Annotated in this window: 108 protein-coding genes (1 of these 108 only partly in view); 47 read left to right on the top strand and 61 right to left on the bottom strand. The window is 73.4% G+C overall.

The features are described 5' to 3' along the window. Window positions 1-126 precede the first annotated feature (126 nt). Complete coding sequence (locus tag FB455_RS11840; protein WP_357087630.1) at window positions 127-1,434, top strand: FAD-binding oxidoreductase; 1,308 nt, start codon at window positions 127-129, stop codon at window positions 1,432-1,434. Window positions 1,435-1,495: 61 nt separating this feature from the next. Here FB455_RS11840 and FB455_RS11845 read toward each other — a convergent pair whose 3' ends face one another. The 7 genes from FB455_RS11845 to FB455_RS11875 all read right to left on the bottom strand — a co-directional run bounded on the left by FB455_RS11845 (window position 1,496) and on the right by FB455_RS11875 (window position 6,111). Continuing rightward, window positions 1,496-1,858 carry an ArsR/SmtB family transcription factor gene (locus FB455_RS11845; protein ID WP_013286946.1) on the bottom strand — a complete coding sequence of 121 codons (363 nt, stop codon included), beginning with the start codon at window positions 1,856-1,858 and terminating at the stop codon, window positions 1,496-1,498. 60 nt (window positions 1,859-1,918) lie between these two features. Next, window positions 1,919-2,326: an arsenate reductase ArsC gene (locus FB455_RS11850; protein WP_013286945.1), complete on the bottom strand. Its 408-nt coding sequence runs from the start codon at window positions 2,324-2,326 to the stop codon at window positions 1,919-1,921. A gap of 58 nt (window positions 2,327-2,384) precedes the next feature. Then, window positions 2,385-3,470, bottom strand: coding sequence for an ACR3 family arsenite efflux transporter (arsB, locus tag FB455_RS11855; RefSeq protein ID WP_145753364.1), 1,086 nt, complete (start codon window positions 3,468-3,470; stop codon window positions 2,385-2,387). A gap of 70 nt (window positions 3,471-3,540) precedes the next feature. Further along, entirely contained in the window at window positions 3,541-4,227 is a 687-nt protein-coding gene (locus FB455_RS11860) for an arsenate reductase/protein-tyrosine-phosphatase family protein (protein ID WP_013476372.1), read from the bottom strand. A gap of 93 nt (window positions 4,228-4,320) precedes the next feature. Next, the gene (locus tag FB455_RS11865) at window positions 4,321-4,704 is read right to left on the bottom strand and encodes an ArsR/SmtB family transcription factor (RefSeq protein WP_013476373.1); all 384 of its coding nucleotides are present in this window, start codon (window positions 4,702-4,704) and stop codon (window positions 4,321-4,323) included. 165 nt (window positions 4,705-4,869) lie between these two features. After that, window positions 4,870-5,661, bottom strand: a complete 792-nt coding sequence (locus FB455_RS11870; protein WP_145753366.1) for a DUF2470 domain-containing protein — start codon at window positions 5,659-5,661, stop codon at window positions 4,870-4,872. 153 nt (window positions 5,662-5,814) lie between these two features. Next, window positions 5,815-6,111 (bottom strand): DUF1540 domain-containing protein, encoded by a 297-nt coding sequence (locus FB455_RS11875; protein ID WP_013286940.1) that lies wholly within the window; start codon window positions 6,109-6,111, stop codon window positions 5,815-5,817. 596 nt (window positions 6,112-6,707) lie between these two features. On the opposite strand from FB455_RS11875, the gene FB455_RS11880 reads away from it, so the two are divergent. Further along, window positions 6,708-7,307, top strand: a complete 600-nt coding sequence (locus FB455_RS11880; RefSeq protein ID WP_013286939.1) for a VanZ family protein — start codon at window positions 6,708-6,710, stop codon at window positions 7,305-7,307. Window positions 7,308-7,381: 74 nt separating this feature from the next. On the opposite strand, the gene FB455_RS11885 is transcribed toward FB455_RS11880, so the two are convergent. Continuing rightward, complete coding sequence (locus FB455_RS11885) at window positions 7,382-10,102, bottom strand: sugar-binding protein (RefSeq protein WP_013286938.1); 2,721 nt, start codon at window positions 10,100-10,102, stop codon at window positions 7,382-7,384. 524 nt (window positions 10,103-10,626) lie between these two features. Here FB455_RS11885 and FB455_RS11890 point away from each other — a divergent pair. The 7 genes from FB455_RS11890 (at window position 10,627) to FB455_RS11920 (ending at window position 19,268) form a co-directional block, all read left to right on the top strand. Further along, window positions 10,627-11,775, top strand: coding sequence for an ROK family transcriptional regulator (locus FB455_RS11890; RefSeq protein ID WP_145753368.1), 1,149 nt, complete (start codon window positions 10,627-10,629; stop codon window positions 11,773-11,775). Window positions 11,776-12,035: 260 nt separating this feature from the next. Then, window positions 12,036-13,088, top strand: a complete 1,053-nt coding sequence (locus FB455_RS11895; RefSeq protein ID WP_013286936.1) for an extracellular solute-binding protein — start codon at window positions 12,036-12,038, stop codon at window positions 13,086-13,088. A 61-nt stretch (window positions 13,089-13,149) separates the two neighbouring features. Further along, the gene (locus tag FB455_RS11900; protein WP_145753370.1) at window positions 13,150-14,223 is read left to right on the top strand and encodes an ABC transporter ATP-binding protein; all 1,074 of its coding nucleotides are present in this window, start codon (window positions 13,150-13,152) and stop codon (window positions 14,221-14,223) included. Beyond that, window positions 14,220-15,968 carry an ABC transporter permease gene (locus tag FB455_RS11905; RefSeq protein ID WP_013286934.1) on the top strand — a complete coding sequence of 583 codons (1,749 nt, stop codon included), beginning with the start codon at window positions 14,220-14,222 and terminating at the stop codon, window positions 15,966-15,968. Before FB455_RS11900 ends, FB455_RS11905 begins: the two co-directional genes overlap by 4 nt. After that, a complete protein-coding gene (locus tag FB455_RS11910; RefSeq protein ID WP_145753372.1) occupies window positions 15,956-16,777 on the top strand; it encodes a creatininase family protein in 822 nt (273 codons plus the stop codon). The genes FB455_RS11905 and FB455_RS11910 overlap by 13 nt, the downstream gene beginning before the upstream one ends. Before the next feature lie 41 nt (window positions 16,778-16,818). Continuing rightward, a complete protein-coding gene (locus FB455_RS11915) occupies window positions 16,819-18,273 on the top strand; it encodes an argininosuccinate lyase (RefSeq protein WP_091327019.1) in 1,455 nt (484 codons plus the stop codon). Window positions 18,274-18,368: 95 nt separating this feature from the next. After that, window positions 18,369-19,268: an ROK family protein gene (locus FB455_RS11920; RefSeq protein WP_013286931.1), complete on the top strand. Its 900-nt coding sequence runs from the start codon at window positions 18,369-18,371 to the stop codon at window positions 19,266-19,268. A gap of 70 nt (window positions 19,269-19,338) precedes the next feature. Here the strand turns inward: FB455_RS11920 and FB455_RS11925 are convergent, their stop codons facing one another. The 11 genes from FB455_RS11925 to FB455_RS11975 are packed head-to-tail and all read right to left on the bottom strand — an operon-like array spanning window position 19,339 to window position 31,100. Then, window positions 19,339-20,088, bottom strand: a complete 750-nt coding sequence (locus FB455_RS11925) for an enoyl-CoA hydratase (RefSeq protein ID WP_013286930.1) — start codon at window positions 20,086-20,088, stop codon at window positions 19,339-19,341. After that, window positions 20,085-22,199 (bottom strand): acyl-CoA dehydrogenase family protein, encoded by a 2,115-nt coding sequence (locus FB455_RS11930; RefSeq protein WP_145753373.1) that lies wholly within the window; start codon window positions 22,197-22,199, stop codon window positions 20,085-20,087. The genes FB455_RS11925 and FB455_RS11930 overlap by 4 nt, the downstream gene beginning before the upstream one ends. After that, window positions 22,196-22,924 (bottom strand): hypothetical protein, encoded by a 729-nt coding sequence (locus tag FB455_RS11935; RefSeq protein WP_030268356.1) that lies wholly within the window; start codon window positions 22,922-22,924, stop codon window positions 22,196-22,198. The genes FB455_RS11930 and FB455_RS11935 overlap by 4 nt, the downstream gene beginning before the upstream one ends. Continuing rightward, window positions 22,921-23,715, bottom strand: coding sequence for a CoA transferase subunit A (locus FB455_RS11940; protein WP_030268357.1), 795 nt, complete (start codon window positions 23,713-23,715; stop codon window positions 22,921-22,923). Before FB455_RS11940 ends, FB455_RS11935 begins: the two co-directional genes overlap by 4 nt. Further along, complete coding sequence (locus tag FB455_RS11945; protein ID WP_145753375.1) at window positions 23,712-24,587, bottom strand: SDR family oxidoreductase; 876 nt, start codon at window positions 24,585-24,587, stop codon at window positions 23,712-23,714. The genes FB455_RS11940 and FB455_RS11945 overlap by 4 nt, the downstream gene beginning before the upstream one ends. Then, on the bottom strand, window positions 24,584-25,987 hold the full coding sequence (locus FB455_RS11950) for a 3-hydroxyacyl-CoA dehydrogenase NAD-binding domain-containing protein (RefSeq protein ID WP_145753377.1): 1,404 nt from the start codon (window positions 25,985-25,987) through the stop codon (window positions 24,584-24,586). Before FB455_RS11950 ends, FB455_RS11945 begins: the two co-directional genes overlap by 4 nt. Next, window positions 25,984-27,150 carry a thiolase family protein gene (locus FB455_RS11955; protein WP_145753379.1) on the bottom strand — a complete coding sequence of 389 codons (1,167 nt, stop codon included), beginning with the start codon at window positions 27,148-27,150 and terminating at the stop codon, window positions 25,984-25,986. The genes FB455_RS11950 and FB455_RS11955 overlap by 4 nt, the downstream gene beginning before the upstream one ends. Beyond that, window positions 27,150-28,484 (bottom strand): AMP-binding protein, encoded by a 1,335-nt coding sequence (locus tag FB455_RS11960; protein ID WP_145753380.1) that lies wholly within the window; start codon window positions 28,482-28,484, stop codon window positions 27,150-27,152. The genes FB455_RS11955 and FB455_RS11960 overlap by 1 nt, the downstream gene beginning before the upstream one ends. Then, window positions 28,481-29,119 carry a TetR/AcrR family transcriptional regulator gene (locus tag FB455_RS11965; RefSeq protein WP_071094511.1) on the bottom strand — a complete coding sequence of 213 codons (639 nt, stop codon included), beginning with the start codon at window positions 29,117-29,119 and terminating at the stop codon, window positions 28,481-28,483. Before FB455_RS11965 ends, FB455_RS11960 begins: the two co-directional genes overlap by 4 nt. Beyond that, window positions 29,116-29,949, bottom strand: coding sequence for a cyclase family protein (locus FB455_RS11970; RefSeq protein ID WP_145753382.1), 834 nt, complete (start codon window positions 29,947-29,949; stop codon window positions 29,116-29,118). The genes FB455_RS11965 and FB455_RS11970 overlap by 4 nt, the downstream gene beginning before the upstream one ends. Then, window positions 29,946-31,100 (bottom strand): acyl-CoA dehydrogenase family protein, encoded by a 1,155-nt coding sequence (locus tag FB455_RS11975; protein WP_145753384.1) that lies wholly within the window; start codon window positions 31,098-31,100, stop codon window positions 29,946-29,948. Before FB455_RS11975 ends, FB455_RS11970 begins: the two co-directional genes overlap by 4 nt. A 215-nt stretch (window positions 31,101-31,315) precedes the next feature. On the opposite strand from FB455_RS11975, the gene FB455_RS11980 reads away from it, so the two are divergent. Together FB455_RS11980 and FB455_RS11985 are read left to right on the top strand one after the other, a co-directional pair. Continuing rightward, window positions 31,316-32,083 (top strand): enoyl-CoA hydratase-related protein, encoded by a 768-nt coding sequence (locus FB455_RS11980; RefSeq protein ID WP_145753386.1) that lies wholly within the window; start codon window positions 31,316-31,318, stop codon window positions 32,081-32,083. Between the two features lie 9 nt (window positions 32,084-32,092). Further along, window positions 32,093-32,722, top strand: coding sequence for an enoyl-CoA hydratase/isomerase family protein (locus tag FB455_RS11985; protein WP_145753388.1), 630 nt, complete (start codon window positions 32,093-32,095; stop codon window positions 32,720-32,722). 119 nt (window positions 32,723-32,841) lie between these two features. Here the strand turns inward: FB455_RS11985 and FB455_RS11990 are convergent, their stop codons facing one another. Genes FB455_RS11990 through FB455_RS12000 form a run of 3 tightly spaced genes read right to left on the bottom strand, consistent with a single transcriptional unit; the run spans window position 32,842 to window position 34,916 of the window. Next, window positions 32,842-33,261, bottom strand: coding sequence for a GlcG/HbpS family heme-binding protein (locus tag FB455_RS11990; RefSeq protein WP_145753390.1), 420 nt, complete (start codon window positions 33,259-33,261; stop codon window positions 32,842-32,844). Between the two features lie 40 nt (window positions 33,262-33,301). Then, complete coding sequence (locus tag FB455_RS11995) at window positions 33,302-34,507, bottom strand: CaiB/BaiF CoA transferase family protein (protein ID WP_145753392.1); 1,206 nt, start codon at window positions 34,505-34,507, stop codon at window positions 33,302-33,304. Between the two features lie 46 nt (window positions 34,508-34,553). Further along, window positions 34,554-34,916 (bottom strand): hypothetical protein, encoded by a 363-nt coding sequence (locus tag FB455_RS12000; protein WP_145753394.1) that lies wholly within the window; start codon window positions 34,914-34,916, stop codon window positions 34,554-34,556. A gap of 1,162 nt (window positions 34,917-36,078) precedes the next feature. Between FB455_RS12000 and FB455_RS12005 the strand changes: the two genes are divergently transcribed. From FB455_RS12005 to FB455_RS12065, 13 genes are all read left to right on the top strand, one after another. Next, window positions 36,079-36,507: an amidohydrolase family protein gene (locus FB455_RS12005; RefSeq protein WP_145753397.1), complete on the top strand. Its 429-nt coding sequence runs from the start codon at window positions 36,079-36,081 to the stop codon at window positions 36,505-36,507. A gap of 175 nt (window positions 36,508-36,682) precedes the next feature. Then, window positions 36,683-37,510 (top strand): substrate-binding domain-containing protein, encoded by an 828-nt coding sequence (locus FB455_RS12010; protein ID WP_145753399.1) that lies wholly within the window; start codon window positions 36,683-36,685, stop codon window positions 37,508-37,510. A gap of 53 nt (window positions 37,511-37,563) precedes the next feature. Next, complete coding sequence (locus FB455_RS12015; RefSeq protein ID WP_145753401.1) at window positions 37,564-37,890, top strand: type 1 periplasmic-binding domain-containing protein; 327 nt, start codon at window positions 37,564-37,566, stop codon at window positions 37,888-37,890. Beyond that, a complete protein-coding gene (locus tag FB455_RS12020) occupies window positions 37,887-38,663 on the top strand; it encodes an ATP-binding cassette domain-containing protein (RefSeq protein WP_013286913.1) in 777 nt (258 codons plus the stop codon). The genes FB455_RS12015 and FB455_RS12020 overlap by 4 nt, the downstream gene beginning before the upstream one ends. After that, window positions 38,660-39,757 (top strand): ABC transporter permease, encoded by a 1,098-nt coding sequence (locus FB455_RS12025; protein ID WP_145753403.1) that lies wholly within the window; start codon window positions 38,660-38,662, stop codon window positions 39,755-39,757. Before FB455_RS12020 ends, FB455_RS12025 begins: the two co-directional genes overlap by 4 nt. After that, complete coding sequence (locus tag FB455_RS12030; protein WP_013286911.1) at window positions 39,754-40,794, top strand: amidohydrolase family protein; 1,041 nt, start codon at window positions 39,754-39,756, stop codon at window positions 40,792-40,794. Before FB455_RS12025 ends, FB455_RS12030 begins: the two co-directional genes overlap by 4 nt. Further along, on the top strand, window positions 40,784-41,083 hold the full coding sequence (locus tag FB455_RS12035) for a NifU family protein (RefSeq protein WP_013286910.1): 300 nt from the start codon (window positions 40,784-40,786) through the stop codon (window positions 41,081-41,083). Before FB455_RS12030 ends, FB455_RS12035 begins: the two co-directional genes overlap by 11 nt. Further along, complete coding sequence (locus tag FB455_RS12040) at window positions 41,080-42,288, top strand: CaiB/BaiF CoA transferase family protein (protein WP_013286909.1); 1,209 nt, start codon at window positions 41,080-41,082, stop codon at window positions 42,286-42,288. The genes FB455_RS12035 and FB455_RS12040 overlap by 4 nt, the downstream gene beginning before the upstream one ends. A gap of 10 nt (window positions 42,289-42,298) precedes the next feature. Continuing rightward, complete coding sequence (locus FB455_RS12045; RefSeq protein WP_013286908.1) at window positions 42,299-42,730, top strand: GlcG/HbpS family heme-binding protein; 432 nt, start codon at window positions 42,299-42,301, stop codon at window positions 42,728-42,730. Then, entirely contained in the window at window positions 42,727-43,611 is an 885-nt protein-coding gene (locus FB455_RS12050; protein ID WP_145753405.1) for a hydroxymethylglutaryl-CoA lyase, read from the top strand. The genes FB455_RS12045 and FB455_RS12050 overlap by 4 nt, the downstream gene beginning before the upstream one ends. Next, window positions 43,608-44,762: a CaiB/BaiF CoA transferase family protein gene (locus FB455_RS12055; protein WP_030268391.1), complete on the top strand. Its 1,155-nt coding sequence runs from the start codon at window positions 43,608-43,610 to the stop codon at window positions 44,760-44,762. Before FB455_RS12050 ends, FB455_RS12055 begins: the two co-directional genes overlap by 4 nt. Continuing rightward, window positions 44,759-45,508 carry an SDR family NAD(P)-dependent oxidoreductase gene (locus FB455_RS12060; RefSeq protein WP_013286905.1) on the top strand — a complete coding sequence of 250 codons (750 nt, stop codon included), beginning with the start codon at window positions 44,759-44,761 and terminating at the stop codon, window positions 45,506-45,508. The genes FB455_RS12055 and FB455_RS12060 overlap by 4 nt, the downstream gene beginning before the upstream one ends. A 29-nt stretch (window positions 45,509-45,537) precedes the next feature. Beyond that, on the top strand, window positions 45,538-46,173 hold the full coding sequence (locus FB455_RS12065) for a GntR family transcriptional regulator (protein WP_013286904.1): 636 nt from the start codon (window positions 45,538-45,540) through the stop codon (window positions 46,171-46,173). A 58-nt stretch (window positions 46,174-46,231) separates the two neighbouring features. On the opposite strand, the gene FB455_RS12070 is transcribed toward FB455_RS12065, so the two are convergent. From FB455_RS12070 to FB455_RS12190, 25 genes are all read right to left on the bottom strand, one after another. Then, entirely contained in the window at window positions 46,232-47,092 is an 861-nt protein-coding gene (locus FB455_RS12070; RefSeq protein ID WP_145753407.1) for an HpcH/HpaI aldolase/citrate lyase family protein, read from the bottom strand. Between the two features lie 12 nt (window positions 47,093-47,104). Then, window positions 47,105-48,568, bottom strand: a complete 1,464-nt coding sequence (locus FB455_RS12075) for a dihydroorotase (protein ID WP_030268395.1) — start codon at window positions 48,566-48,568, stop codon at window positions 47,105-47,107. 22 nt (window positions 48,569-48,590) lie between these two features. Beyond that, a complete protein-coding gene (locus tag FB455_RS12080; RefSeq protein ID WP_013476392.1) occupies window positions 48,591-49,997 on the bottom strand; it encodes an MmgE/PrpD family protein in 1,407 nt (468 codons plus the stop codon). After that, window positions 49,990-50,829 (bottom strand): cyclase family protein, encoded by an 840-nt coding sequence (locus FB455_RS12085; protein WP_013286900.1) that lies wholly within the window; start codon window positions 50,827-50,829, stop codon window positions 49,990-49,992. Before FB455_RS12085 ends, FB455_RS12080 begins: the two co-directional genes overlap by 8 nt. A 31-nt stretch (window positions 50,830-50,860) precedes the next feature. Then, window positions 50,861-52,060: a CaiB/BaiF CoA transferase family protein gene (locus FB455_RS12090; protein WP_013286899.1), complete on the bottom strand. Its 1,200-nt coding sequence runs from the start codon at window positions 52,058-52,060 to the stop codon at window positions 50,861-50,863. Further along, complete coding sequence (locus FB455_RS12095) at window positions 52,053-52,910, bottom strand: IclR family transcriptional regulator (RefSeq protein ID WP_071094529.1); 858 nt, start codon at window positions 52,908-52,910, stop codon at window positions 52,053-52,055. Before FB455_RS12095 ends, FB455_RS12090 begins: the two co-directional genes overlap by 8 nt. A gap of 45 nt (window positions 52,911-52,955) precedes the next feature. Next, window positions 52,956-53,945 carry an EamA family transporter gene (locus FB455_RS12100; protein ID WP_091327054.1) on the bottom strand — a complete coding sequence of 330 codons (990 nt, stop codon included), beginning with the start codon at window positions 53,943-53,945 and terminating at the stop codon, window positions 52,956-52,958. Next, window positions 53,932-54,396 carry an Ohr family peroxiredoxin gene (locus FB455_RS12105; protein WP_047892865.1) on the bottom strand — a complete coding sequence of 155 codons (465 nt, stop codon included), beginning with the start codon at window positions 54,394-54,396 and terminating at the stop codon, window positions 53,932-53,934. Before FB455_RS12105 ends, FB455_RS12100 begins: the two co-directional genes overlap by 14 nt. Then, window positions 54,393-55,220 carry an alpha/beta fold hydrolase gene (locus FB455_RS12110; protein WP_013286895.1) on the bottom strand — a complete coding sequence of 276 codons (828 nt, stop codon included), beginning with the start codon at window positions 55,218-55,220 and terminating at the stop codon, window positions 54,393-54,395. The genes FB455_RS12105 and FB455_RS12110 overlap by 4 nt, the downstream gene beginning before the upstream one ends. Next, a complete protein-coding gene (locus tag FB455_RS12115; RefSeq protein WP_013286894.1) occupies window positions 55,217-56,581 on the bottom strand; it encodes a M20/M25/M40 family metallo-hydrolase in 1,365 nt (454 codons plus the stop codon). The genes FB455_RS12110 and FB455_RS12115 overlap by 4 nt, the downstream gene beginning before the upstream one ends. Window positions 56,582-56,617: 36 nt before the next feature. Further along, a complete protein-coding gene (locus FB455_RS12120; RefSeq protein WP_013286893.1) occupies window positions 56,618-57,364 on the bottom strand; it encodes an SDR family NAD(P)-dependent oxidoreductase in 747 nt (248 codons plus the stop codon). A 100-nt stretch (window positions 57,365-57,464) separates the two neighbouring features. Continuing rightward, window positions 57,465-58,325: an ABC transporter permease gene (locus tag FB455_RS12125; protein ID WP_030268404.1), complete on the bottom strand. Its 861-nt coding sequence runs from the start codon at window positions 58,323-58,325 to the stop codon at window positions 57,465-57,467. Window positions 58,326-58,337: 12 nt separating this feature from the next. Next, entirely contained in the window at window positions 58,338-59,168 is an 831-nt protein-coding gene (locus FB455_RS12130) for an ABC transporter ATP-binding protein (protein WP_013286891.1), read from the bottom strand. 25 nt (window positions 59,169-59,193) lie between these two features. Continuing rightward, window positions 59,194-60,306 carry an ABC transporter substrate-binding protein gene (locus FB455_RS12135; protein WP_013286890.1) on the bottom strand — a complete coding sequence of 371 codons (1,113 nt, stop codon included), beginning with the start codon at window positions 60,304-60,306 and terminating at the stop codon, window positions 59,194-59,196. Between the two features lie 99 nt (window positions 60,307-60,405). After that, window positions 60,406-60,792: a nuclear transport factor 2 family protein gene (locus FB455_RS12140; RefSeq protein ID WP_013286889.1), complete on the bottom strand. Its 387-nt coding sequence runs from the start codon at window positions 60,790-60,792 to the stop codon at window positions 60,406-60,408. Beyond that, complete coding sequence (locus FB455_RS12145; RefSeq protein ID WP_013286888.1) at window positions 60,792-61,103, bottom strand: hypothetical protein; 312 nt, start codon at window positions 61,101-61,103, stop codon at window positions 60,792-60,794. The genes FB455_RS12140 and FB455_RS12145 overlap by 1 nt, the downstream gene beginning before the upstream one ends. After that, window positions 61,103-62,179, bottom strand: coding sequence for a class I SAM-dependent methyltransferase (locus tag FB455_RS12150; protein WP_013286887.1), 1,077 nt, complete (start codon window positions 62,177-62,179; stop codon window positions 61,103-61,105). The genes FB455_RS12145 and FB455_RS12150 overlap by 1 nt, the downstream gene beginning before the upstream one ends. A 64-nt stretch (window positions 62,180-62,243) precedes the next feature. Then, on the bottom strand, window positions 62,244-64,271 hold the full coding sequence (locus FB455_RS12155; protein ID WP_013286886.1) for an oxidoreductase: 2,028 nt from the start codon (window positions 64,269-64,271) through the stop codon (window positions 62,244-62,246). 488 nt (window positions 64,272-64,759) lie between these two features. Further along, entirely contained in the window at window positions 64,760-65,344 is a 585-nt protein-coding gene (locus tag FB455_RS12160; RefSeq protein WP_013286885.1) for a TetR/AcrR family transcriptional regulator, read from the bottom strand. A 62-nt stretch (window positions 65,345-65,406) separates the two neighbouring features. Then, entirely contained in the window at window positions 65,407-66,132 is a 726-nt protein-coding gene (locus FB455_RS12165; protein ID WP_013286884.1) for an ABC transporter ATP-binding protein, read from the bottom strand. After that, complete coding sequence (locus tag FB455_RS12170) at window positions 66,129-67,259, bottom strand: ABC transporter permease (RefSeq protein WP_013286883.1); 1,131 nt, start codon at window positions 67,257-67,259, stop codon at window positions 66,129-66,131. The genes FB455_RS12165 and FB455_RS12170 overlap by 4 nt, the downstream gene beginning before the upstream one ends. 144 nt (window positions 67,260-67,403) lie before the next feature. Next, the gene (locus tag FB455_RS12175; protein ID WP_013286882.1) at window positions 67,404-67,829 is read right to left on the bottom strand and encodes a DUF6069 family protein; all 426 of its coding nucleotides are present in this window, start codon (window positions 67,827-67,829) and stop codon (window positions 67,404-67,406) included. After that, window positions 67,822-68,289, bottom strand: coding sequence for an SRPBCC family protein (locus tag FB455_RS12180; RefSeq protein WP_013286881.1), 468 nt, complete (start codon window positions 68,287-68,289; stop codon window positions 67,822-67,824). The genes FB455_RS12175 and FB455_RS12180 overlap by 8 nt, the downstream gene beginning before the upstream one ends. Continuing rightward, the gene (locus FB455_RS12185; RefSeq protein ID WP_174361719.1) at window positions 68,243-68,623 is read right to left on the bottom strand and encodes an ArsR/SmtB family transcription factor; all 381 of its coding nucleotides are present in this window, start codon (window positions 68,621-68,623) and stop codon (window positions 68,243-68,245) included. Before FB455_RS12185 ends, FB455_RS12180 begins: the two co-directional genes overlap by 47 nt. 144 nt (window positions 68,624-68,767) lie before the next feature. After that, window positions 68,768-70,114: an extracellular catalytic domain type 1 short-chain-length polyhydroxyalkanoate depolymerase gene (locus FB455_RS12190; protein ID WP_071094545.1), complete on the bottom strand. Its 1,347-nt coding sequence runs from the start codon at window positions 70,112-70,114 to the stop codon at window positions 68,768-68,770. A gap of 237 nt (window positions 70,115-70,351) precedes the next feature. On the opposite strand from FB455_RS12190, the gene FB455_RS12195 reads away from it, so the two are divergent. The 4 genes from FB455_RS12195 (at window position 70,352) to FB455_RS12210 (ending at window position 74,219) form a co-directional block, all read left to right on the top strand. After that, window positions 70,352-71,314, top strand: a complete 963-nt coding sequence (locus FB455_RS12195; RefSeq protein WP_013286878.1) for a PaaX family transcriptional regulator — start codon at window positions 70,352-70,354, stop codon at window positions 71,312-71,314. Continuing rightward, entirely contained in the window at window positions 71,305-72,558 is a 1,254-nt protein-coding gene (locus tag FB455_RS12200) for a cytochrome P450 (RefSeq protein WP_071094546.1), read from the top strand. Before FB455_RS12195 ends, FB455_RS12200 begins: the two co-directional genes overlap by 10 nt. Window positions 72,559-72,654: 96 nt before the next feature. After that, on the top strand, window positions 72,655-72,915 hold the full coding sequence (locus FB455_RS12205) for an acyl carrier protein (RefSeq protein ID WP_013286876.1): 261 nt from the start codon (window positions 72,655-72,657) through the stop codon (window positions 72,913-72,915). A gap of 65 nt (window positions 72,916-72,980) precedes the next feature. Beyond that, a complete protein-coding gene (locus FB455_RS12210) occupies window positions 72,981-74,219 on the top strand; it encodes a beta-ketoacyl-[acyl-carrier-protein] synthase family protein (RefSeq protein WP_013286875.1) in 1,239 nt (412 codons plus the stop codon). 30 nt (window positions 74,220-74,249) lie between these two features. On the opposite strand, the gene FB455_RS12215 is transcribed toward FB455_RS12210, so the two are convergent. The 3 genes from FB455_RS12215 to FB455_RS12225 form a co-directional block, all read right to left on the bottom strand. Further along, the gene (locus FB455_RS12215) at window positions 74,250-75,563 is read right to left on the bottom strand and encodes a glycosyltransferase (protein ID WP_145753409.1); all 1,314 of its coding nucleotides are present in this window, start codon (window positions 75,561-75,563) and stop codon (window positions 74,250-74,252) included. A 12-nt stretch (window positions 75,564-75,575) separates the two neighbouring features. Further along, the gene (locus FB455_RS12220; RefSeq protein ID WP_030268419.1) at window positions 75,576-75,857 is read right to left on the bottom strand and encodes a phosphopantetheine-binding protein; all 282 of its coding nucleotides are present in this window, start codon (window positions 75,855-75,857) and stop codon (window positions 75,576-75,578) included. A gap of 86 nt (window positions 75,858-75,943) precedes the next feature. Then, on the bottom strand, window positions 75,944-76,624 hold the full coding sequence (locus tag FB455_RS12225) for a 4'-phosphopantetheinyl transferase family protein (RefSeq protein ID WP_145753411.1): 681 nt from the start codon (window positions 76,622-76,624) through the stop codon (window positions 75,944-75,946). Window positions 76,625-76,689: 65 nt separating this feature from the next. On the opposite strand from FB455_RS12225, the gene FB455_RS12230 reads away from it, so the two are divergent. Beyond that, complete coding sequence (locus FB455_RS12230; RefSeq protein ID WP_013476411.1) at window positions 76,690-78,099, top strand: condensation domain-containing protein; 1,410 nt, start codon at window positions 76,690-76,692, stop codon at window positions 78,097-78,099. 4 nt (window positions 78,100-78,103) lie between these two features. Here FB455_RS12230 and FB455_RS12235 read toward each other — a convergent pair whose 3' ends face one another. Then, window positions 78,104-79,306 (bottom strand): cytochrome P450, encoded by a 1,203-nt coding sequence (locus tag FB455_RS12235; RefSeq protein ID WP_013286870.1) that lies wholly within the window; start codon window positions 79,304-79,306, stop codon window positions 78,104-78,106. A gap of 10 nt (window positions 79,307-79,316) precedes the next feature. Further along, window positions 79,317-80,480 (bottom strand): nucleotide disphospho-sugar-binding domain-containing protein, encoded by a 1,164-nt coding sequence (locus FB455_RS12240; RefSeq protein ID WP_145753414.1) that lies wholly within the window; start codon window positions 80,478-80,480, stop codon window positions 79,317-79,319. A 157-nt stretch (window positions 80,481-80,637) separates the two neighbouring features. Between FB455_RS12240 and FB455_RS12245 the strand changes: the two genes are divergently transcribed. Beyond that, window positions 80,638-81,849, top strand: coding sequence for a cytochrome P450 (locus tag FB455_RS12245; protein WP_030268429.1), 1,212 nt, complete (start codon window positions 80,638-80,640; stop codon window positions 81,847-81,849). 7 nt (window positions 81,850-81,856) lie between these two features. On the opposite strand, the gene FB455_RS12250 is transcribed toward FB455_RS12245, so the two are convergent. Next, on the bottom strand, window positions 81,857-82,720 hold the full coding sequence (locus tag FB455_RS12250; protein ID WP_145753416.1) for a TauD/TfdA family dioxygenase: 864 nt from the start codon (window positions 82,718-82,720) through the stop codon (window positions 81,857-81,859). Window positions 82,721-82,881: 161 nt separating this feature from the next. On the opposite strand from FB455_RS12250, the gene FB455_RS12255 reads away from it, so the two are divergent. From FB455_RS12255 to FB455_RS12280, 6 genes are all read left to right on the top strand, one after another. Beyond that, window positions 82,882-83,907 carry a methyltransferase gene (locus FB455_RS12255; protein ID WP_047892614.1) on the top strand — a complete coding sequence of 342 codons (1,026 nt, stop codon included), beginning with the start codon at window positions 82,882-82,884 and terminating at the stop codon, window positions 83,905-83,907. 252 nt (window positions 83,908-84,159) lie between these two features. Then, window positions 84,160-85,179 carry a polyprenyl synthetase family protein gene (locus tag FB455_RS12260; protein WP_047892613.1) on the top strand — a complete coding sequence of 340 codons (1,020 nt, stop codon included), beginning with the start codon at window positions 84,160-84,162 and terminating at the stop codon, window positions 85,177-85,179. After that, window positions 85,176-86,210, top strand: coding sequence for a UbiA family prenyltransferase (locus FB455_RS12265; RefSeq protein ID WP_145753419.1), 1,035 nt, complete (start codon window positions 85,176-85,178; stop codon window positions 86,208-86,210). The genes FB455_RS12260 and FB455_RS12265 overlap by 4 nt, the downstream gene beginning before the upstream one ends. Beyond that, window positions 86,207-87,907: a prenyltransferase/squalene oxidase repeat-containing protein gene (locus FB455_RS12270; RefSeq protein ID WP_145753421.1), complete on the top strand. Its 1,701-nt coding sequence runs from the start codon at window positions 86,207-86,209 to the stop codon at window positions 87,905-87,907. Before FB455_RS12265 ends, FB455_RS12270 begins: the two co-directional genes overlap by 4 nt. Beyond that, complete coding sequence (locus tag FB455_RS12275; RefSeq protein ID WP_145753424.1) at window positions 87,904-89,178, top strand: FAD-dependent oxidoreductase; 1,275 nt, start codon at window positions 87,904-87,906, stop codon at window positions 89,176-89,178. The genes FB455_RS12270 and FB455_RS12275 overlap by 4 nt, the downstream gene beginning before the upstream one ends. Then, complete coding sequence (locus FB455_RS12280) at window positions 89,178-90,203, top strand: aminotransferase class I/II-fold pyridoxal phosphate-dependent enzyme (protein ID WP_486481526.1); 1,026 nt, start codon at window positions 89,178-89,180, stop codon at window positions 90,201-90,203. Before FB455_RS12275 ends, FB455_RS12280 begins: the two co-directional genes overlap by 1 nt. On the opposite strand, the gene FB455_RS12285 is transcribed toward FB455_RS12280, so the two are convergent. Both FB455_RS12285 and FB455_RS12290 read right to left on the bottom strand, forming a co-directional pair. Continuing rightward, window positions 90,108-91,076 carry a 2-hydroxy-acid oxidase gene (locus FB455_RS12285; RefSeq protein WP_486481527.1) on the bottom strand — a complete coding sequence of 323 codons (969 nt, stop codon included), beginning with the start codon at window positions 91,074-91,076 and terminating at the stop codon, window positions 90,108-90,110. The two genes, FB455_RS12280 and FB455_RS12285, sit on opposite strands and share 96 nt — an antisense overlap. A 5-nt stretch (window positions 91,077-91,081) precedes the next feature. After that, window positions 91,082-92,020 carry a 3-oxoacyl-[acyl-carrier-protein] synthase III C-terminal domain-containing protein gene (locus FB455_RS12290; RefSeq protein ID WP_047892608.1) on the bottom strand — a complete coding sequence of 313 codons (939 nt, stop codon included), beginning with the start codon at window positions 92,018-92,020 and terminating at the stop codon, window positions 91,082-91,084. 71 nt (window positions 92,021-92,091) lie between these two features. Between FB455_RS12290 and FB455_RS12295 the strand changes: the two genes are divergently transcribed. The 5 genes from FB455_RS12295 to FB455_RS12315 all read left to right on the top strand — a co-directional run bounded on the left by FB455_RS12295 (window position 92,092) and on the right by FB455_RS12315 (window position 97,397). Then, window positions 92,092-93,252, top strand: coding sequence for a glycosyltransferase (locus FB455_RS12295; protein ID WP_145753427.1), 1,161 nt, complete (start codon window positions 92,092-92,094; stop codon window positions 93,250-93,252). Between the two features lie 85 nt (window positions 93,253-93,337). Beyond that, window positions 93,338-94,315, top strand: coding sequence for an ATP-binding cassette domain-containing protein (locus FB455_RS12300; protein ID WP_047892606.1), 978 nt, complete (start codon window positions 93,338-93,340; stop codon window positions 94,313-94,315). Window positions 94,316-94,338: 23 nt separating this feature from the next. After that, window positions 94,339-95,103 carry an ABC transporter permease gene (locus tag FB455_RS12305; protein WP_013476421.1) on the top strand — a complete coding sequence of 255 codons (765 nt, stop codon included), beginning with the start codon at window positions 94,339-94,341 and terminating at the stop codon, window positions 95,101-95,103. 116 nt (window positions 95,104-95,219) lie between these two features. After that, window positions 95,220-96,872, top strand: coding sequence for a class I adenylate-forming enzyme family protein (locus tag FB455_RS12310; RefSeq protein WP_013286855.1), 1,653 nt, complete (start codon window positions 95,220-95,222; stop codon window positions 96,870-96,872). 45 nt (window positions 96,873-96,917) lie between these two features. Next, window positions 96,918-97,397 (top strand): hypothetical protein, encoded by a 480-nt coding sequence (locus tag FB455_RS12315; RefSeq protein WP_071094568.1) that lies wholly within the window; start codon window positions 96,918-96,920, stop codon window positions 97,395-97,397. Between the two features lie 31 nt (window positions 97,398-97,428). Here FB455_RS12315 and FB455_RS12320 read toward each other — a convergent pair whose 3' ends face one another. Next, window positions 97,429-99,012: a ricin-type beta-trefoil lectin domain protein gene (locus tag FB455_RS12320; RefSeq protein ID WP_145753429.1), complete on the bottom strand. Its 1,584-nt coding sequence runs from the start codon at window positions 99,010-99,012 to the stop codon at window positions 97,429-97,431. Between the two features lie 526 nt (window positions 99,013-99,538). Here FB455_RS12320 and FB455_RS12325 point away from each other — a divergent pair. The 4 genes from FB455_RS12325 (at window position 99,539) to FB455_RS12340 (ending at window position 105,982) form a co-directional block, all read left to right on the top strand. After that, the gene (locus FB455_RS12325; RefSeq protein WP_145753431.1) at window positions 99,539-100,540 is read left to right on the top strand and encodes a glycoside hydrolase family 11 protein; all 1,002 of its coding nucleotides are present in this window, start codon (window positions 99,539-99,541) and stop codon (window positions 100,538-100,540) included. Between the two features lie 140 nt (window positions 100,541-100,680). Continuing rightward, window positions 100,681-101,109, top strand: a complete 429-nt coding sequence (locus FB455_RS12330; protein WP_013286851.1) for a Fur family transcriptional regulator — start codon at window positions 100,681-100,683, stop codon at window positions 101,107-101,109. 23 nt (window positions 101,110-101,132) lie between these two features. After that, window positions 101,133-103,409: a catalase/peroxidase HPI gene (katG, locus tag FB455_RS12335; protein WP_030268453.1), complete on the top strand. Its 2,277-nt coding sequence runs from the start codon at window positions 101,133-101,135 to the stop codon at window positions 103,407-103,409. A 368-nt stretch (window positions 103,410-103,777) separates the two neighbouring features. After that, window positions 103,778-105,982, top strand: a complete 2,205-nt coding sequence (locus FB455_RS12340; protein ID WP_013286849.1) for a carbohydrate-binding module family 20 domain-containing protein — start codon at window positions 103,778-103,780, stop codon at window positions 105,980-105,982. 53 nt (window positions 105,983-106,035) lie between these two features. Here the strand turns inward: FB455_RS12340 and FB455_RS12345 are convergent, their stop codons facing one another. Next, window positions 106,036-106,557: an RICIN domain-containing protein gene (locus tag FB455_RS12345; RefSeq protein WP_013286848.1), complete on the bottom strand. Its 522-nt coding sequence runs from the start codon at window positions 106,555-106,557 to the stop codon at window positions 106,036-106,038. A gap of 194 nt (window positions 106,558-106,751) precedes the next feature. Here FB455_RS12345 and FB455_RS12350 point away from each other — a divergent pair, with 194 nt between their 5' ends. Continuing rightward, on the top strand, window positions 106,752-109,526 hold the full coding sequence (locus FB455_RS12350; RefSeq protein WP_145753433.1) for a LuxR family transcriptional regulator: 2,775 nt from the start codon (window positions 106,752-106,754) through the stop codon (window positions 109,524-109,526). Here FB455_RS12350 and FB455_RS12355 read toward each other — a convergent pair. From FB455_RS12355 to FB455_RS12370, 4 genes are all read right to left on the bottom strand, one after another. Next, on the bottom strand, window positions 109,454-110,674 hold the full coding sequence (locus FB455_RS12355; RefSeq protein ID WP_013286845.1) for an MFS transporter: 1,221 nt from the start codon (window positions 110,672-110,674) through the stop codon (window positions 109,454-109,456). The genes FB455_RS12350 and FB455_RS12355 overlap by 73 nt on opposite strands. Before the next feature lie 79 nt (window positions 110,675-110,753). Next, entirely contained in the window at window positions 110,754-111,227 is a 474-nt protein-coding gene (locus tag FB455_RS12360) for a hypothetical protein (protein WP_013286844.1), read from the bottom strand. Between the two features lie 33 nt (window positions 111,228-111,260). After that, window positions 111,261-111,449, bottom strand: coding sequence for a hypothetical protein (locus tag FB455_RS12365; protein WP_013286843.1), 189 nt, complete (start codon window positions 111,447-111,449; stop codon window positions 111,261-111,263). Window positions 111,450-111,490: 41 nt separating this feature from the next. Continuing rightward, complete coding sequence (locus tag FB455_RS12370) at window positions 111,491-112,303, bottom strand: hypothetical protein (protein WP_244879619.1); 813 nt, start codon at window positions 112,301-112,303, stop codon at window positions 111,491-111,493. Between the two features lie 110 nt (window positions 112,304-112,413). Between FB455_RS12370 and FB455_RS12375 the strand changes: the two genes are divergently transcribed. Next, window positions 112,414-113,826, top strand: the 5' portion of a protein-coding gene (locus tag FB455_RS12375) for a cation-translocating P-type ATPase (protein ID WP_013286841.1). Its footprint extends 1,248 nt past the window's final position; the window shows 1,413 of its 2,661 coding nt (coding positions 1-1,413); the start codon lies at window positions 112,414-112,416; its stop codon lies off the right edge, out of view.

Consider the following 113,826-nt stretch of genomic DNA (forward strand, 5'->3'; position numbering starts at 1 on the left):
TCCGGCATCGCCAACCTCCACAACATCATCCTCGCCGGCTGACCACCGGCCCCATCCCACGCAACGCCTTCACCCAGTTACGAGACGTCCCTTAGTCCGGGTCTTTTCCGACCCTAGTGTGGGCTCATGGACACGATCATGAACGCCCCGCACCCGCTGCGCTCCACCGTCCGGGGCCGGGTCCTGCTGCCGGGGGACGAGGGGTTCGAGGTGGCCGGCCGGGCCTGGAACCTGGCCGTCGCGCAGTCACCGGCGGCGGTGGTCGAGGCTGCCGACGCGGACGACGTCGCCGCGCTCGTCCGGTTCGCCCGCCCGGCCGGACTGAGCATCGCCGTGCAGCCCAACGGGCACGGTGCCACCGGCCGCGCCGACGGCGCGATCCTGCTGCGGACCGGCCGCCTGGACACCGTGGAGATCGACCCGGCTGCCCGCCGGGCCCGGGTCGGCGCGGGTGTGCCGTCCGGCCGGCTCCAGGCCGCCGCCGCGCCGTACGGGCTCACCGGGCTGCCCGGCAGCTCCCCCGTGGTCAGCGTGACCGGGGTGGCGCTCGGCGGCGGGCTGAGCTGGTTCGGCCGCGCGTACGGCTGGGTGTCCGACACGGTCACCGCGTTCGACGTCGTGGACGCCGAGGCGCGGTACCGGCGCGTCACCGCCGAGACCGACCCCGACCTGTTCTGGGCGCTGCGCGGCGGCGGCGGAGACTTCGTGATCGTCACCGCGCTCGAACTCGCGCTGCACCCCGCGCCGGAGCTGTACGGCGGACGCATGATGTGGGCGGCGGCGCACGCGCCGGACGTGCTGCGGGCGTTCCGGCGGATCACCGCCACCGCGCCCGAGGAGCTGACCGTCTGGATGGACCTGCTGCACCTCCCCGGCGCCGACCCGATGGTGGCCCTCGACGTCACCTATCTCGGCGACGGGACCGGGGCGCGGGACCTGCTCGCACCGCTGGACCGGTTGCCCGCGCCGATTTCCGACAGCAGGCGGATCATGCCGGTCACCGAACTCGGCGGCATCACGGCTGAACCCACCGCCCCCAGCCCCGGCATCTCCCGCGCCGAACTGCTGACCCGCCTCGACGACGACGCGGCCGGGGCGCTGCTGGCCGACCCGATCGCCCCGCTGCTCAGCGTCCAGCTCCGGCACCTGGGCGGCGCCCTCGCCCGGTACTCCGACAGCCCGCACGGCCCGCTCACCGAGCCGTACGCGCTCTACCTGTTCGGCGTCGCCACCGACCCGGCGGCGGTCACGGCGCGGCAGCGGGCCCTGGCCGCCGCCCTGCCGGTCAGCGGGCGCAAGCCGGTGACCTTCCTCAACCCGGACGAGACGGTGGCCGACGCGTTCACCCCCGCCGTCCTGACCCGGCTCCGGGCGGTCAAGCGCCGCCACGACCCGGACGGCCTCGTCCGGTCCAACTTCCCGGTGGCCGGCTGACGCCCCGGGGCGCGACCCGGTCAGGCCGGGGGGTGCGCGCGGCAGCCCGGCAGTCCTCTGCTCAGCGGACCTTCTTCGTCGGCCGTTTACGAGGCGGGGTCAACGACTCGGCGATCGCCGAGATCGCGGACGGCACCAGGCGGTAGTACGCCCACACACCCCGCTTCTCCCGCTCGAGCAGGCCGGCCTCGGTGAGGATCCGGAGGTGATGGCTGACGGTCGGCTGGGAGAGACCGAGCGGCGCGGTGAGGTCGCTGACTGACGCCTCGCCCTCCGGAGCGGACTGGATCAGGCTGAGCAGGCGCAGCCGGGCCGGGTCGGCGAACGCCTTCAGGACTCCCGCGAGCCGCTCGGCATCGGCACGCTTGATCGGCTCGCCGGCAAGTGGCGAGATGGCAGGGGTGGCAGTTTTCGCAGTTCCCACGCTTGCATCGTTGCACCAATGGCGGCCACCTGCCCGGGCAACCAGGACCGGATCATCCGGTCAGGCGGTGGGGTGCAGTTCGGCGAGCAGTCGTTCCACCCGGGTGCGGATCTCGTCCCGGATGGGGCGTACCGCGTCGAGGCCCTTGCCCGCGGGGTCTTCGAGCTTCCAGTCCTCGTACCGCTTGCCGGGGAAGACGGGGCAGGCGTCACCGCAGCCCATGGTGACGATGACGTCCGAGGACTCCGCCGTCTCGTACCGGAGGAGCCTGGGGGTCTGGTCGGTGATGTCGATGCCGACCTCGGCCATGGCCTGTACGGCGGCGGGGTTGACGGTCTCGGCGGGTGCGCTGCCGGCGGAGCGGACCTCGACGGTGTCGCCGGCGAGGTGGCGCAGCCAGCCGGCGGCCATCTGGGAACGGCCGGCGTTGTGCACGCAGACGAACAGGACGCTGGGCTTGTCGCTCATCGGGTCTCCATGATTCCGGTGATTGCCGCGCGGCGTGCCGCGGCGCAGTCGAGGCATCTCATGGCCGGGCTCCCGGCGTGGGGAACAGGCGGGCGCGGGCCCACAGCGACACGTAGACCAGGCCGACGAGGACCGGGACCTCGATCAGCGGGCCGACGACGCCGGCCAGGGCCTGACCGGAGGCGATCCCGAAGGTGCCGATCGCGACCGCGATGGCCAGTTCGAAGTTGTTGCCCGCTGCGGTGAACGCCAGGGTGGTGGTGCGTTCGTAGTTCAGGCCGATGGCCCGGCCGAGCAGGTAGGAGCCGGCCCACATGAGGGCGAAGTAGGCCAGCAGCGGCAGAGCGATGCGGGCCACGTCGGCCGGCCGGTCGGTGATGGCCTCGCCCTGCAGGGCGAACAGGACGACGATGGTGAACAGCAGTCCGTACAGTGCGACGGGTCCGACCCTGGGCAGGAACCGCTGCTCGTACCAGTCGCGACCCTTGGCGCGTTCGCCGACGCGGCGGGAGAGGTAGCCGGCGAGCAGTGGGATGCCGAGGAAGACGAGCACGTTGCCGGCGATGTCCCAGCCGGAGACCTCCAGCGCGGCGCCGTCCAGGCCCAGCCAGCCCGGCAGCACCGACAGGTAGAACCAGCCGAGCAGGCCGAAGGCGAGGACCTGGAACACCGAGTTGACGGCGACGAGGACCGCCGCCGCCTCCCGGTCGCCGCAGGCCAGGTCGTTCCAGATGATGACCATCGCGATGCAGCGGGCCAGGCCGACGATGATCAGACCGGTGCGGTACTCCGGCTGGTCGGCCAGGAAGACCCAGGCCAGGGCGAACATGACGGCGGGACCGACGATCCAGTTAAGGACCAGCGACGAGACCAGGAGACGCCGGTCACCGGTGACGGTGTCGAGGCGGTCGTAGCGGACCTTGGCCAGTACCGGATACATCATGATCAGCAGGCCGAGAGCGATGGGCAGGGAGATGCCACCGACCTCGACGGCGTCGAGAGCGTCGTCCAGGCCGGGAACGATCCGGCCGAGCAGCAGACCGGCGACCATGGCCAGGCCGATCCAGAGCGGCAGGAACCGGTCGAGGCGCGACAGGCGTGCCACCACCGGTGGGGCGTGGTCGGCTCTGGTGGCGGTGCTCATGGGCACTCCCGTGGGTTGTCGGTGCCGACGCGTACCCCGATCTCCTGGTGGATGCGGGCGCTGGTGCCGGTCATCGGGTGTCTCCCGACGTGGCGGCGGGGGCGAGGCGGTCGACGCGGTCGGCGAGGTCGGCGTAGGCCGCCTCGAACGCCTCGTCGGTGTCGACGCGGACCGGGTCCGGCACGGACCAGTGCAGGCGGGGGCGGATCGGCCCGGTGAGCTCCTCGTGGGCGTTGTCGCAGACGGCGACGATCAGGTCGTCGTCTCGGACGACGTCGTCGACGTGTGCGGTGCCGGTCGGGTCGAGGTCGAGGGCGTGGCGGTGGGCCACGGCGACCGCGCGGGGATGGACCCGCGGCGCCGGTCTGGTGCCGGCGGACGCGGCGTCGCCGTCGGTGCGTCGCTTCCACAGCGCCGCGGCCAGCTGCGAGCGGGCGGAGTTGTGGGTGCATACGAAGACGACCCGATGCACACCCGCCAGCGGTGGCGGCGCGAGAGCGGAGAGGGCGGCCGGCTGGAGTCGCAGGTAGGTGCGCCGCCGATCGCCCTCCGACCGGCCCCGGACGACGAGGCCCGCGTCGGTGAGGACCTTGACGTGGTGGGCGACCAGGTTCGTCGGCATGTCGAGGGCGTGGGCGATCTCCCCGGGGGAGGCGTCGCCCAGGGTGAGCGCGTCCACGATGGCCAGGCGGGCCGGATCGCCCAGCGCGGCGTGGATCCGGGCGCGCTCGGGCAGAGAAGCAAGCTCAGTTTCCATTGACTCAATTGTTGCTGAGTAACCTCGGAGCCGTCAAGTCGGCATCGGCCGGATCGCTGTGCGGAAGCCCAGGGCGCCGTGCGGTACGGCGGCCTACCGCTGCGCCGCGGCGGTCGGCTCGATCGACAGCAGGCCGGCGAGCCGGCGCAGGATCTGCGGCCGCGCGCGGTAGTAGACCCAGGTGCCCCGCCGCTCGGCGTCCACCAGGCCCGCCTCGCGCAACGTCTTGAGATGGTGGGAGATCGTCGGCCCGGTCAGGTCGAACGCCGGCGTCAGGTCGCACACGCACACCTCGCCGCCTTCGGCGGAGGCGATCATCGACATCAGCTGCAGCCGTACCGGATCGCCGAGGGCCTTGAACGCGGGCGCGAGCACCGCGGCCGTCTCGGCGGGAACCCGGCGCTGCGCCAGCGGGGGGCAGCACGGCGCGTCGGCGCTGAGGTCGACGAGTGGGATCGGCGCCTGCTGCTTCGACATGTCCCTAGGTTGACATCTGTCTAATCAGCGTGCAAGTCGCCGATCAGGCAGATGCCAGGCCAGGGTGTCCGGAGGAAGTGAGGCTCGCCGGACGCGCATCCCTCCACCGGGCGGGCCCCGTCGTCGCCGCCGCTGTCGTCCGGCTTCCAAGATCGGCGCGGCAGGCTAGGCGAGCAGCGTACGCAGCGCCTCGGCCAGGCCGGAACCGGCGGTGACCGGGCGGGCGAAGGACAACCGGGTGTCGGCGTGACCGTCCGGCCGCTCCGCCCGCAGCACGATGCCCTCGGCGTCGAGCGCGACCGGGACGACGCGCGCCGAACCGGCTGTGACTGTGGGGTCGACGAGCGTGCCGAGCCGGTCGAGGACGTCGCGGTGGCAGCGCGTCAGGTGCGCGAGGTGGGCGGCCTCGTCGACGGCGATCGGATCCGGCCGGGCCGCGCGGTACGCGCCGAGGTCCACCGCGACGGGATCGGCGGCCCGGTCGAGGACGACCTCGTCCGGCTCGACGGCCCACAGCGCCACCGGGGGCAGGTCGAGCAGCGACATCACGGTGGCCGGGTCGCAGGCGTCGAGGACGGCCGGGTCGAACCGGCGGGCCGTGCCGAGGATCCGCAGCCGGGACCGCACCCGGGAGCGCACGGCGACCGGGGCTAGGTGGGTCACGTCGAGGCGTACCGCGCCGCTGTGGCCGCGCGCGGCGACCAGCATGCCGCCGGTGCGGCTCATCGCGTCGACCGCCAGGACGATCGTGCCGTCGGGGAGGACGGCGTGGGCGGAGATGAGGTCGGCGGTGGTGTCGCCGAGCGTGAGCCGCAGCGAGGAGGCAGCGGTCAGCACGCACCGGGCGGCGACGGCGTCGCGGGGCGTGGAGGAGGTGCCCGTACCGCCCGCCGACGACCCTGCGACCGGAACGACGCCGGCCGGCGGGGCCGGGCGCCCGGCGGGGTGCAACGCCATGTCTGTCTCCTCGGCCGGGAAGGGGTGAAGTCGGCCCAGGTCAGACGGTAGTAGGTAAGGCTTACCTCTGCAACGGCGGGTCGGGTGCCGCGCATGCCGTACGGGTCACGACGGTGACCGTCGTAACCCGTACGAGCGTGGTGTCCGGTTCTGTCAGGCGGGCTGGTAGGTGAGGCAGTCGCTGACAGTGGCGCCCGGACCGACGGTGATCGACTCGGCGGTGCAGGCCAGGTTGGTGTTGAACACGCACTCGGCCCGCGCGCACGCGCCCACCGCGCCGGTGACCTCCGCGATCCCGCCGCTGAGCGACGACTCGACGAACGTCGCGCAGGAGGCCGCGTCGGCGGACGCCGCCACGGTGATCGCGGGAGCGTGGCAGCCGTTGTCGTTGAAGCTGCACGCGGTGGCGGCGCATTCACGTACCGGCGGAGACTGCAACAGGGTCTTCATGGTGCCTCCAAGTCATGCGGGCCGGCGGAAGCGAACGGCCGGCCTCGTGGTGCTCGAATGCCATCTGGTATTTGCCGTGCGGCCGGTCCTCAAACCCGTCGGCCGTCAGTGAGGATCATGCTCACCTTAACAACGGAATGCGGGGTTGGCGGCCGGAAGGAGCCGTTTCCACGCCGAATACCGAACGACGAAGATAAGGCTAACCTTGGTTAGGCGAGTCTTTCTTCACCCACCGGTACGGCGAATGCCGACGTGCAATTTCCGCCCGTCCGACCAGGGTTCATCTGCGGGAACGCCACTGTCGCCCCGGACGGAGGCTGCGCCTCGGTGGTGGAATGGGCGAGCGCGGAACGCCGGTGAGGACGGAACGGCCGCGCCCTTCGGGTCGCGCCGAAATGCCGGCCGGTAAATCAGCGGATCGGCAGGGATTGGGACCGGCCGGGCGGCGGAATGCGAATCCGGTGGCAGGAAGCGCGGGCTCCGCATACGCGATGTCCGGGCCGGGGTCACCTGTCGGCGCGGGCGTGGCACCCTGAGCGGACCGCACGGGCCCGGTGCGGGCGCGGCGGATCCGGGGCGGGACGGGTGGAGGCGGCGTGATCGAGGGATGGCACGGCTGGTTCGGCACGATCAACGGGGTCGTGCTCCTCACCGTGGCCGCGTTGCCGGCGGCTGCGCTCGCGGTGTGGGTCCTGGCCCGACGGCGCGGCGGGGCGGGGCCGGCGTGGCGGAGGTCGCTGGCCGAGGTGGGCATCGTCTACGGGACCGTGCCGTGGGTCTGGATGATCATGCTGCCGGGGGACGGGGCCGGCGTGGTTCCCGGCCGGGTGAGCCTGGTGCCGCTTCGGGACCTGCTCACCGTCCTCGCGAGCGGGCCGCTGACGGTGACGGTCCAGATCGTCGGCAACCTGCTGGTGTTCGCGGCGCTCGGGTTCCTCGGCCCGCTGCGGTTCGCGGCGCTGGCGTCGGTGCCGCGGATCCTGGCGCTCGCGGCCGGCTGCTCGGTCCTGGTCGAGGTCGCGCAGTACGTCCTGCGGCTGGACCGCGTCTCCTCCGTGGACGACGTCCTGCTCAACACCGCCGGCGCCGGGCTGGCCGCGCTGGCGTCGCGCCGCTGGTGGCGCCGGCCGGCTGAGGTGTCACCCGCCACCACCGGTCCCGGCACCGGCCCGCTGAGCGGGGCACGACCCGGGTGACGCGGACGGCACGATGGGCCGGGCCTGCCGGCCCGGCCCATCGTGTGCGTCAGGTCGACGCGATCAACGTCCGCTCAGCAGATCTTCTTCGCCAGAGCGGTGGTGGCGCCGCCGTGCTCGTACGAGACGAGCAGCGAGGTGCCGGCCGGGAGCGACCCGCTCAGCGGCAGGACGAGCGTGCCGTCCTTGCGCAGAGCGGCGGTGGTCTCCGCCACGACCCGGGTGCCGTCCCAGAGGAAGGCGCGGGCGGTGCCCGCCTTCTTCACCTGGAGCTGGACGGACACCTTGCTCGCGGTGCGGGTGACCTTCTTGATCTTCACGGTGCCGTCCGGCAGCTTGGCGTAACCGCCCGGCGCTACCCCGTCCGAGACGGACTGCAGGAGGGTCTGCGGCGAGTCCACGCTCTGCGCCGCGGTGTCCGGCATGATCGGAGCCTTCGGCGCCGACGGCTTCGCCGCCAGGGCCGGCAGCGTCGCGTTGCCCCAGCGCCACGGGTCGGCCCGTACGCCGCTCCAGGTCGACCAGCCGACCCGGGTCTGCGCGGACAGGTCCTGCGTGTCCGAGTCGTTGACCAGGATGTTCAGGCCCATGCGGTTCGGGTCGACGGCGTCCGGCAGCACGCTGAACGGGATCTTGACCTCAATCCGGTAACCCGTGTAGGGGCTGCTGGTCACCACGGAGGCGATCTCCACGCCAGGCGCGGTCTCCGGGCCGCCCTGGTGGTTGTCCCGCTCCCGGGCGAAGCACGGCGGGTTCCCGTTGGCCGGGTCCTTCGTGGCCGGGAAGAGCGCCATGTTGAACACCGTGGAGGTGTTCGCCGAGTTGCCGCGCGGGTCGATGCCGAACTCGATGTTGTCGTTACGCCGCGGACGCTTGCAGTCCTCCGGCGGCAGGACGGTGCCGAGCACGTCGTCGGTGATGGTGAAGACGGCGTACAGGGCGTCGTCGGTGTGGGTCAGCTGGGCGGTGCCGGAGATGTCCGACGCCGGGGCGGCGGTGCCCTCCCAGCGGGTGGAGATGTCGATGACCTCGCCGGTGTACTCGTTGTCGTGGGCGTGTCCGTCGACGGTCGGCGCGCTGGCGGCCTTCGGGATCGTGGTGACCGGGACCAGGTTGAACGCACCGGGCTCGTTCGCGCTGCCGCCGGTGTAGCTGGTCTCGATCTGCACCCGGTAGGCGCCGTTGTCCGGCGCCCGGTTGGCCGTCGGCAGCGACGTGTCGGTGTTGGTGACTGTGAACGTCACCGAGGTGCTGGCGCCCGGCCGGAGCCCGCTGTACGGCACCTGCTGCTCGGCCACCGAGAAACCGGCGGGGACGTTCAGCTTGACCGCGCCGGACTCGACCCGGGTGCCGTGGTTGGTCAGGTTGACCTTGACGCTGCGGGTGCCGCCGCTGGGGATGTTCAGCAGGGACTCGATGAGCGCGTCGAGCTGCTGGGTCTTGTTCCGCACGGTCCACGCGCGGAAGTCGGCGATCTCCTCCAGCGGCTCCAGGGTGCCGCGCACCGGCGCGGTGCCCTGAACCCGGGCGCTGCTGGTGCCGCTGCCGTCCTTCTTGCTGGTCAGCGTGGCGTCGATCTTGAAGCGGGTGCCCACCTCGACCTGCGCGGGCGGGGTGACCGTGAAGGTCTTCACGACCTCCTTGCGCGGGGTCAGCGTGCCCACGTTGCCGTTGCCGGTGACCGTCCAGCCGGCCGGCACGTTCAGGGTGACCTTGGCCCCCGGGACGGCCTTCTCGGCGTACAGGACGGTGTCCACCTTGATGGGCTGGCCCGCGACGGCCTCCCAGGTGCGCGGACGCACGTGGACCTCGGTGCCCAGCGGCAGGCCGCCCTGGGCGCGCAGGGTGGCGCCCTGGAGCGCACCGGTGCCGGCGCCCACGTTCGGGTCCGGGTACGGCGTGCGGGTGTCGATCAGCGTCAGCCGGTTGCAGCCGATGGCGTCGGGGTCGGTCGTCGGGAAGGAGCTGTTGCCCCAGCCCTGCGACACGTACTCCCGGCGGGCCCAGGTCTGGACCGTGTTCCACCGGTTGCCGTCGTGGCGCGCCGACTCGTAGCCCTGCCAGGTGCCGAAGACGACGTTGCTGGCCTCGGCCGGCGTGAAGGTGGTCTCGCAGGCGGGGCCGTTGGTGCCGGTGGTGCCGCTGCCGCCGGTCTGGAAGATGCGGGAGGCCCGCCAGGGCTGGAGGCCCTCCTTCTTGATCTGCTCCGGGAACGCCTTCGGGTCGGCAGCCGCGTAGAAGGCCTCCACGGCCAGCATGGCCGCCTTCTGGTGGTTGCCGTGGTTGCCCTGCGTGGCCGAGGGGTTCATCGTGAGGATGACCTCGGGCTTGGTGGTCCGCAGGACCCGCACGATCCGGGACAGCGTCTCCTGGTGGCCCCAGACCTCCTCGGTCAGGGGAGCGCTGGCGGTGTACCAGAAGTCCAGCGCGTCCAGGTTGTAGATGTGCTCGACGCCGGCCCAGCCGACGGCCTTGCGCTCCTCGGCCTCCCGCAGGATGCCGAGCTCCGGGCCCTCCTCGAGACCGGTGGCGTTGCCGCCGCCCTCGCCGCGGGTGGTGGTGATGACGCCGGCCTTCATGCCGTGATACTCGTTCCAGTATCCGAGCATGCCGAGCTGGCCGGCCTCGTCGTCCGGGTGGGCGCCGATGAACATGATGTCCAGGTCGACCGGCTTGTCGGACTTCTTGGCCTGGGGCTTCGGTGATGCTTGCTGGGGGTTGGCCTGGGCCGGAGTGGCCAGGCCCAACGACAGCAGACCGCACATGGCGATCGCCGCGCTGGTGCGCCATCTCATGGGCATACCTCTTCGTCTCGAAGCGAGAGTGCTGCGGCTGGGGACGGTCGGCCCGGCACGGGCCGGCTGACACGGTGGCTCGTGCCGGGCCGTGTTGCAGACAGCTGTCCACAGAGGACCGTGAGGTCCTCGGGGGTCGTGGTGCTCGACAACGGGATGGTGGTGCTCGCGCACCGTCACGGCGTGAGCGGTACGCACGGTGGCGACGTCGGTCCACCGGAAGGCCTTCGGGCCGTAACCTAGGGATCTTGCGAAGGCGTCGTCAATAGCTCCGGACGACTTTCTTCCTTATCCGAATAAACGATCGCCCCTGCTCAGGGCGATCACCCGGAGGTCGGCCGTGACGTGCGGGCAGTCTTTGTCCAGGTTTGGCACCCCAATGTGGACCACAGGGCTCGGTTTTGCGCGACATGTCGGGCTGGCCCCGGCGCGACCGGCTTGTCGGCCGCAGAATTTTCCCTGGTCGGCGGACCGAGATCATCTCGTTACTTGACGCCAGAATTTTTTCTCACTAGGAAGAAAGTGTGTCTGACAAAGCCCCGACCAGTCCGGTCAGCCGTGAGCGGTCCCGTGAGATCAAGCGTCTCTCGGTGATCTTGGCCGCCCGGCAGGCCCGGCGGCTGTCCCGCGTGGACCTGGCCGAGATGACCGGCCTCTCGGCGGCGACTGTGACCGCGCTCGTGCGGGAACTCGTCGCCGAGGGTTACCTCATCGAACGCGGTCCCGGCGCGCCCACCACCGGCCGGCCCCGGGAGATGCTCGAGTTCAACCCCCGCGCCGAGCTCGTCGCGGCGGTGTCGCTGGAGCCGCCCCGGATCAGCTGCGAGATCGCCGACAGTGAGGGCGCGGTCATCGCGCACCGCGTCGCGCGGCTCGGCGCCAACGTGGTGGAGACCGTCTGCGAGTTCGTCCTCGACCTGGTCGGCGACAACCTGCCCTCGCTCCGCGGCGTCGCCATCGCGGTGCCCGGCGTGTCCAGCAACGGCGCGGTACGCCTCGCGCCGTCGGTCGGACTGGTCGAGGCGTGGCCGATCGGCGAATCCGTGCAACGGCGGCTCGGCGTACCCGTGGTCGTCGACAACGACGTCAACCTCATGGCCGCCGGCGAGTGCGTGGCCGGCGCCGGCGCGGACGTGACGAACCTGTTGCTGATCCACGTGGCCGACGGCATCGGCGCCGGCCTCGTGCTCGACGGCAAGGTCCGCCGCGGCGCCAGCGGAGCCGCCGGCGAGGTCGGCTTCCTGCCGCTGGGCGGCGCGACCGAGCGCCGCTACAGCGGCGTCGGCGAGTTCGAGGCCCGGTGGTCGGTCAACGCCATCGCGGAGCGGGTCGTCGCGCTCAACCCGGGCCGCCGGCCCGAGTCACCGGTACGGGAGCTGAGCGGGCTCGCCGCGACCTCGGCGCCCGCCCGCGAGTACCTCGACGAGGTCCTCGGCGCCTGGGCCGGGCTCATCCTCTCCTGCGCCTGCGTCGTCGATCCGGGGCTGGTGCTGCTCAGCGGCGCCGCGGCGGAACTCGACGACGCGGCCCTCGACCAGCTACAGACCCTCGTCTCCGCCCGGACGCCGGCTCCCACCGAGGTACGCCGGGCCACCCTCGGCGACCAGGCCGTGCTGCACGGAGCCATCAGCTACGCGCTCTCGGCCGCGGTGCCCCGACCCTCGCTTCCCTGACCACCACCTGACCCCGGCCCCCGACGACCCCGACGCCCCCGACCCCGACACCCACCCCACCGTCACCGTCACCGTCGCGGCGACCGCGTCCGTATCCCGGACGACCGGTCGCGGCGCGATGCGGCGCGCCCCGGTCCGGGCGCGATCCGCGGACCTTCGACCCCGTCCCGGGGAACCGGCGAACCCGCCGGCGCCCCGGGTCGGGATCGCACACCGTCTTTCCCCGCTCCCGATAGTTCCCCCGCAAAATGGAGGTACCAATGAAACGTCGTTTGGCCCTGGCCGTCGCGTTCAGCGCGCTGCTGGCCGTCAGCGCGTGCGGCAGCAGCGACGACGACAAGGACACCGGCTCCTCCGGCTCCGCGTCGGCCGAGAAGGTCGTCATCTACAGTGCCCGCGACAAGTCGGTCACCGACTACGTCGTCGAGCAGTTCACGACCAAGAACCCCGAGTACAAGGGCAAGGTCGAGGTGCTCAACATGGGCGCCCAGGAGGTGCTGGAGCGGGTCCGCGCCGAGAAGGCCAACCCGCAGGCGTCGGTCTGGTGGGGCGGCACCCAGCAGGGCCTCGCCGCCGGCGCGTCCGAGGGCCTGCTGGAGTCCTGGCAGCCGTCGTTCGCCTCGAAGATCGACGCGCGGTACAAGGACGCCGAGGGCCGCTGGTTCGGCGAGATCCTGCTGCCCGAGGTCATCATGTACAACAACAAGGCGCTGACCCCGGAGACCGCGCCGAAGGACTGGGACGACCTGGTCGACCCGAAGTGGAAAGACAAGATCATCATCCGGGACGTGGCCGCCTCCGGCACCATGCGCTCGATCTACGCCTCGATGATCCAGCGCTTCACGGCCGACGGGTCCAACCCGCAGCCCGGCTACGACTGGCTGCGCAAGCTCGACGCCAACACCGTCGAGTACGCGGCCAACCCCAGCGACCTCTACCTGAAGATGTCGCGTGAGCAGGGCGTGGTGAGCGCCTGGAACCTCCAGGACATCCTGCTCCAGGCCAACGAGAAGATGCCGTTCGGCTACGTCATGCCGGCCTCCGGCGCGCCGGTGCTCGTCGACGGCGTGGCCGCGGTCAAGGGCGGCAACAGCGAGGGCGCGAAGAAGTTCCTCGAGTTCCTGTTCGACGACTCGCTGCGGGCCAGCCTGGCCAAGGACTACTTCCAGATCCCCGCTGTCGACATCGCCGAGAAGCCCGAGTGGCTGACCAAGCTCGACCTCAAGCCGATGAACGTCGACTGGAACGTGATCGGCAAGAACGAGACCGCCTGGATCACCCACTGGAACGCCCAGATCAAGGGCAAGGGCTAAGACGCTCGGAACCGGGCCGTGCTCCGGCACGGCCCGGCTTCGTCCTGGAAGGACCCACGAAATGATCGATGTCCGACTGACGGCGGTCAGTAAGCGCTTCGCCAAGTCGAGCGACTCCGCGGCGGTCGATGACGTCACCGTCACCATCGGAGCCGGCGAGTTCTTCACGCTGCTCGGGCCGAGCGGCTGCGGCAAGACGACGACGCTGCGCATGGTGGCCGGCTTCTACTTCCCGACGTCCGGTCACATCCACTTCGGCGACGACGACGTCACCCACTGGACGCCGAACAAGCGGGACACCGGCATGGTGTTCCAGAACTACGCGCTGTTCCCGCACATGACGGTGGCGCAGAACGTCGCGTACGGGCTCAAGGTCCGCCGGGTCTCCCGCGCCGAGCAGGCCCGCCGGGTCACCGAGGCGCTCGAACAGGTGCACCTCGCCGGCTACGGCGACCGGCGCATCGACGCGCTCTCCGGCGGCCAGCAGCAGCGCGTCGCGCTGGCGCGGGCACTGGTGATCCGTCCCCGCACCATGCTGCTCGACGAACCGCTGTCGAACCTCGACGCGAAGCTGCGCGAGGAGACGCGTGCCGAGATCCGGCGCATCCAGCGGGAGAGCGGCACCACCTCGATCTACGTCACGCACGACCAGGCCGAGGCGATGGCGATGTCGGACCGGATCGCCGTCATGGAGTCCGGCCGGGTCCAGCAGGTCGGCACCCCGCACGAGGTCTACTACCAGCCCGCGAACGCGTTCGTGGCCCGGTTCATCGGACGCAGCAACGTGCTGAGCCTGCCGGTGACCGGCGCGGCGGAGCAGCGCGTCCAGGTACGCCTGCCCGGTGGCGCCACGATCGAGGTAGGCGCTCCCGCCGGACACGGGCTCACCGAGGGCGACACCGCACTGGTCTCGGCGCGCCCCGAGCACATCGCGCTCGGCGGCGACGACGACACCGCGGCCATGCGCGGCCGGGTCAGCCACGTCGAGTTCACCGGCATGGCCACCCACGTCACAGTCGACGTCGACGGTGACGAGGTGATGGCCGCCCTGGTCGACGCGCCCGCCGGCATCAAGCTCGGCGACGTCGTGGGCCTGCGGCTCGCACCCGAGCGGCTCTGGGTGGTCAAGCCGTGACCGCTGCGACCCCGACCGCCCCCGGCTGGGCGGCGGCCCTCGGCCGGCGCCTGGCCGGCGGGGCGAACTCCCGATGGTTCCCCTACCTGCTGGTGCTGCCGCTGGTCCTGGTGCTCTGGGGCTTCGTCGTCCAGCCGATGTTCGCCACCTTCCGGGAGAGCGTCAGCGCCAACGGCACCGACAACTACCTCCAGTTCCTCTCCTCCTCCGGGGTGGCCCGCGAGTCGCTGTTCACCTCGCTGTTCATCTCGGCCGCGAGCGTGCTGCTCTGCGGCGTCGTCGGCGTGGCGATGGCGTTCCTGCTCAAGCGGTTCCACTTCCGCGGCCGGCGGCTCATCGAGGCGTTCATCCTGGTGCCGGCGGCCCTGCCGCCGCTGATCGGCGCCGTGTCCTTCCAGCTGCTCTACAGCAACATCGGCATCGTGCCGCGCGGCCTTCAGGCGCTGCTCGGCACCGAGAAGCCGGTCCTGGCCTTCGACGGGATCGCCGGTGTGCTGGTGGTGCACACGTTCACCATGTACCCGTTCTTCTTCCTGGCCGCCTCCGCGGCGCTGGCCGGGATGGACCCGTCGGTCGAGGAGGCGGCGTACAACCTCGGCGCGGGCCGGGTACGCGTGTGGCGCACCGTCCTGCTGCCGATGCTCACCCCGGCGCTGATCTCGGCGTCGCTGCTGGTCTTCATGACGTCGCTGGCGTCCTACACCGCGCCACTGCTGTTCAACGTCAGTCAGACCATGACGATGCAGATCTACATCAACCGCACCAACGGCGACCTGCCGATGGCCTCGGCGTACGCCTCAGTGCTCGGCATCGTCTCGATCATCTTCCTGCTGGGCATGCGCTGGTACGAGGGGCGGCGCAACTACCAGTCGCAGTCCAAGGGCGTCTCGGCGGTCCGGCGGGAGATCACCAACCCGATCGGCCGCTGGCTCGCGCCGCTCGCCTCGGTGCTGGCCACGCTGGTCCTGCTCGCCCCGGTCGGCGCGATCGCGCTCGTCGCGTTCTCCGAGGACCGGTCCTGGACCACCGAGGTGCTGCCGCCGACGTACACGTTCGAGAACTTCGTCACCATCTTCACCGACCCCAAGGCGTTCCAGCCGATCCTCAACTCGGTGCAGATGAGCCTCATCGCGGTCGTGGGCTGCGTGGTGATCGGCGTGCTGATCGCGTACGCGGTGCGGCGGCTGAAGTTCGTCGGACGCGGCCTGCTCGACGTGGCCGTGATGATCGCCTGGGCACTGCCCGGCACGGTCGTGGCGATCAACCTGATCTCGGCGTTCAGCACCGGCAACGCGTTCAGCTTCGGGCAGGTGCTGGTCGGCACGTTCTGGATCCTGCCGCTGGCCTACTTCGTGCGGTTCCTGCCGATCGTGTTCCGGTCCAGCTCCGCGACGCTGGCCCTGATCGACCCGTCGCTGGAGGACGCCGCGCGTAACCTGGGCGCCTCCTGGCTGCGCGCGTTCTACACGATCACCGTGCGGCTGATGCTGCCCGGTGTGCTGGCCGGCGCGCTGCTGGCGTTCGTGCACGGCGTCGGCGAGTTCGTCGCCTCGGTGCTCATCTACACCTCGTCGACGGTCCCGATCTCGGTCGCCATCAACAACCGCATGTACAGCTTCGAGCTGGGCACCGCGGCCGCCTACGGCATGCTCCAGGTGCTGCTCATCTTCGTGGTGATGTGGTTCTCCGGACGGCTGGAGAGCAGCCGCACCGCGACCCGGAGGGCCGAGCAGTGGACGAACTGATCGAGCGGTGGCGGACCGGGGGAGGGCTGCTTCCGGTCACCCGGGTGCCCGGGCACGCGTTCGCCGCCGTGACCGAGGCGGCCGACCTGGCGGTGCTGCCGGTCGGCGCGGTCGAGTGGCACGGTCCGCACCTGCCGATCGGTACCGACCTGATTCTGGCCGAGGGCTTCGCCGGGGAACTGGCCACCGGGTCCGCCCGGGCGGTGCTGTTCCCGGCCACGCCGTACGCCGCCTGCCCGGGCCAGACCCGGCCGTGGCCGGGCACTGTGGCGCTGCGGCCGGAGATCGCCGTCGGCTACCTCGCCGACGTGCTCGCCGGCATCGTCGAGGCGGGCTTCACCCGGGTGCTGGTGGTCAACGGGCACGACGCCAACATGTCCACCGTCCGGGCCGCGATGGAGTGGGTGTCCGGCCGGCAGCGGGCCAGCATGATGCTGGTGAACTGGTTCCAGCTGGTCGGCCCGGACGAGACCACCGAGATGTTCGGCGACCTGCCCGCCCGGGGGCACGGCGGCGCGTACGAGAGTTCCGCGGTGCTCGGCTTCGACCCGGCCGCGGTACGCCTGGACGCGGCGCCGGACCTGCCGCCCAAGCCGAAGCTGCCCACCCCGTACCCGTACGTGCTGGTGGAGTCGCGCCCCGACCCCTGGCAGGGCTGGTCGGGCCACGTCTCGCTGGCAGGCGAGGAGGCCGGCGGCCGGATCCGCGCCACCGCCGGCACCCGCCTGCGCGAGCTGGTCGGGGCGTGGCTCGCCGCGCCGCTGCCGGGACCGCCCGGCGCCGACCGGCCGGACCAGCCGGCCGGATGACAGTTACGCCCCAGGACCACGCACCACCTCGGGAGGCCTCCATGAGCCCGTCACTGACCGTCTACCAACAGCACCACCTCCGCGTCGTGTTCGACCACCACGTCGCCCACCTCTACCCGGCGATGGTCACGGCCAGCAAGGCCCACGTCGTCATGCTCGCCGAGCAGGGGCTGATCTCCGACGACGCCGCCGCGACGATGCTGCGCGGCCTGGTCGCCCTCGCCGCGGACCGGCCGGAGGAACTGGAGTACGACGGCAGCGTCGAGGACGTCTACTACACGCTGGAGAAGCGCCTCGCCGCCGCGGCCGGCATCGAGGTGTCGCAGCTGAGCGTGCAGCTCGCGCGCAGCCGCAACGACCTCGACGCCGGCGTCTTCCGGATGGTGCTGCGCGACCAGCTGCTCCAGGTGCTCGACGCGCTGCTGGCGACCGGCCGTACCGTCCTGGACCGCGCGGACCGGCACGCCGACGTGGTGATCACCGGCTACACGCACCGCCGCCCGGCCCAGCCGACCAGCATCGGGCACGTCTTCGCCGGCTACGCCGAGGCGCTCGCCGGCGAGGCCGCCGCGTACGCCGGCCTGCTGGACGAGATGAACCGCTCGCCGCTGGGCTCCTGCGCCTTCGCCGGCACCGACCTGGACATCTCGCCCCGCCGGCTGGCCGACCTGCTCGGCTTCGACCAGCTCATCGTCAACTCGTACGAGGCGGTGGCCGGCGCCGACCACCTGGTCCGGGTCGCCACGCTCAACGCGCAGGCGCTCGCCACCGGCGCCCGGCTCGCCCGCACCCTGATGGACTGGCTGAGCTGGGGCTGGGTGGTCACGCCCGGCGAGTTCACCCAGGGCAGCAGCATCATGCCGCAGAAGCGCAACCCGGTGGTGCTGGAACACCTCGTCTCGATGGCCGGCGCCGCCGCTGCCGACGCGGCGAGCGTGCTCAACAACGTCGGCGCCGCCTGGTGGGAGGACTCGAACAACGCCACCACCGACGTGCAGTCCCGGCTCTGGGACGGCGACGACCGGGCGTACCGGTTCTTCTCGCTGCTCGGTGGCCTGATCGAGAAGCTGGACCCGCAGCGCCCGCCGTCCGGCGAGGAGATCGTCGCCTCCGGCGCCACCACCACCGCGGCAGCCGACGCGCTGGCCCGCCACGGCGTGCCGTTCCGCGGCGCCCATTCGCTGCTCGGCCGGCTGGTCCGCGGCGGCGCCCCGGCGACCTGGACCGAGGATCTGGTCCGGTCCACCGCCGCCGACCTCGGTCTGGCGCTCGGCGACGCCGCGGTACGGGACCTGCTGGCCGCCGCGGTCCGCCCGGAACTCGTGCTGCGCCGCGCCCAGGCCGACGGTCCCGGCGAGGCGGCCGTCCGGGACCAGGTCGGACGACTGTCTACAATGCTCGACGCGGTGCAGGAGCGGGCGCAGGCGTTGCGCGAGCGGCTGACCCGTGCCGACGCGGCTCTCGCCGAGGCGGTCGCGGCGAGGGTAGGCCTGTGACGGGGCGGCAGCCGCAGCTGGCCGTGGTCGCGGACGTCGTGTCGCGGCGACCACGTGATCTGGACCGACGGCCCGAAGGGCGATCTGACATCACCATGGAACGACCGGCAAATCCGCGCCTGCTCGGCATCGACTTCGGCGGCACCAAGATGGCGATCGGCGTGGGCGACACCGACGGCCGGCTGCTCGTCTCCGAGCGCCTGCCCACGATCGCCGAGCGGGGCGCGCAGCAGGCCCTCACCCGGGCGCTGGACCGGGCGTGCGAACTCGCCGAGCAGACCGGCGGCACGATCGTCGCGGCCGGCATCGCCTCGCCCGGCGTCGTCCACGACGACGGCATCGAACTGGCGCCGAACGTGCCCGGCTGGGAGCAGTTGCGGCTGGGCGAGGCGGTCCGCGCCCACCTCAACCTGGCGCACGTGCGGGTGACGAACGACCTGAAGGCGGCCGCCTACGCCGAGCTGCGGCTCGGGGCCCTGCGCGACGCCGATCCGGGGCTCGTCGTCGGGCTCGGGACCGGGGTGGCCGCCGCGGTGACGGTCAACGGCGAGGTGCTGCCGGGCCGCCACGGCGCGGCCGGCGAGATCGCCTACGGACTGACCGACCTCAGCTGGCCGCCCCGCCTGGAACCGATGCTGGAGGCGACGTTCTCCGGCCGGGCCCTGGACGAGCTGGCGCAGCGCCTCGGCGTGGACGGCCGGGCCGCCGGCCTGTGCGCGGCGGCGGAGCAGCCCGGCCCGGTACGGGAGCAGCTCCGCCTGCGCGTCGACGAACTGGCCCGCCAGCTGGTCACGTGCTGCCTGCTGCTCGACCCGCAGCGGATCGTGCTGGTCGGCAGCGTCGCCGGCAACGACCTGGTGCGGGAGCTGCTGACCGAGCGGCTCACCCACACGCTGCCGTACCCGCCGGAGATCGTGCTGTCGGACTTCGCGCAGGACGCCGCGCTGCTCGGCGCGCTCGTCATGGCCACCGAGGCACAGCCCGCCGTGGTCTGACCGGAGCGGCGGCGTGACGCCGCCGGGCGGGGCGCACAGCGGCGCCCCGCCCGGTCCCGCGGCGGACGGGTCACCTGCGGAACGCGGCCACCGCCTCCTGGATCGCCGGCCCGGTCGCCGAGGACGCCTGGGCCCACGACTCGAACTCCAGCGCGGCGGCGAAACCGGCCGTCTCCGCGGTGCGCACCGACGTCTTGATGTCCCGGGCCAGCGCCGGGTCCAGCGCCGCCCACCGTTCGGCGCGCTCGTGCGCGGCCGCCAGCGGGTCGTCGGCGAGCGTCGCGGCGAGCCCGACGCGTACCGCCTCGGGGCCGTCCACGCTCCCGCCGTCGAGCAGCAGTTGCAGGGCGCGTTCCGGGCCGAGCGCGCGGGTGAGGAACCAGGTGCAGCCCCCGCCGGGGTGCAGGCCGAGCTTCGTGAACGAGGCGATCAGCTTCGCCTTCGGCCCGACGATCCGGGTGTCGCACGCGAGCGCCAGGTTCAGCCCGGCGCCCACCGCCGGTCCCTGCACCGCGGCGATCGTCGGGATCGGCAGCGCCCGTACCCGCAGGAAGCTGTCGTAGACGCGGTGCAGGTCGGCGCGGATCTCCGCGACGCCGCGGCCTGGTTCGCCGAACATGGCGGGCAGGTCGGCGCCGGCGCAGAACGCCGTGCCCGCGCCGGTGACCACGAGCGTGCGGGCGTGCCGGTCGGCCGCCACCTCGGCGATCGCGTCGCCGAGCGCGTCGCGCATCTCCGCGTCGATGGCGTTGCGCCGGTCCGGGTCGTTCAGCGTGAGCGTCCAGCGCCCGTCCGCGTTGTGCAGTTCCACTTTGCTCATGACTCAGCCTCCTGATCGGTCAGCCAGGACCAGACGCCCGCGCTGCCGCGCGGCACCAGCGCCGCACCGAGCGTGGCGGCCCAGAACTGCTGGGTGCCGTTCTCGTCCCGCCAGGACCAGAGCCTGCGGGTGGACAGGTGCAGCGGGTGCTCGCGGGTGACGCCCATCGCCCCGTGCAGCTGGTGCGCGCCGCGCGCCACGATCGTCGCGGCCCGGCCGGTGAGCACCCGGGCGGCGGCGACCCGCAGCGGGTCCGGCCCGGCCAGCGCGGCGTCCAGCGCGGTGCCGGCGAGCAGCGTGTGCGCGGTCATCCGGGCCAGGGTCTGCCCGACCGCCTGGAACGCCAGCAGCGGCCGGCCGAACTGCTCCCGCGTCGTCACGTGCTGCCGGGTGTGCTCCACAGCCGTCTCCAGCGCGCCGGTGAGCGCGGCGGCGGTCAGCAACGCCGCCTCGGCGCGTACCGCCCCGGCGGGCGCGACGCCGGTGAGCCGCATGTCGCCGGTGACCGGCACGTCGAACACGACGTCGTCGCGCGGCTCGGCGGCCAGGTTGCGGCCGGGCGTGACCCGCACGCCGGGGTGGTCGGCGGGCAACACGAACGCCTCGTCGCCCGCGTACACCAGCAGTGTCCGCGCGGCGGCGGCCCACGGCACGCGGGCAGCCGTGCCGCGCAGCCGCCCGCCGGCCACCGCGAGCCCGTCGCCGGCGACCACGGTGGCGACGCCCTCGGGCAGGCCGCGACCGGCGGCGGCGAGCTGCCGGGCGGCCAGCACGGTCCCGGCCAGCGGCAGGGAGACACCGTGGCGACCCAGCCCGCGCACGAGCGCGGCCAGGTCGGCGAGCGTGCCGCCCGAGCCGCCCGCGTCCTCCGGCACCGACACCCCGGTCCAGCCCAGCCCGTGCACTGTGGACCAGAGCGTGGGCAGGCCGTCCGGGTCGCCGCCGTGACCGCCGAGCACGTCGTCGGTCAGCTCCCGCAGCTCGTCGCCGCCGCGCCGGGGCGCGCGGGCGGCGCCCTTGGCGATGATGGTGCGCAGCACCTCGGTGGTGCCGCCGCGGATCGAGAAACCCGGCGCGGCCAGCAGCCCCTGGGCGAGCAGCCCGGCCGGTCCGTCGCCGTCGGGGTCGGGCTCGACGTCGAGCACGGTACGGGCGATCTCGTTGACGTCGGCCTCGAACTCGGTGCCCAGGTCCTTCAGCACCGCCGCGGCGTGCACCGGGGCCTGCCCGGCGTCCAGCTCACCGGCGATGCGCCAGGCCAGGCCGCGCAGCCCGGCCAGCCGGGCCAGCGCCTCGCCCAGCGCGGCGTCCGCGTCCCGCCGCGCGGCGCACGCGTCGACGGTGGCGGCCAGCAGCGGGTACGTGCTGAGCACCCGCTCCATCCCGCCGCGCTCGAAGGACAACTGCTCGGTGACCTGCGTCCAGCCGTTGCCGGCGGTGCCCAGAACATGGTCGCCGGGCACCCGCACGTCGTCGAAGACGACCTCGTTGAAGTGGTGCTCGCCGCGCAGATCGACGATCGGCCGGACGGTGACGCCGGGCGCGGACATGTCCACGATCAGCTCGGTCAGGCCCTCGTGCCGGTCGCCGCCGGTGCCGGTGCGGCACAGCACGTACGCGTGCGTGGACCGGTGGGCGTGACTGGTCCAGATCTTGCCGCCGGTGAGCCGCCAGCCGTCGCCGTCCGGGCGGGCGGTGGTGCGCACCGAGGCGAGGTCGCTGCCGGACTCGGTCTCGCTCATGCCGAGGCAGAACGTCACCGCACCGGCGGCGATCGCCGGCAGGTACCGCTCGCGCAGCGCGGGGGAGCCGTACCGCAGGACGGCCGGGCCGATCTGCCGGTCCGCGATCCAGTGCGCGGCCACCGGCGCCCCGGCGCGCAACAGTTCCTCGGTGACCACCAGCCGGGCCCGGTTCGAGCGGGCCTGCCCGCCGTACTCGCGCGGCCAGGTCAGGCCGATCCAGCCCCGGTCCGCCAGCGCGCGGCTGAACTCCGTGTCGTACGAGCGCAGCCACGCGTCGCACACCGGCCGGAACCGGTCGCCGTCACGCCACTCACCGACCAGCTTCCGTACCTGCCGGCGCAGCTCACCGAGATCGTCGTCAGTCATCCTCTGTCCGTTCCCTTCGCCACTGAGTAGCCCCGTACGGCGGCGCGCCGCAGCACGCCCACGGCCGCGGCGCGTTCGGCCGCGGCGACCGGCGGCCGGGGCGCCGCGCCGTCGACGGGTACGCCGAGCGCGGTCAGGTGGGCACGCAGCACCTCGCCGTCCGCGGTGACCTCCTCCAGCCGCGGATCGGCGCCGAGCCGCACCACGCCCCACCGGGTGTGCAGCCGCACCAGCGCGTCCGGGGCGGGCGCGGCGGTCACGTGCTCGACCGCGCGCACGATCCGGCGTGGATCCCGTGCGCCGTGCAGCAGCACCAGTTCCCGTGCCGCCGCCGCGATGTCGGCGGCGCCCCCGCCGCCGGGCAGCCGCACCGTGGGCCGCTCCCGGGGGCCCAGGTACGACGAGTTGATCCGGCCGCGCAGGTCGACGTTGCCGGCGTCGAGCACCACCCGGTCGAACCGGTGGCCCATCGCCAGGAGCACGTCGGCGGTGCCGCCCAGCCAGCCGAACCCGCCGGCGTACGCCGGGTAGTCGGTGGTGCTGGTCGGCACGTCCGCGCCGGGCCGGTGCGCGCTGGCGCCGGCCTCGAAGACCTGGCTGAACGGTTCGCCGGGCAGCGCGTACGCGCACTGGCCGGCGAGCACCGGCCAGTGGAAGCCGGTGAACACCCAGCCGCCGCGCCGGAACTCCCGCGCCGCCCGGACCAGGAAGTCCGCTGTGGTCACAGCACCTCCTCGGCCAGCCACCGCCGGAAGCCGTCGGCGGTGGCCGAGCGGCGGGCATACCGCTGGTACGCCTCGACGTCACGCGGGTACCGGCCGACCGCGCCGTCGGGGTGTACCGCGCCGGGGGACTCGACCACCGCGTCGACGAGCAGCCCGGGGATGCTGATCCCGGCGGCGCGTACCGTCTCGGCGTCGGTGACCTGCTCGGCGACGAGCACGGTGCGCCGGGCCGCCTGGGCGGCCACGAGCACCTCACCGAGCGGGCCGCGGATCACCCCGTTGCCGTCGGCGTCGGCCAGGTCCACGTGGACGAACGCCACGTCGGGCCGCTCGGCGCGGACCACCCGGGCCGGCCCGAACGCCGAGTCCACCGAGGACAGCCGCCCCCGGCTCCAGTCCTCGTCCAGGTAGCCGGTGCCGGGCAGGTCCGGCACCGGCATGAACGGCACCCGCCAGGCGCCCGCGGTGAGTGCTGCGGTGAGCAGCCCGAGGCTCAGCTCGTGCAGCGTGACGCGGGTGTCGCCGTCCTGCGTGGCGCGCCGGAAGTTCCAGGCGGGCGCCGGGCCGACCGGGCTCCAGCAGTGGCCGTACGTGGCCGAGCGCAGCACCCCGGCGCCGAGCAACTGGTCCATCAGCAGCCCGCCGGAGGCGATCACCACGTCCACGTCCCGGATCCGCTGCCGGATCATCTCGTGGCCCACGGCGAACAGTTGCGCGCCGAAGTTGCCCAGGTAGACCCGCCGTCCGGGGCGTACGTGCTCGGCCACGACGTCGGCGAGGGCGCGGCTCACCGGTACGCCTCCGCCAGCATGTGCAGCCCCGGTCCCAGGTGTGCGCCGCCGTCGAGCTGGATGAGCTGGCCGGTCATCATGGCGGCGGCCGGGCCGGCCAGGAACGCCACCAGCTCGGCGACCTCCTCGGCGCGGGTCGGGCGGCGCAGCGGCGTGGCCCGGTCCACCAGGTTGTCCCGGACGTGCCGGTCGGCCTCGGCGTCGAGCGCGGCGGTGTGCACCGTGCCCGGTCCGAGGCAGTTGAGCCGGATACCGTCGGCGGCCCACTCCAGGGCCAGCGTGCGGGTCAGCCCGAGCACGCCGGCGCGGGCCGCGACGGCGTGCGCCATGCCCTGCCCGCCGCGTTCCACCCCTGACAGCGACATGTTCACCACCGCGCCGCGGGTGCGCCGCAGGTACGGGTACGCGGCGGTGGTCAGGTGGAAGACGCTGGTGAGGTTCAGGTCGACGACTGCGGCCCAGCCGCCCGCCGAGATCCGCGTGGCCGGGGCGAAGAACTGCCCGCCGGCGTTGTTCACCAGCAGGTCGATGCCGTGCGCCTCGCCTGCCTCGGCGAGGGTGGCTGCGGCGCGGTCGTGGTCGCGGACGTCGCAGACCGCGTACGTGTAGCGGCCGCCCCCGGTGGCCGCCTCGCCGGTGATCGCCTCGCCGGTGATCGCCTCGCCGGTGATCGCCTCGCCGGTGATCGCCTCGCCGGTGGCGGCGAGCGTGTCGGCGTGCCGGCCCAGCCCGGTGACGTGGGCGCCCAGCTCGGCCAGGCGTATCGCGACCGCCCGGCCGATGCCGCTGCCGGCGCCGGTGACCACCGCGCGCCGCCCGGTGAGCACACCCGCGCGCAGCACGGCCACGCCGGTGTCGTCCCCCCGCGTCACCGGGCGGCCCTCGCCTCACCGATCGCCTGCCGCCGCAGCAGTTGCGCCGGCCGGTAGCGGGGGTCGCCGAACGCGTCGGCCATCGACCGCAGGGCCTCGTACACGGTCCCCGCCCCGGCGGCCCGCAGCGTCTCGAACGGGCCGCGCGGATGGTTCATCGCCAGGCGCAACGCCACGTCCACGTCGTCGGCGGTGGCGGTGCCCTCCTCGACCACAGTGGCCGCCTCGTTCACCAGGCAGTGGGCGAGCCGGTCGCCGACCAGGCCGGGCAGCGCCGGCACCCGCACCGACGACGCGCCGAGGTGATCCAGCAGCCGGTCGACGAAGCCGGGGACGGCGACGCCCGCGACCGGGTCCTCGACCACCTCGGCGAACACGGCGTCGTCGGCGCGCCGGTGCAGCCGGATCCAGCCGACGTCGGCGGGCAGCACCTCGGCCCAGCCGGCGTCGGAGCTGTCCAGCACCACGTTCTGCTGGGCCGCCAGCCGGGCCAGCTCCGCCACCCGCTGCGGGGTCGGCGCGCCGAGGCTCACCACGCGGGCCGCCGGACCGTTCGGCGGCCCGGGCCGCCGGACCACCCGGGCGTTGGCGTCGCGCGGCGCCTCGGTGGCGTAGTCGTAGAAGCCGCGGCCGGCGGCCTTGCCGGTCAGGCCGGCCCGGACCAGGCCACGCACCTGGGGGATGGGCCGGTAGCGGGGGTCGCCGAACTCGCGCAGCGCGGTCTCCGAGGAGGCCAGGTGGGTGTGCAGCCCGGTGAAGTCGAGCAGTTGCAGCGGACCCATCGGGTGCCCGAGCGCGCCGCGGGCGACCGCGTCCACCACCGCCGCCTCGACGCCCTGCGCGAGGAGGAGCTGCGCCTCGTAGTACAGCGGGCGGCAGACCCGGTTGACGATGAAGTTCGGCGAGTCGCGGCACACCACAGCGGTCTTGCCGAGCGACTCCACGAGCGCCAGCGCCCGCCGCACCGTCGCCTCGCCGGTGGCCGCGCCGACGATCACCTCCACCAGGCGCATCCGGGTGGGCGGGTTGAAGAAGTGCAGCCCGAGCAGGCGTTCCGGGGCGCCGAACGCGCGGCCCATCTCGTTGACGCTCAGCGACGAGGTGTTGGAGGCGACGAGCAGGTCCGGCCCGCCCGCGGCGGCGACCCGGGCGAGCAGGTCGCGCTTGGCGGCCATGTCCTCCACGATCGCCTCGATCAGCACGTCCGCGCCGGCGAGCGCGGTCTCGACGTCGGCGGCGGCGCCGAGGTCGCCGGTGGCACCGTCGGCGCGGATCCGCTCCAGGCCGGCGCGGCCCAGTTCGGCGGTGGCGTCGACGACCCGGACGGTGTGCCCCGCCCCGGCGAGGACCTGCGCGATGCCCCGGCCCATCGGCCCGAGGCCGACCACGACGGCGATCACCGGGTCACCCGCTCGATCACGGCGGCGATGCCCTGTCCGCCGCCGACGCACAGGCTCGCCACGCCGTACCGGCCGTCGCGGCGGGCCAGTTCGTGCAGCAGCGAGACGATCAGCCGGGCGCCGCTCTGTCCGGTCGGGTGGCCGAGGGCGATCCCGCCGCCGTTGACGTTCACCCGCTCCTCGTCCAGGCCCAGCGCGCGCACGTTCTGCACGATCTGCGCGCCGAACGCCTCGTTGATCTCGAACAGGTCCACGTCGGCGACGGTCAGCCCGGCCCGGCGCAGGGCCAGCGGGATCGCCTCGGCCGGCCCGACGCCCATCATCGTCGGGTCCACGCCGACGGCCGCGAACCCGACGATCCGGCCCAGCGGGGTCAGCCCGTACCGCCGTACCGCCTCGCCGCCGGCCACCACGACCGCGGCGGCGCCGTCGGCCATCTGGCTGGCGTTGCCCGCGGTGACCGTGCCGCCGTCGGTGAACGACGGGCGCAGCCGGGCGAGCCGTTCCGGTGTGGTGTCGGGGCGTACCGTCTCGTCGCGGTCCAGCTCGTCCAGCGGCAGGACCTCCTGCGCCATCGCGCCGGACTCCCAGGCCCGGGCCAGCCGCTGGTGGCTGCGCGCCGACCAGGCGTCCTGGTCGGCGCGGGACACGCCGAACTCGCGGGCGACCTTCTCCGCGGTCTCGCCCATGCTCATGCCGCAGATCGGGTCGGTGCCGCCGTCGCGCCAGCCGTCCTGGAGCAGGACGTCGCCGCGGCGCACGCCGTCCCAGCGCAGCGTGTACGGCGCCAGGTACGGCATCGTGCTCATGCTCTCCGCGGCCACCGCCAGTGCCACGTCGGCCTCGCCGGACCGCACCGACCGGTGCGCGAGCTGCACCGCCTTGAGCCCGGAGGCGCAGGCCATGTTGATGGTCTGCGCGGGCGTCGGCACCGGCACGCCCGCCGCCAGCGAGATCTGCCGTCCCGGGTTCGGGCCGTTGCCCGCCTGACGGCAGTTGGCGACCACCGTCTCGTCCACCGCCTCGGCGGGCACCCCGGCCCGCGCCAGCGCGGCGGCGCCGGCCAGCCCGCCCAGGCGCACCACCCGCACGTCGCGCAGCGCGCCGCCGTACCGGCCGTGCGGGGTACGCACGGCGCCGACCAGGAACGCTTGCCTGTCCATCACGGAACCTTCCGGTCGGCGCGTACGACGCGCTTGCTCTTGTGGGTGCTGCGCGGCAGCGTGCCCTCGGGGACGGTCTCCACCACCGCGCGCACCGTCAGCTCGGCGCGCACGGCGTGCGCCAGCTCGCGGGCCACCCGCTGGTCGTCGCCGGTCACCTCGACGCGCAGCTTGATGCCGGTGAGGTAGCCGGTCGCCGGGTCGGCGACGTCCTCGTCGAGGACGATGAGGTATTCGCCGCAGGTGCCGGGCGTGGCCCGGACGACCTGCTCGACGGCGGAGGGGAACAGGTTCACCCCGCGTACCACGAGCATGTCGTCGGCCCGGCCGACGACGCCGCCCGGCAGCCGGGCGAGCGTGCGCCCGCACGGGCAGGCGGTGCTGTCGCGGACCACCACGTCGCCGGTGGCCCACCGCACCAGCGGGCTCGCCCGCTTGTCCAGGTGGGTGAGCACCAGCAGGCCGGGTGCGCCGTCGGGCACCGGCTCGTGGGTGTACGGGTCGAGCACCTCGGCGTACGCGAAGTCCTCGGCCAGGTGGCCGCCGGCCTGTTCCTCGCACTCCCAGGCGATCGGCTGGAACTCCAGGCTGCCGTACCCGTCGAAGCACTTGGCGCCCCAGCGCTGCTCGATGTGCGCGCGGGTGGCCGGCACCCCGGCGCCGGGTTCGCCGCCGACCTGGATCCGCCGCACCGGCGAGTCGCGCAGCGGCGTGCCGGCGCGTTCCGCGGTCTCGGCCAGGTACAGCATGAACGACGGCGTCCCGCCGACGGCTGTGGTGCCGTACCGGAAGATCGTGTCGATCTGACGCTGGGTGTCGCCGGACCCAGCGGGCAGCAGCGTCACGCCGATGCGCTGGTAGCCGGCTGTCGCGCCGAGCCCGCCGACGAACCAGGCGTAGCTGAACAGGCACTGGTACACGTCGGTGTCCCGCACGCCCTGGCTGTACGCGGCCCGCGCGTACAGGTCGGCCCAGCGGTCCAGGTCGTGCGCGGTCCACAGCACCGGGGTCGGGTTCGAGGTGGTGCCGGAGGAGAAGTGCACGCGGCGGCGGTCCGCGACCGGCGCGGCGACGGCGCTGCCCCACGGCGGGTGGGCGGCCAGGTCGGCCACGTAGTCGGCCTTGCCGACCAGCGGCAGGCGGCGCAGGTCGGCCAGTTCCCGGACGTCGCCCGGGTGGAAGCCGAGCGCGTCCCACCGGGTGCGGTAGAAGTCGCTGGCGGCGTACACGTAGGACAGTTGCGCCTTCAGGCGGGTGAGCTGGTACGCGGCCAGCCGCTCGCGCGGCCACGTCTCGGCCTCGTGCCAGTGGCGCTCGGAGAACGGCCCGGTCATCGCGGGCTCCGGCGCAGCCCGCCGACGATGAAGTCGGCGTACTCGTCGGCGAGCCGCTGACGGGTGTTGTAGTCGCCGCGCTGCGGGTCGTACCAGAGGCTGATCCAGTTCAGCGCGCCGAGCAGCGGTTTGGTGGCCAGCCGGCTGTCCACCTCGCGGAACACCCCGGCCTTCCGGCCCTCGTCGATGACGTCGGCGAAGATCTGCTCGTACCGGTCGCGCATGGCGATCACGGTCTCCAGCGCCTGCTGCTGGGCCGGGGCCTCGCCGAGACGGCGCATCTCGACCGCGCGCATCGCCACCCGCTGGAACGAGTTGCGGGTCATCATCAGCCCGGCGTGGTGGTGCGCCATCCGCCAGAGCCGGGTGGCCGGGTCGAGGCCGCCGTTGCCGGCGATCGGCTCGATCCCGTCGATCAGCTCCTGCATGCCGGTGGTGACGATGTCCAGGAAGACGTCCGCCTTGGCCCGGTAGTAGTGGTAGACCCGGCCCTTCGTGGCGCCCATCTCGCGGGCGATGTCGTCGATGGTGGTGGCCGCGTACCCGTTGCGGGTGAACGCGGTGGCTGCGGCCTCCAGGATGTCCCGCCGGCCGGGGGCGGGCGGGCGCGCGGTGGTCTCGTCGTCGGCGGTCATGCGGTGGTCTCCGGTGCGGTGGTGTCGGGTACGACGGCGAGCGGGCGGATCGGTGACCCGGTGCCGCCCCGGATGGACAGCGGGGCGGCGATGAAGAAGAAGTCCCAGACCTCCTCGGCGGCCAGCGGCGCGAGGTTCATCGCCTCCATGATCGGCACGCCGTGGTCGACGAGCAGGTGGCAGTGCACCGCCAGCGCGGGGCTGGGCATGTGCTCGAACGCGATGGTGTCCGCGCCGGCAGCCACCACGCCGTGGTCGGTGAGCCAGCGCGCGCCGCTGACGTCCACGCCGGGTGCGCCGGTGGCGACACCGAGGTACGCGGCGTTGTCCGTCCACTTCTCGTCCCAGCCGGTACGCACCAGCACCACGGCGCCGGGGCGGGGGCGGGGCCGGTCGGCGAACCAGCGCTCGAACAGCTCCGCGCCGACGCCGTCGGCGGGTGTCAGCGGCCGGCCGAGCGCGACTGTCGCGTCCACCAGGTGACCGGGCGCCAGCATCGGCGGCAGCTCGTGCACCGACACGTCCGGCACCCCGCCGGCGTACGACTGGCTCGCGGTCACGTCCACCCCGCCGTACACCTTGCCGAGCCGGGAGACGTGGGCGAGCCCGTCGACGTGGGTGCCCACGTGCCCGCCCGTGGTGATCATCTCGGCGGCGGCGGAGACGCCGTCCGGGTACATGATCTCGCCGTGCCGCTTGGTCAGCGTGAAGCTGTACGGCGGGTGGTTCGGGTGGTGCGGGATGCCGGTGTACATCTGCTGCGCCAGGTCGAACACCCGGGTCGGGCCGGACGCGGGCCAGTCGACGTTCAGCCGCCAGGGCGCGCTCATGCCGCCACCGACGCCTTGATCGCCCGGCCCAGCACCAGCCGCTGGATCTCCGAGGTGCCCTCGTAGATCTCCAGGATCCGCTGGTCCCGGTAGAGCCGCTCGGCGGGGCAGGGCTTGCAGAAGCCGTCGCCGCCGAACACCTGCACGGCCGTGTCGACCGCCCGGTGTGCGACCTCGCTGGCGTACAGCTTGGCCATCGCGCCGAGGACGCCGACGTCGCCGCCCTCCTGATGGGTGCGGGCGGCCTCGAAGGTGATCATCCGGGCGGCGGTGATGCCGGTGGCGACGTCCGCCAGCGGGAACGAGATGCCCTGGTTGTCGATGATCGGCCGGCCGAACGTCTCCCGCCGGGCCGCCTCCCGCGACGCGACGTCGAAGCCGGCCAGGGCGACGCCGAGCGACTGGGCGGCGACGCTGATCCGCCCGGCGGACAACGTCTGCATGGCCAGCCGCATGCCCCGGTTCAGGTCGCCGAGCACGTCGCCGTCGGGCACCCAGGTGTCCAGCTTGAGGTTGCTGGTGAGCGTCCCGCGGATGCCCATCTTGTCCTCGTACCGGTCGATGACCACGCCGTCGGCGTCCTTGTCCACCAGGAACGCGGTGATGCCGCGGGTGCCGGCCTGCGGGTCGGTGAGCGCGAAGACCACGTAGTAGCGCGACGCGCCGCCGTTTCCGATGTAGATCTTCTCGCCGCGCAGCCGCCAGCCCGCGCCCTCGCGCTCGGCTGTGGTGCGGATCCGGGCGGCGTCGCTGCCGGCGCCCTCCTCGGTCAGCGCGAAGCTGATCGCCTCGCCCCGGGCCAGGCCACCCAGGTAGCGCTCGCGCTGCTCGGGGGTGCCGGCCAGCACCAGCGGGGTCGCGCCGAGCGCGTACGCGGTGAGGATCGCGCCGGTCGACGGGCAGGCGCGGGAGACCTCCTCGATGACCGCGCAGGCGGTCACGAACGACGCGCCCCGCCCGCCGTGCTCGCGTTCCACGAGCAGCCCGGCCAGCCCTTCCTCGACGAGCACCCGCACGCTCTCCCACGGGTAGCGCTGCTCCCTGTCGAGTTCCTCGGCCAGCGGCGCGAAGTGGCGCGCCGCCACGTCCCGGGCGAGGTCGCGCCAGTGGCGGCCCTCGTCGTCCAGGCGTGGCTCCCAGATCACGGACACGTGGTGCCTCCCGGTTCTCCGGCGCGGGCCGGTCGTTGCGCCGCACGCCATACCGTTGCGTATGTCGAGATGTCTAGGCGGCGCGCTGGAAGCGTGTCAAGCGCTTCCCGGATGCTGTTTTCCCTTGTGTCGCGCGCTTGCCTAGCCGCCCACGGGGATCTTGACGACATACCAAAGAGTATGTTCGCCTGGTGCGGACGACAGGGAGGTGATCCGTGGAACCCGTCGGTTACGCGGTACACGACGCGGTGGCGGTCGCCACCATCGACCGGCCGCAGACACGCAACGCGCTCAGCGCCGACGTCCTGCGCGCGCTCGCCGCGGCGATGGACCGGGCCGAGGCCGACCCGGCGGTACGGGTGCTGGTGCTGACCGGCGGCCCGCGGCTGTTCGCCTCCGGCGCGGACATCCGCGAACTGCGCCGCACGTCGCCCGCCGACTACCTGCTCTCCGAGCGGCTGGAGTGCTGGAACCGGTTCGCCCGCTTCGGCAAGCCGGCCGTCGCCGCGGTCGCCGGATACGTCCTGGGCGGCGGGTGCGAACTGGCCATGACTTGTGACGCGGTGGTCGCGGCCGACTCCGCCGTGTTCGGCCAGCCGGAGATCAACCTCGGCATCATCCCCGGCGCGGGCGGCACCCAGCGCTGGGCCCGCGTCGCCGGCCGGTTCCGGGCCGCCGAGCTGGTGCTGGGCGGCCGGCTGGTGGACGCCTGGACCGCGCAGCGGATGGGCCTGGTCAGCCAGGTGGTGCCAGCCGAACGGGTGGTCGAGGCCGGGATCGCGCTGGCCGCCTCGATCGCCGCCCGCAGCCCGGTCGCGGCCCGGCTCGGCAAGCAGGCGCTGCGTACCGCCGAGGAGGTCGGCCTGACCGCCGGCCTCGCCCACGAGCGTTCGCTGCTGCTGACGCTGCTGTCCACCGACGACCACATCGAGGGCATCGACGCGTTCCTGGAGAAGCGTCCGGCCCGCTTCACCGGCCGATAGGAGAGACACGTGACGCAGGTACACGAGGCCACCGACCCGGGCGCGGGCGAACGGCTCGGCCCGGCCGCCCGGGCCGCCCTGCTCGACGCGCTCAAGCGCCACGCCCGTACGCCGGGGGAGCCGCTGCTGATCCGCGTCGAGGGCGACGCCTGGCGGCACGAGCCCGACGACCTCACCCAGCCGGTGGTCAGCGGACAGCTGCACGAACTCGTGCTGCGGGTGCACGCCGCACCCGGCCCGGTGATCGTCCACGTCGACGGCGCGGTACGCGGACTCGGGCTCGGCCTGGCGCTCGCCGCGGACCTGCGCGTCGCCGCGCCCACCGCCACGTTCGGCACCGGCTCGCCCGCGGCGTTCCTGGCCGGCGGCGCCGGGCGGCTGCTCGCCGGTGTCGCCGGCACCGGCGTGCTGGCGCACCTGGCCTGGACCGGCGCCACGCTCGACGCGGACGAGGCGTTGCGGCACGGGCTGATCGGGTCGGTGTCGGCCGACCCGGACGCCGGGGCCGCGCTCGCCGCACGGGTCGCCATGATCGGCGCGGGCCCGGCGTCGGCGCTCGCCCGCGCGCTGCGCGGCCGGGACCGGCCGGAGCTGACCGCCGCGCTCGACTACGAGTCCTGGCTGGCCGGCGTCGGGTGAGCCGGTCGCGCCGGCGCGCCCCGGCCGTTCCGCCCCGGCGGGACCAGCCGGGGCGGGCCGGGCGGGCGCCGGCACGGGACCGAGGGCGGGGTAACCCGAGCCCCGTGCCGGCGGCCGGGTCACGCGACGGCGTCCAGCCCGGCCCGCGCGACCTCCATGTCCTGCGTGTAGTGCCCGCCGCTGACCCCGATACCGCCGATCACCGCGCCGTCCGCGGTGATCGGGTAGCCGCCGCCGAACACCACCAGCCGGTCGATGCCCGTGGTCGCGCCGGTGGCCAGCGGCGCGTCGTCCTTGATGAAGTCGTACCAGCCGTCGGTGGGCATGCCGAAGCCCGCCGCCGTGTACGCCTTGTCCTGCGCGACCTGCACCGACAGCAGCGCCGCGCCGTCCATCCGGGCGAACGCCTTCAGCACGCCGCTCTCGTCGACGACGGCGATGACGCACGGCAGCGTCATCTGCTCGGCCTTGGCGATCGCGGCGGCGAGGATCCGCTGCGCGGCGCCGATCGTGACCGACGTCTTGGTGAAGTTGTCCATGAGGGGTTCCTTCCGTGGTGGTGGGTGGGGTGGGCAGGGCTCAGACGACGCCGGCGGCGCGCAGGCGGGAGATCTCGTCGCCGTCGAGTCCGGCGACGTCGCGGAGCACCTCGTCGGTGTGCTCGCCCAGCTCGGGCCCGACGCGGCGGATGCCGCCGGGCGTCGCGGTCAGCTTCGGCACGACGTTCTGCATCGGGAACTCGCCGAGGTCCGGATGCTCCAGCCGGACGATCGCCTCCCGGGCGGCGAAGTGCGGGTCGGTGAGCATCTCCTTGGCGGTGTAGATCCGCCCGGCCGGCACACCGTGGCGGTGCAGCAGCTCCAGCAGCTCGTCACCGGCGTATCCGGCGCACCACTTGGCGATCAGCTCGTCCAGCTCGTGCTGGTGCCGGCCGCGGTCGGTGTGCCCGGCGAACCGCGGGTCGGCGGCCAGTTCCGGCTGCGCCATCGCCTCGGCCAGCCGCCGGAACACGGTGTCCTGGTTCGCCGCGATCACCACCATGCCGCCGTCGGAGGCGACGTAGACGTTGCTCGGCGCGATGTTCGGCAGGATCGAGCCGGTGCGTTCCCTGATGTAGCCGCCGATCGCGTACTCCGGCACCAGCGACTCCATCAGCGCGAGCACCGACTCGTAGATGGCGCTGTCGACGATCTGGCCCCGGCCGGTCGCCTCGGCCACCCGCAGCGCGCCCATCGCGCCCACGGCGGCGAACGTGCCGGCCAGCGAGTCGCCGATGCTGATGCCGACCCGGCTGGGCAGCGAATCGGGATCGCCTGTGGTGTAGCGGATGCCGCCCATCGCCTCGCCGATCGAGCCGTACCCGGCGCGTTCGGCGTACGGCCCGGACTGCCCGTACGCGGACACCCGCACGATCACCAGCCGCGGGTTGATGTCCCACAGCACGTCCGGGCCGACGCCCCAGCGCTCCAGCGTGCCGGGCCGGAAGTTCTCCACCAGGACGTCGGCCTCGGCGGCGAGCCGGCGCAGCACCTCCTGCCCCTCCGGGACGCGCAGGTTGAGGGTGACCGAGCGCTTGTTGCGGCCGAGCACCGGGAACCACAGCGACTTGCCGTACGGCCGCTCGCGTCCCCACTCGCGCATCGGGTCGCCCCGCCCCGGCTCCTCCAGTTTGATCACGTCGGCGCCCAGGTCGCCGAGGATCTGGCCGCAGAACGGCCCGGCCAGCAGGACCCCGGCTTCGATCACGCGCAAGCCGGACAACGGGCCGCGGGCATAGTCGTTCATGTCGTCCCTGTTCTCTCGTCGGTCGTCTCGTTGGTGCGGGCGGAGGTCAGGCCGGCACGGCGTGCGGGCGGGCCTCCGGCTCGGGTTCCGGCTCGGGGGAGTGCCGCTGGGTGCGCTGGCGGATCCAGCCGAGCGACACCGCGCCGAGCAGCGTGACGCCGAGCAGGATGTCGCCCAGCGGCAGCGGCATGCCGCGCAGCCGGAAGATGTTCAGCACGATGCTCAGCGAGAGCAGGCTGAGGAACGCGGTCATCGGGCTCCCGTGCCCGCCGCCGGCGAGCCGGAACCCGGCGATCAGCAGCGCGCCGTAGACGTACAGTTCGGTGCCCTCGCCGAGGGTGATCGCCGAGGCGCCGGTGCGCATCACCTGGACGCAGCCGGCCACCGCCGCGGCGGTGCTGGTCAGCACGAACAGCGCCACTGCCCCGGCGGCCGGTGAGCGCCATCCCGCCGAGCAGCAGGATCGAGATCACCCGGAACTCGGTACCCGGGGTCAGCGTGGACCGGACGATGTCGTTCTGGGACGCGAGGACCAGCCCGGCGAGGCCGGCGACCAGCCCGCAGGACACCAGCGCGCCGGCCTGGATCCGGTCCGGCCGCAGGCCGCGCACGATCAGCGCCGCGTTCACGATGCCGATGAGCGTGCCGAACACCAGCACCGCCACCAGCACCACGGCGAACGGCGCGCCGTCGGTCAGCAGCTGGGCGGCGATCAGCGCGGCGGCCACAGCGGTCACGCCGACGGACAGGTCGAACTCGGCACCGCTGAGCATCACCAGGCTGACGCCGACGACCAGGACGCCGATGAACGCCATGTTGAAGGCCACCGCGATGACGGTCTGGTGGGACAGGAAGGCCGGCGACTTCACGGCGTGGCCAGCACCAGCGCGACCCAGAGCGCGGCCAGGGCGAGGGTGTCGCCGTGGCCGCGGAGCACGGGGAGAACCGTGCTCCGCCGGACGGCCGCCTGCGGGGCAGACACGGACATGGTCAGGTGTAGCCCTCGTACCAGAACGGGGTCGAGCCGCCGAGGCCGGCGGCGCTCGACGTCCCCGGGACGAGGGACTGTCGCTGCCTGCTCTGTCATGGCGAGAGAGTCAAGCAATGTATGCAATCACTGTCAAGGATTCTCCGCGAGGCGGTGGCTGCCGTGGTCGCCGCCGGGTCTCATTCGACCCGGCGTGTCGAGAAAATCGGGAAAACTACCAGGTGAAGACGCTGCTGGCGGCATGTGCCGGCCGATCTCACTGACCACGAGACAGTCTTGACCGCTCCGGGCTGCGCACCTATGTTGTGTACATTCTCGGGCCGCTGGTGGCCGCGATCACATACCGCGCAACGCCCCGACGAGCGGCCGCGCCCGTCCACCACCTCGTCGCGCTCCCGTCGACAGGAGAACGGAGTTGACATGATCAATGGGATGGTCGTGGTGGACGGTGTCGTCCACGGGTACGACTTCCGGCCCGGGAACCGGGCGCCGCACTGCTCCCAGGCCGCGTACGACGGCATGGTGAACGCGCTGTACCGCATCGGCCACACCCCACCCGAACATCTGGGCGACGATCGAGTCGGTGTCGAACATGATCGTGCGCAAGCCGCGCCGGTTCGCCGAGATCGTCGGCATGCTCATGATGCACGGCGGCACGGATCGCATCATGTTCGCCACCGGCGTGCCGTCCGCGCACCCGCAGCCGATCATCGACGCCTTGACGGATCTCGAGATGCCCCGGGATCTGCTGGACGGGTGGGGCTTCCCGGAGTTCACCCCGGACGTGTTCGCCAAGCTGATGGGCGGCAACGCGTTGCGCCTGCACGGCCTGGGCGGGGAGAAGGTGCGCGCGGATGATGACCGAGCACGGCCGGGCGGTCCTGCGCTTCGGGCGTTCCGCGGCGTCCGTCCGCTGACCCGTACCCCGCGAGCCTCACGTCGGAAAAATACAATTTCTCCGCCCGGTCGGGGCGAACGCGCCTCCCTCGTGGGCTGGAGAAACGCTCTCTAACAGGGCTTATGTTTCAGCATTGTGAACTATTGACTGTCGATGTTGATCGTGTTGGACTGCGATTGCATGCAACCCGAAGCGCCCGTCACGCGCCGGGTTTGTTTTCGCCCCTCCCTGCGCCGACTCATCGATTCGCTTCTTTTCGACGACTGCCACCCACCGAGGGAGTAGCACCGTGACACACACTTTCGGAGCCCGCCGGCTCCGCGCCGCCGCCGCCGCATTCGGGGCGGCCGCCCTTCTGCTCACCACCGCCGCCTGCGGATCGGGTGCGGAGAGCACCGCCTCCGACACGCCCGCAGCGGTCAACGACGAGTACACCGAGACGGCCCGCAAGCTGATCGCCGCCGGCACCGGCGGAATGCTCTACTTCGAGGGCAAGGAAGCCGACATCACCCTCGACAAGATCAAGGTCTACGAGGACTGGTCCGGGCCGACGACGTCGGTGAAGCCGCCGGCGAACGGCAAGCTCAACATCATCGTCTGCAAGATCGGCACCTCCTGCGAGGAGGTCGGCAAGCGGGCCACCGCCATCGCCGAGAAGCTCGGCTGGAGCGCCGAGATCCTGGACGGGCAGGGCACCCCGGAGGGCTACCAGAAGGCGCTTGCCACCGCCGCCGCCAACAAGCCCACCGCCGTCATCACCGTCGCCATCCCGGAGAATCAGGTCGCCGACGGCATCGCCGAGCTGCAGAAGGCGAAGATCCCGGTCGTGGGCGTCTCCGCCGTCGCCGAGGGCGGCGCGGTCGGCTACGACGCGCACGTGTCCAGCCGGGAGACGTTCCAGGCGGTGCTGGCCACGGCCAAGGCCGTCGCCGACTCCAACGGCAAGGCCAAGGTCGTCTTCCTCTGGGACGTCGGCTACCCGCACCTGGTCGAGGCGCTCAACGCCAGCAAGCGCGTGCTCGCCGGCTGCACCGGCTGCGAGCTGCTGGAGGTCCGCGAGCGCACGCTGGCGCAGGCGGTCGACCCGATCGAGATGCAGAACTCACCACCTCGCTGATCCAGAAGCACGGCGACAAGCTGCAGTACATCCTCACCCCGTACGGCAACGGCGTGGAGTCCGTCATCGCCGCCATCCGGGCCGCCGGCCGCAACGACATCAAGGTGCTGTCGAAGAACGCCGAGCCGGAGCGGCTGGGCAGCGTCGCAGCCGGTGACCAGCTCGCCGACTTCGGCGCCATCCGCGGCTGGAACGCCTACGCCGCCATCGACCAGGTGGGCCGGCTGGCCGCCGGTCAGCCCGCGCTGCCCGACGCCGAGCAGGGCATCCCGGCCACAGTCTTCGACAAGTCGAACGCCCCCAAGGACGGCGCGGTCGACTGGAACAGCTACGTGAACTACGCCGAGCGCTACGAGAAGATGTGGAGCGAGGCCCGATGAGTGCCGCCCCGGTGCTGGAGGCGGTGGGCGTCAGCAAGTCCTACGGCCGGGTACGCGCCGTCACCGACGTCTCCTTCGACGTACGCCCGGGCGAGATCCTGGGCGTCGTCGGGGACAACGGCGCCGGCAAGTCCACGCTGATGAGCATGGTCAGCGGCGCGCTGGCGCCGGACACCGGCCGCCTGCGGGTGGCCGGCCGGGACCTGACGCCGCACACCATCGGCGCGGCCCGGTCCGCCGGGATCGAGATGATCTACCAGGATCTCGGGCTCTCCGACAACCTGAGCATCGTCGAGAACGTCTTCCTCGGCCGCGAGTGGACCGGCGGTGTACGCGGCCTGCCCGTGCTGCGCAAGCGGGCGATGCGCGAGCGTACCCGGACGGTGCTGGAGGAGCTGGGCATCGACCTGCACGACATGAACGTGCTGGTCGAGGGGCTCTCCGGCGGGCAGCGGCAGATGGTCGCCATCGCCCGCGCGCTGGTCACCGAGAACGAGCCGCGCGTGATGGTGATGGACGAGCCGACCGCGGCGCTCGGCACCACCGAGTCCGACGGCGTCAACGCGCTGATCCGCCGGCTGCGCGACCGCGGCTACGCGGTCATCGTGATCAGCCACCGGATCCCGGAGATCCTGTCGATGGCCGACCGGCTGCTGGTGATGAAGGGCGGCCGCAACGTCTACCACGGCCCCACCGAGGGGCTCGACGTCGAACGGTGCGTGCAGCTGATCGTCGCGGGCACGCTCGCCACGGCGGGGGAGGCGGTCCGATGACCGCCGCCACCACGAAGACGCCCCCGGGCGGCGGCCGCACCGTCATCAAGCAGAGCGCCGACCGGTCCCGCGCCGGGGCCGGGGAGCGGGCGGTCGAGGGGGTGAGCCGGTTCGGGCTGCTCGGCATGCTCGTCCTGGTGATCGCGGTCTTCTCCGCGCTCACCCCGGACACGTACTTCACCACCACCAACTTCCGGCTGATCCTGGTCAACCAGACAGTGACGGTGATCGTGGCGATGGCCGCCACGCTGCCGTTGCTGGCGCACTATCTGGACGCGTCGGTCGGCCCGATGCTGGGCCTGGCACAGGGCGTGAGCATCTGGCTGATCGCGGTGCAGGGCGTGCCGATCTGGCTGGCCCTGCTCGCGGTGCTCGCCGTCGGCGTCGCGGTCGGCCTGCTCAACAGCCTGCTGGTGCTGAAGTTCGGCATGAGTTCGATCATCGCCACGCTCGCCGTGGGCAGCCTGCTGATGGGTCTGCTCTACATGGTCACCGGCGGCCGGGTGCTGTACCAGAACGTGCCGCCGGCGTTCACCGAGATCGCCCGCGGCGACCTGGGCGGCGTCCCGCTGCCGCTGATCTACCTCGTGGTGCTGGTGCTGGCGCTGGAGTTCATCGTCGTCTGGACGCCCTTCGGGCAGCGGCTCTACGCGATGGACGGCAACCTGCGCGGCGCCGCCCGGGCCGGCATCGACGTCCGCAGCTACACCGTCCGGGCGTTCGTCGGCGCGGCGGTGCTCGCCTCGCTGGCCGGCGTGCTGCTGGCCTCGCGGATCGGCTCGGCCCAGCCGACGGTCGGCGAACAGTTCCTGCTGCCGGCCTTCGCCGCGGCCTTCCTCGGCGCCGCCGCGCTGCGACCAGGCCGGGTCAACATCCTCGGCACCGTGATCGCCGCGTACTTCATCACCTTCACCATCGCCGGTCTGCAACACCTCGGCGCCGCGACCTGGATCGAGCGCGTCTTCAACGGCCTCGCCGTGATCACCGGCGTATCGGTCGCCGCGTGGTCGGTGCGCCGCCGCCGCCAGCTCGCGGTCCGGCACGTCGAACGCCTGGAGAACGACACCACCCCGAAGGGACGTCCCACCCCATGAAGAACGGCTTCTTCGTCCTCGACAACGCCATCCACATGTACAAGCTCACCGACGAGAACATCGACTTCAACCACGGCGGCAAGAAGTCGACGAACGCGCTCGTCGAGTACGCCCGCAAGTACTCCGCGCCGGGCTACCCGTACGACGACATCTCCGGCCGCGAACTGTCGGTCGAGGACGCGTACCGGCTGATGTTCGAGGAGTCCGACACCGACATGGCGATGGCCCAGACGGTGCCCAGCCACGGCGGCTGGAAGCTGGGGTTCTCGCCGGCGGAGAACAACTACAAGCTCAAGGAGGCGTACCCGGATCGGGTGCTGTTCTGCGGCGGCGTCGACCCGATCACGCACGGCCGCTACGGCGCGGTGACCGAGATGATCCGCCAGATCGAGGAGTGGGGCGCCACCAGCTTCAAGTTCTACCAGGCGCACTCCGGCGGCCTGTCCTGGAAGATCGACGACCGGCAGGTCGCGTACCCGCTGTGGGAGACCGCCCTCGAACACGGCGTGACGAACGTGCAGTTCCACAAGGGCCTGGCGTTCAACACACAGCACATCGCCGACCTGGCCCCGTACGACCTGGAGCGCGCGGCGCAGGACTTCCCCGAGATGACGTTCATCGTGCACCACCTCGGCGAGCCGTTCATCAACGAGACGATCAACATCGCGGCCCGGTACGAGAACATCCACCTCGCGCTGACCGCCTGGATCAACCAGTACCCGGTCGCGCCGCGCGCCGCGCTGCACGCCATCGGCAAGTGCCTGCTGCACGTCGGCCCGGACCGGCTGCTCTGGGGCTCCGAGGCGTTCGTCTGGCCGAAGGTGCAGGCGTACATCGACCTGTTCGCCGAGATGCGCATGCCGGAGGACCTCCAGGACGGCTACGGCTACCCGGAGCTGACCGACGAGATCAAGGAGAAGATCTTCGGCCTGAACTTCGCCCGGGTGCTCGGCATCGACGTGAAGGCCAAGAAGAAGGAGCTGTACGGCAAGAGCGGCAAGAAGTCCGCGAAGAAGGGCCGTAAGGATGGGCGCTGACAAGAGGGCGAAGGCCGCCGACCGCGCGCTCGACGGCAAGGTACGCCAGCTCGTCGAGGCGCACGGCGGCGGCGTCACAGTCGACGTGGACGCCGACGGCGACGCCCGGGTGACGTTCCACGGCCGCTGCGCCGCCTGCCCGTCGGCGCCGGTCACCATGGGCTCCCTGGTCCGCCCGGCGCTGCTGAAGATCGAGGGCGTCCGGTCGGTGACCCGGGCGGGCGCGGTCTCCCGGTTCGCCGAGGCCCGCATCGAGAAGATGTTCGGACTGTCGGAGCCGGCCGGATGACCGACGGCTTTCCCGACGGGCCGCTGACCGGGGTACGCGTGGTGGAGGCCGGCGTGCTGCTGGCCGGGCCGTTCTGCGCGCAACTGCTCGGCGACTTCGGCGCTGAGGTGATCAAGGTCGAGCAGCCGGACGGCGGCGACCCGATGCGGCAGTGGGGGCGGGAGAAGCCGCACGGCAAGTCGCTGTGGTTCCCGGTGGTGGCCCGCAACAAGAAGTCGGTCACCTGCAACCTGCGGATGCCCGAGGGACAGCAGCTCATGCGCGACCTGCTCGCCGGCGCCGACGTGTTCGTGGAGAACTTCCGCCCGGGCACGCTGGAACGCTGGGGACTCGCGCCGGAGGAGCTGCACCGGATCAACCCACGGCTCGTCGTCGTGCGGGTCACCGCGTTCGGGCAGGACGGCCCGTACGCGTCCCGGGCCGGCTACGGCTCGATCGGCGAGGCGATGGGCGGGATCCGGCACGTCACCGGCGACCCGTCCACGCCGCCGAGCCGCATCGGCGTGAGCCTCGGCGACTCGCTGGCCGGCACGTTCGCCGCGCTCGGCGCCATGATGGCGTTGCGGGTGGCGACCAGCACCGGCCAGGGCCAGGTGGTGGACAGCGCCATCTACGAGTCGGTGCTGGCGCTGATGGAGTCGCTGGTGCCGGAGTACGCGCTCACCGGCTACATCAGGGAGCGGACCGGCTCGATCCTGCCCAACGTGGCGCCGAGCAACGCGTACCCGACGCGCGACGGCGCCACAGTGCTGATCGCCGCGAACCAGGACACGGTGTTCCGCCGCCTGGCGGCGGTGATGGGCCGCCCGGACCTGGCCGACGACCCCCGGTACGCCACCCACGCCGCCCGCGGCGCGCACCAGGCCGAACTGGACGACCTGATCGCGGCGTGGACCGTCACGTTCGAACCGGCCGCGCTGCTGCGGCTGCTGCATCTGGGCGGCGTACCGGCCGGGTCGGTCTACACCGCCCGGGAGATGCTGACCGACGAGCACTTCGCCGCGCGCGAGGCGATCGTCGAACTCGACCACCCGGAGATGGGCGCGTTCCCGATGCAGAATGTCGCGCCCCGGCTGTCCCGCACCCCGGGCCGGCTGCGTTCGGTGGGCCCCCGGCTGGGCGAGCACACCGACGAGGTCCTGCGCCAGGTGCTGCGCCTGGCCGACGACCGGATCACCGAACTGCGCGCCGCCGGCGCGATCTGAGGAGGCAGTCATGGCGAAGAACCCGTACGTGGTGAAGAAGCGCTCGATCTCCGCGCCGGCCGCGCGGGCGATGGTGGCCGCCGCCGTCGCCCGCGCCGAGGAGATGGGCTTCGCGGTCACCGTCGCGGTGTGCGACGAGAGCGGCGTGCTGAAGGCGTACGAGCGGATGGACGGCGCGCCGCTGGTGAGCGTCCAGCTGGCGCAGGACAAGGCGTACACGGCAGTCGGTTTCGGGCTCAGCAGCGACGGCTGGTACGACTTCATCAAGGACGACGGGCCGCTGGCGATGGGCGCCCCGCCCGCGATCGACCGGCTGGTGACCTTCGGCGGCGGCTATCCGGTGAAGGTCGACGACGTGCTGGTCGGCGGCATCGGGGTCAGCGGCGGCCACTACACGCAGGACATGGAGGTCGCGCAGGCCGGACTGAAGGCGCTGTCTTGAACGTCGAGATCGTCGAGGTCGGCCCCCGGGACGGCCTCCAGAACCACCCGGCGGAGCTGACCACCGGGCAGAAGGCCGAACTGGTACGCCGGGCCGTCGCGGCGGGCAGCCGGCGGGTCGAGGTGACGAGCTTCGTCAACCCGGCGAAGGTGCCGAAGCTCGCCGACGCCGACGCGCTGGCGGCACTGGTCCGCGACGAGCCGGGCCTGGCCTCGATCGGCCTGGTGATGAGCGGCCGCGGCCTGGACCGGGCGGTCGCCGCCGGCGTCACCGAGGTCAACTTCGTGGTCGTCGCCACCGACACGTTCTGCCGGCGCAACCAGGGCACGATCACCGCCGAGGCGGTGGCGCAGGTGCGGCGGCTGCTGCCCCGCGCCCGCGAGCAGGGGCTGCGCGCGTCGGTCACGGTCGGTGCCGCGTTCGGCTGCCCGTTCGAGGGGGAGACGCCGCCGGAGCGCGTGCTGCGCGTCGTCGACGACCTGGCACCGGTGGCACCGGACGAGGTGGCGCTCGCCGACACCATCGGCGTGGCCGTGCCGTCCCAGGTGGAGCGCCTGTTCACCGCCGTACGCGAGCGCACCGGGGCGAGCCTGCGCGGGCACTTCCACAACACCCGCAACCTGGGCCTGGCGAACGTCCTGGCCGCCGTCGGGGCCGGGGCGCGGGCGATCGACGCCAGCGTCGGCGGCATCGGCGGCTGCCCGTTCGCGCCGGCCGCCACCGGCAACGTGGCCACCGAGGACGTGGTGTACGCGTTGGAACGCTCCGGGACAGCCACCGGCGTGTCGCAGGAGGCGGCGATCGGGAACGCCAGGTGGCTGGGCGAGGTGTTCGGCGCCGAGCTGCCGGGCATGCTGAGCCGGGCCGGTGGCTTCCCGTGACCGGGCCGCTGACCGGACTCCGGGTGCTGGACCTGACCAGCACGTTCTCCGGCCCGTACTGCACGCTGATGCTGGCCGACCTCGGCGCCGAGGTGATCAAGGTGGAGCCGCCGGGCGGCGACATCGCCCGCCAGCTCGGCGCCGCCCGCACCCCCGGCATGGCGGCGGTGTTCCTCAACATGAACCGGGGCAAGAAGAGCGTCCTGCTGGACCTCAAGGCGCCCGCCGACCGGGCCGCGTTCGACCGGCTCGTGCCGACGGTGGACGTGCTGGTGCACAACATGCGCCCGGCCGCCGCGGCCCGGCTCGCGCTCACCTACGACGACGTACGCGCGCTGCACCCGGCGATCGTCTACTGCGCGATCCCGGGCTTCCGCGGCACCGGCCGGCACGCCGACCGGCCCGCCTACGACGACGTGATCCAGGGCGCCTCCGGCATCGCCCGGCTCCAGAGCGTCAACCAGGACCAGCCCGGGTACGTCGTCACACCGCTCGCCGACAAGATCACCGGGCTCACCGCGTCCACCGCCGTGCTCGCCGCGCTGCGGCACCGCGACGCCACCGGCGAGGGGCAGCGCGTCGAGGTGCCGATGTACGACACGATGGTCGCCTTCGGCCTGCTCGAACAGCTCGACGGCTGGACGTTCGACCCGCCCACCGGGCCGCCGCTCTACCCGCGTACCGCCGCGCCGAACCGCCGCCCGTACGCCACCGCCGACGGGCACCTGTGCGTGCTGATCTACACCGGCCGGCAGTGGGAGCGGTTCCTCACCCTGGTCGGGCGCGCCGACCTGCTGCGCCACCCCGACTACGACACCGTCGGCAAGCGGATCGCCAACGCCGACGGGCTCTACCGGGTGGTCGCCGAGGTGCTGCTCGGGCGTACCACGGCCGAGTGGCTGGCGGAGCTGTCCGCGATCGACGTGCCGTGCGCGCCGCTGGCCGGCTACGAGGAGATCCTCCGCGAGGAGGAAGAGGCCGGGTCCGGCCTGGTGTCGATCGTCGAGCATCCGGTGGCCGGGCGGCTGCGCAGCGTCGCCTCGCCGATCGTCATGTCGGGATCGCCGTTGCCGGCCGGCCGGCTCGCACCGACGCTCGGCGAGCACACCGACGAGGTGCTCGCCGACGGCACCGAGGGGAGAAGCGGATGAGGGGCAGGGTCGCCGTCGTCACCGGCGCCGGATCGGGGATCGGGCTCGCCGTGGCCCGCCGGCTGGCCGACGAGGGCGCCGAGGTGGTCTCCGCCGATCTGGACGTCTCCGCCTGCGTGGGCGTCCCGGTCACCGCCGACCTGGGCACCCCGGCCGGCGTCGCCGCCGTCGTGCGGGAGGTGACCAGCCGGTACGGCGGCGCGGACGTGCTCGTCAACAACGTGGCGCTCGCGCCGTACCGGGACGCGTTCACCGACATCGACGACGCCGCCTGGCAGCGCACCTGGGACGTGAACGTGATGTCCTGCGTGCGCCTGTGCCGCGCGCTCGTGCCGCTCATGGTCGAGCGGGGCGGCGGCAGCGTGGTCACCATCGGCTCCGAGGCGGCGCGGCACCCCAAGCCGCACATGCTCGACTACGCGGTCAGCAAGGCCGCGCTGCTCAGCCTCGCCAAGGGCCTGGCCCTGGAGTACGGCTCCCGGGGCGTACGGGTGAACACCGTCGCGCCCGGCCCGACCCGGACCGCGACCATGGACGCCTACCTGGAGTCGGTCGCGCTCCGGCTCGGCATCGACGTCTCCGCCGCCGCCGACCACGTCGTGCACGAGCTGCGCCGGCTGCCGCTGGGCCGGATGAACGAGCCGGAGGACGTCGCCGAGGTGGTGCTCTTCCTGGCCGGGGACCGGTCCCGGCAAGTGACCGGCTCGGAGTACGCCGTCAACGGCGGTTCCACCGCGTCGATGTAGGTTCACCATCGGTGAACAGAGGGGGACGCATGGGCCGGGCCACGCAGTCGGCGTACGAGTCGATCAAGACGCGCATCCTCGGTGGGGCGTACGAGCCGGGGAAGAAGCTCTCCGAGGAGGATCTCGCCGCCGCGGTGGGGGTGAGCCGCACTCCGGTACGGGAGGCGCTGCGCCGGCTGCACGCCGAGGGCCTGGTGGACTGGGAGGCCAACCGGGGCGCCACCGTCCCGGCCTGGCGGGAGCAGGACCTGGAGGAGATCTTCGAGCTGCGTGCCCTGCTGGAGGGGTACGGCGCCGAGCTGGCCGCGACCCGGATCACGCCGGAGGAGATCGCCCGGCTGCGCGAGCTGTGCGCCGAGATGGAGGGCTACGCGGCCGGTCAGCGGCGGGACCGGGCGGACCGGATCGCGGTCTGCAACGCGCAGTTCCACGAGATCATCCTGGGCGCCGGGCGGAACCGCCGGTTGAGCGCGCTGCTCGGGGCGGTGGTGCAGACGCCGCTGGTGAACCGCACGTTCCGCCGGTACGACGAGGCGGCGATGGCGCGCAGCATGTCGCACCACCGGGAGCTGATCGACGCGTTCGAGGCGCGCGACCGGGCCTGGGCCGGCTCGGTGATGCGGGCGCACATCCTGGCTGCCCGCGCCACGCTCGGCACGCCCTGACCCACGCCGGGCCGGGCCACGTCGTACCCGCCGACGGTCCCCGGCCCGGCGTCACGTGTCACCCCGCGGACGCCTCGGCGCGGCGTACCACCTCGGCGGCGGCCCGTACCACCGCCCGGTCCAGCAGCCGCCCGCCGGCGTCGGTGGCCACCCCGGAGCCGCCGCGTTCGGCCCGCTCCAGCGCCTCCAGCACGGCCCGCGCCGAGGCCACCTCGGCCTCGGTGGGGCTGAACACCTCGTTGACCGTCGCGATCTGCCCGGGGTGGATGGCGCTGCGCGCCCGGAAGCCCTGCCGCAGCAGCGCCCGGGTGGTCTGCTCCAGCCGCTCCGGGTCGCGCAGCGTCGTCTCCACCGGTCCCACCGGCGGGGTGATGCCGGCGGCTGCCGACGCGACCACGACCTGGGAACGGATCGGCGCGAACTCCGCCCGCTCCGGCCCGGGCTGCAACCCCAGCTCACCGGCGAGGTCCGCCTCGCCGAGGCCGAGCCGCAGCACCCGCGCTGCGGCGGCCACCTGCGGCGCGGTGAGCACGCCCCGGGCGGTCTCGATCAGCGCCACCACCCGGAACGCCGGGGCGTCCGGGCCGAGCCGCCGCTGCACCCGGGTCAGCGCGGCGTCGACCTCGGCGAGCAGTTCCGGCTCGGCCTTCGGCACCCACACCCCGGCCGCGGCGGGGGAGAGCACCTCGACGTCCGCCTCGACCTGGTCGCTGTTGATCCGCACCCACAGCTCCGGGCCGGCCGGCGCGGCGGCGCCCAGGTACCCGGCGACCGTCTCCCGGGCCTGCGCCTTGCGGGCCGGCGTGACCGCGTCCTCCAGGTCGAGCACGAGCGCGTCCGCGCCGCGCCCGGCCGCCTTGTCCAGCAGGTCCGCCCGGTCGCCCGGCACGTACAGGTAACTGCGCGCCACCGCCGCCATCAGTCGTTCCCCCTACCGCTGCGGGCGGGCGAGGTAGCGGCCGGCCGGCTCGCCGGTCACCTTGCCGTCGACGAGCACGTGCTGCCCGCGGACGAAGGTGTCGGTGACCCGTGCGGTCAGCTCGAAGCCCTCGAACGGCGTGTACTCCTGCGTCGACTCGGAGTCCTCGGCGCGCACCGTCCAGGTCGAGTCCGGGTCGACCAGGCAGATGTCGGCGTCGTACCCCTGCAGCAGCGCGCCCTTGTTGCGCAGGCCGAAGCGCTGGGCCGGGTTCCACGAGGTCAGCTCCGCCACCCGCTGGTACGACAGGCCACGCCGGTTGCCCTCGGTGACCAGGCCGGGCAGCAGGTACTCGGCGCCGCCGAAGCCGGACTTGGCGACGAAGATGTCGTCGCGCGGCTCACCGAACTTGACCTCGTCCTTGCAGCAGGCGTGGTCGCTGACCACCCAGTCGATCTTGCCGTCCAGGACGTACCCCCAGAGCGCCTCGACGTCGGCGCGCGGGCGCAGCGGCGGGTTGACCTTGCCGCCCAGGCCGTGCGCGGTGTCGATGTCGGCGACCAGGTGGCCGATGGTCACCTCGCGGCGGAAGTCGATGTGCGGGAACGCCCGCGCCATCCGCAGCGCCGCGTCGACAGCCTTCTCCGAGGTCAGGTGCAGCAGGTTGATCTTCGGCAGACCGGTCTCGTGCGCCAGGTACGACGCGATCGACACGGCCAGTCCCTCGGAGTGCGGCGGCCGCGAGGCGTGGTACGCCTCCAGCCCGCGCAGCGTGCCGTCCTGCTCGACCTGCTTGGTGTACGCGCTCATGATCTCGGCGGTCTCGCAGTGCAGCGACAGCGAGATCTCGTCGGCCAGCTCGGGGAAACGCTCCCGGGCCGCCTGGACGCCCCGCATCACGAACTCGAAGTGGGCGTAGTCGTACCGCTCGCCCTCCGGGATCATGAGGAACGAGTTCTGGTCGGCGGACCGGCCGTGCAGGCCGTGGCTGCCGTAGAACATGAAGATCTTGAATGAGGTGACGCCGTGCTCCTCGACCAGGGACGGCACCTCGCCGATGTGCTCCCGCGACATCGGCGCCAGGTGGAAGCCGTAGTCGATGTAGGAGCGGCCCTCGGTCGCGGACAGCACCTCGGGGAAGAAGTCGGCGTACCGGCCGCCCCGGTTGAGGTAGTACTGCCCGGTGCGCATGTAGTTCAGCGCCGTGGTGACGCCGCCCTGCACCGAGGCGCGGCTCTCCGAGACGGCGTCCTCGCTCAGCGGGTTGTAGATGCCCCAGTGCTGGTGCGCGTCCACCACGCCGGGGAAGGCGAGCCGGCCGCCGCCGTCGACGACCTGGGCGGCCTCCGCCCGGTCGATCTGCGGGGCGACGCGGCTGATCCGTCCGTCGGTGACGCCGATGTCCATCAGCTCGGGTTCGGGCCGGTCGTGCCGGACCACGCGGACGTTCGTCAGCAGCAGGTCGTAGGTGCTCATGGTGTTGCTCCTCGTGCTCGGTTCAGCGGCGGTTGATCAGGCCCATCAGGCCGTGGACGTCGGGGGCCCGGTCCAGCCGGTGGACCTCCTCGGTGATGCGGTCGGCGGTCGCCTCCGGCAGGGCGGCGGCGTTGGTGCGGAACTTGACCGCCAGTTCGGCGTCGCTGAGCGGACGCTGCGGCCCGCCCCGGTTGGCGAGCACCTCCTGCACCCACTCCCGCCCGTCGCGGGTGACCACCCGCAGCACGGCCGGGAACTGGTGCGGGAAGATCGCGTCGCACCGCTCGTCGCCCACCACGTCGACCAGCGCCATCAGCGCCCGCCGCTGCGGGTCGTGCGCCAGGGCGTCGGTGAAGTCGGCGAGGTCCACGCCGAGACCGCCGCCGCCGATCAGGCCGGCGACCACCGCGTACGGGCCGCTGAACTGCGCCTCGTAGCCGGTCTGCGGCGCCCGCTTGCGCTCGATGGGCTGGCCGATGGTGCGCACCGTCGGCGTCGGCACGCCGAGCGTGATCGACTCGATCTCGTCCAGCGGCAACCCGCGCTCGCGCAGCGCGATCGCCGCGTCGATGGCGGCGTGGGTGAAGTGGTTCGCCGGATACGGCTTGAAGAAGATGCCCGGCACCGCCCAGTCGGTGCCGAGCCCGCGGACGATCTCGTCGCCGTCGAACTCGCCGCGCAGGAACGCCTGGAAGAAGCCGAAGCGTCCCTCCAGCACCGTCGGCGGGCCGGTCACGCCGTGCCGGGCCAGCTGCGCGGCGCTCACCGCCGCGTGCGCCGCCCAGCCGCAGTGGATCCGCTTGACGGTGCCGCCGTTGCGGTTGGACTCGATCAGACCGGCGGCCATCGAGGCGGACACGCCGAGCGCGTCGAGCGCGCCGTCGGCGTCCAGCTTCAGCAGCCGGGCCGCCGCCACCGCACCGCCGAGCGTGCCGCAGATCGAGGTGGCGTGCTGCCCGTGCTCGAAGAAGACGGAGTTGCCGGCGGCCGGGTCGTAACCGGCCATGCCGAGCCGGACGCACACCTCCAGGCCCACGGCGATGGCCGCGACCGTCTCCCGCCCGGACGCCCCGGACGCCTCGGCGGCGGCCAGCGCGGCCGGCACCACCGACGCGCTCGGGTGCAGCACCGACGGCAGGTGCGTGTCGTCGTAGTCGAGCGAGTGCGCCAGCACGCCGTTGGCGAACGCGGCCAGCGCGGCCGGCGCCTTCTCGTCCAGGCCGACGACAGTGGCCTGGCCGCGGCCGCCCTGCTCCTCGACGTAGGCGAGGGCCGCCTGGCTGGTCGGCAGCGGCCGGGCCGCCACGCAGAGGCCGAGCACGTCCAGGACACGGGCCCGGACGCTCGCGACGACCTCGTCGGGCAGCGTCTCGGCGGCGGTGTCGGCGGCGAAGGTGGCCAGGTGGCGGCCCAGGGTCGGCTCAGCCACGGCTGATCACCGCCAGCGGGCGCACCGGGGAGCCGGTGGCGCCGTACAGCGGCAGCGGCGCCATGACGAATGTGAACTCGTGCACCTCGTCGCGGGCCAGCTCCTCCAGCGCCATCGTCTCGATCAGGTAGACGCCGTGCTCGACCAGCAGGATCCGGTGGGCCGGCAGCGAGCTGTGGCCCTTGCCCGGCGGCAGGCACTCGAAGGCGATGGTGTCCGCGCCGGCGGCGTGCACCTGCCGCTGCGCCAGCCACGTCGCGCCGTCCGCGCCGACCCCCGGCACGCCGGAGTCCTTGCCGACGTACACGCCGCGGTCCTCGTGGTCGAACAGCCGGCCCCACCCGCTGCGGATGAGCACGACGTCGCCCGGGCCCACCGGCGTGCCCTGCCGGGACACCGTGGCGTCCAGGTCGGCGGGGGTGATCTCGTAGCCGGGCTCGCAGGCCTCCACGCCCAGCGCGGCGGGCACGTCCAGCAGCACGCCCCGGCGGACCATCGGCGCGACGGTGTGCACGCCCAGTTCGTCGAACCGGCCGCCGACCTGCGCGTCGGCGGCGTCGGCGCCGCCGTGCAGCCGGCCGTCCTGGGAGACGTGCGCGAGCGCGTCGACGTGCGTGCCGACGTGCGTGCCCATCACCAGCAGGTCGTTGGCGGCGGAGCCGCCGTCGGCGCGCACCATGTCGCCGTGGCGGCGCGGCAGGGTGAGCCCGAACGCCGGGTGGTTCGGTGACTGCGGCATGCCGACGGTCAGCCGCCGGCCCAGGTCGTAGATCGTGACACCGGCCTGCACGGCGTCGAGCAGGCGGTCGGCGGTTCTGGCTGTGGTGCCCACGGGGTTCCTCGCGTTTCGGCTGTCGGCGTCGTCAGGCGACGACGCCACGGGCTTTCAGGTCGGCGATCTCGGCCGGGTCGCAGCCGAGTTCCTCGACGAGCAGGGCGTCGGTGTCGGCGCCGGGGGAGCGTCCGGTGAACCGGATCCGGCCCGGCGTCTCCGACATCCGCCACATGACGTTGTGCATCCGCATCGGGCCGAGGTCGGGATCGTCGACCGTGGTGATCATCTCGGTGGCCCGGACGTGCGGGTCCTCGACGATGTCCTTGGCGCTGTAGACCGGGGCGACAGCGGCACCGGCCTCGGCGAACGCCGCGGCCACCTCGTCGCGGGTCCGCTCGGCGATCCACGACCCCACGTACTCGTCGAGCAGGTCCGCGTGCGCCACCCGCCCGACGCCGGTACGGAACCACGGCTCGTCGATCACCTCGGGGTGGCCCACCAGCCGCAGCACCCGCTCGGCGATGGCCTGGGCGCTGGTGGAGATGGCCACCCACGACCCGTCCTTGGTCTGGTACGTGTTGCGCGGCGCGTTGTTCGTCGAGCGGTTGCCCTGCCGCTGCTCCACCACGCCGAGCTGGTCGTAGACGGTGGGGCCGGGACCGACAGCGGTCATGATCGGCTCCAGCAGGCTCATGTCGACGACCTGGCCCCGGCCGCCGGAGCGCTCCCGGTGCCACAGCGCCATCATCACCGCCGACGAGGTGGCGATGCCGCAGATGCTGTCGGCCAGCCCGAACGCGGGCAGCGTGGGCGGGCCGTCCGCGGTGCCGGTCAGGTGGGCGAACCCGCTCATCGCCTCGGCCAGCGTGCCGAACCCGGCGCGGGAGGCGTACGGGCCGGTCTGCCCGAAGCCGGTGATCCGGGCGATCACCAGACCGGGGTTGACCCGGTGCAGCTCCTCCGGGCCGACACCCCAGCGCTCCAGCGTGCCCGGCCGGAAGTTCTCCACCAGCACGTCGGCCCGCTCGGCCAGCCGCAGCAGCAGCGCCGCGCCCTCCGGCGCGGACAGGTTCAGCCCGACCAGCCGCTTGTTGCGGGAGATCTCCTTCCACCACAGGGGATGGCCGTCCTTGGCCTTGCCGTGGCCGCGCATGCTGTCACCCATGGTCGGGTGCTCGATCTTGATCACGTCGGCGCCGTAGTCGCCGAGGATCTGACAGCACAGCGGCCCGGCGAGGATCGTCGAGACGTCAAGCACCCGCAGGCCCGTCAGCGGTCCGTCACTCACCTGTTCCACCTCCCCAGTTCTGTTCCTGACCCGTCCGCCCGGCGACACGCTGCGCCGGCGGCCGGAAACCCAGTTCGGCGGAGATCTCCGCCGCCGCCGCGGCGACCAGCGCCCCGTGCGCGGCGCACACCTCCGGGGTGAACCGGTTCTGCGGCCCGCACAGCGAGATCGAGCCGAACACCTGCCCGGTCGCGTAGCGCACCGCCGCGGCCACACTTCCCGCGCCGTTCTGCCGCTCGCCCATGCTCACCGCGTACCCCTGACGCCGGATCCGGGCCAGGTCGGCCCGCAGCTTGGCGGTGGAGGTGATGGTGGCCGAGGTGACCGCGTCCAGCGGGTGGTGGCCGAGGTAGTCGTCGACCTCCGCGTCCGGCAGCGCCGCCAGGATCGCCTTCGACGACGACCCGGAGTGCAGCGCGTGGCTGGTGCCCAGGGACACCGACATCCGGACCTCGTGCGGCGACAGCACCTGGTCGATGTAGACGCGTGACCAGCCCTGCCGCACCGACAGCGTGGCGGTCTCGCCGGTGTCGCGCACCAGCCGGACCAGGTAGCGGCGCGCGATGTCCGGCACGTCCAGCGCGCGCAGCGCGGCCAGGCCCACCGCGAGCGCGCCGGTGCCGAGCCGGTACCGCTTGGTCTCCTCGTTGAAGGTGAGGAAGTTGTCGGCCACCAGCTCCTTGAGGATGCGGTGCGCGACCGCCTTCGGCAGACCCAGTTCCCGCGCGATCGTCGACACGCCGAGGGTCTCCGGTGCCCGTTCGGCGATGATGTTGACGATGTCGAGGGCGCGGCCCAGACCGGAACGGGTCCGGCCGGCGGTGCTCTCGACGACCGCTGTCGTGATCATCTCTGTTCCTCCACTGTCGACGTACGTGCGTGGGGTCGCCGGGCGTCAGGCGGGTGCGACGGGGGTCTTCCCGGGCGGGAGGCCGTCGGCCTGCCGGGGTCGCTCCCGCGCGATGACGAGCGCCACCGAGGCGAGCACCACGGCACCGGCGAGCACCTGTCGTCCGGACAACGATTCATCCAGCACCATCATGCCGAGCAGGACCGCCACCACCGGGTTGACGTACGCGTAGGTGGACGCGAGCTGGATCGGCGCGTTGCGCAGCAACCACGTGTAGACGCTGAAGCCGACCACTGTGCACACCAGCATCAGGTAGGTCCACGCCAGCCAGGACCGGCCGGTCACGCCGGCCGGGTCGAACCGTCCCAGCTCACCGCTGACCACGCTCGCCACCGCCACCGCGACGCCGCCGACGAGCATCTGCCAGCCGGTGCCGACCAGATGGTCGGCCGGCATGTGCAGCCGCTGCGACAGCGTCGAGCCCAGCGCCCAGACCATCGTGGAGACCACCAGCAGCAGCATCCCGCCGAGGTGCCATCCCTTCGTCGGCACCGAGAACAGCAGCGCCAGCCCGGCCACCCCGCCCAGTACGCCCACCGCCGCGAGCGCCGACGGCCGTGGACCGACCACCAGCCGCAACACCAGCACCCACAGCGGCATGCCGGCCACCACCAGCGACGTCAGCCCGGTCGGCACGTACTGCTGGCCCAGGGCGAGCAGCGCGCTGCCCGCACCGACCATCAGCAGCCCGCTGGCGCCCACCCCGCCCCACTGCCGCCGGGGCAGCAGCAGCCCGGCCGGTCCCCGGCGCAGCGCCGCCACCGCGAACAGCAGCAGCGCGGCGGCCAGGAACCGGGCCGAGGTGGCGACCAGCGGCGGGATGCTGTCCAGGGCCACCCGGTTGCCCAGGTAGGTCGAGCCCCAGATCAGGTAGACCGCGCCGAGCCCGACGGCCAGGGCCATCGGGCCGGCGGGCCGCTGCGGATCCGCCGGGTGGCGGACCGCTGCGGGCCGGGTCAGGTCAGCGGTGGCCATCGACCCGGATCGCCACCGCGGTGTTGCCCCGCAGGGCGTTCGAGTAGGGACACATCCGGTCGGCCAGCTCCACTGCGCGCTCCAGGTCGGCCTGCGGGCACTGCGGCGCGGACACGTCCAGCACCACGGCGATCGCGTACCGGCCGTCCTCGGTCTGCCCGAGGGAGACCGAGGCGGTGACGGTCGTCGGACCGGGCCGCACGCCGGCTTGCCGGGCGGCGACCGCGAGCGCGCTGTCGAAGCAGGCCGCGTAGCCGGCCGCGAACAGCTCCTCCGGGTCGGTGCCGGGCGCGTCCGGACCCCGCTGGGCGGGACGGGTCAGGTCGACCCGCAGCGACCCGGTCAGCGACCGGGCGCTGCCGCCGCGGCCGCCGGAGACCTCGACTGTGGCGGTGTAGACAGTGTTCGCCGGTACGACCTTCGCCTCGGTCACCGGGGTGCCGGCGCTCATGCCGCCACCTCCCGTCCGAGGTCGGCGTGCACCCGCGCGGCGACCGCGTCGGCGAACGCCTCCGGCTGCTCGTCGGCCACGAAGTCGGTGCCGCCGGGGATGGTGACCAGCTCGGCGCCGGGCAGCGCGGCCCGCACCTGCGGCGTCATCCGGTCCAGCAGGTCGTCGGCGCCGTGCAGCAGCACGATGGGCAGGGCGTCCAGGGCGGCGGTGTCGACGTGGTGGTCGAACACCGCCCGGTACGCGGTCGCGTAGTCCGGTCCGGTCAGCAGGTACTCGGTGACCTGCCGGTCCGCCTCCTCCGGGGTCAGGCGCGGGTACAGGCCGTACACCCGGTCCCAGATCACCTTCAGGTGCCCGCCGTCGCGCGCCGGCACGTAGCCGGGCGCGTACGACCGCTTCTTCTCCGCCCGCTCCTGCTCGTCGTAGAGCGGGATGCCCTGGAGAATCAGCCGGTGCACCCGCTCCGGCGCCGACATCAGCGCCTCCGCGCCGACGATCGCGCCGGTGTGCTGCCCGAGCAGGTGTACCCGGGACAGCCCGAGGGCGTCGGCGAACTGCCACACCCCGGCCGCGTACTCCGGGATGGACCACGGGCGCGGCGGCGCGTCGGACATGCCGAAGCCCGGCGTGTCCGGGGCGATCACCCGCAGGCCGCGGCGGGCCAGCGGCTCGATCACCGCGTCGTAGGTGGCCGAGGAGAGCGGGGACTGGTGCAGGATCAGCAGCACCGGGGCGTCGGCGTCGCCGCCGTGCCGGTAGTGCACCTGACCCCACGGCACGTCGACGTAGGCGCGGCGGGCCACGCCGCGGGCCCGGGTCACTCGGCCACCGCCAGCGCCGCCATGACCTCGATGACGTGCTTGATGCCGGCCTTGTAGTCGTCCAGCCGGATGTTCTCGTTCGGGCCGTCCACACCGGAGTCGGCGCGGGACACGCCGACGCCGACGATCGGCCGGTCGGCGATCACGCCCTGGTTGCCGATCCACTGCGTGTACGGCTCGATCACCGGCTCGGTCCCGTACACCCGGCGGGCCGCGTCGGCGACCAGCGCGACGAACGGGTCGCGGTGGTCGGTGAGGTTGGGCCGGCTGGTCGCCATCACCTCGATGCGCAGGTCACCGAAGCCGGTCGCGGCCAGGTGGTCGCGGATGCAGCCGAGCACCCGGTCCGGGTCCTGGCCCGGCACCAGCCGGATCTCCAGCTTCGCCGAGGCGGTCGACGGGATGCCGAGCGTCACGTCGTCGCGCATGTCGCCGCCGGCGAAACCGGCGACGGTGAGCGTCGGCACGGTACGGATGGCGACCGCGGCGCCCTGGTCGTCCAGGTCACCGGTGAACCGGTCGACCTGGGCCCGCTTGCGCAGGAAGTCCCCGTCGAACGCCACCTTCTCCAGCAGCGCCCGCTCCTCGTCGGTCGGCGGCCGGGCGTCGTCGGCGAAACCGGGGATCGTCACGGTGCCGTCGGGCCGCTGCAACTGCGCCAGGGCGGCGGCCAGCCGGGCCGTGGCAGCCGGCAGCAGCGCGGTGTTCTGGCTGGTGAGGTCGCGCGGCAGGGTCTGCGCGGTGAGGCGCAGGTAGAGCACGCCCTTCTCGGCGAGCTTGAGCAGCAGCCGGTCCTCGCCGTCGAGCCAGGAGTTCTCCCACAGCGCCGCGTCGCTGGCGAGCCGGTCGGCGTGCGCCTCGACGAACGAGCCCAGACCCGGGCTGTGCAGCCACTTCTTGCCCTCGAAGATGATCCGGTTGGTCACCGGCGGGGTCAGCCCGGCCAGCTTCCAGGCCGCCGCCGCGTGGATGCGGGACATGACGACGCCCTTGTCGTCGGCCACGCCCCGGGCGTACAGCCGGCCGTCGTGGATCTCCGCCGCGTACGGCGGGCTGATCCAGACGGCGTCGTCACCGGCCGGCTCGACCTCCACGTCGTAGTGGGTGAAGTGCAGCAGCGCCTTGTCACCCTCGCCCGGCACCTCGGCCAGCACGTACGGGTACGACTGCTCCCACGGGATGATCTCGGCTTCGCCGCCCCAGCGGCGGACCGACCCGGCGATGAACTCGGCGGTGGCCTCCATCTGCTCCGGCTCCTGGCGGCGGCTGCGGATGCGGCACAGCTGCTGGAGCTCCTCGACGAACTCGTCGAAGTGCGCGTCGACGGCCGCAAGCGCGGCCGCGGTATCCGGTTTGGGCATGGTGGTCCTCACAGAAGGGGTCGGGGAGGGGGGAAGTCAGTGGATGGTGACGCCGCCGTCGACGAAGATCGTCTGCCCGGTGGTCATGGCGGCGGCGTCACTGAGCAGGTAGGCGACCGCGTTGGCGACGTCCTGCGGCTGCGCCATCCGGCCCAGCGGGATCGACGCCATCTTGTCGGCCAGGTACGCCTCGTCGCCGCGGACGTCGGAGGTCATGTCGGTGGGCACGATGGTGGGTCCGACGGCGTTGACCCGGATCCGGTCCGGCGCCCACTCCAGCGCCAGCACGCGTGCCATGTGCATCACGCCGGCCTTGCTGACGCAGTACCCGAGCGTGTTCAGCACCGCGACGTGCCCGTTCGTGGAGCCGATGTTCACCACCGCGCCGCCGCTGCGCCGCAGCGCCGGGTACGCGGCCTGGCTCATCCGGAACGTGCCGGTCAGGTTGACGTCCAGGACGGTGGTGAAGTCCTCCTCGGACATCGTGGCCGCCGGTCCGCGCCGGACGATCCCGGCGTTGTTGACGAGCAGGTCCAGGCGGCCGTGGGCGTCCAGGACCTCGGCCACCAGCTGCGTGCAGGAGGCGGCCGACCGGACGTCCACCCGGTGCCGGGTGTGCGCGCCGCCGGTCAGCTCGGCCTCCGCCCAGTCGTCGAGCAGGTCGGCCTGCGCCACCGTCGCGCCGCGCTGTGCCAGCGTCGTGGCGATCCGGGCGCCGATGCCGCGGGCCGCCCCGGTCACCACTGCCACCCGTCCGTCGAACCGGTTCGGGTCGGTGTTCATGTCTCGTGTCCTGCCTTTCCGGTCCGGCCACCGGCCGGGCGGGCGTGAACCACGCCCGGCCGGTGCTCCGCACGCGTGACGACGGTCCCGTCAGCTGTCGTCACGCGCCGATCACCTTCGTGTCCTCGGCCCAGAAGGCCAGCCGCTTCTGCAGCAGCCGGATCACGAAGTGCGCCACCAGACCCATCACCGACAGCACCACCAGGACGGCGAACATGCCGGCGATGTCGAAGTTGTAGTTGGTCTGGAGCAGCAGATAGCCCAGGCCCTCCTTGGCGCCGATGAACTCGCCCACGACCGCGCCGAGGATGGCGAAGACGATGCCGATGTCCAGGCCGGCGAAGATGAACGGCAGCGCGCTGGGCAGCCGGACCATCCGGAAGATCTGGGTCTTGCTCGCGCCGAACACCGTCAGCATCTGGATCTTGTCGGCGTCGGCCGCCCGCAGGCCCTCGATGACGTTGACGAGCATCGGGAAGAACGAGATCACCGCGGCCATGACCACCTTGCTGGTCAGGCCGAAACCGAACCAGACCACGAACAGCGGGGCCAGGGCGACCTTCGGGACGGTCTGGAAGGCCACGATGTACGGCATCAGGGTGGCTTCGACGATCTTGATCTGGGAGATGAACGTGCCGAGCAGCAGCGCGGCCCCGACACCGATCACGAACCCGAGCAGCGCCTCCTGGGTGGTCACCCAGAAGTGACCCCAGAACTGGTCGTCGCCGAGCTGCTGCCACAGCGACTCGACCACGCTCGACGGCAGCGGCAGGACGTACTCGTCGACGCCGATGAGCTGGACGCCGTACTCCCAGGCCAGGACGACCACGACGAAGACCGTCGGGACCAGCCAGAGCTGGGGCTTCTCGCGGAGGTCGAACTTGCGCCGGGCGGGCTTGGCGGGCCGGGCGGACGGCGCCGGTGGCTGGGCCGGCTCGCGGACCAGGTTGCTTGTTGCCATGGCTGTCCCTCGTCAGTCGATAACGCCGGCGGCGTTGAAGTGTCGGCGGATCCGCTCCACGTAGACCCCGGCCCGGTCGGACGACATGACGCCGAGGTCACGCGGCCGCTCCAGGTCGATGTCCATGACCTCCGCGATGCGGCCCGGCCGGGGGCTGAGCACGACCACCCGGTCGGAGAGGAAGACCGCCTCCGGGATGGAGTGCGTGACCAGGACGATCGTCTGGTTGCTCTCCTGCCAGATGCGCAGCAGCTCCACGTTCATGTACTCGCGGGTCATCGCGTCGAGCGCGCCGAACGGCTCGTCCATCAGCAGTACCGCCGGGTCGTGCACCAGCGCCCGGCAGATGCCGGCCCGCTGCTGCATGCCGCCGCTGAGCTCGTGCGGGTACTTCTGCTCGAAGCCGTTGAGACCGACCATCTCGAGCAACTGCTGCGCGCGTTCCCGGTGCCGGCGGGGATCCAGTCGCTGGATCTCCGCCGGCACCATCACGTTGTCGAAGATGGTGCGCCACGGCAGCAGCGTCGGTGCCTGGAACACCATCCCGACCTCGGGAAGGGGCTTCGTCACGTCCCGCCCGGCGATCCGTACCGCGCCGCCGGTCTTCGGGCTGAGCCCGGCGAGGATCTTCAGCAAAGTGGTCTTGCCGCACCCGGACGGTCCCACGACCGAGATGAACTCGCCGCGACGTACCGTCAGGTTGATGTCGCTCAACGCCTGGGTCGGTGCCGACTTCCGGGGCCGGTACTCCTTGTCCAGCCCGTCGATCTCGATCCAGGAGTCTTCCGACACCGATGCCGGAGCCTGCGTCTGCGCCCGGCGGGCCGTCGCCTTGATGGCCATCGAAATCCCTTCCGCTGTCCGCTGCCTAGGCGGTGTAGTTCGCGGCCTTGCTCAGCACCGCGGCCTTGTCGAAGTTGTTGGCGCCGGAGAGCAGGCTCGGATCCCACAGCTTCTTGAGGTCGACCTCGCCGGTGATCTGCCCGGCCTCCTTGGTGTACGCCTGGGTCTTCGCCCACTCCTCGTCGCTGATCGCGCCCCAGTCGCCGAACTGCTCCGGGTCGCCGCTGGCCGGGGTGGCCGTCTTCAGCCAGGCGGTCAGGCTCTCGGTGTCCGCCTTGAGGCGCTCGTCGGCGGACTTGCCGGCGAGGATCTGCGGGAAGACCTTGTAGCCGATCTTCATGGCGGCCTCGGGGTTCTTCGCCGAGAAGAGCATCGCCTTGTACGCCGCGCGCAGGAACCGCTCGTACGAGTCCTTCTTGGCGTCGAAGTCACGGGCGCCGACGCTGAAGGTCAGCGACCGGATGCCGGAGAACACGTCCGGGTTGGTCAGGTACTTCAGCTCGGTGCCGGCGTTCTCGATGACCGCGTACGCCTGGGTGTAGAGCGCCAGCATGTCGACCTTGCCGTCGTTGAGCGCGGCGGCGGCCTGCGCGCCCACGCCCACCGGCAGAAGCTCGACGTCCTTGGTCGGGTCCAGGCCGGCGGCCTTGACGTAGGCGCGGGCGTACGGGGCCGAGCCGGAGGCCAGGCTGATCACGCCGATCTTCTTGCCGCGCAGGTCAGCGCCACCGGTGAGCGGGGAGTCCGGCTTCACAGCCATCACCCACGGCCAGTTCTGCACCAGGCCGCCGATCGCCTTGATCGGCACGTTCTTCTCCGCCGCGCCGAGCGCCGAGCCGGCGTCGGCGGGGGTGATGTCGCCGCTGCCGGACGCGACCGCCTGGAGGGCGGCGACCGAGCCGTCGGCGTTGATCGTCTCGACGGTCAGCTTCTCCTCGGCGAAGTAGCCGAGTTCCTTGGCGACCGCGTAGACGGCCACCTCCTCCTTCGGGCCGATCACGGCCGAGGCGATGGCCATGGTCAGCTTCGCCTCCTTGCCCTCGCCGCCGGCGCCGTCGTCGTCGGAGCCGCCGCCGCACGCGGACAGGACCAGCGCGGCGGCCAGCGCCGCCGGGAGCAGAGCCCACTTTCGTTTCATATGCACACACCTCGTCATGAGTCGGGGGAGACCACCTCCGCCGCCGGAGCGGCGGAGGTGGGGGAATCAGGCGTCGCGCTGCTGCGCGACCGTTGTCCGTCAGGCGTCGCGCTGCTGCGCGACCAGTGCCAGATCGTTGTAGACGTGCTGCTCGACGATCAGTCCGCCGTCGAGCACGAAGACGTCCGCGTAACGGATGTCCTCGAACGGAGTGCCGTCGAGCCATTCCCCGTACAGCCGCCCGAGCGAGGTCACGGTGACCCGCCCGTCGGCCTCACCCACCAGGTAGCGGTCCCGGTGCTTGCGCACCCACCGGTAGGTTCCGGTCGACGCGGCCGCCATCTCCCGCAGCGACGAGTACTCCCGGCCGCCCGGGAAGACCAACCGCGCCCGCTCCGCGAGAAAGCGCCCCGCTTCGTCGAGTTCGCGGTCCTCGCACAGCTGCAGGTAGCTGTCGATCAGGCCGGGCGCGTCCGGTGTGCTCATCAGCCGGTCTTCTCGCTCAGCGCCGCCTCCCACTGGTCCCGCAGCGGGTGCTCCGCGGGGCCGTGCTCGGTGAGGATGCGCATGAGGCGGGCCAGCAGCTCGTCCCGCTCGCGGTCGAGGACCTTCTGCTCCTCCTCGGTGGAGACGAACCCGTCGACGGCGCCCGCGGTGAGCGCGCCGGAGCGGGTCAGCAGCGCCTCGACGACGCGTACCCGCTGGCGGGTCACGTGCAGCTCGGTGGAGAGCTGCAGCACCAGGTCGAGCAGCTTGCCGACCTTGGGGTCCCCGAAGTAGTCGAACTCGGTGCTCATCACGCCTCCGGCTTGGTCGCGGCCAGTACGGCCCAGGGGAAGTGCCACTCGGGACGGTCGCCCCAGCCCTGCGGCTGGACGCCGTTGCGGCGCTCGTCGAACGGGGTCCACGACACGTCGGTCAGACCGGCCTCGGTGCAGACCTCGATCAGGTCGGAGCCGAACAGGTCGTGGAAGAACGGCTCGTTGTTGCGCTCGGCGTGCTCGTAGACGGTGGCGTCGCGCAGCGGGTCGCCGGTGAGCATGAACTCCAGGAAGCGCAGCGAGCCGCCCGGCTTGAGCAGGCGCGCGGCCTCCACGATCGTCTCCCGGATCGCGGTGGCGGGCATCTCGTGCAGCACCATCGTGCCGGTGACCACGTCGCAGCTGTCCGCCTCGATGCCGGTGGCCCGGCCGTCGGCCTGCCGGTAGTCGATCGCGACTCCGGTCGCCTCGGCCTCGGCGTGGGCCAGGCGCAGACCGGGCGCGGCCAGGTCCACGCCGATCACCTGCGCGGTCGGGTACTTGGCGGGCAGTGGGCGGGTGCTCTTGCCGAAACCGCACCCGATGTCGACGATCCGGGTCGCCGCGGGCAGCTCGGGCAGCGCGGTCTGGGCGAACAGCGTGTGGAACTTGTAGCCGTCGTTGTCGCGCAGCATGACGATGCGCGCGCCGAACTCGTACACGTAGGCCGACATGTCGTCGGAGAAGAAGCTGCCGGGCTGGATGTGGATGTCGTAGTCGGTGTACCAGTCGGGCAGTTCCAGGTCGGGGTTCAGCTCCAGCGAGCCCTTCGGCTGCTCGGGCAGCGAGGTGAGCTGGCCGGTCAGCTCCTCGCGGCGGCTGAGCACCGCGTCGCCGGCGACCTTCCACAGCATCTTCTGCTGCACCCGCTCCAGGTGGCTGAACCACGGGTAGAGCGGGAGACCGCGCAGCACCTGACCGGCGTCGGCGACGGTGGTGGCCGACGCCCCGGTGGCGCCGTACTCCTCGCGCAGCGCCGGGTAGACGGTGTCCGCCCAGCGCTTGCGCAGGCCGAGGACGAAGTCCACGGCGGAACGCTCATCCAGGGTGAGGCGCTCCTCGACATCGAACATGCCTTGTCTCCTCTACAGGTGGGGGAGGTCCGGCCCGCGGTGCACCGCGACCGGGGTGGACGGGTCAGTGGGCGTACCGCACGCGTTCGGCGGCCGCGGTGTCGAAGGCGCCGAGGAACGCGCCGGCCATGCGTCCCTCGTAGACGGCCTCGAAGGCGCTGCGGGGAGCGTTCGCGTCGCCGACGACGTGGACGCGGGGGCCGTCGGGCAGCGCGTCGAGCTGCCGGTACAACTCGTCCGCGGCCTGCGCCGAGCCGCCGTCGACGACTGTGGTGACGCCTTCGACGATCGTCTCGCCGCCGGCGAGCGGGCCGCCGAGCGCCACCGCGCCGGCGCCCGCCGCACGGGCGGTCCGCATCGGGTGGACCGCGATCCCCAGGTCCGCGAAGCGCTTGAGCAGCGCCAGCCGGGAGTACGTGGTGATCTTGGCGCTCACCGTGGCGGTGGGGGAGACGAGGTGGACGCGGGCGCCCCGCCGGGCGAACGCCTCCGCCACCGACGCCGCCGACCAGGTGCCCTCGTCGTCGAGCACGACGACGGCGCCGTCCGGCCGGTAGCCGGGGTCGGCCAGGTGGTCGACGGCCTGCCAGATGTCGACCACCGGCGGGCCGCCGGGCAGGTCGCGGCGGGCGGGCCGGGAGCCGGTGGCGAGGACGACGTCCTGGTAGCCGCCGGACAGCACGTCCTCGACGCCGGCGCGGTGGCCGAGCCGGACCGGGATGCCGGCGGCAGCCACGTCGCGGGCCAGGTCGCGGGTGAGCAGCCCGAGCCGCTCCCGGCCGGGTACGCGCGCGGCCACCTCGACCTGCCCGCCGAGCCGGTCGCGTGCCTCGACAACTGTCACCCGGTGCCCGGCCCGGTGCGCGGAGAGCGCCGCCTCCAGGCCGGCCGGACCGCCGCCGACGACCAGGACGTCCCGCGCGCCGGACGGTCCGGGCAGCTCCGGCCAGGCGTCGGCCCACTCCCGCTCGGCGCCGACCTCCGGGTTCACCACGCAGGAGATGGGCAGGCTGGTCTCCAGCCGGCCGATGCAGCCCTGGTTGCAGGCCAGGCAGGCGCGTACCTCGTGCTGGCGGCCCTGCTCGGCCTTGCGGACCAGGTGCGGGTCGGCGATGTGCGGGCGGGCCAGGCCGACCAGGTCGGCCTCGCCGGCGGCGACGAGTTCGGCCGCCTCCGGCAGGCTGTCCAGCCGGCACACCGCGAGCACCGGCAGGTCCGGGAACTCCTGCTTGAACAGCGCCGCGTGGTGCCGGAACGGGGCGTGACCGAAGCTCATGTCCGCCATCTGCGTCGCGAGCGACCAGCTGCCGTGGTAGGCGGAGTGGCTCACGTGCACGTAGGCGAGGGGGAACTCGGCGCGCAGCTTCCCGACGATCTCCAGCACCGCGGCCGGGTCGAGGCCGCCGGGCAGGAACTCGTCGGCGCTGACGCGCAGCCCGACGGGCAGTTCGGGTGCGGCGGCGAGAACCGCGGTCAGCACCTCGCGGGTCAGGCGCATCCGGTTGTCGAGGCTGCCGCCGTACGCGTCGTCGCGGGTGTTCGTGTGCGGCGAGAGGAACTGCTGGAGCAGGTGGCCGTGGCCGGCGTGCACCTCCAGGCCGTCGAAGCCGGCCTCGCGCATCCGTCGCGCGGCGGCGGCGAACGCCTCGACGACGACCGCGATGTCCCGGCGTCCCATCGCGTGCGGCACGTGCGAGCCGGCCGCCCACGGCACCGGCGACGAGGACCAGGCGGCGGTACGCGTCGCGTCGCCGTTGGCCTGCCGTCCGGCGTGCATGATCTGGGCGAACATGCGGGCCCCGTGCTCGTGCACGGCCTCGGTCACCGCCGCGTACGCCGGGATCGACGAGTCGTCGAAGCTGCCGAGGCTGATGCTGCGGCCCGCGCTCGTGGGGTGCACACGGATCGCCTCGGTGATGATCAGGCCGGCGCCGCCGCGCGCCCGCTCCGCGTGGTACGCGACGTGGCGGCGGGTGGGCACATTGTTCAGTCCGAAGTTGGTGGTGTGGCCGGGGACGAAGACCCGGTTCCGCAGTGTGAGACGCCCGAGCCGGGTGGGGGAGAGAAGAGCGAGAAGCTTGTCGTCAGGCATGCCTCGGACTTCCTGTTTCGGGCCGCACTCGGCGAGGCCGAGAGCGTTCGGATGAACCGTACGCCGTTCGATTGAGTGGAACGGTAGGGCCGGGTTCACATGCCGTCAACGGGCTACTGATCAGTAACTTAGTTCCCCGTACCGCCTCTGAGCTGCTGTTCCACTAGGCGGAACGCTGACCGATGACGACCGTCGATGCGGCGGTCGATCGTTCGGTTCCCCCTGCTCGGACGACAGTGCCGGCCGCCCATCGCCGGTCGGAGGCCCGTGCCGATCGTTTGGACGGCCGCTCCGGCCCGCGTCGGCGGACGCCCGCCGGCAGCGCCGGCGCGTCCCCGAGTGCCGGGTCCGGACATGCGTCGGCCCGGGTCGTCGCCCGTGCGCGCACGCGTGGTGCGGCTGCCGGCGACGACCCGGGCCGACGTTGTTCAGCAGGTGTGGTGGTGCCCGGACGCCGTCGCGCCGAGCCGGATCTCAGGGGCGGGTGGTCAGCCGGCGTCCGGGCGCAGGTACGGCGTGAGCAGCTCGCGGGCGAGGCCCCTGGCCGCCGGAAGGCCGAGACCGTTCTCGATCATGCGGCTCAGGGCGTAGACGACCGACTGGACGAGCTCCGCCATCCGGTCCGGGTCGCTCGCCCCGTGTTCGGTGAGCGCGGCGCGCAACGGCGCCTCGAGGCTGTCGTGCAGCAGCCGGCTGGATGTCGCCAGCACCTCGCTGTTGCCCGCCGACGCCAGTGCCCGGGCCAGCGCGTGGTCGCCCCGGGCAACCAGTTGCAGGTTGGCCTCGACGTACGCCAGGATCCTCGCCCCCGGCGTGCGGGCCTCGGCCATCTGCTTCTCGACGAAGGCCGACCACCGGGGGAACGTGTCGGCGACCAGCACGTCGAACATGTCGGTGCGGGACTTGAAGTACGAGTACGCGCTGGAGCGGGCCAGCCCGGCGTGCCGGGCCACGTCGGCCAGGCTCGGAATCTGCTCCGGGTGCTCGGAGAGCAGGGCGCGGGCGGCGTCGAGCAACGCCGCCCGCTGCGCGGCCCGGTGTTCCGCGACGGTAGAGGCTTGGATCTTCGGCACAGCGACCTCCCCGTGTCTCCCGCCGCCCGTGTCCGGTCCGCGTCGCTCCCTGCTCGTCGCGGTCAGCTGCTCGTGGCGAGCTTGCCGTCGATCATCTCGTAGATGGTGTCACAGTATTGCAGCACGTCGTGATCGTGAGTGACCATCACGACGGCCACCGAGCGCTCCCGCGCCTCCTGGGCGAGCAGCTGGACGATGTCGTGGCTGCGGGCCCGGTCCAGCGCCGCCGTCGGCTCGTCCACCAGCAGCACCGACGGCTCGGTCATCAGCGCCCGGGCGATGCCGACGCGCTGGCGCTCGCCGCCGGAGAGCTGGTGCGGCCGGCGGTCGGCCTTACCGGCCAGGCCGACGTGCGCGAGCATCTCCAGCGGGTCGCGTCCGGACCGTTCCCGTCGCCCGCCCAGCCGCAGCGGCAGGCGCAGCTGGTCGGCGGCGGTCAGCGCGGGCAGCAGGTTGCCCGACTGGAACACGAACCCCACGTGCCGGCGGCGCAGCTCGGTGCGCGCCCGGCGGCTGGACACGGTCATGTCGTGCCCGGCCACCGTGACGGTGCCCTGATCGGGGCGGGCCAGCCCGCCGGCCACGGCGAGCAGGCTGGACTTGCCCGCGCCGGACGGTCCGACGATCGCGGCCAGCTCACCGGGCGCGACGGTCAGGTCGACGTCGTCCAGCGCGTGCACGGTCTCCGCGCCGTCGCCGTGCCGCAGGTGGACGCCGCGCATGACCAGGCCGAGGCCGGCTCCAGCGGTGCCCGGCGTCGAGAGGGACGGTGTGGTCCGGCTGCTCATCGGTTGCCTCCCAGGGCGGTCGCCGGGTCGATGGAGGTGAGGCGGACGACGGCGGCTGCCGCGCCGACCAGGCCGAGCACGAGCAGGCCGGCCGCGGCGGCGGCGATGCTCTGCGGGTGCAGCGCGAACGGAACGTTGCCGCCGGAGATCAGCGCGCCGAGGCCGAGGCCGATCCCCATGCCGACGGCGATGGCGAGGGCCAGCAGGATCAGTGCCTGGGTGAGCGCGTCGCGCAGCACCCAGCCGGTCGAGGCGCCCAGCGCCCGCAGCACGGCGACCTCCTGCTTGCGCTGGATCGCCCAGACCGCGAAGAACGCGCCGGCCACGAGCGCCGAGATGGCGTAGAGGAAGCCCTGGATCAACTGGAGCGTGGTCGTCTCGGCGGTGTAGCCGGGCGAGGCGCCGTACGACTCGTCGAGCGTCAGGCTCTCCGTGCCCGCGGCCTTGTCGCCCGCGGCCAGGTCCACCGAGCCGCCGCCGGCCGCGCGGACCGCGACGGCGGTGATCTCCTGGGTCGCCTGCGCCGGCACCTGCGCGCCGGCCGGGGTGCCGGACTTGACCGCCTGCCACGTCGCCAGCGGCACGTACGCCACGTCGACGTGGCCGAACGTGTCCTGCTGCTCGGTGACGCCGACGACGCGCAGCCGCGTGCCCAGCCGGTCCACAGTCACGGTGTCGCCGACGCGCAGGCCCGCGTCGATGGCGGTGGGGCTCACCACGATCCCGTCCGCCGGGCCGAGCCGGTCGCCCTCGCTGACGGCGGGTGACAGGAACGAGCCGGTCTCGACGCCGAACAGCGCGAGGTCGACCTCGGTGCCACCGTCGGTCCGCCCGTTGACGAGCGTGTTGCCGAACGGGGTCGCCTCGGCCACGCCCGGCTGGTCGCGCCAGGTGTCCACCGCCGAGGCGTCCACCACGCTGCGCGAGAACGCCGAGTCGTGCTGCACGCCGTGGGCGAAGGCGAACGAGGTGACCGGCAGGTTCTGCAGGCCGGAGACACCGTCACGGACCAGCCCGACGGACAGGCCGGACAGCATCACCATCAGCACCGAGATCAGCGCGATCACGGCCCCCATCAGGGCGAATCGCAGCCGCGCGAACCCCAGCTCACGAATGGCCAGGAACATCAGCCGCCACCTCTCAAACTTGTCGACACCATGTCGTCATGTTAACAACACGGTGTCGGCAAAAAGGGCCGGCGGCGGCTGTCTACCCGACCACACTCCGTGACGGCGCGGGCCGGTCCCGCGGGCGGCGCCCCGTGCCCGGCGTCAGGCGGCGACCGGGCCCGCGGTGGCGCGGCGCGCGCGCCGGCCGAGGGCGGTCACCGCGACGACGATGATCGGGGCGAGCGTGAGGTGGCACACCGCGAGCGTGATCTTGCTGGTGGTGTCCAGGTCCGCGGGCAGCGTCATGGTGGCGATCGTGAGCACCGCGAGCGCCGGGCCGATGATCAGCGCCGCCCGGACCACCCAGGCGAACCGGGACGCCAGCAGGGCGACGGCGGTGAGCCCGAGCGCCAGCGGCAGCGCGCTGAAGCCCGCGACGGTCACCGCGTCGACCTCGACCCGCCGGCCGTCGGCGGTGAACAGGAAGCTGCCGCCGGCCGCCCGGCCGATCGCGTACACGATCAGGTTGACGACCACCGCGACGGCGGTGGCGAGCGCGACGACGGCGGTGCGGGACAGGTCAGCCACGGGAGGTCTCCTCTGCGTGCTCTCGGATCAGGTACGCCTCGATGCGGGCGAACGCCCCGGTCCAGACCTCGCCGACGAAGAAGTCGCGCAGCTGCGGGGTCGGGAAGCCGCTCTGCACCACGGTCATCAGCGTGCCGCCGTCCTTCGCCTCGAAGGTGACCTCGATGCGCGTGGTCATGGTCGTGCCGTCCGGGCCGGTACCAGTCGACTCGGTGACCAGCCGGTGCGGGCGGTCGATCTCCAGGAACGTCTGCGTCTCGCGGAACAGCATGTCGGGGGAGGGGCCCCAGACGGCGGTCTGCTTCCCGCCGACCCGCAGGTCGACGTCGATCTCCACGATGCCGGGCTGCTCGTCGAGGATGCCGAACCAGATCTTCTGTTTGCCGGCGTCAGTGTAGGCGTCGAACGCCTCGTCAGGGGTGCCCGGAAGGTGTCGTGTCACTCGCATGTGGAGCGTCATGGTCGCGGTCCTCCGTGGTGAGTGTGAGGTAGGCGTCGAGGCCGTCGAGGCGACGGGCCCAGAGACGTCGGTAGAAGGCGATCCAGGCCATGGCCGAGTCCAGCGGCGCCTCGCTGAGCCGGCACTGCCGGGACCGGCCGACCTTGCGCGTCACCACGAGGCCCGCGTCCTCCAGCGCCCGGACGTGCTTGCGCATGCCGGTGAGGCTCATCCCGGTGGGCTCGGTGAGCTCGCTGATGGTGGCCGGGCCCGCGCCGAGCCGGATCAGGATGTCGCGTCGGGTGGGGTCGGCCAGGCTGGCGAAAACCCGGTCGAGCGTCTCTTGCTGAACCACGAGGTTCACCGTACGACACTGAACCATTCGGTTCAACGTTATGCCGAGGTGGGCGTGGCGTACGCGTGAAACGGCCCCGCGACCTCTCGGGTCGCGGGGCCGTCCCCGGCGCCGTGGGAAGAACGCCGGAGTGTGCGGTGCCGGTCAGGCGAGTGTGCAGGGTGCGCCGTTGAGGCTGAACGAGCCGGGCCGGGCGGTGTTGCCGGTGTGCGTGGCCTGGAAGCCGATGGTGGTCGAGCCGCGAGCCGGGATGACCGCGTTGTACGCGAGGTTGCGCGCGGTCACCTGACCCGAGGCGGGGGAGTAGGAGGCGTTCCAGCCCGAGGTGATGGTCTGGCCGCCGGGCAGCGTGAACGTCAGCGACCAGCCGTTCACCGCGGCCGAACCGGTGTTGCTGATGGTGATGTTCTCGGTCAGCCCGTTGTTCCAGGCGTTCAGCTCGATGCTCACCGAGCAGGCGCCGGTGCCGGGCGGGGGCGTGGTCGGGCCGGGCGGAGGTGTGGTCGGGCCGGGCGGAGGCGTGGTCGGGCCCGGCGGGGGCGTGGTCGGGCTCGGCGTGGTGGTCAGGCCGAAGAACGCCACCGCGGCCGCGGCCATGCCGGCCGAGGGCAGGCTGTGCCCGGCGCCCTGGATGCTGTACGCCTCGACCTGCACGGTGCCGGTGCCGTCGGCGTAGCGCCGCCGGTTCCAGCCGGACTGCGGCGTGTCGGTGGACGTGGGCGTCTGGCTGAGGCCGAACACGTTCGTCCACTGCTCGATCGTCTCCTGGAGCAGCGAGTACGGCACCAGCGTGTCGTTGGTGCCGTGCCACAACTGCACCCGGGGACGGGGACCGGTGTAGCCGGGGTATGCCTGGCGGACCGCGTCACCCCACTGCTGCGGGGTGCGGTTCATGTTCCCGCCGGTGCACTGGCTGGATCCGGGCGGATAGTCGGCGGCGCCGGCGAAGCAGTTGAACGGCACGCCCATGAACGCCGCGCCGGCCTTGAAGACGTCCGGGTAGAGCGCCAGCATGTGGTTGGTCATCATGCCGCCGGACGAGCTGCCGGTGGCGTAGACCCGGTCCGGGTCTGCGCCGTACTGCTGCTGGACGTAGCGGACCATCGAGATGAGCGACACCGGGTCGCTGCCGCCGCCGCGCCGCTTGGCCGCGTCGGACCAGGTGTCGAAGCAGTTGCCGAAGCCGGCCTGCTGGGTCGCGCTGGGGTAGATGACGATGAAGCCGTACCGGTCGGCCAGGCCGGCGAACTCGCTGCCGGAGTAGAAGCCGGGGCCGGAACCGCCGCAGCCGTGCATGGCCACCACAGTGGCCGGACGGGCCGGGCGGGCGTCCGGGACGTAGACGTGCATGCGCATCCGGCCGGGGTTGTCGCCGAAGCTGGTCACCTCGGTCAGCGACGCCGCGTACGCGGGTTGGACGGCGGGGATCACCAGGCCGGCCGTCGCCAGCGACGCGGCCAGGGCCACCACCATCTTGGCTCTGATTCTCACGGAGACTCCTTCGATCGCCCTGTGCGGGCGGGGTCGGGCGGATGCGCCCCGCGCCGGCGACCCGGGCCGCCGCGGTGTCGCGCCTCACCCACTGACGTGGCTCGCCCGGCCCGGCTCCGTCGTGTGGCACATAGTGTTCCGGCCGGACGGCGAAGTGTCAATCGACATGCTCCGATGAGCTGCGGCGGCGTTCGTCTACAGTCGGTGCACCGTCCCTGAGCCGAGCCCGGAGCGCGTGTGGCAAGCCCGTTCGACATCGAGGAGATCTACCCGGACGAGGGACCGGCGCCGCGGCTGCCCCGGCGGCAGGCCGGCACCTCGCCGCAGAGCGTCGCGGTGACGCTCCTGACCGACTACACGCTGCGTACCCGCGCCGCGCTGCCGTCCGCGGCGATCGTCGCGCTGCTCGGCGAGGCCGGCGTGACCAGCGCCGGCGCGCGTACCGCGATCAGCCGGCTGGCCCGCCGCGGTGTGCTGGAGGGCAGCCGGCAGGGCCGCAACAGCTTCTACCGGCTCAGCCGCGCCGCCGCCGCCGACCTGTCCGCCGGCGGGAACTGGATCACCGCCTCCACCGCCGAGACGCAGGCGTGGGACGGATGCTGGACGATCGTCGCCTTCTCGCTGCCGCAGGACCACGGCACGCAGCGCCGGGCCCTGCGCGGCCAGCTGCGCTGGCTCGGCTTCGCGCCGCTCTACGACGGGCTGTGGATCTCGCCGTACGAGCTGGCCGGACCCGCGTGCGCCCGGCTGGCCCAGCTCGCCCTCGGTGCGGTCACGGTGTTCCGGGGACGGCAGGACGCGCTGGACGCGATCGGCCAGCGCGCCCCCGTGGACGCCTGGGACGTCGACGCGATCAGCGGGCACTATGAGGCGTTCCTGCGGCGGTGGACGCCGCTGGTGTCGCGGCTCGGCTCCGTCGACGGCGCCGCCGCCGTGCGGGCGCGTACCGAGGTGATGGACACGTACCGGCGGTTTCCCACGCTCGACCCGCGGCTGCCACTGGAACTGCTGCCCGCCGGATGGCCGCGCCGGGCGGCCCGGGACCTGTTCGCGGCCGTCTACGACGGCCTGGCCGGGGCCGCCGAAGCCCACGTCCGGGCGGTCGTCGCCCGGTTCGCCGACCCGGTGCCGCCCGGCATCCGGGCGCACACCACCGCCGACATGCTCGCGGGCGTCGGCGAGGAGCGGCCATGCGCGTGACCATCTCCCTCGACGAGCTGCTCGGCGACGAGGTACGGCGCGACCCGTACCCGTTCTACGCCCGGCTGCACGAGGCGGGAGAGGCGGTCGCGCTGCGGCCCGCCGACCCGCACGCGCTCGTCGTGCACGGGTACGACGCGGTCAACCGGGTGCTGCGCGACCCCGTCTTCCGGGTACTCGGCGCCGACTACCTGGACCGGGCCGGGGTGCGCTGGCGCGAGCACCAGGTCATCCGGATCCTCCAGTCGTCGATGCTCAACGCCGCCGAGGGCGACCACCTGCGGGTCCGACACCTGTTCTCCCAGGCCCTCACCCCGCGCCGGGTCGCCGCGCTGGAACCGGCCATCGGGCGCATCGCCGACGGCCTGCTCGACGGGCTCGCCGCCGAGGGCGCGGACGGCCGGCCGGTCGACTTCATGGCCCGCTTCGCGCTCCGGCTGCCCAGTGACGTCATCGGCGAGCTGCTGGGCGTGCCGGAGGCGGACCGGGAGTGGTTCCCGTCCCGGGTCCGCGCGTTCGACGCGGTGCTGGAGATCGGCCGCCGGTCCATGCGCGAGGTCCGGGCCGCCAACGTGGCGGCGGCGGAGCTGACCGCGTACTTCACCGACCTGGTCGCCGCGCGCCGGGCGGCGCCGCACGACGACTTCGTCTCGGCGCTGCTGCGCGGCCTGGACGACGAGCCCGGCCGGCTGAGCGCCGACGAGCTGCTGGCCAACCTGATCATCATGTACAACGCCGGGTTCCGGACCACCGCGAACCTGCTCGGCAACGGGCTGGTGCTGCTCACCGAGCGGCCGGACGCCCGGGACGCGCTGCGCGCCGATCCGTCGCTGGCCGCGTCGTACGTCGAGGAGATCCTGCGGTACGAGCCGCCTGTGCACTTCGCGGTCCGGTACGCCGCCGAGGACACCGAGGTTGCCGGCCTGCCGGTGGCGGCGGGCCGGACGGTGGTGGTGCTGACCGGTGCCGCGAACCGGGATCCGCGCCGCTTCCCCGACCCGGACCGGTTCGACCCGTCCCGCACGGACAACCGGCACCTGGCGTTCAGCGCCGGGCCGCACTACTGCTTCGGGGCGACGCTGGCCCGGACCGAGGGACGGCTGGTCCTGCCCCGCCTGCTGGACCGCTTCCCGGCGCTGGCCGCCGAACCCGGGCCGCGCCGCGCGCTGATGCTGCGCGGGTACGACCGGCTTCCGGTACGGCTGACCGACCGGATATCTTGCCAAACCAATCCGATCGAGTAAGGTCGATGCTACGCGGAGTGTCCGCTCCGCGCCTCACAGGTTCCGTCGAGCAGGTCGAGTGCGCCGCCAGGACACCGTGGAAGGGAAACACCGGGCATGACCGACGAGATCCGCGCGTTCCTCCTCGCCGCACTCACCGAGATGAAGTACGACGTCTCCGACGTCGACGACGACACCGTCTTCGGTCCCGCCGGGCTCGACGTGGACTCCCTCGGCCTGGCCGAGCTGGCGGTACGTGTGGAGGACCGGTTCGGGGTCGCCTTCGACGACGACGAGGCGGAGGATCTCGCCATGATGACCGTCGGCGAGTTCAGCCGGACGGTGGCGGCACGCATCGCACCGGCCTCGGCGCACTGACCGATGTCGGGGCACGGCACCCGGCCGCGCGGCGTCCCGGCGCCCACGTCGGCGCAGCGGTTCCGGTGAGCGTGCGCGAACCGGTCACCGTCACCGGGATCGGACTGGTCAGCCCGGTCGGCGCGACCGCCGCCGAGGTGTTCGACGCGGTCTGCGACGGCCGGTCCGGGCTCACCCGGCCCCCGGCCGGCCATCCGCTGCGCGGCGTCGTCGACGTCGCCGCGTTCGCCCCGGCGATCGACCCGGCGAGCGTGCTGCCCGGCCCGGAGTCACGCGTCGTGGACCGGTCGATCGTGATGGTGCTGCGTGCCGCCGAGGACGCGCTCGCCGACGCCGGACTGCGGATCGGCCAGGACGTCGATCCGTACCGGGTGGCGGTCGTCGTCTCCGGCGTCGGCGGTCTGTCCACGCTGGAGGAACAGGTGCTCGCCCGCGCCGGGCGGGGCCGGTTCGGGGTCAGCCCGTACATGCTGCCCGGGACGCTGCCGAACATGGGCGCGGCCCGAATCGCGATCAAGTTCGGCATCCACGGCTACACCTCGTCGATCGGCACGGCGTGTGCGGCCGGGGCGCAGTCGATCGGGGAGGCGCTGCGCATCCTGCGCGCCGGCGAGGCGGACGTGGTGCTCGCCGGATGCGCCGAGGCGCCGCTGTTCCCGACGTTCGCCGACGCGTTCGGCAACGCCCGCGCGCTGGCCCGCGGCTGGGCCGACCCGGCCGCCGCGAGCCGCCCCTTCGACCGCCGCCGCAACGGGCTCGTCCTCGGCGAGGGCGCCGGGGTGTTCGTCCTGGAACGCGCCGAGCACGCCGCCGCGCGCGGCGCCCACCGGCACGCCGACGTGCTCGGCTGGGGTGCCACGAACGACGCCCACCACCCGACCACGCCGCGCCCCGACGGCGCGGGCGCGGCCCGGTGCATGCGGATGGCCGTCCGCGACTCAGGGCTGGTGCCTGGCGACATCGGGTACGTCAACGCGCACGGCACCAGCACCCGGGCCGGGGACGCCGCCGAGCTGGCCGCGCTCGCCGAGGTGTACGGCGCCGCCCCGCCGCCGCTGAGTTCGACCAAGGGCGTGACCGGGCACATGCTCGGCGTCTCCGGCGTGATCGAGGCGGCCGTCGCGGTCGAGGCGCTGCGTCGCGGCCTGCTGCCGCCCACGCACAATCTGGACGACCCGGAGCGCGACGGCGAGGTCGACCACATCCGCGGGCGGGCACGCGCCACGGCGGTGGACGCGGTGCTGTCCAACTCGTTCGGCTTCGGCGGGCACAACGTCAGCCTCGTCCTGGCCCGGCCCGCCTGAGCGGCGCGGCCCCCTGCCCGGCCGGGTACCTCAGCGGAGCGTGATCACCGTGGCGGTGTCGTACGCGGCGACGGCGACGGTGAAGTGCGGGCGCAGCATGTCGGCCACGTAGTCGAGGTCGGCGACCAGCGGCACCGGAAGCAGGGCGCGCTGGTCCGGGCCGGTCCGGGTGGCGACCAGTTCGATCCGGTCGGCCTTGAGCAGCCCCCGGGTGAGGAACGCGGGCAGGTCCTCGGGCAGCAGGCACCGCCACATGTCGACGTTGACGATCAGGTCCAGCGCGCCGGCCTTGAACTGCTGGAGCACGGTGCCGAGCAGGTGGGAGTTCGTCTCGCCGACCGGCGCGTCGTGATCGAACGTGTGCGACCCGGCGCCCAGGTCCAGCGTGGACACGCCGTTGCCGACGATCAGCGCCGCGCTCGCCGTCAGCTCCTCGCGCAGCGACGCGGGCAGGACGTCCGGCCGGCCCAGCCCACCGGCCCGATACGCCTCGATGGCCTGGCCGTAGAGCCGGATCCGGCCCAGGTGCCGGCCGAACGTGTTGAGCCCGTACAGCACCTCGACGTCGTAGCGCAGGTGCTTGCGCAGCAGGTACTTCATGTTGTCCATCGAGGCGAGCCCGTTCGACGTCTTGCGGAAGTGCGGCAGGTGGTAGGAGAGCGCGTCGACGTCCAGCCGGAACAGCTCCGGCGGCGCGCCGTGCAGGTGGAACACCCGGTAGAAGAAGTCGAGGTCCTCGAAGCCCCACTTGACCATCGCCTCGTCGAAGCCGCCGACCCGCCGGAACGACTCGTGGTCCACCGAGGCGTTGTGGGTCAGGCCCAGCACCCAGGGCGCGCTCGGGAAGTCGTCCGTCCGCTGCGGGAGGGCGATGTCCTCCAGCCGCGGGTCGCCACGCTCGGCGTCGAGCATCACCGGGGCGACCGGTTCGCCCCGGCGCAGCGCGTCCGCGCCGGCCCAGTCCAGGTCGTACCGCTGCCCGAGCAGCACCCCGGGCCGGCCGGCACGACCGGCGTGGAAGTCGCGGTGCCGCTCCAGCAGCCCGGGATGCGCCACCGTGTCGGCGTCGAGGAACATCAGCGTGTCCGCGCGGGCCAGGGCTGCCGCCGCGTTGCGGTTGGCGCTGCGGCCGCGGTTCCGCTCGCTGCGGACGTAGTCGATCCGCAGCCGGTCCCGGTAGGCGTCCACCACCGGGCCGAGCGCCACGGCCGAGCCGTCGTCGCCGACGATCACCTCGAAGTCGCCGGGCGGCAGCATCTGCCGGGTCAGCGACCGCAGCGTCGCGTCGAGTGCGGAGCCGTTCTCGTGCGCGGGCACCACCACGCTCAGGCCGGGCCGGTCCACGTCTCGGCCTGCTCAGCGCGGGGTGGAGTTGGCGGTGATGTAGTCGGCCAGGTCGCCGAGCGTGGCCATCCGATCCTCGTCGAGTTCCTCGACGTCGATCTGGATCTCCAGCTCGTCCTCCAGCGACAGCAGCAGCTCCAGGCCGAGCGAGGAGCTGAGGCCGAGGTCGTCCATCAGCTGGGTCTGCTCGGTGACCGGCGCGTCCGGCCGGAGCATGCGGGTCAGCAGGACGGTCAGGCGGTCGACGACCTGGTCACGGGGCGGCGCGTCGGCCGGCGCGTCGTGTTCTAGCACCGGGCGTCCCGCGAGTCGATCATGCGCGTCGGCATGGAGTCATCAGAGCAGGGGACATCGGCGGGTGTCAACGGGTACGGCGATCGTCACCGATCGTGACCGAGGCCGGTGTGGCACTCGACGGCGTACCGCCGGTCGCCGGCGAGCGCGACCGCCACCGCGTACCCGGCGGGTGTGCGCAGGTCGGCGAGCCGGTGCGGGCCGGCCGGCTCGACGCACTCGACCACGTCGGCCCGGTGCACCGGCACGGCGAGGTTGGGCCACAGCCGGCCCCCGGCCGCCTTGACCGCCGCCTCCTTGCGCGCCCACAGCCGGGTGAACCGCAGCGCCCGGCCGGCCGGGTCCGGTCCGGCGGCGACGTGCCGGGCCTCCCGCGGGTCGAAGAAGCGCGCGGACGCCGACACCGGGTCACCGCCCGGCGCGACGTGCTGGATGTCCACCCCGACCGGGCGGCCCTCGCTGAGCGCGACCGCCACCAGGTCGCCGGAGTACGACAGGCTCGTGTGCAGGCCGCTCCACGGGCCGGTCAGCGCCGGTTTGCCGTACCGGCCGCGGCGCCAGGTCAGGGCCGCCGGTGGCGCGCCGGCAGCCCGCCCGGCCAGGACGCGCAGCGCGCCGTGCGCCACTGTGAACCGGTCCCGCAGCGCCCCGGCGCCGAGCCGCGCGGCCCGGTCCCGCTCGTCCGCGTCGAGCACCGCCCGGTACCGGGCCAGCTCGTCCGCCGGCACCGCCACCGGGACGATCCAGACCCGGACGGCGTCCCGCATGGACGGCAGCGTAACCGTGCGCCGTCACGTTGACACACACCGATGCGCGTTGCTCTGATGAGCGGGTGTTCGCGCAGACGGTCCAGGCCCAGGTTCCCGTGGCGTTCGCCGGGCCGGGCGCCGGCACCGCGCCCCTGACCTGGGGGCAGAAGGCCATCATGCAGGACATGCGGGAGACCGGCTGGACGCACAACGTCAGCGGCGCCCACCCGATGCCCGCGGGTGTCACGATCGAGCAGGTGGCGGCCGAGTTCGCCGCGCTGATGGCCCGGCACCCGGCGCTGCGGATGCGGCTCGGCGCCGGCGACGACGGCGGCCCGTGCCAGGTCGTGTCGGCGAGCGGCGAGACGGTCCTGGACGTGGTGGACGTACCCGACGACGCGGACCCGGCCGACGTGGCCGCGTTCGCCTACGACCTGGGCCACGCCCGCCTGCTCAGCCACTACGACCTCTACCGGGACTGGTCGGTGAGGATGGCGGTGATCCGGCATCGCGGCGCGCTGGTGCACCGGGTGCTGACGATCGACCACCTCGTGGTGGACGGCACCGCCACGTCCCTGATCCTGGCCGACCTCGGCCTGGCCGGCCGGCCGGTCCGCCGGGTCGCCGACCCGCGTACCGTGCAGATCCTCGACCTGGGGCGGCGGGAGGAGACGCCGCCGCTGCGCCGGCTCAGTGACCGGGCCGTGCGCCACTGGGCCGAGCATCTGCGGGACGTCCCGCCGCTGACGTTCGGTGAGCCGAAGGCCGGTGGGCGCCGGGGCCACCGGTACTGGCACGGCCGGTTCAGCTCGCCTGCCGCGTACCTGGCGGTGCGGGCCATCGCGGCGCGGACCCGCACGGACACCTCGCGCGTGCTGCTCGCGGTCATCGCGGTCGCGATCGGCCGGGCCACCGGCGTCAGCCCGCTCACCGCGAAGCTCATCGTCGGCAACCGGTTCCGGCCGGGCTTCGCCGAGGCCATCGCCCCGCTCAGCCAGAACGGCGTGCTGCGCGTCGACACCGCGGACACCACTGTGGACGAGGTGGTGGCGCGCGCCCGCCGGGCCGCGGTCTCCGCCGGGAAGTACGCCTACTACGACCCGGCGCAGCTCGCCGAGGTCTCGGACCGGCTGGACGCCGAACGGGGGTACCCGGCCCGGATCAGCTGCCGGATCAACGACCGGCGGGTGACCACCCGGCAGGCGGCCGACGGCGGGCTGCACGACGACCCGGTGACTGCCGAGCGGATCCGCCGCCGGGCCGACGAGACGTTCCTGGTCTGGGACGGCCCGCTGGACCACCTGCCCGAGCAGGTCTTCATCACCGTCGAGGACCAGCCGGAGACGGTCCACCTCCAGGTCATCTTCGACTTCGGCTGCTTCACCGAGGAGCAGGCGGAACGGCTGCTGCGCGGCGTGGAGGAGGTGGCGGTGGAGGCGGCGCTCGATCCCGCCGCGCCGACCCGGGTCGTCCCCGGGTCGGCGGGCGGCTGACCGGTCACCGGTCCCAGGTCACCGGCAGCGACTCCAGGCTGCGCACCACCAGCCCGGGCCGGAACCGCAGCTCCGCCTCGTCGACAGCGAGCCGCAGCCCTGGCAGCCGCCGCAGCAGCGCGCCCAGCGCCTCCTGCAACTCCATCCGCGCCAGCGCCGCGCCCAGGCAGTGGTGCGGACCGGCGCCGAACGCCAGGTGCGGATTGTGCACGCGGGTCAGGTCGAGCGTGTCCGCGCCCGGGAACACAGTGGCGTCCCGGTTGGCCGACGCGATCGCCGGCAGCACCGCGGCGCCGGCCGGCAGGCGTACGCCGCCCAGCTCCACCTCCTCGGTCGTGACCCGGGGCAGCAACACCCCGTTGTCGCCGAGCTGGATGAAGCGGGACAGCTCCTCGACCGCCCGGGCCACCGCCACCGGATCGTCGCCGCGCAGCCCGGCCAGCTGCTCCGGATGGCGGGCCAGGACCAGCAGGAACAGGTTGAGCTGGTTGGTGGTGGTCTCGTGCCCGCCCACGAAGATCCCGGCGGTGACCGACACCAGCTCCCGTTCGGTCAGGTCGTCGTGGTCGTCCCAGACCGAGATGAGCGCACTCATCAGGTCGTCGCCGGGCTCGCGGCGCCGCTCGTCGATCAGCTCGCGGAACGCCTCCAGCGCGGCCCGGGGCGCGTCCGGATCGGCGTCCCAGTCGCCGACGAGAGCGTCCGACCACTGGCGTACCCGCTCCCGGTCCCGCTCCGGGATGCCGAACAGCGTGCTGATCACGGAGATCGGCAGGGGACCGGAGAGGTGCGTGATCAGGTCGGCCGGCGGACCCGCGGCCTCCAGCTCGTCGATCATCCGGTCGACGAGCGCCGCGACCCTCGGGCGCAGCTCCTCCACCCGGCGGACGGTGAACGCGTGCGAGACGGCCCGGCGCATCGTGGTGTGCCGGGGCGGATCCATCCCGATCAGCGAGTCCTCGGCGAGCGAGCCGAGTTCCCGGGTCGGGCGGTTCGGGCCGGCCGCGGCGGCCCGGCTGAACCGCTGGTCGGTGAAGACCCGGCGCACGTCGGCGTGCCGGGTGGCCAGGTACGCGCACGCCCCGTCGGGCAGCTCGACCCGGGCCACCGGGCACGTCTCCCGCATCCGGGTGTAGTCCGGCGACGGGTGGTAGATCGTCGGAGCCGGCGCGAGCGGGTACGGGATGGCCGGTGGCTCCTGCGTCATCTGCGACTCCTCAGATCGGGCCGCCCCGGGCCAGGGCGGCAAGCGCCGGCACCAGATCCGCGGGGGCGGGCATGGCGTGGACCCGGTCACGCATCGACGTCGCGGCCCGTCGCCGGGGCCCGTCACCGACCAGCTCGCCGACGAGTTCCCGGACCGCGTCGGCGGTGGCCTGCTCAGCTGTCAGCGAGGTGCCGGCGCCGGTGGCGGCCAGCCGTTCCGCGTTGAAGTGCTGGTCACTGACCTGCGGCAGGACGAGCTGCGGCACGCCGTAGGCGAGCGCGGTCATGGTGGTGCCGGCCCCGCCCTGCTGCACGAGCGCGGCGCAGGTCGGCAGCACCAGCCGTACGGCCAGCGGCCCGTCGACCAGGCGGACCCGGGCCGGCAGCGGGCCCAGCCCTTCGTGCTGACGCGGTTCGACCACCACGACGACCTCCACGTCGAGCCCGGCCACCGCCCGGATCACCCCGCCCAGGTCGAACCGGTCGTGCAACCCGGCGGCGGCCATCATGGTGCCCGCCGTGACGCACACCCGGGGCCGGCCCGACGGGCGGCGCAGCCAGTCCGGCACCACGGCCGGACCGTTGTACGGCACGAACCGCACCGGACGGCCGGGGCGCGCCGTCGGCACCTGCATGGGCGGCGGCACCGGGTCGAGCGTCAGGACGCCGTCCAGCGGCACGTCGGCGGCGCGTAACCCGAACCGGGCGGCCAGCGGCCCGACCACCTGATCCGGGTCCATGCGCAGTGTGGTCGAGGAGTCCGGCCCCCACAGGTTCAGCACGCCCGGCACGCCCAGCGCGGCGGCGGCCACCGGCGCGGCCAGGTTGAACGGCTCCCAGAGGACCAGGTCCGGCCGCCAGGACCGGCCGAAGGAGACCAGGTCGTCGAGGACGGCGTCGGCGAACCGGACCACCCCGCCGTCGGCGGTGATCGCCGGCACGACCGCGCCGGCCGGCGCGGAACCGGCGAGCGGGGCCACCGTGCCGATCCGGCCGGCGAACGCCTCGGCGAAGTCGACGTCCGCGCCCAGCGGTACGGCGGCGAGCCCGGCCGCGCTGATCGTGGCGGCCATCGACGGGTGACTCGCCACCCGCACCTCGTGGCCGGCGGCCTGCAACGCCCAGCCGAGCGGGACCAGGCCGTAGAAATGCGACCGCCAGCCCCACGTCGACATCAGAATTCGCAGCGGCGCAGTCAAATCCCACCAATCCGCGCGGCGAAACGGCAGCCCTGGAGAACCGATGCTAGGGGATCGGCACCGGTACGCGGAAGGCCGCGGACGCATGCGACGGATATTGACGCCGGACTAACCGATGCTGGACTCTTAGCCGATGTCGGACGTGGACCGCGATCAGCTGCCCGGTGGCCCGGTGACAGTCAATTCCGGGCCGCGTTCCTATCCGTTCGAACCGTTCACCGGTGACCTTCCCGCCGAGCTGCTGGAGATGGTCGTCGCCGAGCCGGTCAGCCGGGTGCGGCTGCCCGACGGGCGGGCGGCCTGGCTGGTGCTCGGCTACGAGGACTGCTGCACCGTCCTGGCCGATCCCCGCTTCTCCCGGCTGCCGCTGGGCGCGACGGCGACACCGGACGGCGGCGGTCCCCGTGAGTTGAACATGGACGGTCCGGCGCACGCCGTGGTGCGGCGGGTGGCCGGCCGCGCGTTCACCGCCCGGCGCATCGGGACGTTCCGGCCCCGGGTGCAGCGGCTGGTGGACGAGCTGGTCGACGCCATGCTGGCCGGTCCGCGCCCGGCCGACGTGGTGGCCGGACTGGTGGCGCCGCTGCCGGTGCTCGTGGTGTGCGACGTGCTCGGCGTCCCGGCCGCCGACCGGCCCCGGTTCTACGCCTGGATCGAGGGGCTGAACTCGGTCACCGCGTACGGCTCGGCCGCCGCCGCGACCGCGCAGGCCGAGCTGCGGGACTACCTGGCCGGGCAGCTGGCGCGCAAGCGGGCCGAGCCCGGCGACGACCTGCTCTCGGCCTGGGTCCGCGGCGGCGGCGCGCACGAGCTGGTCGACGCCGAACTGGTCGAGCTGGCCATGGGGGTGCTGCTCGGCGGCCTGGAGATCAATTCGACGAGCGCGGGCCTGCGCGCGTTGTTCCAGCACCCGGAGCAGCTGGCGAAGCTGCGCGCCGCGCCGGGCAAGCTCGCCGCGGCCACCGACGAGATCCTGCGCTACACGTCGGTGAGCGCCATGTTCCGGGTGCAGGTGGTCCGCGAGGACCTGGTCCTCGGCGGGGTCGGGATGAGGGCCGGCGACTGCGTGATGGCGATCCCGTGGGCCGGCAACCGCGACCCCCGGTTCTTCCCCGAGCCGAACGTCTTCGACATCGACCGCCGGCCCGGTGTGCCGCATCTGACCTTCGGCTTCGGGCCGCACTTCTGCCTCGGCACGGCGCTGGGCCGGATGCAGGTGGAGCTGTCGCTCGGGGCGCTGCTGACCCGGATGCCGGCGCTGTCTCCGGCCGTGCCGCTGGCGGAGATCCCGTGGCGGCACGACCGGATGAACGGCGGCATCGCCTCCTTCCCGGTCACCTGGTGACCGGCGGTCAGTAGCTCTCCACCGCGTTGACCCGGCCCGGCCAGTAGCGCTCGCCGGGTGCCGGGACGTAGTGCTCCCACCGGGGCTCGCTCCCGGCCGGGTGGTCGCCGATCACGGTGATCCGCTGCCCGCGCCGCAGCCCGTCGTAGTCGTTCACGGCGTAGTGCTGGGTGACCCGGTTGTCCCACACCGCGACGTCCCCGGTCCGCCACCGGTAGCGGCAGGTGAACTGGGGACTCTCGGAGAAGGTGAACAGGTGCTCCAGCAGCGCGTCGCTCTCGTTGCGGGTCAGCTGCGGGATGTGCGAGGTGAACAGCCGGTTGACGTACAGCGAGCGGCGCCCGGTCTCCGGGTGCACCCGGACCACCGGGTGTTCGGCGCGGCTGGTGAACTCGGTGCCGATCCGGATGACGTGGATGGCGGTCAGCCCGTCGAGCAGGTCCCGCATCGGCGCGGAGAGCGCCTCGTAGACCCGGTACTGGTTGGTCCACATGGTGTCGCCGCCGACCTCGGGCAACTGGATCAGGTGCAGGATCGAGGCGATCGGCGGGCTCTGGTGGAACGTCATGTCGGTGTGCCAGACGTCGACCTTGCCGCCGTCGGCGGAGTCGATGACGACGATCTCCGGGTGCCCGTCCAGCCGGGGCAGGTACGGGTGCAGCTCCACCTCCCCGAAGCGGCGGCCGAACGCGACGTGCGCCTGCGGCGTCAGCCCGGTCTGACCGGCGAGGAAGACCACCTGGTGCTTGAGCAGCAGGTCGTGGATCAGCGCGAAGCGCTCGTCGGTGAGCGTGTTCAGGTCGATGCCGTGGACCTCGGCGCCCAGCGCGCCGGAGACGAGCCGGACCTCGGCCGCGATGGATGTGGTCATCGATGATCCCTCCGGTCTGCGCGCCTCGGCTGGTCCGCGAATTGTTCCACGTCCATGAATGTCCTCACCAGCCGTCGTCGTTGACTCACCCGCCGTACGCCTGGAAGCATGCGCACCGGCGGGGGCGGCGGTGCCGGCCCGCGACGCGGGAGGAGGCGCCGGTGTCGATCGATGCCCAGATCGAGGGTGACGCGGGGGAGCGGCTCGACCGGCTCACCGACCTGGCCACCCCGTTCGCGGTCCGCACGGCGGTGACGCTGCGCGTGCCGGACCGGATCGCCGCGGGCGTCACCGGTCTGGGTGAGCTGGCCGGCGCCTGCGGCGCGGACGCCGCCGCGCTGGGCCGCCTGCTGCGCTACCTCGTGCACCGGGGCGTGTTCGTCGAGGTGTCGCCGGACGTGTTCGGCCTCACCGACGTCGGCGAGCTGCTCTGCGACCGCGACGGCGGCGGCCACGGCGCCTACCTGGACCTCGGCGGGCTCGGCGCGCGGATGGACCTGGCCTGGACCGGCCTGCCGCACGCGATCCGCACCGGCGGGCCCGGCTACCGGGAGGTGCACGGGCGCGACTTCTGGGCCGACCTCGACGCCCACCCGGACCACCGGGCCTACTTCGACGCGCTGATGCTCAGCCAGCAGCGGTTCACCGCCCCGGAGGTCGCGGCGCTCTACCCCTGGCACGAGGCGAAGCACGTGGTCGACGTGGCCGGGGGTGCGGGCGGGCTGTTGCGGGAGGTGCTGGGCGCCCATCCGCACCTGCGGGGCACGCTCGTCGACCGCGACGAGCCGGTGGCCACCGCCGCCGCGACGTTCGCCGCCTGCGGCCTCGCCGACCGGGCCGAGACCGTGGTGGGGGACTTCTTCGCCCCGCTGCCGCCCGGCGCCGACGTGTACGTGGTCTCCCGCGCGCTCACCGACTGGAGCGACGCCCACGCCACCGCGATCCTGCGGCGCTGCGCCGAGGCGGCCGGGACCACCGGCAGGGTGCTCGTCATCGAGGTGCTGCCGACGGTGCCGCACGTGCCGCACCTGTCCCCGTACGACCTGCGGATGCTGGTCCTCGTCGGCGGCCGGGAGCGCGGGTTGCCCGAGTTCGCCGCGCTCGCCGCCGCCGCGGGCCTGGCGCCCCGGCGCACCTACCACGGCACCGACGGGCTGACGCTCATGGAGTTCGCCGCCGGCGCCTGAGCGGGCCCGGGGGAGCCGAACCTGTCCGGTGCCGTCCCGTGCGCCCGAACATTGACGTATATGCATCGAGATGGCGGCCGTGGGTCAAACGGCGGATTTCTCTGCGCATCGGTCAATGTGCTGAAGAATGCTGTCGCGACATTTGCGGCCACCCATGTCCATGCGCGTTTATCAATGGTTGTTCCGGGGAGGACCTACCGGTAACGTCTCGCGTGGCGACTAGCCGATCCCTGGCGAAAGGGTCGACGCGTCATGACGGTTGCTGGCTCCACGCGATATCCGCCCTTCATCGACGACCTGGCCCGCAGCGAATCGGGGCGGCTGCTGCGCGCCGAACTCGGCCGGCGGTGGCCGGAGACGCCCGACCAGCTCGACGCGATCGTGCGCTACGCGCTGCTGCCGGCGGGCAAGATGCTCCGCCCGATGATGACGCTGCACGCCGCCGAGGCGGTGGGCGGATCACCACGGGACGTCCTCGCCGCCGCGCTCGGCACCGAATACCTGCACGTCGCGACGCTCGTGCACGACGACATCATCGACGCCGACACGTTGCGCCGCGGCCGCCCGGCGGTCCCGGTCGCGTACGGCATCCCCGGCGCCATCGTGGCCGGGGACCACCTCATCTTCCACGCCTTCCAGGCGATGGTGGAGAGCGGCCGGGCGGTCCCCGCGGCGTCGGTCGTCGCCGCCGTCACCGCGCTCGCCGAGGCGGGCCAGGACCTGTGCCGGGGCCAGGCGCTGGAGGCGCGGCTCGTCGGCGACCTGGACGCGGGCGCCCGCTGGTACCCGGAGATGATCCGGCTCAAGACCGGCTCGCTGTTCCGCGCCGTGTGCCACATCGGCGCGCTGCTCGGCGGCGCCGACCCGCTGGTGGCCTCCGCGCTGGCCCGCTACGGCGAGCACGTCGGCACCGCGTTCCAGATCCGCGACGACCTGCTGTCCTACCTGTCCACCCCGGAGCAGACCGGCAAGCCCGCGACGAGCGACCTCAACAACGGCCGCCCCACGCTGCCGTTGCTGCTGGCGTACGACGCGATCAGCGACGCCGCACGGGTGGAACTGCTGGCGGTGCTGCACCGCCGTGGCGCCGGTCCCGGCGACGTCGAGTGGGTCACCGCCCTGCTCCGCGAGGTGGGCGCTGTCGACGGCGCCCGGCGGCTGATGGTGGAGCACGCCGAGCGGGCCCGCGCCGAGCTGGCAGCGCTCACCCCGTCCGCGAGCGCGGACGTGCTCACCGGCATCGCGGCCTGGATGACGAGCGAGATGGCGTGAGCACGGCCGGCGCCGTGCGAGCACTGCGGGCCCACGTGGAGACCTGGCGGCCCTACACCCTCTGGTACGTCGGGCTCGTCGGCCTGGCCGGCGCCGCAGTGGCCGGTGGCCACGATCCGTGGCTGCTGCTGTCGGCCTGGGCCGCGCCCACCGCCGGCTGGCTGGGCGGCCACTATCTCGGCGACTACTTCGACCGGGACCTCGACGCCGGCAGCAAGCCGCACCGGCCGATCCCGTCCAGCCGGCTGCGCGCGGGCACGGCACTGTGGTGCGGCAGCGCCTGCTTCGCCGCACTCGGCGTCCTGGCCGTACTCGGTGGATGGGGCACCACAGTGGCGGCGCTGCTGGCCGCGTGCGGCATCGTCGCGTACAGCAGGTGGTTCAAGGCCCGGGGGATCGCCGGCAACCTGGTCCGCGGCGCGCTCGGCGCGGTCGCGCTCGGCTACGGCGCGCTCGCCGCCGGCCTCGCGCCGGACCGGGACTGGGCGGTGCCGGTGCTGCTCGCGCTCGTCGTCGCGTTCTGGTCGCACGACGCCATGTCCAACCTGGTCGGCGCGCTGCGCGACATCGACGGCGATCGTGCCGGCGGCTACCGCACGCTGCCGGTGGGGCGGGGCGTGCCGGCGGCCGTACGGACCGTGGTGGCGCTCTACGCCGTCACGATCGGCGCCGCCGTGACCGCCGGGCTGCTGGCCGAGCCGGGCACACGGATGGCGTACCTGGCGACTGTGCTCGTCGTCCTGGTCACCGGCGTCGCCGCGCTGGCTCCGCTGGTGGCGCGCCGCGACGGGATGCCCGTCCTGGTGGCGCTGCGCGCCCACTCGGTCCTGGTCGTCGAGCGGGTCGTGCTGGCCTCGGCGGCGGTCGGGCTCGGCCTCGGCGTCGCCGTGCAGCTCGCGCTCGCGCTGCCGATGGTGCTGCTGACCTGGCTGGCGCAGCGCGGCATGCGCGTCCGGCACGAACTCGGCCCGCCGGTCGCGGGCCTGACCCTCGCCACCCACAATCGACTGCCTCTGGAGGACGCGCCATGACCGCTGTGACCGCCGAGGCCGTCGGGAAGGCCCTCACCGCTGGTGCCGAGGCGCTGTTCCGTCGCCGCCGCCCCGACGGCGCCTTCAGCGACGACCCACCCGCCTCGGTGCTCGGCACCGCTGGCGCTGTCGCCGCGCTGCACGCCGCCGACCCGTCCGGCTGCGCCGACCTGGTCGACGCCGGAACCGCCTGGCTGCGCCGCGCGCAGCACGACGACGGCGGCTGGGGTGGCGTCGTGGGCGCCGGCACCGCCGTCGTACCCACCGCCGTGGCGGTCGCCGCGCTGGCGCTGAGCGCACCGGCTGACAGCGCCGACGCGATTGCGGCGGGCCGCGCCCGGCTGGCCGCGCTCGGCGGCGTCGACACCATCACCGATCCGGCGATCTCGCTGCTGTGCCGGCAACTGCTCACCATGGCCGGGATGACAGCCGAGGCCGGCCCGCTGCGCCGGCTGCCGCTGGAGATCGTCCTGTTCGACCGGGTACGCCGGCAGCGCCTGTCGTTCCGTACCGCGCCGTTCGTCGGGCTGGCCCTGATGCAGGCCGACATGCTGCCCGCGGGCCGGCTGCGCCGGGCCACGCTGCGCCGCGCCCGTCCGGCGGCGGTACGGCTGCTGCGGTCCATCCACGACCACGAGGGCCGCACCGGAGCGCTCAGCGAGGACCCGTGGCCGGCCGCGCTCGTCCTGCTCGGTCTGGCCCGCAGCGGCGAGGCGCCCGACATCGCCCGCGCCGTCGTCGGCTGGCTGCGCCGGGCGGTACGCCCCGACGGATCCTGGGACGCGGTCAGCAACCTGGACCTCACCCGGTCCGGGTACGCGGCGACCGGGCTGATCGCGGCCGGCTACGCCGACGATCCCCGGCTGCACGCCACCCGGGAGTTCCTCCACGCCGCCCGCAAGACGGAGGCGTTCGAGGTGCTGGACGTGCCGCCGGGCGGGTGGAGCTACTCGAACGCCCGGGGCTGGCCGGTCACGCTGGAGTCGGCCGAGATCCTCTCCGCGCTCGCCGGACTCCCCGGTGCCGGCACCGACCCGGTGCTGCGCCAGGGACTGGCGTGGCTCGTCGGCCGCCAGGACAGCCGCGGCTCGTGGAGCCTGTGGGTCCGCGACACCCGGCTCGCCAACGACGGACCCTGCCCGGCCATCACCAGTCAGGCGATCCTCGCGCTGCACGACGCCGGGTATCCGGACGACCATCCGGCGATCGCCCGCGCGGCGGCCTGGCTGCTCACCCGGGCCGCGCCCGCCGGCACGTTCGAGAACCTCTGGTACCGCGACCACACCTCCGGCACCGCGGTGGTGGTCGCCGCGCTGTCCCGGGTCGGGCACGCCCGGCACGAGGTGGTGCGCCGCGCGGCCCGGTGGCTGCGCGACACCCAGCTGCCCGACGGCTCGTGGGGCCCGGGCGACGGCACCGGCGGCACTGTGGAGGAGACGTCCTGGGCGGTGCAGGGCCTGCTCGCGACCGGCGATCCGGACGCCGCCGACGCGGTGGACCGGGGCGTCGCCTGGCTGGTGGCCGCCGCCGGACCGGACGGCGCCTGGCCCGCCGCCCGGGTGTGCAACTACATCCGCCACCACATGCGGTACCCGAACGCGGTGATCACCCAGGCGCTCGCGCTGCGGACGCTCGGCGAGTACCGCCGGGCCGCCGCCACGCGGTCCGGCGCCGCACCGGGGGCGGTGGCCCGATGACCGCCGACGTGGTGGTGGCCGGCGCCGGCGCGGGCGGGCTGGCCTGCGCGCACGCGCTCGGCGCGCTCGGCCTGCGGGTGCTCGTGCTCGACCGGCAGCGCGCTCCCGCGTCGATCGCCAAGGGCGAGATCCTCCAGCCCGAGACGATCCGCATCCTCGACTCCTGGGGCGCGCTGGACGCCCTGCGGGCCACCGGCGCGCGTCCGGTCGGGCGGCTGGCCATCCGCGACGCGCACGGCGAGCCGCTGCTCTGCCTGGACTACGCGGGCCTGCCCGGGGCGTACCGGCAGATCCTCTGCGCCGACTACGGCGACCTGCGCGCGGTGCTGACCGACCGGCTGCCGGCCGGCGTGGAGGTCCGGTGGGGTGTGCGGGTGACAGGCGTCCGGCGCGATCACGACGGGAGGATCGACGGCGTCCGGGTCGTCGCGGACGGCGCCGAGCGGGACATCGAGGCGTCGCTGGTGGTCGCGGCCGACGGCATGTCCTCGCCGCTGCGCCGCGCGGCGGGGATCGGCGTGGAGCGCCGGGAGTACCCGCACGGCCTGGTCGCCTTCGACGTGGACAGCGCCGAGGTGGCCGACGAGGTGTCCGCCTACCGCACCGCCCGGGGACTCTGCCTGGTCTACCCGCTGCCGGGCGGGCGGTGCCGCCTTTATGTGCAGGTCACACCGGACGAGTTCCGGGGCCGCGTGGACCTGGACGCGTGGTGCGGACGGCTGCTCGCCGACGTCCCGGCGATCAGCCCGCTGGAACCGGCCGTGCGCGCGAGCCTGCACCGGCGCCAGTTGCTCGCGGTCTACCGGCTGCGCAGCGCGCGCCTGGCCGCACCGGGGCTCGCGCTCGCCGGTGAGGCCGCCCACGCGGTGCACCCGATGGCCGCGCAGGGCGTCAACAGCTCCCTCGGTGACGCCGAGACGCTCGCCGCCTGCCTGGCCGCCGAGGGCGGCGCGCCGGAACCGGCCGCCGTGGACCGGGCGCTGCGGGCCTTCGAGGCGGCCCGGCGGCCCCGGCTCGACCACGTCGCCACCGTCAGCCACAACGCCTCCCGCATGATCACCGCCGTGTCCGGGCTGCCGAAGCTGCTCGGCGCGCGGATGATGCGCCGTACCGCCGCCAACCCCCGGCTGCTCGGGCTCACCGCCGGCAACCTCTCCGGCACCGACGTGCGGCCGCTGTCAGCCGTCGACCGGCTCTACCAACTGGGGCTGCTGGCCGACCGGCACGCGCACACCCCGTCCCCACCGGTCCCGTCGGAAAGTGAGCGATGATGACGCCTGCCACCGCCGTCGGGACGCAACCCCCGGCCGACCTGTCCATGAACGAGACGCCCTACCCGCCGCTGCCGGGGATCCGGCGGGTGGTCGAGGGCGCCGCCGCGACGCTCCAGCGCTATCCGGACCGCACGTCGTCGGCGCTCGTCGCGGCGCTGTCGGCGCGGCTCGGCGTGGGCCCCGAGGCGATCCTCGTCGGCCCCGGCTCGGCCGGACTGTGCCAGCACCTCGTGCAGTCCCTCGGACCACGCCCGGACGTCGTCCACCCGGCCCTGTCGTTCGAGGGCTACCCGCTGATCATCGGCAACGCCGGCGCCCGCGCCGTGCCGGTCCCGATGGACGGGTACGACCACGACCTGCCGGCCATGGCGGACGCGGTCACCGACCGGACCCGGTGCGTGCTGCTGTGCAACCCCAACAACCCGACCGGTACGGCGCTGCGCCGCGACGACGTCGAGGCGTTCCTGGAACGGATCCCGGCCGACGTGCCGGTGATCGTGGACGAGGCGTACCGCGAGTTCGTCACCGACCCGCGCTCGCCGGACGGGATGGACCTGTACCGCGCGTACGACAACGTCTGCGTGCTGCGCACGTTCTCCAAGGCGTACGGGCTCGCCGCGCTGCGCGTCGGGTACGCAGTGGTGCCGCCCCGGCTCACCCGGGCCGCCGCGCTCACCGGGGCGGTGTTCTTCCCCTCCGCGCTCGCCCAGGCGGCGGCGGTGGCGAGCCTGACGCCGGAGGTGGGTGCCGAACTGACCCGGCGGTGCACCGAGCTGGTGGCGGCGCGTACCGGTCTGATCGGCGCGCTGCGCGGCCTCGGGCTCACCGTGGCGCCCAGCGAGGCCAACTTCGTGTGGCTGCCGCTGGGGGAGCGGGCCGTGCCGTTCGCCGAGCGGGCCCGGGAGGCGGGCATCCTGGTGATGGCGCTACCAGGCGCCGGGGTCCGGATCACCGTCGGCGCCCCGGAGGCGAACGAACGGCTGTGCGCGTTCGTCCGCGCCGCGCTCACCGACGGGCTCTGACCGGCCCGCCGGCGCCAGCGCGGCCACGCTCAGGTAGCCCAGGCCGGGCTCGTAGTCGGCCACCACCACCGGCCGGGGCCGCGCCGCGTCCCCGGCGAGACGGTCCAGCAGCGCCCACCAGACCCCGGTGGACGGCTGCCTCGGTGGACCGGTCGTCACCGCGCCGCCGCCGGGGCCGGGCCACACGGCCGCGAGGTCGGCGCCGAGCACGACCGCGACATCGGTACGCCCGGCCGTCAGCTCGCGCACCTCGGCCGCCGCGAGCGCCGCGACGTCGCCGGGGCCGACGTCGGCGCGTTGGCGCAGCCCTGTCACCCGCGTCCCGCCGGTCCGGGCGGTGTCGTCGGCGGCGGTGCCGTAGAGCATGGCGACGGCCCGGTGGCGGGCCGGTACGGGCACCGCCGTGTCGTACGGCAGGACCGCCTGTTCGACGGTGAGCAGCAGGGCGCGGCGGCACCCGTACTCGCGGGCGATCCGCAGCCCGGTGAAAGCCGCCGCCGAACCCTGGTCGCAGAGCGCGAACGACATCGGCGTGCCCGGGCACACGTGACTGAGGTACGCCGCGGTGGCCCGCCCGGGCAGCACGTCGTGCACGGCGAACGCCAGCACCAGCAGGTCCACCGGCTCGTCCGGCGGCACGAGCGCCGGGATCAGCTCGGCGGCCATCTCCCCGTACGACTGGCCCAGCGCCCCCGACGGCGCGTCGAACAGACCGTCCGGCACGCGCAGCCCGTACGGCCGGGTCAGGTCCGCCAGGTAGCCGGCGGTGCGCTCGCGCAGCACGGGATCGGCGAGCAGCGCGGCGGGGCCGGTGACCGTGTGCCGCGCGGCCCGCAGCAGGCGCAGCCCGTCGTCCAAGGTGGCCTCCCGCACGCCGGTCAGTGCTCGAACACCATGGCGGCGAACGTCGCGCCGTCCCCGGCGCCCACCGCCGCGACCAGGTAGCGGTCACCCGGCCGGAGCAGGTCGCGCTCCCGGGCGGTGCGGTAGTTCACGAACGCGTCGGCGCAGAACACGTGCCCGGTCTCGGTCACGTTGTCCAGCAGCACCCGGTCCAGCGGCAGCCCGATCAGCCGGCACAGCCGCTTCCAGGTCATCAGGTTGACGTTGTGCGGCAGCACCAGCCGCAGCTCGGACAGCGCCGTCCCGGCCCGGTCCAGCGCGCGGCCGATCACCTCGGCCAGCGCCGGCCGGTACGCCCGCTGGAACCGTGCCGGGGACTCGCCGCCGGCCACGTCGAACTCGCCCCGCTGGTGGCAGGCGTACGCGAGGAGCCGGTCCCGGCCGCCGCCGGCGCTGAGCAGGCAGGCCGAGGAGCCCTCGCTGAACACCGACGTCTCGGGGATGAACTGGGCGTCGCGGGTGAACGCCTTCTCACCGGTGAGCACCAGCGCGAGCGGCGGGCCGTCGGGCGTGTCCGGTTCGGACGCGAGCAGCCGCCCGGCCACGTCGATCGCGGCCAGCGCGCTGGCGCAGGACTGCTGGGTGAGCGTGAACGCGAGTGCGTGGCCCAGCCCGAGCGTGCGGCACACCTCGTGCAGCGGGTTGACCGGATAGGGGGTGACCACCGGGAACGCCCGCCCGTACACCACGAACCGCACGCGCTGCCGTAGCGCGGGAAGCGCGGTGAGGCCGGCCGCCGCGTGCAGCAGCAGGTCGGTCAGGGACAGCCCGGGGTCGCGACGGACCTCGGTCAGGCCGTGGAAGCGGCGGAACAGGCGGACCTGCATGTCGGTCAGGCCCAGCGGCGCGGCCAGGCTCTCGACCGGCACCCGGCGCTGCGGCAGGAACACCGAGACGGCGTCGATCGCCGTCATACGCGTACCGTCACGCCACGGATCAGATCAGTGACGCCGATGGATGTCAACGTGCGTGCGATCATATCGACGTGGCTCGCTTCCTGTTCGTCGTGCTGCCGGTGGAGTCCCATCTGCACGCCCCGGTCGCCATCGCCCAGCAACTGGAGGCGGCCGGGCACGAGGTGGCCTGGGTCGGGCCGCGCAGCGACCTGCGTCCGCTGGTCGGCCCGGACGCCACGCTGTTCCCGACCGGCAAGCGCTACTACCGCCCCGACGGCGCGTCCGGGCCGGACTCCGTGCGCAGCCTCTGGGAGGGGCACGTGCTGCCCGCCAACCGGTTCATCCGCGACGCCGCCGACTCGGCGGTCGAGCGGTACCGGCCGGACGTGGTGGTGGCCGACCAGTACGCGCTGGCCGGCGCGCTCGCCGCGCACCGCCGCGGGCTGCCGTGGGCGACGTTCTGCGTCGGCATGCTGGAGCTGACGCCGCCGACGGGGGAGATGCCCGAGTTCACCGACTGGGTACGCGCCCAGGTCCGCCGGGTGTGGGCGATGGCCGACGTACCGGTGGACGAGACGATCGACCTGCGCTTCTCGCCGTACCTCGTGATCGGGCTGACCACCACGGCGCTGACCGGCCCGGCGCCGCTGCCGCCGGGCTGCGTGCTCACCGGGCCGGCGCTGGGACGGCGGCCGAACGCGCCCGCGTTCGCCTGGGACGCGTGGGATCCCGGCCGCCGGCACGTGCTGGTCACGGTCGGGACGATGGCCGAGCACCTCGCAGCCGACTTCTACCGGCGGATGACGGCGGCGACCGCGCCGCTCGCCGACCGGGTCCAGGTGATTCTCACCGCCGCCCCCGGCCTGGTGCCCGACCCGCCGCCGCACGTGCTGGTCGCCCCCCGGGTGCCGGTGCTGGAGCTGATGCCCCGGCTGGACGCGCTGGTGTCCCACGGTGGCCTGGGCACGGTCTCCGAGGCGCTGGCACACGGCGTGCCGGTGGTGGTCGCGCCGATCCGGCACGACCACCCGGCGGTGGCGCGTCAGGTGCGCCGGGCCGGCGCCGGCCTGGAGGTCTCCTTTCACTCGGCGACCCCGGCGGAGCTGACCGCCGCGCTGAGCGCGGTGCTCGACGAGCCCGCCTACCGGGCGGGCGCGCGCCGGGTGGGGGAGTGGTTCGCGACGGCCGGCGGCGCCCGCGCGGCGGCGACGCACCTCGCCGCGTTGGCACGGACGGCTCCCGACGCCTGACGCATCGACCGTTGTCCAACAGTCGGGGCCGAACTAGCCTGACCTGACGCACCCGCGCAGGCGTCGTGCCGCACGAGGAGGCTCGATGATCGAGGCCACCGGCCTACGCAAGTCCTTCCGGGTCGGGCGCGGGCGCGGCGCCACCACTGTCGACGCGGTACGCGGCGTCGACTTCGCGGTACGCCGAGGCGAGATCGTCGGGTTCCTCGGCCCGAACGGCGCCGGTAAGTCCACCACGCTGCGGATGCTCGCGACGCTGATCCGGCCCAGCGGGGGAGCGGCCACCATCGCCGGCGTCGATCTGCTGCGCGCGCCCGCGCAGGTCCGGCGGCGGATCGGCTTCGTGGCGCAGGCCAGCGGCACCTACGACGACTCCACCGCCCGCCGGGACCTGGTGCTCCAGGCCCGGATGCACGGCCTGTCCAAGGCGGTGGCGCAGGAACTGGCAGCCGGGGCGATCCGCGCGTTCCAGCTCGACGACTTCGCCGACCGCAAGATCAAGACGTACTCGGGCGGGCAGCGCCGCCGTCTCGACGTGGCACTGGGTGTCATCCACTCGCCGCAGGTCATGTTCTTGGACGAGCCCACCGCCGGGCTCGACCCGCCCAGCCGGGTCCGGATGTGGCAGGAGGTACGGCGGCTGCGCGAGGAGGGCATGACCATCTTCCTCACCACGCACTACCTGGACGAGGCCGACAGCCTCTGCGACCGGGTCTCGATCATCGACGCCGGGCGGATCGTGGCCGAGGGCACCCCGTCGGCGCTCAAACGCGAGATCTCCGGTGACGTGGTCGCGATCGACTTCGCCGCCGCCGACGTCGCGGGCGAGACCGGCGGCGACCTGCCGGCAGCGACGAAGCTGCTGGCCGAGGCGCCGTACGTGCACGCGGCCGAGCCGGTCGACGGCACGCTGCGGCTCTACGTGGACAGCGCCGCCACCGCCATCCCGCAGATCATGCGGGCGCTCTACGACAGGGGCATCGAGCCCGGCGCGATCGAGGCCCGCCGGCCCAGCCTCGACGACGTGTTCCTGGCCAAGACCGGCCGGTCGCTCGCCGAGTGACCGGACGCCGAGAGGAGTACGGCGTGAAACTCGTCCGCGACACCTGGCTGATCTTCCAGCAGGAGGCCGGCCTGATGGTGCGCAACCCGGTGATGGTCGCGTTCAGCCTGGCCCAGCCGATCACCTACCTGATCCTCTTCGCGCCGTTCCTCAAGGTGGTGATGGTCGACCGGGGCGCCGCGTCCTACGCCGACGCGTACCGGATCTACGTGCCCGGCCTGTTCGTGGCGATGGGCCTGTTCGGTGGCCTGTTCGCCGGTTACGGGCTGCTCAGCGCGCTGCGCGCGGGCATCATCGACAGGTGCCGGGTGACGCCGGTGAGCCGGACCGGCCTGCTGCTGGGCCGGGCGCTCATGCACGTGTGCCTCAACGTGGTGCAGGCCGTCGTGGTCACGCTGGTGGCGCTGCCGTTCGGCCTGCGGGTGCACCTGGCGAACCTGCTGGTGTCGTACGCGCTGCTGTCGGTGATGGTGCTGCTCAGCACCTCGATCTCGTACGACATCGCGTTGCTGGTGCGCAACGAGAACAGCCTCGGCGTGCTGGTGAACACCGTCGGGCAGCCGGTGTCGCTGCTCGCCGGCGTGCTCATCCCGCTCGTGCTGGCGCCGATGTGGATCCAGCGGGTCGCGGTGTGGAACCCGTTCGCCTGGGCCACCGACGGCATGCGCGCGCTGTTCGCCGGCCAGATCACCCAGACAGTGGTGTGGCAGGGCGCGCTGATCATGTCCGGGCTGGCCGCCGCCAGTCTGTTCTGGTCGTCGCACCTGTTCAACCGCGAGGTCTCCTGACCGTCCGTACATCGACCATTGTCTCAGCGTGGCGGGCGCTCTAGCCTGATCGTGTCCCCGCTCGGCGGCCGGTACGGGGCGCGGCCGTGACGCGTGTCAGCTGAGGAGGCCACTCGTTGGGTGCCGACAACTTCCGGGCGACGCTGGCGGCCGACATGGAGCTGGGCGCGGGCAACGTGCTGCTCCGGCTGGCCGAGCACGGCGCCGACATGGACATGCCCCGGGTGACGTTCGACGCCGACGTCGACGGCATCCCCGCTTGGACGCCGCTGTCGCTGGCCACGCTCACCGACCGGGTCGCGGCCCGGGCCGCCTGGTTCCGGGCGCGCGGCGTCCGCCGGGCCGACCCCATCGCGGTGTACGTGACCTCCGCGCCCGACGTGTTCCTCAACTTCCTGGCGCTGACCTGGCTCGGCGCGATCCCGGCGCTGATGAACGGCAACATGCCGGTCCCGCTGGCCGCCGAGTTCGTCAGGCGGCTGCGCGGGGCCGGTGTGGTGGTCGACGCCGACCACGCCGCGCTGGCCGGGCACGACCTCGGCGTGGAGATCCTCGGTGACGCGGCGCAGACCGGCACCGGCGACCCGGCGCAGGCGCCGCCGCACCACCGGCACCACCCCGAGGAACCGGTGGTCATCACCCACTCCTCGGGCACCACCCGGGTACCTGCGGCGATCGTCCACTCGCACCACGGCCTGTTCGCCGCGATCCGCGCGGTCCGGCTCACCGAGTCCCGGCCGTACGGTGAGGTGCGGGAGATGTCCGCGCTGCCGGCCGCGCACGCCGCCGGCATCATCACGCTCAACCAGGCGCTCTGCAACGGCTACCAGCTGCTGTGCCTGTCCGCGCAGGGCGGCCCGTTCGAGCGCAGCGCGGAGACGATCCTGGACGCGATCGAGCGGTGGCGTCCCACCGGCGTCTTCGGCTTCGCGGTGACCTGGTCGGAACTGGCCCGGGTCGACCTGACCACCCGCGACCTCAGCTCGGTGCGCAACTGGTTCAACACCGGTGACTGCGCGCACGAGGCGCACGTCCGCCGGCTGGTCGCCGTCGGCAGCCACCCCGCGTACACCCGCGACGGCATGGTCGACGTCCCGGGCTCCAAGTTCGTCGACATGCTCGGCTCCACCGAGATGGGGCACGGCGCGTTCCGGATCACCCACCGGCTGGGCAGCGACCGCTACGACCGCTGCGTCGGCAGGCCGTACCCGTTCGCCGAGATCGCGCTGCTCGACGTGGACACCGGCGAGGAGGTCCCGCCGGGGCAGGTGGGGCACGTCGGCCTGAAGTCGCCGACGCTGGCGCTCGGCTACTGGAACGACTCGGTCACCACGTACCGGACGCGGCTGGGCGGCTACTACCTGACCGGTGACCTGATGTACCGCGACGCGGCCGGCGACTACCACCACGTCGACCGGGCCAGCGACGCGGTCGACCTGGGCGGCGGCACCTGGCTGTACACCGCGCTGTCCGAGGAGCGCATCCTCCGGCACTGCCCGGACGTCCGCGACTGCACCGTCCTCGCGGCGGCGGGGGAGGACGGCACGACTGTGACCGACGTGCTGCTCCTGCTCACCGCCGACGCCGATCCGGCAGCCGACCGTACCGGCCGGGTCCGGGCCGCGCTGGGGCCGGCGGTGGCCGCGACGCTGCGCCGGGTGGTGACGGTCCCCGACGACGACGTGGTCATGGGGCCCACCGGGAAGGTCCGCAAGTTCCTGATGCGACAGCGGCTGCTGGCCGACGCCGGAGCGCCCGGCGCGGGCTGACCGGCGGGGGATCGACGGTTGGCACGGCCGTGCCAGAATCCAGCCGTGTCCTACCTCCCCTCGCAGCCGTACCCGCCGATGCCCGGCGGCGTCAGCCCGCTGATCGCCTACCCGCACCCGATCACCCCGCCGCCCGGCTGCGGCGTGCTCGTCGTCTCGGTGAACCGCGGGCCGTACCTGATCCCCGTGCCGGCGACCAGCCGCTTCAAGATCGACCGTCAGGTGGTCGCCATCCCCGGCGAGGGGACATGGCACGTCGCGGTGCCGGCCGGCGCGCACGACGTCCGGTACACCGACTTCATGGGCGTCCCGATCGTCACCACGACGCTCGCGGTGCAGCCGGGGGCCGCGCACCACCTCGCGTTCCGCTTCGGCGGGTGGCGCAACCGGGTGTACGACGGCTACGGCACCGACGTCACCCGGTTCGGCATGTGGTCCAACTACAGCGTCATGCTGGTCCTGCTGGCCGTCGTCGGTGTGGCCTGCTGCGGGGTGCTCGGGCTGGCCGTGGGCTCGAATCCCTGATCCGGTCCGGCCGGCGGGCCCGGTCGCGCGGCTAGCGCAGCGACCAGGTCTGCTTGACGTTGAACACGCAGGTCCAGGCGTTCAGCGGTGCTCCCGCGGCGTGCCCGTCGACGTCCAGGCAGCGGTCGGTGGCCCGGTTGAACAGCGACCGCCGGCCCTGGCTCTCGATCCACTCCCACCTCTGCGCCGGGTTGCCGCTGCACCACGCCGTCTGCACCGGTACGCCGTCGCGCTTCTCGCCCCAGGCCACGTCCAGGCAGAGGCCGCCCTCGACCCGGACGCTGCCGTCGGACGCGAACGTCCACCACTGGGAGCGCTCCTCCCGGCAGGCCCGCAGCACGACGCGTACGCCGTCACCGCTGCCGCCGCTGGCGCACAGGCCGGTCTCCTTGCCGACGAGTTGCTTCGCGCCGGCCGGGCGGACCGGTGCGGCCGGCTTCTCCGGTTCCTTCGACGTGCCCGCTGCCGGCGACGACGTGGACGGGCGCGCGGCCGACGAGGCCGGCGGCTTCGGCGTCCGGGTGCCGGGCGACGGCGTGCCGGAAGTCACCGGCGTGCCCCGCAGCCGGCCGTCGAGGGCGTAGAAGTCGGTGAACTCCCGGACCGTGCGCAGGAACTCCTGCGTCCTGGCGTCGAAGTCGCCGCCGGTGTGGCGCACGGCGTCGGTCCCGTCGCGGTACGCCGCCAGCGCCAGCAGGTCCGGGTCGCCGTCGAGCGCGGCCAGTTCGCGCCGTAGCGCGCAGAGCGTGGCGCCGGCCGCCGGTACCGCCGCCTGCGGATCCCACGGCGAGGCGCCGGACGGGCCGTACGCACGCCACAGCTCGGGCCGGAACTGGGCGATGCCCTTGCGGCCGCCGTCGCCGAGCAGGTTCGGGTCGAAACCGGAGGAGGCCATCAGCTGCGCGGCGACAGCGGCCGGCGGCACCTGCGGGCACACCGAGCCGGCCCGTACCACGAGGCGGACGTACGCGGCGGGGACCGCCTTGGGCTGCCGGCGTTCGCTCTCGCGGTTCGCCGGGCCGGTCTCGGCGAAACCGTCCTGCCGGCCGTAGTAGGCGGCGTACCGGCTTGCCTCGTCGACGTACGGGACCGCCGTCGAGGGCACCCCCTCGGCGGCGCGTACCTCCTCGAACCCGGTGTGGAACGCGGCGAGCGACAGCCGCCACGGGTCGCCGGGGACGGCAGCCGCGCGCACCTGCCCGGCCAGGTCGCACATGTGGTGGGCGAGCGCGAGGATGTTGGCGGCGCTGTCGGTGCGCTGCGCGTCCGGCCACGGCGCCCAGGTCCGCCACCGCTCGTCGTCCAGCCCGGCCAGGCCCCGGCCGCCGGACGCGGTCCGCTCGGCACGCGCGTCCAGACCCGACTCGGCCATCAGCTGCCCGGCCAGCCGCGCCGGGGTCAGCGCGGGGCAGGACCGGGCCGCGGTGCGGATCGCGGTCAGGTGTTCGGCGGAGACGGTCCGGGCGGCCGGCTCGTCGTCGCGGGCGGCGGCGACGCTCCCGCTGAGGGCGGCGACCACCAGGCTCAGCGCCGCCAGCCCGGCGGCGCCGGCGGCGACCACGCCGCGCGGGATCCGGCGCGGCCGCGGGCGCGCGCCGGGGGCATCGGGTGTCACAGGGCGGTCCTTCCGGTGATGACGTACGCCGGACGGGTGCGCGACGTCCTCGGTTCACCCGGCCGGAATCGGGTCCGACTCCGGTCCGGCCGTCATTGAACCGACCGACCGGCGAGCCGTCAAATGTGGACTGTCCGGCCCGGCCCCGCCCGCTCGCGCGCGCCGAGCAGCAGGGGCACTGTTGATCCGGAACAGGGCCGAAAAGTTTCGGAATCCAGTCGCCTTCAATGGCGGTCGGGCGCCCTTCGCCGACATGTCGACGCTGATCGGATGCTCTTCTCCGTCAGCCGTAACGGCCGTTCAGGGCTGGAAAGCGGTTACCACAACATTTCCGGAACTTGTTGACAGGATGAACCGGGGCTCCAATACTGTGGCCATCGGCGTATCTCGATTGACGTCGATGTCCGACCACCACCCGTGGCGCGGCTGTCGCCCCGGTCCCGCCGTCCGCGGGCGGGCGAGCACCCGCGGCTCGCGCCACCGGAAGCTGGCCGCCCGCCAGCCGTCACAGGGAGGAAACCCGTCCATGAAAGACGCCCTCGTCCGTACGGGCATCCGCAGGCGCGGACGCCTCAGGATGGTCCTCGGCGGCGCCTGCGCCGTGGCGCTGATCGCCGCCGGGGCGACGGCCGTCGCGTCAGGTCCGGCCTACGCCGACACCACCGTCACGTCGAACTCCACCGGCACCAACAACGGCTACTTCTATTCCTTCTGGAAGGACAGTGGCAACGTCTCCATGACCATGGGCAACGGTGGTCAGTACAGCACCCAGTGGAGCAACATCAACAACTTCGTCGCCGGCAAGGGCTGGAACCCGGGCGGCCGCCGCACGGTCAGCTACTCCGGCAGCTTCAACCCGTCCGGCAACGCGTACCTGACGCTCTACGGCTGGACGCGCAACCCGCTCGTCGAGTACTACATCGTGGACAGCTGGGGCAGCTGGCGCCCGCCGGGTAGCGGCTACATGGGCTCGGTGTCCTCCGACGGCGGCACGTACGACATCTACCGCACCCAGCGGGTCAACGCCCCCTCGATCGAGGGCACCCGGACGTTCTACCAGTACTGGAGCGTCCGCCAGTCGAAGCGCGTGGGCGGCACCATCACCTCCGGCAACCACTTCGACGCCTGGTCGCGCTACGGCATGAACCTCGGATCGCACGACTACCAGATCCTGGCCACCGAGGGCTACCAGAGCAGCGGCAACTCCAACATCACGATCGGCGGGACCGGCGGTGGCAACCCGACCACCCCGCCGCCGAACAACGGTGGCTGCACGGTCAGCGTGAGCCGGGCCGAGGAGTGGGGCGACCGGTTCAACGTGACCTTCTCGGTCAGCGGCACCAGCAACTGGGTGGTCAACATCCAGACCCAGGGCGGGCAGAGCCTGCAGAACAGCTGGAACGCCTCGATCAGCGGCACCAGCGGCACGCTCACCGCGCGCCCGAACGGCAACGGCAACAACTTCGGCATCACGCTCTACAAGAACGGCAACAGCAACACACCGACGGCGAGCTGTTCCGCCGCCTGAGCCCTTCTCCGGGGAGGGGGTGCCGCGTCGCGAGGCGCGCGGCACCCCCGTTTTCGTGCGCCCGGACCCTGCTGGTGTGACGGCCGACACACCTGGGCAAAAACTTGATTCATTCCAAAAGACCGGACTAAGGTCGTCGCATGACGGCCGACTTCGAGACGCAGCTCCGGGCGGTCTCGTTGCGGGTGACCCGGCCCCGCGTGGCGGTGCTGGCCGCGCTGCGTGACCACCCGCACGTCGACACCGACACGGTGATCGCCCTGGTCCGCGCCGAGCAGCCCACCGTGTCCCACCAGGCGGTCTACGATGTGCTCCGGGCACTCACCGACGCCGGGCTGATCCGGCGCATCCAGCCGGCCGGCGCCACGGCCCGCTACGAGTCGCGGGTGGGAGACAACCACCACCACGTCGTGTGCCGTTCCTGCGGCGCCATCGCCGACGTCGAGTGCGCCGTCGGCCGCGCCCCCTGTCTCACCGCCTCCGACGACCACGGCTTCGTGGTGGACGAGGCGGAGGTCGTCTACTGGGGCACCTGCCCCGGCTGCGCGGCCGACCGCACCGCCCAGTGATCCGCCAGTTCGGAAGGAAGCAGATGAGCGACACCCAGGACAACCGGCCCGTCAGCCCGCAGGGCGTGGACGCCAAGGAGGCGGCCGGCTGCCCGGTCGCGCACGACTCCGTGACCGCGCACGGCAGCGAGAGCGAGAACCCGGCGATCGACTCGCCGACCCCGAAGACCGGCGGTCGTCCGCGCAGCAACCGCGACTGGTGGCCCAACCAGCTCGACCTGTCGGTGCTGCACGCCCACTCGTCCAAGGGCAACCCGCTGGGCCCGGAGTTCAGCTACGCCAAGGAGTTCGCCAAGCTCGACGTCGAGGCGCTCAAGCGGGACATCACCGAGGTCCTCACCACCTCGCAGGACTGGTGGCCGGCCGACTTCGGCCACTACGGCGGCCTGATGATCCGGATGAGCTGGCACGCCGCGGGCACCTACCGCATCGAGGACGGCCGCGGTGGCGCCGGCGACGGCGGGCAGCGCTTCGCCCCGCTGAACAGCTGGCCGGACAACGCCAACCTGGACAAGGCCCGCCGGCTGCTCTGGCCGGTCAAGCAGAAGTACGGCCAGAAGATCTCCTGGGCCGACCTGCTGGTGCTCGCCGGCAACGTGTCCCTGGAGTCGATGGGCTTCAAGACCTTCGGCTTCGGCTTCGGCCGTGAGGACGTCTGGGAGCCGGAGGAGATCTTCTGGGGCCCCGAGGACACCTGGCTGGGCGACGAGCGCTACGCCTCCGAGAAGGACATGGTGGCCGGCGTCGGCGCGACCGAGATGGGTCTGATCTACGTCAACCCGGAGGGCCCGCGCGGCAACGCCGACCCGCTCGCCGCGGCGCACTTCATCCGCGAGACGTTCCGCCGGATGGCGATGAACGACGAGGAGACCGTCGCGCTGATCGCCGGCGGCCACACGTTCGGCAAGACCCACGGCGCCGGCCCCGCCGACCGGCACGTCGGCCCCGAGCCGGAGGCCGCGCCGCTGGAGGCGCAGGGCCTGGGCTGGCTGAGCACGTACGGCGAGGGCAAGGGCGGCGACACGATCACCAGCGGCCTCGAGGTCACCTGGACCGACAAGCCGACCCAGTGGAGCAACCGCTTCTTCGAGATCCTCTTCGGCTACGAGTGGGAGCTGACCACCAGCCCCGGTGGCGCCAAGCAGTGGGTGGCCAAGGACGCCGATGCGATCATCCCGGACGCCCACGACCCGTCGAAGAAGCACAAGCCGACCATGCTCACGACCGACCTGTCGCTGCGCGTGGACCCGGCGTACGAGAAGATCTCCCGCCGCTTCCTGGAGAACCCGGACGAGTTCGCGCTGGCGTTCGCCAAGGCCTGGTACAAGCTGCTGCACCGTGACATGGGCCCGGTCAGCCGCTTCCTCGGCCCGTGGGTGCCCGAGGCCCAGCTCTGGCAGGACCCGGTGCCGGCCGCCGCGCACGACCTGGTGAACGACGCCGACGTCGCCGCGCTCAAGGCGAAGGTGCTGGAGTCCGGCCTCACCACCGCCCAGCTCGTCTCCACCGCCTGGGCCTCGGCCGCGAGCTACCGCTCCACCGACAAGCGTGGTGGCGCCAACGGCGCGCGGATCCGGCTGGAGCCGCAGCGCAACTGGGAGGTCAACCAGCCCGAGCAGCTCGCCACCGTGCTGGCCACCCTGGAGGGCATCCAGCAGGAGTTCAACGCCGCTGGCGGCGCCCAGATCTCGCTCGCTGACCTGATCGTGCTGGCCGGCTCGGCCGCTGTCGAGCAGGCGGCGCGCGACGCCGGCGTCGAGGTGACTGTGCCGTTCCACCCGGGTCGTACCGACGCCACTCAGGAGCAGACCGACGTCGAGTCGTTCCGGGTGATGGAGCCGCGCGCCGACGGGTTCCGCAACTACCTGCGGCCGGGCGAGAAGACCCAGCCGGAGGTGCTGCTCGTCGACCGCGCGTACATGCTGAACCTGACCGCGCCGGAGATGACCGTCCTGGTCGGCGGCCTGCGCGCGCTCGGCAACAACGTCGGCGGCGCCGCGCACGGCGTGCTCACCGACCGGCCCGGCGTGCTCACCAACGACTTCTTCGTCAACCTCCTCTCCCCGGGCACCCGGTGGAAGGCGGCGGAGTCCGAGGAGCACGTGTACGAGATCCGCGACCTGGCGACCGACCAGGTGAAGTGGACCGCCACCGCGGTCGACCTCATCTTCGGCTCCAACTCGCAGCTGCGGGCGCTCGCCGAGGTCTACGCCAGCGACGACGCGCGGGAGAAGTTCGTCCGCGACTTCGTCGCCGCCTGGACGAAGGTCATGGAGCTGGACCGCTTCGACCTGGCCTGATCCGTCACATCTGAGCGAGCCCCGGTCCGTCGCGACGCGACGGACCGGGGCTCGTCCGTGTCCGGCGGGTGCCGGGCGCACCCGGCCCGCAAACGCTGGAAAATCTGCTCGGAAGTTGCGATCGTCCCGCGAAGCGGGTCGTCCCGTCCCGAGCAGCGGGAATCGCCTCCGGCGCCCGATCGTCCGGTCCAGCGTGGATCGCCGCTGGTGGCCGGGAATCCGAGCCCACTCGTGTTGCCTGCTGGTTTCGAAAACTTTGCCGCAAGCTCTTGCAAAGACTTTCATGGATGGCGCATGGTGTTCGCTACCCGGGACGGCCGCCCCACCCCCGCTCACCCTTTCGAACCCACGGAAGAGGTCCCCCGACCATGCAATCCGCCAGGCCACACCCCCGTGGCCGCGCCGGTCGCCTGCTGCTCGCCGCCGCGCTCGTCGCGGCCGGCGGCACGGTCGCCGTCGCCGCTGCCACCACCACCCCCACCCCCGCCCGCGCCGCCGTCGTCCTGAACGACAGCGAGGTGACCGCCAACCTCTGGGAATGGAACTGGAACTCGGTCGCCGCCGCCTGCACCGACCACCTCGGACCGGCCGGCTACGGCGCGGTGCAGGTGGCGCCGCCGCAGGAGTCGGTGAAGCTGCCCGCCAGCGCCGACGGCGCCTACCCCTGGTACGAGGTGTACCAGCCGGTGTCGTACAAGCTGGACAGCCGGTTCGGCAACCGCCAGCAGTTCGCCGCCATGGTCACCGCGTGCCACAACGCCGGTGTGCGCGTCTACGTCGACGCGGTCGTCAACCACATGGCCGGCACCAACAACCCGGCCGGCACGCGCGGCTACGCCGGCACCGAGTTCTCCGGCTACAGCTACCCGGCCGTGCCGTACGGCGCCGGCGACTTCCACCGCCCCGGCGACAACTGCCCGACCGGCGGCGCGATCAGCGACTGGAACAACGAGGCCCAGGTGACCAGCTGCGAGCTGCTGTCGCTGTCCGACCTCTACACCGAGAAGGAGGCGGTCCGCAACAAGATCGCGGGCTACCTCAACGACCTGATCGGGCTCGGCGTAGACGGCTTCCGGGTCGACGCGGTCAAGCACATCCGCAAGGACGACTTCGCGGCCATCCTGGGCAAGCTGAACAACACCGTCGCCGAGGGCCGGCGTCCGTACGTCGCACAGGAGATCTTCGACGGCGCCAGTAATCCCGCGTTGCAGGCCCGGGCGTACATCGGCAACGGCGACGTGCTCGACTTCGCGTACGCCAAGGGCATCCGCTCGGCGTTCCAGGGCTCGATCTCGGCGCTGGCGAACGTGCCGAACTGGAACCTCGACGCGCCGAGCGCCAACGTCTTCGCCATGGTCACCAACCACGACCTGGAGCGCGACGGTGTGGTGCTGTCGTACAAGAACGGCACCGACTACGTGCTGGCGAACTACTTCGCGCTGGCCTACCCGCACGGCAAGCCGTCGGTCTACGACAGCTTCACCTGGTCCAACCGCAACCAGTCCCCGCCGCACGACGGCACCGGACGGGTCACCGACACGACCTGCGGCGCCGCCTGGAACTGCCTGAGCCGCACCACCGGCGTCAAGGGCATGGTCGGCTGGGCCAACGCCGCCCGGCCGGTGAAGACCGTCTCGGACTTCACCACAGTGAACAGCAACGTGATCGGCTTCCACCGGGGCGACCGGGCCTGGATCGGCGTCAACGACTCCGGCTCGGCCACCACCGCCACCTTCGTCACCGGGCTCGCCGACGGCCGGTACTGCGACGTCATCTCCGGCGTCGCCACCGGCAGCGGCTGCACCGGCTCCACGGTGACCGTGTCCGGCGGCCGGGCCACGGTGACCCTCCCGGCCAACGACGCGGTCGCGATCCACGTGAACGCCCGGCCGGGTGCCAGCCCGTCCCCGACCGCCTCCCCGACCGTGTCGCCGACGGCCTCCCCGACCGCGTCCCCCACGGTCAGCCCGGGTGACCGGATCGCCACCACGTTCACCGTCGCCGCGAACCTGGCCGCCGGGCAGGACGTCTACGTCGTCGGCAGCATCCCCGAGCTGGGCTCGTGGACGCCCGCGAACGGCGTCAAGCTCGCCGCGCAGGGCGGCGGCACCTACCGCGCCACCGTCAGCCTGCCCCGGTCCACCGGCGTGGAGTTCAAGTTCGTCAAGCTGACCACCGCCGGTGCGGTCACCTGGGAGTCCGGCGCGAACCGGACGCTCACCACGCCGGCCACCGGCACGTACGCGGTGACCGAGACGTTCCGCGGCGACACCGTCAGCACGGCTGTGGCCACCACGTTCTCCGTCACCGCGACCACCGTCTACGGACAGAACGTGTTCGTGGTCGGCAACGTCCCGGCGCTCGGCGGCTGGAACCCGTCCGCCGCCGTCGCCCTCTCGCCCGCCGCCTATCCGGTCTGGCGGGCCACGGTCGACCTGCCCGCGAACACCGCTGTCGAGTACAAGTACGTCAAGAAGAACCCGGACGGCACGGTGATCTGGGAGTCCGGCGCGAACCGGACGTTCACCACGCCGGCCGGCGGCACCCGGGCCGTCAGCGACACCTGGCGCTGACGATCGTGCGGCCCGTCCCCCTCACCCCTGGGGACGGGCCGCATCCGCGCCGGTCAGACGGCCGCGAACGACCAGACCTGGGCCGGGTTGCCGAAGCCGGTGCAGCGGTAGATCTGGACGGTCGCGCCGTCGGCGTCCGATCCGCCCCGCACGTCCATGCACCGGCCGCCGATCTGCGACTTGATCTGGTGCACCCCCGCGAAGGAGTTCGGGTCGACCGTCCACTTCATGCTCGACGTGCCGGTGCAGGCCCACTGCTGCAACGGCGTGCCGTCGGCGTTCACCCCGTTGCGGACGTCCACGCACATGCCGCTGAACTGGTTGACGAACGTGTAGGTGTCCCTGCCCACCGGCGACCAGCGCTGCACGGCCTGGCCGTCGCAGGTGCGCTGCACGACCCGGCCGCCGAGCGACGACGGGGCGCCGGACCGGTCCACCTCCAGGCACTTGCCGCTGCCGTAGTTGACGATGGCGTAGTGGCCGGTCGCGGCCTGCGCCGGCGGGCCGGACGCCACCCCGAGCCCGGTGGCGAGCAGTCCCGCCGCCAGCACCCCGGCGGCTCTCTTCCCGATCATGGTGTCTCCCCTCGGAGTCGTGTCGCCGTCCCGGATGCGCCGGTGGTCACCGGCCGGACGACTGGGGACGACGCTAGGGATCCGCGACGGCCACCGGATCCGGGTTCCTCCTAGTCGACGAGGCCGCGCGAGCCTCCTGTCGGGTTCGCGTCGCGCCCGCCCGCCCTGACGACGCCGGCGGCTAGCGTGCGGTCATGGGCAGTGGTCCGGCGCCGGCCGGTGCCGTCGGCACGGCCACGGACACCGGCGGGGACGCCCTGCTCGGGCGCGCCGACGAGTGCCGGCGGCTCGGTGCGCTGCTGGCCGACGCGGTCGACGGTCACGGCGGCGCCCTGGTGGTGCGCGGCGCGGCGGGCGTCGGCAAGACGGCGCTGCTGGAGCACTGCGCCGCCCGGTCCACCGGGATGCGGGTGCTGCGCGCCACCGGCGCCCCGTTCGAGGCGGAACTGCCGTTCTCCGCGCTGCACCAACTGGCGCGCCCGCTGCTGCACCGGCTCGGCGATCTGCCCGCGCAGCAGGCCGACGCGCTGCGTACCGTCTTCGCCATCGGCGGCGGCTCCCGTCCGGTCAACCGGCTCGCCGCGTACGTGGCGACGCTGAGCCTGCTCACGACGGCGGCCGAGGACACGCCGGTGCTCTGCCTGGTCGACGACGCGCACTGGATCGACCCGGCCTCGGCGGAGGCGCTGCTGTTCACCGCCCGGCGGCTGCTCGCGGACCGGGTCGCCGTCGTCTTCGCGGCCCGCGACGCCCCCGCGTTCCCCGCGCCCGGCCTGCCGGAGCTGCCGCTGACCGGTCTGCCGCGGAACGACGCGATCCGGCTCGCCATGCGCGCCGGCCTGGACCCACGGGTCGCCGCCGACCTGGCGGCGGCCACCGCCGGCAACCCGCTCGCGCTGACCGAACTGCCGGCGACGCTGTCCGAGGAGCACCGCAACGGGTGGCTGCCGCTGCGGGAGCCTCTCGTGCTCGTCGAACGCATCGAGATGACCGTCCTGGCGCACGCCCGTGGGCTCCCCGACAACACCTGGCGCGCGCTCGTCGCCTGCGCGGTCACCGAGGCCACCACCCCGGCGCTGCTGGAGCGGATCCTGGCGGCGGACGGGCTGCGCCTGGGCGTGCTGGACCCGGCGGTCGACGCCGGGCTGATCCGGGTGACCGATCGCGAGGTGACGTTCCGCCACCCGCTGACCCGCGCCGCTGTGCACTCGGTCGCCGGCCCCGGCCGGCGGCGGGCCGCCCACCTGGCGGTGGCCGCGGCGCTCACCGGTGACGACACCGCCGACCGCCGGGCCTGGCATCTCGCGGCCGCCACCACAGTGCCCGACGAGGGCGTCGCCGCGTTGCTGGCCGACTCCGCCGAGCGGGCGCAACGCCGGGGCGGCGTGGTGGCCGAGGCGCGCGCGTACGAGCGGTCCGCCCGTCTCACACCGGACCCGGACGTACGCGCGTCCCGGCTCGCCGCCGCGTCCCGCGCCTGGGCCAACGCGGGCGCGAGCCGGCACGCGATCACGCTGGGGGAGGAGGCGATCGGGCTGACCCGGCGCGCCGACCTGCGTTGCCGGGTCAAGCCGTTGCTCGCCCACCTGGCGCAGCAGCACTGTGACACGGCGGGCGCCGAGGCGTACCTGGCCGACGCGCAGGCGTACGCGCAAGCGGATCCGCTCGGCGCGGCCCGGCTGATGAGCGCCCGCGTCAACCAGTTCTGGGCGCGGCTGGACGTCACCGGCATGGTGCCGCTGTGCGCGCGGGTGGCCGAGCTGGCCGCCGCGGACGCGGGCGCGACCTGGCCGAAGGGGCCGATCCGGCTGGCCGCGGCGCAGGTGCTGGCCGGGCTGCCCGAGGGGGTCGCGTCGGCCCGTGCCCTGGTCACCGCCTGCGCCGGCCACGCCGACGGCTCGGCGGCGGAGCTGGCCGAGGTGTTCTGCTGGATCGGGGAACACGACACCGCGCGTGCGCTGCTGGAACCGGAGATCGACCGGGCCCGCGCCACCGACGACGTGTTCCTGCTGGCGTACGCCCTGCCCCGGCTCGCCGGGCTGGAGTGGCGCACCGGCCGGCTGCACGCGGCGTACCAGGCCGCCGCCGAGGCGGTCCGGATCGCCGAGCAGGTGGCGCTTCCGGTGCTGCGGGCGGAGGCGCTGGCCGTGCTGGCCCTGGTGGAGGCGCTGCTCGGCGAGGAGCCGGAGGCGCTCGCGCACGTCGAGGACGCCCGTCGTCTCCTGCCGGGCGAGTTCCGGGAGATCGAGGTCCGGCTCCGCTACGCCACCGGGATCGCGGCGGTGGTGGGCGCGCGCTGGCACGACGCCGTGACCGAGCTGGAACGGGTCCGCCGGGCCCAGCGCGACGGCGGCATCGCCGAACCGGGGTGGCTGCCCGTCGCGGCCGAGCTGGCCGAGGCGTACGCGCACCTGTCCGACCCGCAGCGGTCGGCACGGCGGTTGCGCGACCTGGCCGGTACGGGTGGTGCCGCCGCCCGCGCCGCCTCCGCGCGCGTCGAGGGCCTGCTCGCCGGCGAACCGGACCTGGACGAGGTCTTCGCGGCGGCGCTGGCCCGGTGTGATCCCGCCGTCGTCCCGCTGGAACGGGCCCGGACGCTGCTGAGCTACGGGCAGCGGCTGCGCCGGGCCCGCCGTCGCCGGGACGCGCGGGTCCAGTTGCACGCCGCGCTGCGGTTGTTCGAGGCGCTCGGCGCACAGGGCTGGGCGCGGCGGTGCCGCACCGAGATCGACGCCACCGGCCGGCGGCCGCCCGAGCCCGGCGACCGGACCGTCGACCGGCTGACCGGCCAGGAACGCCTGATCGCCCTGCACGTGGCGGAGGGCCTGACGAACCGGGAGATCGCGGCCCGGGTCTTCCTGTCACCGAAGACCGTCGAGTACCACCTCGGCAACGTCTACCGGAAGCTGCGGCTGCGTTCCCGGCCGGAGCTGATCCGCCACCTGTCCGGCCCGCCGGCCGCCGGTTGACGACGCGGCCGGACGGCCGCCGCCAGTGCCGCGGCCAGGCACGCCACCGCGGCGAGCACCAGCGGCGGCCGGCCGCCGACCGCGACCGCCGCCGACCCGAGCGGGATGGCCAGCGTGATCGGGCCGAACATCGCGGTGTTCGCGGTCCCGGCGACCCGCCCGAGCATCGCCTGCGGCGTGTACGTCTGCACGGCGGTGACCGCCGCGACGAGCGTCCACGGCAGACCCACACCGACGACGACCGAGGCGGCCACAGTGCCCGGCCACCAGGGCAGGCAGCGCCCCAGACAGCCGGCGGCGAACAGGACCGCGCCCGCGGCACCGACCGTGATCTCGCCGTGGCGACGGACGAGCCGGCCGACGACGAGCCCGGCGAGCAGTGACCCGCCGCCCTGCGCGCTCGCCAGCACACCGAGGAACGTCGACGGCAGCGCCAGGTCCGTCACCACCACGTCGTACAGCGCTGCGGTGGTGAACCCGGACATCGCGATGGACACCGCCGCGAGCGCCACGGGTACGCGTACCGCCCGCCGGGCCAGCAGCGCGGCGAGGCCGTCCCGCACCCGCGCCGGGCGTGCGGCCGGGGGAGCGGGGGCGGTCCGCGTCAGGCGCAACGCGCCGTACAGGGCGGCCGCGAGCACCGGTACGGCGGCGGCGAGCACCGCGACGACGTGCCCGCCCCGCCACGCGTACAGGCCCGCCCCGGCCAGCGGCGCCACCAGCTTCATGCCCTCCTGTGCGCTCGACCGCCAGCCGTTGACGTCGGCCAGCCGGGCCGGGGGGAGCGCGGCGGGCAGCAACGCGGTCTCGCCGGCGTCGACGAGCACGTAGCCGATGCCGTAGGCGAGCGAGACGGCGTAGATCAGCCACGCCTCGCCGGGCCCTCGCACCGCCAGCAGGCTCAGCAGCGCGGCGGCGAGCGCGAGGTCGACACCGATCACCAGGGGACGCCGGGGCACCCGGTCGAGCAGGCCGCCGAGCCACGGTCCGGCCAGCGTCGGGGCGTAGACGCAGAGCCCGGCCAGCGCGGCGAGCCCGGTGGAACCGGTGAGATCGAGGATCCAGATGCCGGAGACCAGGGCCATGGCGCTGCCGCCGAGGCCGGACAGCAGCGAGACGGCCACGAACAGGACGGCGTTGCGGCGCATGGATCCCCCGAGAGGTTGAGTCTGGTGGACTCACATCCTCCGGAGTTGAGCCGTCCCGGGGCAATGCCTTGGGCGTACGTCAATATGATGTTGACAGCGCGGCGGCGATGCGCCGGGCGGCGTCGCGTGCCGGAGCGGGCAGCCGCCGCCCCGCCCCGGCCAGGTCGTCGGCGAGGTGCGCGGCCAGCGCGTACAGCGGCCCGGCGGGGGCGTCCAGCGCGAGCGCGCAGGTGCGGCGCGTCAACGCCGCGCGGGCGAAGCGCCCGTCCCACGCGCGGTCCGTCTCGATCCAGCGGTGCAGGTCGGTGACTGCCGCCCGCAGCACGGGCAGTTCGGGGGAGCCGCCCGGGTCGAGCCGGGCCAGGCGGGTCCGCCGGGCCGCCACGAGGCGTTGCCGGCGTTGCTCGGCGGCCTGCCGGCTGCCCAGGCCCAGCGCCCGCGCGACGTCGGCCCAGGTGGCGCCGTCGTGCCGGGCCCGGTCGATCAGGTCCAGCTCGCGGTCGTCCAGCCGGACCCCGGCCGCGGCGATCTCGGACAGGCGGTCCAGGGTCACCCGTCAACGCTACATTGACATCGGCCCGGCGCGTCAGTCCTCCGGGACGCCCGGGCCCACCTCGCCGCGCGCCAGGCGCTCGGCGTTGCGGTCGGCCTCACTCTCCGCGTTCTCCGCCCCGGCGCCCGGATCCCGGGTACGCCGCCCCTCGGCGTCCTGGAACACCTGCCCGCGCTCGAGCGCGCCCTCCTGCTGCCGCTGGAACTGCTCCGGATCAGTCATGACCGTCAGGTGCCCCGGCGGCCCCGCGGCAAACCGGTACGTCAGCGCGGCGGCGCCACGTAGAGGGCGGTCCGGCAGCCGGTCTCGCCCGGCTCCAGCCAGATCCGGTCGTACCCGGGACTCTCGATCTTCCCGGCCGGCGTGCGGACGAGCAGGAGACAGTCCCGCTCGGCGGGTACGCCGACGGCGGCGACGAGCGCGCCCTCGTGCACTGTCGTGTCGACGCTGATCCAGTCCTGTGGGAAGGCCGCCCGCACGGCGCCCGCAAGCGTGTCCGGGGTGGCGGTGCGCAGCACGGCGGTGAGCCGCTGCCGCCCGTCCTCGGGCACCCTCGGCACCGGCGCGGCGGTGGGCGGCGACGGAGCGGGGCCGCTCGGACAGTCGATCTCGTGGTACGTCGTGTAGCGGTAGAGCTCGAACTCGTAGCGGTAGCAGCGCGCGGCCTCACCGGCGCTGTTGCTCGCGCCACCGATCGACACCGGCGGCTGCTCCGGCACCGTCACCACGAACCGCACGTCGACGGTGGCCCGCTCGTTCCCGGCGGTGCGCCCGGACCAGGCCAGCGCCTCCCGCCGGACTGTCGCACCGCCGCCGGACGCGGCGTCCGTCGGCTCCTGGACGATCTCGGCCGCTGCGATCGACCCGGCGTCCCGCGCCCGGTTGCGGTGACCCAGCTCCGTGTTGAGCTGCTTCGCCTCCGCCGCCGCGGTGTCACGCGCCAGCGCGTCGCCGCTCTCCTCCCCGAACCCCCTCCCGCACCCCGCCGACGCGAGGAGGAGCACCGCGAGCGTCCACCGGACCCATCGGTGACGGGACAGAGGTGTCGGCTCGGTGGCGCTGCGTGTCCGGCTCACCGCGCCGACGTTACCGGCGCGCCGGGGGCCGCGCTGCCCCGTACGCGGGGGGCCGTTGGTCCCGGGTCCGACAGGCCCTCGGCCCTGCGAGCCACGTAGGTTCGCGCCGCATGCTGGGATTGCCCGGCGCGGGCGGCGACGACATGGAGGACGATGTGGTGATCAACGGCGGGCCGGCGACAGCGACGACGCCCACCGAGATCTCTCCGGCCCCCGCGACCGGGCTCGGCTCGGCCGAGGCGGCCGCCCGGCTGCGCGCCGACGGCCCGAACACCGTGGCCGCCCCGCGCAAGCGCGGGCTGGCCGGCCGGGTGTTCCGCCAGCTCACCGACCCGCTGGTGGCGCTGCTGCTGGCCGCCGCCGTGGTGACCACGCTGCTGCGCGACTACCCGGACACCGCGGTGATCGTGCTGGTCGTCCTGATCAACACCGCGATCGGCGTGGTGCAGGAGGTACGCGCCGACCGGGCCGTCGCCGCGCTGGACCGGCTCGCCGCACCGACCGCGCGTGTGGTCCGCGACGGCCGTGACCTCGTGCTGCCCGCCGCCGACCTGGTCCGCGGCGACCTGGTCCGGCTGGAGGCCGGCGACGTGGTACCCGCCGACCTGGAACTCACCGACGCGGTACGCCTCAGCCTGGACGAGTCGGCGCTGACCGGCGAGTCGGTGCCGGTGGCCCGGGTCGCGGGGGAGGAGGCCAGCGCCGGCACCGTGGTCACCACCGGCCGCGCCACCGGAACCGTGGTGCGCACCGGCGCGGCGAGCGCGCTGGGCCGGATCAGCGCCCTGGTCGCGGCGACCCGGCCGGCGCCCACCCCGCTGCAACGACGCCTGTCCTCGCTCGGCCGGGTGCTCGGCCTGACCGCCGTGGTGCTCTCCGGGCTGGTCTTCGCGATCGGCGTGCTCGACGGGCGGCCGGTCACGCAGATGGCCGTCACCGCCGTCAGCCTCGTGGTGGCGGCCGTACCGGAGTCGCTGCCCGCCGTCGTCACGCTGGCGCTCGCCCTGGGTGCGCGCCGGATGGCCGGCAGCCGCGCCATCCCCCGTCGGCTGCACGCGGTGGAGACCCTCGGCTCGGTCACCGTGATCGCCTCCGACAAGACCGGCACGCTCACCGAGGGCCGGATGGCCGTGCAGTACGCGGTCGTCCCCGGCCGCGACCGCTACGCCGTCACCGGCACCGGCTACGCGCCCGACGGCGAGGTGCACCACCGGGGCGAGCCGGTGAGCGCCCCCGACGAGCTGCGCGCTCTCGCCCGCGCCGGGCTGCTCTGCAACGACGCCACAGTGACGCCGCCGACCGACGAGCGGCCCGAGTGGACGGCGATCGGTGACCCGCTGGAGGCGGCGCTCGTCACGTTCGGCGCCCGCTGCGGCCTGGACCCGGACACCACCCGCGACGCCTGGCCCCGCGTGGCGGAGGCCCCGTTCGACCAGGACCTGCGCCGGATGACCACGGTGCACCGCCGCTGCGACGGGCGCTACCTGGTGGTCTGCAAGGGCGCGCCGGAGAATCTGCTGGCC

Source organism: Micromonospora sp. CNZ296 (assembly GCF_007827635.1).

What these genes read in the sequence shown, in the direction of transcription:
- FB455_RS11990 (WP_145753390.1), bottom strand. Translation starts at nt 33,261, where the DNA reads ATGGACAACTTCACCAAGACGTCGGTCACGATCGGCGCCGCGCAGCGG.
- FB455_RS11885 (WP_013286938.1), bottom strand. Translation starts at nt 10,102, where the DNA reads ATGAGATGGCGCACCAGCGCGGCGATCGCCATGTGCGGTCTGCTGTCG.
- FB455_RS12350 (WP_145753433.1), top strand. Translation starts at nt 106,752, where the DNA reads ATGGGCAGTGGTCCGGCGCCGGCCGGTGCCGTCGGCACGGCCACGGAC.
- FB455_RS11875 (WP_013286940.1), bottom strand. Translation starts at nt 6,111, where the DNA reads ATGAAGACCCTGTTGCAGTCTCCGCCGGTACGTGAATGCGCCGCCACC.
- FB455_RS11860 (WP_013476372.1), bottom strand. Translation starts at nt 4,227, where the DNA reads ATGGAAACTGAGCTTGCTTCTCTGCCCGAGCGCGCCCGGATCCACGCC.
- katG (WP_030268453.1), top strand. Translation starts at nt 101,133, where the DNA reads ATGAGCGACACCCAGGACAACCGGCCCGTCAGCCCGCAGGGCGTGGAC.
- FB455_RS11870 (WP_145753366.1), bottom strand. Translation starts at nt 5,661, where the DNA reads ATGGCGTTGCACCCCGCCGGGCGCCCGGCCCCGCCGGCCGGCGTCGTT.
- FB455_RS12245 (WP_030268429.1), top strand. Translation starts at nt 80,638, where the DNA reads ATGTCGGACGTGGACCGCGATCAGCTGCCCGGTGGCCCGGTGACAGTC.
- FB455_RS12340 (WP_013286849.1), top strand. Translation starts at nt 103,778, where the DNA reads ATGCAATCCGCCAGGCCACACCCCCGTGGCCGCGCCGGTCGCCTGCTG.
- FB455_RS12275 (WP_145753424.1), top strand. Translation starts at nt 87,904, where the DNA reads ATGACCGCCGACGTGGTGGTGGCCGGCGCCGGCGCGGGCGGGCTGGCC.
- FB455_RS12205 (WP_013286876.1), top strand. Translation starts at nt 72,655, where the DNA reads ATGACCGACGAGATCCGCGCGTTCCTCCTCGCCGCACTCACCGAGATG.
- FB455_RS12270 (WP_145753421.1), top strand. Translation starts at nt 86,207, where the DNA reads ATGACCGCTGTGACCGCCGAGGCCGTCGGGAAGGCCCTCACCGCTGGT.
- FB455_RS12260 (WP_047892613.1), top strand. Translation starts at nt 84,160, where the DNA reads ATGACGGTTGCTGGCTCCACGCGATATCCGCCCTTCATCGACGACCTG.
- FB455_RS12225 (WP_145753411.1), bottom strand. Translation starts at nt 76,624, where the DNA reads ATGCGGGACGCCGTCCGGGTCTGGATCGTCCCGGTGGCGGTGCCGGCG.
- FB455_RS12065 (WP_013286904.1), top strand. Translation starts at nt 45,538, where the DNA reads ATGGGCCGGGCCACGCAGTCGGCGTACGAGTCGATCAAGACGCGCATC.
- FB455_RS12200 (WP_071094546.1), top strand. Translation starts at nt 71,305, where the DNA reads ATGCGCGTGACCATCTCCCTCGACGAGCTGCTCGGCGACGAGGTACGG.
- arsB (WP_145753364.1), bottom strand. Translation starts at nt 3,470, where the DNA reads ATGAGCACCGCCACCAGAGCCGACCACGCCCCACCGGTGGTGGCACGC.
- FB455_RS12240 (WP_145753414.1), bottom strand. Translation starts at nt 80,480, where the DNA reads ATGTCGACGTGGGGCTGGCGGTCGCATTTCTACGGCCTGGTCCCGCTC.
- FB455_RS11850 (WP_013286945.1), bottom strand. Translation starts at nt 2,326, where the DNA reads ATGAGCGACAAGCCCAGCGTCCTGTTCGTCTGCGTGCACAACGCCGGC.
- FB455_RS12155 (WP_013286886.1), bottom strand. Translation starts at nt 64,271, where the DNA reads ATGCCTGACGACAAGCTTCTCGCTCTTCTCTCCCCCACCCGGCTCGGG.
- FB455_RS11865 (WP_013476373.1), bottom strand. Translation starts at nt 4,704, where the DNA reads ATGTCGAAGCAGCAGGCGCCGATCCCACTCGTCGACCTCAGCGCCGAC.
- FB455_RS12180 (WP_013286881.1), bottom strand. Translation starts at nt 68,289, where the DNA reads ATGACGCTCCACATGCGAGTGACACGACACCTTCCGGGCACCCCTGAC.
- FB455_RS12030 (WP_013286911.1), top strand. Translation starts at nt 39,754, where the DNA reads ATGAAGAACGGCTTCTTCGTCCTCGACAACGCCATCCACATGTACAAG.
- FB455_RS12075 (WP_030268395.1), bottom strand. Translation starts at nt 48,568, where the DNA reads ATGAGCACCTACGACCTGCTGCTGACGAACGTCCGCGTGGTCCGGCAC.
- FB455_RS11955 (WP_145753379.1), bottom strand. Translation starts at nt 27,150, where the DNA reads ATGGACAGGCAAGCGTTCCTGGTCGGCGCCGTGCGTACCCCGCACGGC.
- FB455_RS12070 (WP_145753407.1), bottom strand. Translation starts at nt 47,092, where the DNA reads ATGGCGGCGGTGGCGCGCAGTTACCTGTACGTGCCGGGCGACCGGGCG.
- FB455_RS12135 (WP_013286890.1), bottom strand. Translation starts at nt 60,306, where the DNA reads ATGAAACGAAAGTGGGCTCTGCTCCCGGCGGCGCTGGCCGCCGCGCTG.
- FB455_RS12330 (WP_013286851.1), top strand. Translation starts at nt 100,681, where the DNA reads ATGACGGCCGACTTCGAGACGCAGCTCCGGGCGGTCTCGTTGCGGGTG.
- FB455_RS11925 (WP_013286930.1), bottom strand. Translation starts at nt 20,088, where the DNA reads ATGAGCAAAGTGGAACTGCACAACGCGGACGGGCGCTGGACGCTCACG.
- FB455_RS12145 (WP_013286888.1), bottom strand. Translation starts at nt 61,103, where the DNA reads ATGAGCACCGAGTTCGACTACTTCGGGGACCCCAAGGTCGGCAAGCTG.
- FB455_RS11900 (WP_145753370.1), top strand. Translation starts at nt 13,150, where the DNA reads ATGATCGATGTCCGACTGACGGCGGTCAGTAAGCGCTTCGCCAAGTCG.
- FB455_RS11960 (WP_145753380.1), bottom strand. Translation starts at nt 28,484, where the DNA reads ATGACCGGGCCGTTCTCCGAGCGCCACTGGCACGAGGCCGAGACGTGG.
- FB455_RS12025 (WP_145753403.1), top strand. Translation starts at nt 38,660, where the DNA reads ATGACCGCCGCCACCACGAAGACGCCCCCGGGCGGCGGCCGCACCGTC.
- FB455_RS11995 (WP_145753392.1), bottom strand. Translation starts at nt 34,507, where the DNA reads ATGAACGACTATGCCCGCGGCCCGTTGTCCGGCTTGCGCGTGATCGAA.
- FB455_RS11970 (WP_145753382.1), bottom strand. Translation starts at nt 29,949, where the DNA reads ATGAGCGCGCCCTGGCGGCTGAACGTCGACTGGCCCGCGTCCGGCCCG.
- FB455_RS12105 (WP_047892865.1), bottom strand. Translation starts at nt 54,396, where the DNA reads ATGAGCGCCGGCACCCCGGTGACCGAGGCGAAGGTCGTACCGGCGAAC.
- FB455_RS12150 (WP_013286887.1), bottom strand. Translation starts at nt 62,179, where the DNA reads ATGTTCGATGTCGAGGAGCGCCTCACCCTGGATGAGCGTTCCGCCGTG.
- FB455_RS12290 (WP_047892608.1), bottom strand. Translation starts at nt 92,020, where the DNA reads ATGACGGCGATCGACGCCGTCTCGGTGTTCCTGCCGCAGCGCCGGGTG.
- FB455_RS12365 (WP_013286843.1), bottom strand. Translation starts at nt 111,449, where the DNA reads ATGACTGATCCGGAGCAGTTCCAGCGGCAGCAGGAGGGCGCGCTCGAG.
- FB455_RS11840 (WP_357087630.1), top strand. Translation starts at nt 127, where the DNA reads ATGGACACGATCATGAACGCCCCGCACCCGCTGCGCTCCACCGTCCGG.
- FB455_RS12020 (WP_013286913.1), top strand. Translation starts at nt 37,887, where the DNA reads ATGAGTGCCGCCCCGGTGCTGGAGGCGGTGGGCGTCAGCAAGTCCTAC.
- FB455_RS12045 (WP_013286908.1), top strand. Translation starts at nt 42,299, where the DNA reads ATGGCGAAGAACCCGTACGTGGTGAAGAAGCGCTCGATCTCCGCGCCG.
- FB455_RS12035 (WP_013286910.1), top strand. Translation starts at nt 40,784, where the DNA reads ATGGGCGCTGACAAGAGGGCGAAGGCCGCCGACCGCGCGCTCGACGGC.
- FB455_RS12355 (WP_013286845.1), bottom strand. Translation starts at nt 110,674, where the DNA reads ATGCGCCGCAACGCCGTCCTGTTCGTGGCCGTCTCGCTGCTGTCCGGC.
- FB455_RS12280 (WP_486481526.1), top strand. Translation starts at nt 89,178, where the DNA reads ATGACGCCTGCCACCGCCGTCGGGACGCAACCCCCGGCCGACCTGTCC.
- FB455_RS11965 (WP_071094511.1), bottom strand. Translation starts at nt 29,119, where the DNA reads ATGACCGCCGACGACGAGACCACCGCGCGCCCGCCCGCCCCCGGCCGG.
- FB455_RS11930 (WP_145753373.1), bottom strand. Translation starts at nt 22,199, where the DNA reads ATGACTGACGACGATCTCGGTGAGCTGCGCCGGCAGGTACGGAAGCTG.
- FB455_RS12170 (WP_013286883.1), bottom strand. Translation starts at nt 67,259, where the DNA reads ATGTTCCTGGCCATTCGTGAGCTGGGGTTCGCGCGGCTGCGATTCGCC.
- FB455_RS12300 (WP_047892606.1), top strand. Translation starts at nt 93,338, where the DNA reads ATGATCGAGGCCACCGGCCTACGCAAGTCCTTCCGGGTCGGGCGCGGG.
- FB455_RS12060 (WP_013286905.1), top strand. Translation starts at nt 44,759, where the DNA reads ATGAGGGGCAGGGTCGCCGTCGTCACCGGCGCCGGATCGGGGATCGGG.
- FB455_RS11915 (WP_091327019.1), top strand. Translation starts at nt 16,819, where the DNA reads ATGAGCCCGTCACTGACCGTCTACCAACAGCACCACCTCCGCGTCGTG.
- FB455_RS12100 (WP_091327054.1), bottom strand. Translation starts at nt 53,945, where the DNA reads ATGGCCACCGCTGACCTGACCCGGCCCGCAGCGGTCCGCCACCCGGCG.
- FB455_RS12130 (WP_013286891.1), bottom strand. Translation starts at nt 59,168, where the DNA reads ATGGCCATCAAGGCGACGGCCCGCCGGGCGCAGACGCAGGCTCCGGCA.
- FB455_RS12235 (WP_013286870.1), bottom strand. Translation starts at nt 79,306, where the DNA reads ATGACGCAGGAGCCACCGGCCATCCCGTACCCGCTCGCGCCGGCTCCG.
- FB455_RS12140 (WP_013286889.1), bottom strand. Translation starts at nt 60,792, where the DNA reads ATGAGCACACCGGACGCGCCCGGCCTGATCGACAGCTACCTGCAGCTG.
- FB455_RS11920 (WP_013286931.1), top strand. Translation starts at nt 18,369, where the DNA reads ATGGAACGACCGGCAAATCCGCGCCTGCTCGGCATCGACTTCGGCGGC.
- FB455_RS12115 (WP_013286894.1), bottom strand. Translation starts at nt 56,581, where the DNA reads ATGCCCAAACCGGATACCGCGGCCGCGCTTGCGGCCGTCGACGCGCAC.
- FB455_RS12120 (WP_013286893.1), bottom strand. Translation starts at nt 57,364, where the DNA reads ATGAACACCGACCCGAACCGGTTCGACGGACGGGTGGCAGTGGTGACC.
- FB455_RS12325 (WP_145753431.1), top strand. Translation starts at nt 99,539, where the DNA reads ATGAAAGACGCCCTCGTCCGTACGGGCATCCGCAGGCGCGGACGCCTC.
- FB455_RS12345 (WP_013286848.1), bottom strand. Translation starts at nt 106,557, where the DNA reads ATGATCGGGAAGAGAGCCGCCGGGGTGCTGGCGGCGGGACTGCTCGCC.
- FB455_RS12125 (WP_030268404.1), bottom strand. Translation starts at nt 58,325, where the DNA reads ATGGCAACAAGCAACCTGGTCCGCGAGCCGGCCCAGCCACCGGCGCCG.
- FB455_RS12095 (WP_071094529.1), bottom strand. Translation starts at nt 52,910, where the DNA reads ATGATCACGACAGCGGTCGTCGAGAGCACCGCCGGCCGGACCCGTTCC.
- FB455_RS12250 (WP_145753416.1), bottom strand. Translation starts at nt 82,720, where the DNA reads ATGACCACATCCATCGCGGCCGAGGTCCGGCTCGTCTCCGGCGCGCTG.
- FB455_RS12040 (WP_013286909.1), top strand. Translation starts at nt 41,080, where the DNA reads ATGACCGACGGCTTTCCCGACGGGCCGCTGACCGGGGTACGCGTGGTG.
- FB455_RS11895 (WP_013286936.1), top strand. Translation starts at nt 12,036, where the DNA reads ATGAAACGTCGTTTGGCCCTGGCCGTCGCGTTCAGCGCGCTGCTGGCC.
- FB455_RS12165 (WP_013286884.1), bottom strand. Translation starts at nt 66,132, where the DNA reads ATGAGCAGCCGGACCACACCGTCCCTCTCGACGCCGGGCACCGCTGGA.